This window comes from Paenibacillus sp. GM1FR, from assembly GCF_002803315.1.
GTDB lineage: Bacteria > Bacillota > Bacilli > Paenibacillales > Paenibacillaceae > Paenibacillus > Paenibacillus amylolyticus.
In genome coordinates, this window is the sequence record NZ_MKZL01000007.1 from 1 (window position 1) to 115,343 (window position 115,343).

Sequence of the window (115,343 nt, forward strand, 5' to 3'; positions counted from 1 at the left end):
CCATTGCGGAAGATTCCCTACTGCTGCCTCCCGTAGGAGTCTGGGCCGTGTCTCAGTCCCAGTGTGGCCGATCACCCTCTCAGGTCGGCTACGCATCGTCGCCTTGGTGAGCCGTTACCTCACCAACTAGCTAATGCGCCGCAGGCCCATCCCCAAGTGACAGATTGCTCCGTCTTTCCAGTTTCCTTCAGGCGAAGAAAACAATTATTCGGTATTAGCTACCGTTTCCGGTAGTTGTCCCAAACTTGAGGGCAGGTTGCCTACGTGTTACTCACCCGTCCGCCGCTAAGTATCAAGGAAGCAAGCTTCCTATCCACTCCGCTCGACTTGCATGTATTAGGCATGCCGCCAGCGTTCGTCCTGAGCCAGGATCAAACTCTCCAATAAAGTATTGAAAAGAGCGATATGCTCATTTTGAATCTGACGAGATTAAAAATCTCATTTGTGCTCCAGTCGATCCAAGCCAAGGCTTATCTCAAACTTTTGCGTTCATTCTGCAAGCAGAATGTTTACTCACTCGTTGTTCAGTTTTCAAAGATCAAACTTGTTTCGTTACTGAATGTTGTTCTCTTCAGCAACTCTTATATAATATCATGTCCGAACCAACTTTGCAAGCTCTTTTTTTAAGTTTCTTTCGAAGCTTATTTCATTCGCTTGCCGCACCGTGTATCTCGTGTTTTTTTGGCCGGAAATAGAATATACCATGTACAGTTATGAAACGCAAGTCTTTTTTAGATAAACATTAAATTCTTATAAAATGAGTACCCTATAGACCTTTTAACAAGTATCTCCTTATAACCAGCTAAATGATACATCTGCGCACTAACTTTGATGATCAGAGTAATTAACTTACAAACGCAATAAGTTTTTTTATATGATCCTTAATCCAACTTATAGAGAAACTCATGTTGTATACGTACATACTCATCGCGTTATAGAACCTATTAACCGATGATTTCATCGGTTAAACAACCAACAGATCATAAATCATTATACTCATTCCTTCTATATAGAAGGAAAACATTTTTGAGATTCATTTTACTCAAGAAAAGAATACAAAAAAAAGCGAAAGCTCCGGGTTTAAATCCCGTGGCTTCCGCTTCTTTCATATATATGGTATCAAACTTATCTCCGTATTCTTCATTAAACCTAATGTACGCTTACTCCCCGCCAATAAATACGTATCGGCAAACTACAATGAGCGCCAAGATCCACATAAGCCAGTGAATTTTCACTTTACGCTCTGTAACCAAGTTACTGAACACCGCCAGAATTACATAAGATACGATACCTGCGGATATCCCGTTTGCGATTCCACCTGTGAAAGGCATCAATACAATGGTAAGGAATGCAGGGAAAGCTTGCAGGAAATCATCCCACTCAATGCTGCGCACTTGACTCATCATAAGCACACCCACGATGATCAAAGCCGGAGCTGTCGCAGCGGATGGAACAACAAGCGCAAGCGGTGCGATAAACAGGGCCAAAATGAACAACAAACCTGTCGTTACCGAAGTCAGTCCTGTACGTCCACCTGCCTCAACACCTGAAGCACTTTCAACGTATGCTGTAATTGTACTTGTACCCAGTGCAGCACCTGCGCTGACACCAACTGCATCGACGAGCATCGCTTTACCGATCGTTTTCTCGCCTTTTTTCTTATCCTTCATAATCCCCATACGTGTTGCAGTACCTACCATCGTACCAAACGTGTCGAACAATTCAACGAAGGTAAAGATGAAGATGATCTCAAACAATCCCAGACTGATGGCACCTTTCAAATCCAGCTGTCCAACCGCCAGATCACTGAAGTTAGGCAACCAGCTTGCGCCTGAAAGACCACTCAGATTCGTAACGCCCATCGGAATACCAATCAGCGTTGTTGCTACGATCCCGATCAGCAGAGCGCCTTTGACGCGCATAACCATCAGTATAGCAATAAGGAGCAAACCAATCAGGGCCAGCAATGCATCATGATGTGTTATAAAGTTACCCAATGACAGATTAAAACTACTACCTGGAATCGGCTGACTCAGATCTGCGTCTGGTGCAACATTAACTGTTACAGCCACGAGATTAGCAAGTTTGAAACCAATAATGGTAATAAAAAGACCGATACCAACCGTAATGGCCATTTTGATTGACTGCGGAACTGCTACAAGCAGCATTTGCCGAATCTTCGTCACGGTCAAAATAATGAACACGATACCGGAAAGGAATACCGCTCCGAGAGCAGCCTGCCAAGTAATCGCTCCATTCGAACTTAGAACGACAGTCATGAAGTACGCATTCAGCCCCATACCTGGTGCAAGTGCGATCGGAATATTCACGAACAATCCCATAATAATAGTCATTAATCCGGCGCCGACGGCTGTTGCAAAGAATACTGCATTATCCGACATCCCCGCACCGGCTTGTCCCAAGAACAACGTATTTACAAAAAGAATGTAAGCCATTGTCATAAACGTAGTGAGACCCGCAACAATCTCCGTTCTAACGTTTGTTCCGTTTTCTTTTAATTTAAAGAAACGATCCATAATTACTAACTCCCCCTTAGAGATGTTGAAGCCATATTGAAAAACGACAAATGACCCTGATGAAGATTCTTCACCCAGGGTTCAGCTGACAAGGAGTGGCATGATGCCTTTACTAAGAACAAAAAAAATTCTAATGTGCGTGATGTCCCCGCAATCATGTAGAATTCATGTGCTTAGCCTTCTCCTCTTCGTAGCCAGATCATTAGGGTGATCTCGTAGAGACTCCCGGGCCAATCCCCAGGATTATACGAATAAGTATGCGCTATTTGTTTGTTTCCCATCACTATTTTAGGAGGGCAGTATGTTTTTGTCAATGAGAAAAACGAATATTAATATCAAGCTTTTAGAATATCGTTCGTATTATTTAACAGATTGAACCAGTTCAGCGGTTTACAACCCAATTGAATACGCTTTTTTCAGTGTAATCTCAATGGGATATGTCCATTCTTTCAGACTGAAAGTTCCGCAGGATAACATAAAAAGCTAGCCTGGTCAAAGAGCAGAAGCGCTCTAATCAGGCTAGCTTATATTTCTGATGCGTCTTAGCAATCAGGTGTATGATGATATAGGAATAATAACGATGTCTCGTATTCCGAAGACTTATACTCATTAGGTATATGGAGCAATTTGCGACATGTTCCGGAGCTATTTTTTACCGGATCAGTCCTATGTTAATTATATCTCTGTCTGCGAAGCATCCTGTATCTCTTGTTGTTCCTGATTTGCGTTCGTTGTTGAGTCAGAGGATAACTCCTGGTTACTGGACTGATCGGAAGAAGCATCCGCTGCCTCTAAATTCACAAATGGAAAGTCCCCCGAACCGGAAGCCAGATCTTGCATACCTGAACCGCATCCTGCCAGCATCACCATCAGAAACGCACTTCCAATGCCCATCTTCCATTTGCTCATATAGTCGGTTTTACGCATACATTCAATTCTCCCTTCAGTAGCCATATAGCTCTTAGTATGTACTTATTGTACAGGCCCGACCTGAAAGGATCATGAAGTGAACTTTAAAATGGGATGAATTTTGAAAGTTTATTACTTGTAAAAAAAGTAGCCCTACAAAAATTTGATCACAATATTCTTCTTAATAAAAAAACGCCCTTTTATTTGCGAAATACCGCAGATAAAAGAGCATTTTTTATAATCTATCGTTAAGAGTCTATACCCTATTCCCACTCGATTGTTGCAGGTGGTTTGGAAGTTACGTCATAGACGATACGGTTTACGTTATCAACTTCGTTAACGATCCGTACGGAGATTTTCTCCAGCACATCCCAAGGGATACGTGCCCAGTCCGCAGTCATACCGTCGATGGATGTTACAGCACGGATACCTACAGTGTAGGAATACGTACGTGCATCACCCATAACGCCGACACTCTTCATGTTAGGCAGGGCTGTGAAGTACTGCCAGATTTCGCGGTCGAGACCGGCTTTGGCAATCTCTTCACGCAGGATGTAGTCTGAATCACGAACGATGGTAAGTTTCTCTTCGGTAACCTCACCAAGAACACGGATCGCAAGACCCGGACCAGGGAACGGCTGACGGTGTACAATTTCGTCCGGCAAGCCACACTCGGTACCGACTTTACGTACTTCATCCTTGAACAACGTGCTCAGTGGCTCGATCAGTTTGAAGTTCATGTCCTCAGGCAGACCGCCCACGTTGTGGTGGGATTTGATGGTCTGTGCAGTCGCTGTACCACTTTCTACGATGTCCGTGTACAGTGTACCTTGTGCCAGGAATGCAAAGTCATCGAACTGCTTGGACTCTTCGTCAAATACGTAAATAAACTCGTTACCGATGATTTTACGTTTTTGTTCTGGATCATCCACGCCAGCCAGTTTGGACATGAAGCGCTCTTGTGCATCAATTTTGACAACTTTCATGTCGAATTTGCCGACAAACGTCTCCATTACACTTTCTGCTTCACCTTTACGCAACAGACCGTGGTCGATAAACATACATGTCAGTTGATCACCAATGGCTTTGTGAAGCAATGCAGCTACAACGGAAGAATCTACACCGCCGCTCAGTGCACACAGTACTTTACTGTCGCCCACTTTTTCACGAATGTCTCTGATGGTGTCATCAATGAATGTCTCCATCGTCCAGTTGCCTTCGCAACCACAGATTTCGAACAGGAAGTTACGAATCATGTCGTTACCGCGAACAGAGTGACGTACCTCAGGGTGGAACTGAACAGCATACAATTTGCGCTCATCGTTGCTCATGGCAGCAATTGGCGCACTTTCCGTGCCTGCATCCAGTTTGAAACCTGGAGGAAGTGTAACCACGTGGTCACCGTGACTCATCCATACCGTATGTTCGCCTTCAATACCTTTTGCCAGTGTAGATCCAGCAGCAAACTCAAGGTCTGCTTTACCGTACTCTCGCTTCTCGGAACGTTCTACTTTACCTTCGAGCTGTTGGGCCATAAGCTGCATCCCGTAGCAGATACCGAAGATTGGCAAGCCCAGGTCATAGACACCTGGGTCCACGTGTGGAGCATTCTCAGCGTATACGCTGGACGGCCCACCTGAAAATACGATTCCTTTTGGTGCCATTTCTGCGATCTTTTCCGCCGGTGTGTTATACGGCAAAAGCTCGCTGTATACGCCAAGATCCCGGATTCTTCTGGCGATTAACTGGTTGTATTGGCCCCCAAAGTCAAGGACAACCACAATCTCATTCTGCTTATTCATAACCGTGCCTCCCTCAATTCAATGAAACTAATTATACGCAACGACAAAACATACCGTCAAGGAAAGGCGAAACTCCTTTTTTCGACATATCAAAACAGGATTACCAAATGCCTCTAAATATGAAATTCCGAATAGAAAAGCTTGGCAGCAAGATGCTGGTTCAAGTGTATGATAGTGGAAAGACGCCTCGTTCGCAGCGCAGCGCGAAAGGCGTCTTATGTATGGCATGCAGCATAAACCAAATGCTGCGTTTAAAAACAGTGCGCCAGCCAATGGTGATCTTCATCTGCCCACAAGTGGCCAAGCTTTATTGGAAAGCGATAGCGATTGTATGGCTGCTTCGCATCTTTGGTGTAACGTTGTAACATCCTTGTGTTACAACGCCTGCAACCGCCGGGCCAGACGAAGTGCCCGGCGCAGGAAGTCCAGACTGTCCGTGCGCAGCGGACGGTCTGGCCCATACAGCAGCCGTTCCCAGTCGGCTGCAAACCGCGCGATGTCCGCGCCGTCCGCGCCTGCGGCCAAAGCCGGTGACGCTGCATATTCACGCAGCGTCATACCCGGCGGCCGCGGGCCGTACCGGCGCGCGAGCGCGGCCCAGACCGGAGCGGCGGCGCGCAGCAGCCGCTCGCGGTCTGGAAAGCTGCTGCGTGGCCACGCCAGCAGCAGCCCTAACCGCAGCGCGGGGCGTAGCCGCCGCATGCGGACCAGAGCAGCGGCGCCCAGCAGGGCCGCTGCCACAAGGGCTGCCGCGAGCCATGGCTCCGCGGCAATGGCCCGTGCGCGGGCGAGCAGCCACGCGCCCGCGTAACCCAATCCGCCGCTCATATACGGCGGATTCTCCGCAACAGGCTGCGGCCCGGCGAGTGCTGCGACACTTTCGCCCGCGCCTTGCGCCATGGCGAAGCCTGGCGTGGCCTCAAACGGCATCCAGCCTGCACCCGGAAAATATACCTCTACCCAGGAATGTGCATCTCCCTGTGAAATCACATACTGACTGGGCACATCCGGGTCAGCAACTCCGGGGCCAAAACCTTTAACCCAGCGTGCGGGGATGCCCTCTGCACGCAGCAACACAATCATGGCTGTGGAGAAATGATTGCAATACCCCTGCCGGGTGACGAATAAAAAATCGTCCACAAAATCTGTTCCTCGCGGTGGCATACGGGTATCCAACGTATACTCGGCATGAGCAGCCAGATAAGTCTTGACGGCTTGCACAGCGTCATACCGGGTCTCACTGCCATGAATGATTTCCTTGGCAAGCGTCTGCACTCGACCAGGGAGTGATGCAGGCAATTGCAGATAATCCCTCCGGATGGCTGCCGGATCTTTCCCTTTATTCGTTTCCTCAAGTAGACGTAACTGTTCAGGTGTTGCGACAGGAACCATGACATCTGCCGAATAATTTTTAAGTATTTTATCGTCCCCTGAGCTCGCGAGCCACAATGTTGCCGAATCGCGATTAGACAGCAAAGAAAACATGTTTTCCTGATTATCCTTGTTCTTATCCTGGAACGATACGTTAACCGGTATGCCCCCGGTAAAGAGAGGATTTGGTCCTTTCCACTCTCGCTGCATCGTGACAGTTTGGCGAATGCGACTCCAATAGGTTGGATTCTCCCAACCATCAGCACGCAGCATTCCGGATGGACTTGCCGTTTCGAAGCTTTGACCCGGATCACTCCAAGTACTACCGTTATAATATGAACGGGTCTCCCCTCGCCAATACGTCACTTTTGGACTCTTTGCTATAAAAAAGATGGAGTTGCCCTGCACTAACGGTGCTCCCATAGGCGCGTCAGCTGTGCTATATCCCGTGACTGCCGTTGCAGCAGGGATACTACTGTGCTGTGTATAACCTGCCCAGCGAGCTAGGCGTTCACCCATCTGCTCCAAAGATATGCGTTCCGGTTGAGGAATGGAAGCAAACTGGCCAGGTAACGCGGAGAGAAACACCATACCTGCGGAAACAACGATAGTTACTGCACTCCAACGGCCATAGGGGCTGCCGCGGTAACTCGGAGTCGTGACTCCTCCATTGAGACGTAGTAGCTGGAGCAGAGCCTGAATAAGAAAAGTCCATAGGACAGACCGTATTACAGAAGCATACACTTCCAGCCCCGCAAAGGATTCAAGCAAAAGCAAATAGAGCAGTGTTGCACTGCCAAACAGCATAACGCTTCGACGTAACAATACAAGGGATTGCACAGAAGCCATGAGCATGCTCCAGCCGCACATCATGAACAAACCTCTCGTTTCTGTACTAATCGAGTGGAATCGCCAGTTATTTATAAACGTGTCCATATCCGCTGAAAATATTCCCGGATATGCGACGGCCCAACGGACAGGATCACTTCCTCCGTACATCAGACATAAAGCAGCGACTGCAATGAATAATCGGATCAGTACTCCGGTGATCCATCCTGTACGAATCAACCCCGCAAGCAACAATGCTCCCGTTAATCCCGCCATTACGGACAAGAACCGTTCACTGCCCTGCTGATCTGATGATGTAACCGGATATATCCACTCCAGAGACAGTATAAGTAAAATGACCGAAATAAAAATTTTGTACAGGACAGGTACGCTAACATCTCCCTCATCCTTTATGTCCGTCACAGAATTCTGGTTCACAGTTTGATGTACAGAATAGGCCAATTCCATTCTCGTACGGGCCGTTGACTCTAAGTCGGCCATAGTGGAATCGGGTTGCTGGTTACCATTACGCTCCCACATCCGTTACCTCCACCTTTCCCAATGAAGATAACGCAACGTCTGTAACCGCATGGATCGGCACCCCGCTGTGACGAAGCCGCTCCAAGCTTAAGCTGTCATATCCCAATCCATTCATCAATCTATCCGTTGATCCTAATTGGTTTTGGTTCTGGTTTGCTTCAGTCAATTGCACCTCTACACGATAACCCGACCCGATTGCAGTTATGATCCATTCGGCCAGAACCTGATCCATCTTACCTGTGAGAACCACAATTCGCGACCCGCTCGCCAGTCCATCCAGCATCTCCGTTCGAAGCGAAACAGGGCCTGATTGTGCTTTGGATATTCGTGCCCCCGCTAACTTGTCCAGTCCATGATTCTCATCATCTGCATGGAACGGCCCATGTTTCCATTGATCTTGTGCATCATAGTTCTTATCGCCGCCTTCCATCCACAGATGATAAGGAATGTCATCCCGTTCAGCGGTATGAATCCAGCGGGCAGCTGCACGAACCACTCGTTCAAAAGCAGGTGCATCCATGTTCTCCCGTTGTTTTACGTCATAACCCGACGCGCCTTCATACACAAGGATGCCGAGCGAAGCCAGATCCGTGGTATCAGGCAGAAAGGTCTGAAGTTTTCCCGTTTTGGCTGTACTTTTCCAATGAACTCGTCCCAGTGGGTCACCCTGCTGATATTCACGGAACTCAGGGCTACGGTTACCCTGGCTATTTCTTCGCTCTGACAGAGTCCCTTCGATCATCGCTGCGAATTCTACCGAATCACCCTTCCCCCAAGCTGTTGCTTGAGGAACAACAATCAAGGGGGTACCTCCCGCGGTCTCTGCGGAGAGGGTATTCCAGCCAAACATATCACCCCAGTACAATCTGCCCGTATCCCATCTGTAAACTCCTCTGCGTAACCCGGAACATTCATATTGATAGGAAAATTGTCGCCGTGTTCCCGGGAAAATCAATTTGCGATGAACACCTGCAGGTGTGTTCTCACACAGAACGATCCATAACAATGGAATACGGCAATTGAATTCCAGTTCGACTAGAACCCGTACCTGCTCGCCTGCCTCAATCCGGTTCGTGTGTATTTTCCGACGGATGTGAATACGCCGTGGTCCGAACCAATGGAGAAGCAGACCTCCTGTGAACATCAAGAAAGCTATAACGGATAGAAACAACGCCGCTTTGCCCCCATGCCACTGATACAAGGAAGCAAAAGCCACCACCAAGACAGCACTCACAATCCGTTGTCCCAGCGCAGTCATTGCCTCCGTCCCCTTCCCTGTGATGCCATCTGTACAGGTACCGGGACCGATGACAATGCTTCTTCAATGACCTGTACTTGCCCCCAAACCTCCGCTCTGTTCTGTGCCTTCAATTGAATACGGTGGGAAAGGACAGGCACAGCTACCTCTTTCACATCATCCGGAATGACATAACTGCGCCCTTGAAGATAGGCAAATGACTGCGCTGCAGCCATCCAGGCCAGTGTTCCACGCGGACTAATGCCCAGTCTGACCGCCGGAAGGCTGCGAGAGGCTACAGCAACAGCCACCAGATACTGTTTAACGACCGGATCAACATGTACCTGTTTGACTTCACGCTGCATGGCTACGACCTCTTCAGCAAGCAGGACAGGGCGAAGTTCATCAATCGCTTCTCTACCTTGCATGCGGGTTAACAATTCCAATTCCTGTTCCGGATCGGGATACCCCAATCCAATTCTCATGATAAATCGATCCAGCTGCGCTTCAGGCAGACGGTACGTACCCTCGAACTGCAACGGATTCTGTGTCGCCAGCAGAAAGAACGGGCGTGGCAAGGCATAGGTTGTGCCATCAACCGTAATACGTCGTTCCTCCATTGCCTCCAGCAGGGCAGACTGAGTGCGTGGTGAAGCGCGATTTATTTCATCAGCCAGGACAACGTTGGACATGACAGGTCCGGGCCGAAACTTGAATTCAGCTGTATGTGGATGATAGATTGAAGTGCCCGTAACATCTGCCGGCATGACATCGGACGTGAATTGAATCCGGCCCATGGAGCAGTCCAGTGCGGAAGCAACGGCACGAACCAGCATCGTTTTCCCGGTACCCGGCACATCTTCCAGAAGTACATGACCTCCGCTGAGCATTGCAGTGAGGACATAACGAATCTCTGTTTTTTTGCCAATAATCACACTCTCAACACGCTTCATGACCCTGTTTAGCAATTCAACCGCATGTTCATGTTCCATTCGAATATAAGACATTTCTCTGATCTCCTTCCGTTCATCAGTATTCCTGAACCATAGTAATCTATGATTCAGTGTTGCCCGGAAGTAGAGAGAATAGTCCTGCAAGAATGACTTTCTTCAGATCATTTTATACTTAAATATGTTATTCATTGCCGAAATGGATCTGGAAGTGCCCGCCTTCACCGTCCACTCTGCTTCATTACTGGTTAAGGAATTCACCCTCAACCCCATCTGCTCCAGTAACTCACGTAACGGAACCCAGATGGTTCCACCTTGACTCTGTACTGCGTCCGTTTCAATTGCCCCGGTTGTAGTCAGTGTTCCACTCACACTGTCTGCATGAATCGTTCTTTCCTTCCATACTGCTATGGCCGTCCTTGTTTCAGAGTCCCAGCGAGTGCTGCCCCCGAATTTTTTCATGAAAGTACGCAATGGCACCATGATTCGCTGCCCCTCCATGCGGAACTCGCCCGGTTGCAAGGTAGCTGCAGCCAAGCCCACCTCTACCTTCAGCTTCTTGCTTGCAAGCCATAACGTCGCGTTCGCTTCTACATGCTCTGCGATCCAGGCCTTTCCTGGCGCCTTGCGGGCCTTATACTTACCATCTGGATGTACACGGAATTGAACTGGTTGATCCGTACTCTTTATGGTCTCAAAACGATATCCATGATCACGATAATATTTGATAATACCCGGAAGTGCTTTTACCGTTTCAGCATGTGCACCACCGTCATGCATCAGGACAATGACCGAACGTGCCCCCGCAGGTACTTTGGTCGAATTGCTGAGGATCTCTTTGGCTGGAACACCTTTACGCTTGGAATCTCCACTATCGACGTTCCAGTCCATGACGGTGTATCCACCCAGTTGGAGCAAATCAAAATAACTCTGGTCAAAATGCCCGTAAGTACCGCCTGGTGCTCGCACCAGATTCGGACGGAAACCGGTTATACGCTCCAGCACTTCCTCTGTCTGCTTAATCTGTTTCCAGAACACTTTAAAATCACTGTACAGCTGTTCGTATTGATGATTAAACGTATGATTGCCCAAAGCATGTCCATCCTCCACAAGCCCACGGATTAACTCCGGATACCGCTCTGCCTGCTCACCCAGCACAAAAAATGTAGCCAAAACCTTCTCCTTGCGCAAAATATCCAATACTTCACGGGTATGGTTACCCGGTCCATCGTCAAAACTCAGATAAACTACCTTGTCTTGAATATTCTTATCTTCCGGGATTGGATCACTTGAGCCGGAAGCAGCAGATGCATAAGCCGTGCCTGCATATACAGCAAATGCACATAACAGTATCGCAATACGCATGAGAATGACAGACCACTGTCCAGCTAAAAACATATGTATGGTTGTTGCAGAGTTTCCCCCTAATTCCTTGATTCTCAATTCCGGTCTCTGTACCATTTATGAATCGACCTCCACCGTCTCTAGTAATTTGCTGATAGACTTCAGCAGATTTGTTAGAATTATATGGAGGCTACATTGAAAAAAGACGTGATTTTGTTTAATATTTTTTCACAATTTGCTATGTAGCCTGATTGATTCTTCGCTTCAGATTAGGTAGCATAATGAACAGGCAGAACACATTAAAACACCTTGGAGAGTATTCATGCTCCCACCCCGTATTCAGGAGAGTGAAATCTATTGGAATTGCTTGAGAAGATCCAACATCTGTTTGGGTCCTACGGATACAGCGTATTGTTTTTTGGCTTGTTGCTTGAATTCATCGCACTTCCCTTTCCTGGTGAAACAACGATGGCTTACGCAGGGTTTCTCTCCTACAAGGGGCATCTGGACTTCGGAATCCTCACCATACTAGCTTTTCTGGGAACAACGATTGGCATGACCATCACTTATTTTATTGGAGCCAAAGCAGGACTGCCCTTTATAACACGATACGGAAAATGGTTTCTGATGAAGCAGGACAAGCTCGATAAAACGCAAAAGTGGTTCGCCAAGTATGGTAATGCCTTAATCTTCATCGGTTATTTCATTCCGGGTGTAAGGCATTTCACGGGGTATTTCGCGGGCATAGCCGCTGTTCCCTTTCGCAAATTCGCTCTCTACGCCTATTCAGGCGCACTGTTCTGGGTTGTATTGTTTCTGGGCATTGGCAAAATATTTGGCCCTCAGTGGAACGCCGTATTCCATCTGGCTCATCAATATGCAGCATATATCGTGGGAGGAATCGGCCTATTGCTCATCGCAGCCGTGTTCTATCGTTACCGCAAAGCATGGGCAGCAAGATCCACCGTATCCAAGCCAGCCCCTGTTCGACAAAGACAAAAGTAAATTCGGACAAAAGTCCATCTATAATAAGCAGGCAGGGAGTTGCGAATAATCGCAGCTCCTTTTTTTTGTGATAATCCGAATTCATCCAGGTCATACTAACTTGAAAATATAGGGTGTATAGGGAGGTGAAGGCATGAGTGAATCGTCGCTGGAACGCCAAGATCAGAGGCAAATCTCTCCGGATCTAAGCGAAAATATGGAATACTGCAAGCAAGTGATGGGGAACAGCAACGACTTGATGATGCGCCCTCTCCAGTGTTTACATAAATGGCCTGCAGTTATGTTGTACATCGATGGATTAGTGGATGTGCAGATTCTGAATCATTCCATCCTGGAATCCCTGTTAAAGACACATGAACTTCCGGAATTCTCTGCAGATGATGAGCATCTGAGCTACCTCCAGAATGACATTCTGGCTGCGAGCAATGTAACATTTGTGGATGACATGGAAGATGTGCTTAATGCTCTCCTGTCCGGTTCGGCCATCCTGCTACTCGAAGGCTGTGCAAGAGGATTGAAAATTGCCGCAGCCGGTTGGGAGGACCGTGCTGTTGGTGAACCCATCTCACAGACCGTTGTACGGGGTCCTATGGAGGGATTTAATGAAAATTTGCGTACAAATACATCCTTGATTCGCAAACGGATTCGTGACCCTCATCTCTGGATCGAAGAAAAGGAGATTGGTCGTATCACCAAAACAAGGGTTGCGGTCTTATATCTGAAGCATACCGTTGATCCAGAAGTGGTAGAGGAACTAAGGCGCAGGCTCGATGAGATCGATATTGATGGGATTCTGGAGAGCGGGTACATCGAGGAACTTGTACAAGACGAAACCAGAACGTTATTCCCCACGGTTTACAATAGTGAACGTCCAGATACGGTTTGTGCTGCTTTGCTTGAGGGTAGAGTAGCCATCATCGTGGACGGTACGCCTTTTGTGCTGCTGGTTCCCGCCTTGTTCGTGCATTTCTTCCAATCGCCGGAGGATTACTATCAACGGGCCGATATCAGCACATTGATTCGCTTGATTCGTTATCTGTCCTTTTTTATCGCTTTACTAGCTCCATCCTTCTATATTGCCATTACCACCTTTCACCAGGAAATGTTGCCCACCAATATGCTCATTAGTCTGGCGGCTCAACGTGAGGGCGTTCCTTTTCCCGCATTCATTGAAGCCATACTGATGGAACTGACCTATGAAATTTTGCGAGAAGCAGGTATACGTATTCCAAAAACGGTCGGTCAGGCCGTTTCCATTGTCGGAACACTGGTGATTGGCCAAGCAGCCGTAGATGCAGGAGTTGTCTCCGCTGCAATGGTTATTATCGTTTCCATAACGGCCATATCCAGTTATGTCATTCCAGAGAATGGACTTTCTATCTCTGTCCGAATTTTGCGATTTGTATTGATGATACTCGCGGCAGCTTTTGGATTCTACGGTATTCTCATTGTTCTGCTCATTACAGTTACACACCTGTGCAGCTTGCGTTCTTTTGGCGTACCGTATATGTCCCCCTTTGCACCTCTAATTCAGAAAGATCTGAAAGATACGCTGTTTCGTGTACCCTGGTCCCGTATGAAAACACGTCCATTCTCTACGGGTACCCCGAACAAAATCCGACAAGCCAGCAAAAAAATGAAGCGTTAATTCGGTAAGGAGAACAACGTATGAACAAGTGCTTCCCATTAATTGTATGCATTGCATTCCTGCTCCCTCTCCTTACCGGATGCTGGGATCGCCAGGAACTGAATGAACTTGGCATTATGCTGGGTCTCGGTGTGGACAAAGATGGAGATATGATTAAAGTGAGTGCCCAGGTCGTTGTGCCAAATGAAGTTTCCTCCAAGTCAGGGGGAGGTAATGGTACTCCTGTCACGCTGTACGAAGCATCCGCGTCCACACTGTTTGAAGCAATTCAAAAGCTGACCGAGACAAGCCCACGCCGCATATTCATGGCACATATCCGTGTACTGGTGTTCGGAGAAGAATATGCACGCAAAGAGGGAATCTACGATGTCATAGAAGCGTTAATGAGGGAACCTACTGCTAGACCCGATTATTACGTCATGGTTGCTCGAAATACTACAGCTTCCAAGGTATTGGACACACTTACTCCATTGGAAAATATACCTGCAGAGAAGTTATTTAATTCCCTGGACGTATCCACCAAGACCTGGTCACCTACAACTATTGTAACCGGTGATCAGTTGATGGAATATATGCTTACTCCTGGAATACAACCCGTAATCACTGGTGTAGAGGTTTTGGGCAATTCAGAGAGAAGCGGAAGCAAAGACAATGTTGCGACGATCAAGTCCACAGCTCGTATAGTTTCAACGGGATTGAGTGTCTTCAAAAAGGACAAACTGATTGGCTGGTTAACGGAAGATGAATCCAAAGGGTACAACTATATCCGCGACAACGTAGTATCTACCATAAATCACCTGCCTTGCAGAAAAGGAGGAAATGTGACTTTAAAAACCCTTCGCACCAAGACTCAACGAAAAGCAAAGGTCATTGGAGAACAGCCCGTAATCAACATCAAAATCAAAAATGTGTCTTCCATTGGTGCAGTAGAGTGTGGAATCAGAATTGGTTCGATGAAAACCCTCAAAGAGTTGGAAAGGGACAATGAGGAGGGACTGATAGAACTAATGAAAAAATCCGTGAATTCAGTGCGGCGAAAATTCCATGTTGACATTTTTGGATTCGGTCAGGAAGTGTATCATGCCGATCCTAAATTTTTCAAAAAGATTGAGAAGGATTGGGATCAATATTTTGAAAATCTGGATGTTAAGTACGAAGCCAATGTACAGATCAAACGTGTAGGTACACTGGATGATTCATTCAAGGAGGATTTGAAGGAGTGAGGCCGGATGTTGATTACAATTACTGTCATTGTCATAGGAGGACTTGTAAGCTTGGTTGATCTTCCAGGTCTCATCCGCCGCAAGGAATGGAGGGAAACAGCTGTGTACAGCGGAATGCTCGTCATTGCCACAGGGTTCAGCGTGATTGCAGCAAACCTGTGGGACTTTCCTAGTCCGCTCTATATCATCATGTGGATCTATGAACCTGTTAATCAATTCCTGGCACATCTGACGGGAACCTAGAAAAAGGAGAGGACCATTATGCTGGAACAGGGGCGCCTTGGAACAAGACAATTGACCACTCTCATCTTTATGATGGTGGTCGGGGATATGATGCTGATCTACCCCTCGGTCATCACGTCCTATGCCAAACAAGACTCCTGGATTTGTGCTTTTATAGGCGTTCCTCTGGGGATGGCACTGATGGCCATGTTCCTGAAGCTATGTAGCATGCACCCAGAAAAAAATCTGGTGCAGATGGCACGAAGCATTCTAGGGTTCTGGCCAGGTACTTTCTTTTCCTGCTTCTACCTGTTCTTTTTCATTATTGGTGCTTCCACGCATACGAGAGAAGTCGGCGATTTCATGACCACTCAAATCTTCCCGTACACTCCCATTCGCATCATCATTCTGATGTTTGTCATCGTGATCGCCTGGGGAGTGTCTCACGGATTAGAGACGATGGGGCGAAGCAGTGAACTACTGATGCCCGTCGTTATTGTGTTTATTGTCGTCCTTGCAGTCTGCCTGCTTCCTCAGATTGATACTAGAAATTTGAAGCCAGTAAGTGATACGGGTGTTGTCTCTATCTCGCAAGGCATTCTGGTAAGCATTATATATCCGATCGGTGAAGTCGTTCCCATCATGATGATACTACCCTATGTTGCCAAGCAGGCTCATCGAACACGGGACGTAATTATTGCAGCTGGTTTAGGCAGCTTGGTATTGGCAACGCTCGTTACCATATCTCTGCTGGTCTTGGGTGCCTTTCTTACGCAACATAACATATATGCTTCTTTTGTTTTGTCCCAGAAAATTAGTATTGGGAGCTTTTTTGAACGTATTGAAGCCATTATGGCTTCTTCCTGGCTGATCTCTACGTACTTCAAAGCGATGATATACTTATACGCCTTTATTGTTGGTTGTGCGGAACTGTTCAAGCTTAAGCAGTATCAGATGCTGGTACTCCCTGCGTCCTTACTTGTGTTCGGATTAGCCAATCTGATCTCACCAAGCATTACTTTTATCGTGATCACCATTGTTCCATATTGGGTAGACTGGGATACCACACTGGGGATCATTCTGCCGGGCTGTCTTCTGCTGATACAATTGCTCAAGTCTTACAGAAAATCATCGGTTACTCCCAACAATTCCTCACAGGAATGAGTACTATTTTTTTGAGGAAGGAGCCTGGTGTGGGTGGAAAAATGGTTCATCCATGCTGAATATAGAGAAGGAGAACGGTGTCTATGTTAATTAAGGAGAAAATCACCATTAGGCAATTTGCAGTCCTTACCTTTCTCGTCATGATTGGGGACATGATTCTACTCTATCCCTCCGTGGTTACTGCTTCCGGTAAACAGGATGCATGGATCTGTTCTCTTATCGGTCAACCGATCGGCATACTTATCATGTGGGTGCTATACAAACTTCATCAGACACACCCTGATCTTTCCCTTATTGAAATCTGCCAAAAAATACTTGGCCGGTGGGCAGGGTCTGTTTTAGCAGCTGCATATCTATTTTATTTCGCCATAGGCGCTGTCATATGTATCCGTGAAGTCGGTGACTTCATGACCACACAGATCTACCTTCAGACCCCCATCCGGGTCATTCTAATTATCCTTATGTGCGCTCTGGTCTGGGGGCTTATGCATGGTTTGCATACAATAGGAGGAAGCAGTGAAATGCTGACTCCAATCGTTGTTGCATTTATGATTCTATTATTTCTGGGGCTGATGCCCAAAGTAAACAGTTCAAATCTACAGCCTTACTTGGACACCCCTTGGCTTCATCTGATGCAGTCTGTCATTAGAGGGGCATTCACTTCCTTTGGTGAACTAATCGTGATCACCATGGTTCTTCCTTATGTGATGGCCGGACCTCACATCAAACGTGACATGTTACTCGCTACTTTATGTGGAGGGCTGTTACTAACCACACTGTTGGTCATTTCACTGATGATATTTGGCCCCTTTCTGACCCAACACGACATCTACATCTCCTACACCCTGTCCCAAAAAATTAATATCGGCAACTTTTTCGAGCGAATTGAGGCGTTCATGGCGACTGCTTGGTTAATTGCTACCTATTTCAAGAGTCTGCTGTATATGTTCTCCTTTGTCGTTGGAACAGCTCAGCTATTTCGGTTAAAGACATATAAACCTCTCATCCTGCCATCAGCGATGTTATTATTCGCGTTAGCTGTACTGATTTCTCCCAATGTCATTTTCTACACCAATACGATCATGCCCGCTTGGGTGGATTGGGATATCACGGTAAGCTTTATTATTCCGCTATTCCTACTGCTTGTGCATCGACTTCGTTCGGGCAAGAGCAAGAACAATTCAACCAATCATAAACGATTGCCCACCTAAAAAGGCTGTGTTCACGGTAAATTCCGCGAAGCACAGCCTTTAATGATGAAACGGTTAAGATGTATTTATTCACACATGTCTAGTTCATTAATTACAATGTCTTCAAAGCCTCAAGCGCAGCCTCGATATGTCCTTTGACCCGAACCTTGGACCAGTCCTTGATCAATTTCCCTTCTTCATCAATCAGAAAAGTGGAGCGAACCATACCCATGTACTCTTTGCCATACATTTTCTTCAGCTGCCATACCCCGTATTGCTCGGCTACAACGTGCTCTTCATCCGATAACAAAGTGAACGGAAGTCCATATTTGGCAATAAACTTGTCATGTTGTTTCATCGGATCGGTGCTGATTCCGAGAATGACCGTGTTCAGCCCTTCAAATTCAGCATGTCGATCCCGGAAATCACAAGCCTGTTGCGTACAGGACGAAGTCATATCCTTGGGGTAAAAATAAAGCAGTACCCGCTGTCCGCGGTAATCCAAAAGCTTTACCGATTCTCCCGTACTGGACGGAAGTTCAAAATCCGGTGCCAATTCGCCTACAACTAACGTCATGTCAGTTCCTCCCTAATCTCCCCCATGAAATGCTATAGGGCGTTATTATGAACCTGCTCCGCGATACCGCTTCACGCCAAAATTCCACAACAGCAAGCCCATGGAGCCAAACACCAATCCCATCACAGGTGTAAGCAGCGCCATGCGATGCATCTCAGACCTCTCCAGGAACAACGCTGCGGGATATATCCCCACGAAGGCAAACGGAATGATCCAGGTTAACAGTACCTGAATGGCACGGTTATAGATCGTTACCGGGTAGCGTCCATATCCTTGAATGTTATACATCAACGGCAGGATACCTGTTGGCGCGTCTGAATAAAAGGATAGTGAAGTCAATGTGGTGTAGATGCCCGCATAGATCATGACTGAGCTGAGTGCCAAAATAATCAAGGCAGGGATATGCCACCACTCCAGCATCAGACCCATCTCTGCGCCACTGAAGATCATGATGATCAGGCCGATAAACGAACCCACGAGTGCAGGCGGATCTACATTTTCAAGCAATATCTGGAACAGGTTATGTGCAGGACGTGTCAGGATCCGATCCATCTCACCTTTGACGATGTATCGCTCACTGAATCCCCACAGATTGATAAAACAACTGAAGATGCCATAGGGCACCATAAAATATCCATAAACAAAGAGCACTTCACTCTCACTCCAGCCGCCAAGGTTATCCGTATGGCGAAAGACCACAAAGATAAAGATCAGGTTGGTTGCCTGGAACAGCAGATCCGATAGGATCTCCACCCAGAAATCAGCACGGTACGTGAGTCGTGTTTTCATGTAATTTTTCAAATATTCCCAGATCAGACCCATATAGTACATATCTGTTATCCCCCTTGCACGAACAGACGCTTGCGCGCCTTACGCCAGATCAATACCATCGGAAGCAGCAGTACGGCAAACCAGAACACCTGAATACCGAGTACACTCCAGATGGCGGTACCTTCCACTCTTCCAGTGAACACAGAACCGGGCAGATACGTAATGGCCTGAAAAGGCAATACTTTCATCACCGCAGACATCCAGCCTGGATACAGGCTGATCGGGATGATTAGACCGGAGAACAAATCAACCACGACGCGTTTCATACGCATCATGCCTTCATTGTTTTCCACAAAGAATGCCGCCAGTCCCGTTATCACATTAATCTGGGAATTAATGAGGAAACTGAAGAACAGCATGACGAGAAAGCCAATCCACGCCGATGGCGCCGTAGGCAATTCAACCGGGAACAGCAGAATGGCAATGAGCATCCCCGGAATCATGAGCAGCAGGAAGCGGAAAATACCTTCCCCAAGACCCTGCATCATTTTGACCATAACGTAATTGATCGGCCTGATGAATTGAATCGCAATGGAGCCATCCCGTATATCTGCGGCAATCTCCCGGTCCAGGTTGTTAAAGTAAAAGGCACGTGCCATCCAGGATACAGCGATGTAAGTGGTCATCTGCGCTGCCGTGAAGCCGCCGAGTTCACCACTGCTACCGTAAATAGCTTGCCAGGTAAAGTAATACACGCCGATATTCAGCGTATATATCAAAATGCCGGAGTAATAATTCACCCGGTATGCCAGCATCGTTAGAAAACGGATGCGCATAAAATCAATAAATGCACTATTCATCTCAGGATACACCCACCGCTTCTTTCCCTGCTCCCACAATCTCGGGACGCTCGGCGGAACCGGATTGGTAAATACTGCGCACAATCTCATCCGTGTTAATCTCAATAATCTGAATATCGGTAATATCAGCTTGTCCAACGACACGTCCGAGTACATCCGAAACGTTCAGTTCCAGCGGAATCCATACGGATGCGGACAGTTCATTCTCAACCGTCCAACGTACAGGCAACGCAGCAGTCCATTCCTGCATCTGACTGATGTTGTGAGCTGAACCAAACTTGAAGCGGATCTCCCGCTCCTTACCCCACTGGGACTTGAGATGATCCAGACCTCCATCATAAATGATGTTGCCTGCATCAAGCATGATCACCCGGGAGCACAGTGCCTCAATGTCCTGCAAATCATGGGTTGTGAGCAGAATGGTCGTTCCATGCTCCTTGTTCATGTCTTTCAAGAAATCCCGAATTTCCGACTTCACCACAATATCCAAACCAATAGTTGGCTCGTCCAGAAAAACAATACTTGGGTTATGCAATAATGCTGCAACTAACTCGCAGCGCATACGCTGACCAAGACTGAGCTTCCGTACCGGACGACTTAGCAGATCCTGAAGCTGTAATCGCTCAACCAGTTCATCCAGCCGTTTACGGAAATCGACCTCTCCGACACGATATACTTTGCGCAATAAATGGAAGGATTCGATAACGCCAATATCCCACCACAATTGACTGCGCTGACCAAAAACAACACCAATATTCTGTACAAACTTCTCCCGTTCCTGATGCGGAACATAGCCACCAACCGATATTTGCCCTGAAGTAGGCACCAAAATGCCGGTCAACATCTTGATTGTTGTTGATTTACCGGCACCGTTCTCCCCAATATATCCGCATATTTCGCCTTGCGGAATCTGAAATGAAATATCATTTACAGCCAATACCTCTTGGTATTGACGTGCAAACAGGTCCTGGAACGCGCCCTTCAGCCCACCTCGGCTTTTCTGGACGCTAAACGACTTGCGCAAATCTTTGACATCAATCGCCAGCATGATTATACCTCACTTGGATTTTGTTGAAATTGCTTGTAGCCCAAAAAGAAATTATAATGGTATCAGTCAAAATTCAGCAAGCTTTAAAATAGTCTGGAGCCGCGTTCCTCCCCTTATGTTGGGAAAAGACGTGTACGGAAAGCTCCGACTAGATCTTACTTGAATACTCGAACTCGTTTTTTTATTTCATCTCAAATACAAAGGAGAGCTAGCATGACCAGAAAGACGAAGAGAACCATATGGATTTCTCTTGCCGCCTTCGTGTTAATTATTGGAGGAGCAGCGGCATATTATTTCGGTTCTATTCTCAATCAGTTGGACGGTTTGGCAAAAGACGGTGACGAATCACCATTCGCAGGTATCGAAAATGTGGAGAAAGTAAATACTCCTGACCCACCCAAATGGGAAGGTACAGAAACGGTAAATATTCTCGTTATGGGTGTCGATGCGCGCGGATTGAAAAAAGGTGAAGTTCCCCGCTCCGACAGCATGATGGTTGTATCGCTCGACCCACTTACCAAAAAAATCAATCTGTTCTCCATTCTGCGCGACACTTACGTCAATATTGACGGATATGGCAAGGAACGGATCAACACTGCCATCACCCATGGTCCTAATGCAGCGATGCAAGCTGCCGGCGACCTGCTCGGCATTCCTGTACAGTATTATGTGTATACGGATTTCCAGGGATTCATCAAATTGGTGGATGCCGTTGGCGGTGTTGATTTTGATGTGGAGAAAGACATGCACTATACAAGTAAAGCAGACAATAACGAATACGATATTGATCTCAAAAAAGGATATCAGCATCTGGATGGCGAGACAGCGCTCATGTACGTTCGTTTCCGTCATGATGCAATGTCTGATTTCGCTCGGTCCGAGCGTCAGCGTGAGTTGCTGAAAGCTGTAACAGCGAAAATGCAGTCAACAACTACCATTGCCAAACTGCCTTCCATACTGGAACAGGTTAATCCTTATGTGGATACAAATCTGACACTCTCCGATATGTGGAAGCTGGGTGGCCTCGGTTACCAGAGCAGCATGAACGGCAGTGAGCAGATTCCGCCAATGAACCTGCTGAAAGAAGAACGTACAGCAGGTGGTGCGCAAGTATTGACGGTTACCAATGAAGAGAAATTGAAGCAGCATATTCAGGATATTATTCACCCGCCTGCTACAACGGATGATAGTGCGACCAGTACCGAAGATAAAACAGCCAGTGGTGACGATCAAAAGTCAGAACAACCGGCTCAGTAACCTAAACATGCAGAGGGCAGCCATTACGCTGCCCTCTCGTTGTGCCCGGCTATACTATTATGAGAAAATCATCATATCTTTCTGTGGCTTGTTAATTTATCATATTTTGAATTACGAAAGGAAGTTATCTTATGAAACCATCACGTTCCCGTTCCGAACTTCTATACGCAGAAGCACTTGAGCATATTGTAGGAGGTGTTAACAGCCCTTCACGCTCGTTCAAAGCCGTTGGTGGCGGTGCACCTGTATTTATGAAAAAAGCCCAAGGCGCCCACTTCTGGGATGTCGATGACAACCGTTATATTGACTATCTGGCCGCTTACGGTCCGATTGTTACAGGACATGCCCACCCGCATATAACGCAGGCCATTACGGAAGCAGCAGCAAATGGTGTACTGTACGGTACCCCAACAGAGCTTGAGATCAAGCTCGCCAAAATGCTGAAGGAAGCCATTCCTTCCATGGATAAAGTGCGTTTTGTAAACTCCGGTACGGAGGCGGTCATGACTACGATTCGGGTCGCTCGTGCCTACACCAAACGCAACAAGATCGTAAAATTCGCCGGATGTTACCATGGTCACTCCGATCTGGTGCTTGTCGCTGCCGGTTCAGGCCCGTCCACGCTCGGAATTCCTGACAGCGCGGGAGTTCCAGCCAGTATTGCACAAGAAGTCATTACTGTGCCCTACAATGATCTGGAAGCCCTGAAGGATGCTTTGGAGCGCTGGGGTGATGATGTTGCCGCGGTCATGGTTGAACCGATCGTTGGTAACTTTGGTATGGTTATGCCGGAACCTGGCTTCCTGGAAGGCCTCTGTGCCATGACACGGGCTAACGGCTCACTGGTTATCTATGACGAGGTCATTACGGCTTTCCGTTTCCATTACGGTTCTACTCAGACGTATGCCGGACTCGATAACCATGCAGAGATTGAACCGGATCTGACGGCTCTTGGTAAAATTATTGGTGGTGGCCTGCCAATCGGTGCTTACGGCGGACGCAAACACGTTATGGAGCAGGTTGCTCCGCTCGGCCCTGCTTATCAGGCGGGAACGATGGCTGGTAACCCTGCATCCATCTCGGCTGGTATCGCATGTCTGGAGGTCCTGCAAGGCGCGGGTGTATACGAAGAGATGGAACGCCTTGCTATCGACCTAACGGCAGGTCTGCAAGCTTCCGCTGACCGTCATGGCATTGCACTGACGATCAACCGGATCCGCGGTGCGTTCTCCACTCATTTCTGTGACCATCCGGTTACGAATTATGATCATGCTCAAGACACGGATGGAGAGCTGTTTGCTTCCTTCTTCCGTCACATGCTGAACCGTGGCATTAACCTGGCTCCATCCAAATATGAGGCCTGGTTCCTGACCACGGCTCATACAGACGAGGATGTTCAGGCTACATTGGAAGCCGCAGAAGCTTCCTTCAAAGCGATGGCTCAAGAATAAATTAGATTATTTCCACTCACAATGTAGCGTACAAGCTGCATCGTTGATAGATAGCAACTCAAGGAAAAGGCGTCCAACAAGTGATCAACTTGTGTGGACGCCTTTTGTTATTATATACAGACAGTGGTGAGTGGCCAATACGACTAGATAGATGCTGAGTGTAACAACTATATGCGTATTATTGTAATGGCCTTGCTGTTATAGCTTTGTCTTTATCTCTGCCTGATCTGAAGTTTCAAAATTTCCTCCCGGATCTTCTGTATCCCTTCTTCGATTCGCTGCTTCGGCACATTGGAGATGTTCAAGCGCAGCATCTGATCCTGATGCACCTGATATGTTCCCTCCGGATAATACCGTTCAGTCGTATCAACGATGACTCCGCGCTTTTGGAGCCGGGACACCAGAACACGAAGCGGCACATCACCCGCCAAAGGTAATACGGTATGCTCCCCTCCTGTTCGAGGAGCCTCCATAAACGGAGCAAAGTCTGGATATGAGTCCAGTTGCTCATGCACCGCGTTCATCCGGGTAGCATACCGGTTACGGATCACTTTCCTGTGATGAGCAAACATACCGCTGTGCACATAGATTTCCAGAGCAGCTTGAGACAGGACGGAAGTGTCGATATCGAGCATTTTTTTGTACGCACCAAAGGACTGGATTAAAGGTGTGGGCAGAACAGCTACACCAATGCGTAAGCCTGGAAACAAAATTTTGGAGTAACTCTTCAGATAGATGACCCGACCTTCCGTATCATAAGACCATAGCGGGTCCTGTTTCGTGTTGTCCTCCAGATCGGCCAAATAATCGTCCTCCACCAGATAGACATCGTACCGCTGTGCTAGCCGGATTAGTCTCTTCTTCTCAGCAACAGTTAACGAAGTGCCAATCGGATTGTGAAAACGCGGCATGACATAAAAAAACTTGATATCTCCCTCAGCAAACTGACGTTCAAGCGAGGCCCAGTCCAGTCCATCCAGGGCACGTCTCACACCGGCAATCGGCACATTCAACCCACTCAGCAGGGAGGGCATATTGTGATAGGTCGGTAGTTCCACCAATACTTTTCTCTTTCCATTGGGAAAAGGCATCAATGCAAGTACAGCCAGTGCCTGTTGCACACCTGATGTGATAAAGAACTGCTCTGTTCTCGCAAACACCTGATAATCCGCAAACTGCTTCTGCAACAGCAGAATAAGCGATGGTAATCCCTGATCTGTACCGTACATGAATAGCTCTGCCTGCTTCTTTTCCATCGCCTGATCCACACAATGACGAAAGTCTGCATAAGGGAACACCCGCGGATCAGGAGCAGCCGAAGCGAAGTCCAGCGCTCCCTGCCAGTCCATATCCTGAGCACCTGTCCCGTTCTGTACAGCATAGTAGCCAGATTGAGGTATGGCGTACACCAAGTGCCGTTGCTCCAGCCACTCATATGCTCGAATCGCTGTACTTACACTGCATTGATATTGTTCTGCTACAACTCGAACTGCTGGCAGTCGAATGCCTTTATCTGCCCACTGGCGACGATCCTGCTGCTGCATCTGTTCCTGAATCCATTGCTTTAATGCTTCGGCAATCACTTCGTATTTTCTCATTGTACCCATCCCTCTCCAACAACTGTACCGATACAGTTCAACCTTTTATCTATTGTAGCACGATGCACCCGGCAGTATATTGAATAAGGCCAGCACATGCCTCGAACCTGACATATTTCAGGATAATAAAAGATAAAACGCTATGACTACTGCATTGGAGGAGCATTCATGAACACAACACACACTCGGGGATACGCTTATATCGCAGCTATTCTATACGCGGCTATTATAGGTCTATCTTTTCTATTTGTTAAAATGACCGTCACTGTTGCACATCCGATTGATGTGCTTGCCCACCGATTCGCCCTGTCGCTGATCGTTGTCAGCATTCCTGTCATTTTTGGCTGGATCAAAATACGACTGAGCCTTCGTGATCTGTGGCGAATCATTCCACTGGGGCTGTTATCTCCCGTCCTATTTTTTGCCTTTCAAGCCTTTGGACTCGTATCTTCCAACTCATCGGAAGCCGGTATTATTCAGGCTATGGCCCCTGTATTCACACTCGTTCTGGCTTCAGTTTTCCTGAAGGAACGCACATCCACGATGCAGAAGTTGTTCCTGCTTCTGTCTGTCGCTGGAGTGGTTTTTATTTTCATGATGCAAGGAAGCGGCGTATCTATGAGTAACCTGAAGGGCATTGCATTATTGCTACTATCCACGGTATGTTTTGCAGGGTATGGTGTGCTTGCAAGACCATTAACCCAGAAGTATAAACCAATGGAATTAACTTGGGTCACACTGATGGTTGGCTGTATTGTATTTAACGCCGCTTCCCTGATCCGACATGCGTCCAACGGCTCCATGATGGACTATATCAAACCGCTTGGAGATACATCCTACCTGGGTGCACTCGCTTATCTGGCGATCCTCTCCACCATGATCTCCACCCTGCTCGCGAGCTATGCCCTGACCCATCTGGAGGCTTCGCAAATGAGTGTATTCAGTAATCTGTCCACGCTCATCTCCATCGTAGGAGGTGCATGGATATTGCATGAACCAGTGGGTAGCTACCACTATATTGGTGCATTGTTGATTATCGCTGGTGTGCTTGGCACCAATATGAGCGGTCGCAAACATAGGCTGGTCAGTGGAATCAAGTAAGATTCCCCATATTGAGACAACGGGAGTTGGTTCGCCGGTTCAACGAGTTATACGCTCCCATCCTCCCCGAACCTCGCATTTTGATCGGAGAGCGGCCCGGGAAACGATGTTAGAGGTAAGAGAAGCCATGGGTATTCGTTATTTCAACTGACGGTATGAAGCGCCCCAATCACGTTAACACTGCTGAGGACAGTCTATTGGGAAAAGGGGACCCCTCAGCATGAAACGAACACAGCCTTCTTTTTTACAAGCTATGATGTTGATCATGTTGTCCGTTGGCTTGATCAGCCATGTTCTGATTATTCCTGCCCTTTTGGCTGCGGCCAAAAGGGATTCTTGGATTTCCGTCCTGCTATCAGCCGGACCATTTCTGATATTTGCGCTAATGCTCGCCTATGTCTCTCGTTTCCTACAGCATCAAACCCTGCATGATTGGTTAACCTCCCGTCTCGGGAAGCCCATTGGCATGTTATTTCGAGTTGGTAACAGTCTCTTTTTTCTAAGCGTAATCTTTTTCACACTGCATGATACCACGGCTTGGGCTAAAACGAACTATCTGACCGAAACGCCCGTGTTGGTAACCAGTATTGCCCTGATGTCTCTCTGTGCCTACGCTGCGTATAAAGGTATTCGCTCGCTGGCCTTTACCGCAGGGTTAGTCCTGCCACTAGTTGTCTTGTTAGGTTTCTATGTTGCTATCGTAAATACCCAATACAAGGACTACAGTCGTCTGTTGCCCGTTCTTGAACATGGATGGCATCCTATTCTTAATGGCATGGTCTACAGTCTTGCAGGCATGTTTGAACTGCTGTTCATCTGGTACATCCAGCCTCATCTCACCAAACGTATACGTGTATGGCAGTATCTGATGCTCGCACTCATTCTCGTAGGACTGACTGTCGGCCCACTCATTGGGGCGATTGTGGAATTCGATCCTTTTGAGGCTGCCAAAATGAGATATCCCGCCTTTGAAGAATGGCGAATTGCCTCTCTGGGCAAATACATTGCCCAGACCGACTTCTTTTCCATCTACCAATGGCTGGCAGGTGCATTCACCCGAATTAGTCTTGCCATGTATATTGTAGTTGAAATATGGAATATTAAGAGCTCTACCAAAAGGCTTATCAGTTGTATCTCGTTGGGTGTCTTCTTTATCCTGACCATGTTGTATCCTATGGATGATATGACCTTCGAAAAGCTTCTGGTCGAATACATATTTCCGTTCAATCTCGTGTATCTGAGCGGACTTGCGATTATCGCGACGACGGTTGCCTTTATCCATTCACGCCATCAGAGGAGGAAACATCATGGAGCATCAAGCGATTGACACCACGTCCCATGAAACACTGCTTGCCTCTTTGAAAGAGCAATTCAATCCATGTGCAGATGTCGTTATTCAGACCTTTCCTGTTAAAGACGAATCTGATCAGCCCGTAATTCTGCTTTATTGTGACGGTCTCGTCGACGGTAAACAAATTAACCAATTTATCATTCCCCGTCTGGAACAGCACTCCCTGATCATTGAGGAATCACATCCCAAAGAACTCGGATTAACATTGAATCCGTTGGATGACCTCAAAGATACTAACAAGCTTAATATGTTGATATTTAGTGGACAACTATTGATCATTTTCGGTAATGGTGTACAGTCCTGCAGTGTAGATATTGCTGATATCCCGGGACGCAGTCCCGAAGAATCAGCCATTGAAACATCAGTTAAAGGCCCGCGCGATGGATTCACCGAAGAACTCACTACCAACGTGGGCCTTATACGCAAACGAATGAAAACATCTTCGATGTGTTATGAGAAATATGTCAAAGGCGGACGTACTCAAACTGCCATTGGACTTCTATATGTAAAAGATATTATTAATCCAGACATTCTAAAAGAAGCACGACACAATCTGGATCAGATTGAGATCGATGGCATTCTGGGTACCTCGATCATGGAGCGGGCTGTAATGGGAGGGGTTCGGAGCATCTTTCCGCTCACGGATAACACTGAACGTCCTGATTTTGTTGTCGATTCCCTGTTAAATGGACGTTTTGCCGTTCTTATTGAAGGCTCTCCTGTAGCGGTCATCGCGCCAACTACACTTTTCAATCAATTGAAATCTCCTGAAGACGAAAGTACACCCTTTTTCATCGTTACTTTCGAACGAATTTTGCGTATATCCGGACTGCTGATTGCCTGTTTCTTCCCAGCCTTCTATATCGGCCTGACCAGTTTCAATGTGGAACAGATCCCACTACCTCTCTTGGCTACAATTGCTGGTACTCGAATGGGCCTGCCCATGCCGGTGACGCTGGAAGCGTTCCTGATGATCTTTATGTTTGAGCTATTCAACGAAGCAGGGCGTAGATTACCACGTGCGTTGGGGCAAACGGTCAGCGTTGTTGGCGGGCTTATTATTGGGGATGCCGCTATTCGTGCAGGGATTACTTCTCCCACCATAATAGTCACGGTTGCGATCTCGGTCATCTCTAGTTATATTCTCGTGAATACTGTGCTAAGCGGGGCTACTGCCCATGTTCGGATCGGGATGTTACTCGTCTCTTCCATTCTTGGATTGTTCGGTTTTATGATCGGACTATTCGCCCTGTTGGTGCATCTCGTATCGTTGGAGTGTTATGGCGTATCCTATCTGTCACCTGTATCTCCTTACATTCCCGGAGACTTCACTCAGGCCGTATCCATGCCACCTTCCATGAAAAGAACCAAGCGCCCAGAAGCACTTCATACACAGGATTCTACCCGCCGGAGGAAACGTCCGTGAAACGATGGGTATCCATAAGCGGCCTTCTTATATGCTGCTTGATCCTGCTAACGGGGTGCTGGGATTCCAAAGAGGTGCAAAGTATAAACTTCATTACGGCGATAGGAATTGATTATGTAGACAACCAGTATATTGCGTATGCCCAACTGATTGACTTCTCCAGTATTGCAAAACAGGAAACACCAACTTCCCGGGAGACAAGGGATATCTGGATTGGACGGGGCGAGGGTACAACACTGAGCATGGCTATTAACGACTTGTATGAAACGTCACAGCAGCAAACGCTCTGGACTCATGTTAAAGCCATTGTTTTATCGAAAAATGCTCTCGACGGGAAGCTGGAGGATATATTTAACACGTTGCTGCATTCAGGTCAACTGAGATATACACCCTGGATTTACGCGACAGAACATAACATTCCGGACGTGCTCTCCCCTTCTGCGCTGCTGAACCAATCCGCCCAGACCATTGAGTTATTTGAGCCCATGAGGCTATACAAACAGCATTCCGGTTACGAACCAATCCGGCTCCATCAGCTTCTTGATGGACTACGGGAGCCAGCTTCCGTTGTTCTTTTACCCTCGGTTTCAACAAGGAACGAGACTTGGTTCAACGGGAATAAAACTCCCCCCCTTGTTAGAATGGATGGATTTTATGTTATTTCCAAAGGAACAAGTCAGGGTAGAGTTGCAGGAGCAGACGCGGACGGTACACGATACGTAAATTATGAGCGCGTACATCAGTACCCATTATACGTATATGGGAATGGTCGAAAGACTCCTGATTTAACCCTGATGCTTCGTGATCCCAAGACTAGAATCAAGGCAAGGAAACAAGGAGATGGCGTCACATTTGATCTGGTTACCTCGGTCAAAAGTTCCATCACAGAAGACCATGGAGCCCCGCGCACGCCTCAGGCCATGGAACAAGAAGCGGAGAAACAAATCGAATCCCAAATCCGAGATACGTTTGAAAAAACCAAGTCACACAAGATTGATTCATACGGTCTTGTGGAACACTTATATCGCCACAACCTTCCCTTATGGAAACAGGAAGTCTACAACCGGGCGGACCCACTCCAACGTTTTAAGCTTGGAAAAGTGGAGGTTCACGTGGATATCCTTAATGCGAGCACGTATAAATACAGCGAATAAATGAAGAAAAAGAAGCCCCGTACCTGCATTGGATGCAAGGTTACGGGGCTTCTTACCATCTCCAACTGCTGTCGATTCGGGAAGTTATCCTAATGGATACGCCATGACACTCATCAAAGCCAATTCAGGCTGGGTCGTATCCAAACGACTGTACTGGACGATAACGGGGATATTGCTCGAAACCGTAATCGCATAAGGCACGCCCGGCGGAATAGACTGCTCCCCGGATCGTAGCGATGCAGTGCGAATATGCTTCGTCCTTCTCGCTGGCACTTCAGCGACCATACCTTCGAGTGGTTCTCTGTCTTCAAAGTAAATCGTGATGTGCAGCTCCGCATCCGTGGCACTGGTGTTCAGTACACAGATGCTCTCATGACTCTCCAATGTGCCCCGGCTCTCCGGGGGAATGTAACCATCCGGAATGACCCAGTAGGTGTGACCTGTAGCTGCTGAAACGTTCTTACGGGCAGATGTGCCTGATTCTGTCTGGTCAGGTGTCATTGATATACCTCCTCCTTTTTTTTGCGAGTGCAATATAGGTTAAAAATGCGTGGGCTCGCGGGGCGGTAGCTTCGGCGGGCGGATCGGGCTGTGGGCCGCTGTTGGCTCGGGAACTCTATTCAATTCCCCTTCAGCAGGGGAAATCCCGCTCCAAAGGCGGACGCTTCGCTCCCTCTACCCGATTCCGCCCTCCTCCGCTGCTACGCTCGCCTATTTTTTAAAAGTTTATTGCCTTCGCTATTCGCTGGGCAACTTTTGCTGGCTCGTTACTTCGTTTAACTCGCTACAGCTTTTAAACCCTGAATAGCTCGCAAGGCAGCCGCTTTGGCGGGCGGATCGGGCTGTGGGCCGCTGTTGGCTCGGGATTTCTATTCAATTCCCCCTCAGCAGGGGAAATCCCGCCCCAAAGGCGGATGCTTCGCTCCCTCTACCCGATTCCGCCCTCCTCCGCTGCTACGCTCGCTGTTTTTTAAAAGATTATTGCCTTCGCTATTCGCTGGGCAACTTTTGCTGGCTCGTTATTTAATTAACTCGCTTAATTATTAAGGGCATGAACCTACCGCAGATACATCTGCAACGGTTGCAATTGCAACTCGCGGATGGCTTCTGCCACCTGCTGGGCAAGGCGGCGGGCACCTCGTTCCTGAAAATGCGTGTTATCCTCCACGCCTGATGGGAAGTTCACATACTCGCCTGGCAGTACCCACATAAAGTCGTCCTTAGTGCCTTCAACGCCCGCCTGCTCGAACAGAAGACGGCTACGCTCAGCCAGATCGATCAGCGGAACATCTTCCTCTCCCGCCAGCTCACGCACGGCGATGATATAATCGCCGTGGGTATCGGTCAATGTGCCATCGTCCGCAAAATAGCGACGATGTACTGGGGTGATGAGCACCGGACGAGCCTTGGCTTCGCGTGCAGCATCGATATACTTTTTCAAATATTCCTTATATGTTGTGAATGGGTCCGTCCCACGTTCAGGGTCCGGCTTCTCATCGTTATGTCCAAATTGAATAAACAGAAAATCTTCAGGCTTGATTCGCTCCAGAATGGCGCTTAATCTGCCTTCATTAATAAAACTGCGGGAACTGCGCCCTGACTGGGCGTGATTATCCACTGCCACATCATGTTTGAACTGTGCTGGCAATAACTGGCCCCAACCGCAATACGGATATCCACTTTCCGGCTGATCCGTTACGGTTGAATCCCCGGCAAGAAATACGGTCATGGTCTGGTTCGCAAGGGTAATCTCTAACGCATTGATTCTTGGTGCAGGACCGGAGAATGACAGACGAAGTCTGCCGCCGCGAACAACAACCGAGAATCTAAACTCTGCGTATTGTCCGGGAAGTGTGCGAATGGTTGGCAGTACAAGCCTGCCCTCACCAGCTTTCACGCGGGTCACTGTCTCAGCCAATTCATCCCCTGCAACAAGTAATACTTGGTAGGTTCCGTCGGGAACATCCACGATGAACGATGCTTTGAGCGGAATACAGAAGCCTGAACGCAATCGGGCAGACATGGTTGTCTGCCCCGGATTGTTATGATGTTGTTTCGAGGGATCCGACACATCGTAATCACGAATGCGTTGTTTCTCATACACCAGGGATCCTGCCTCGAATCCGTACCCTCCGCGTTCCTCATATGCGGTTGTTGCAGTTACTTTCAGATAATCCCCTGTCTCATCTGCTCTTCCCGAGTCCGGTCCAAAGTTAAACTTCCAGCTTGTCACGGACACTGCCTGGCCCTCTGCCGCTGCCTCCATGGCAACGGCCTGACTACCCTGAGCTTTATTCAAAAGCGATAACCTCCTTGGTTAACTTTCGTAAACGTTCATTCGGGCGAAGATACGAAGATACAGTAATCTGGCTTATCCTTTCAATCCGCTGGTGCTCATCCCTTGAACAATTTGTTTCTGGAAGATGAAGAACACAGCTACAACCGGAACCAGACTGACGATGGACATGGCGAACATTGCGCCCCAGTTGGAAGCAGATTCGCTATCGAGGAACATTTTCAGCGCCATCGACACGGTGTATTTATCAGGCGAGTTCAGGTACAATACCGGACCAAGCAGATCCTCCCATCTCCAGTAGAAGGAGAAGATGGCTGCAGTCGCCAGAGAAGACTTGATCAGCGGCATAATAATCTGGATATACAGTCTGAATTTGTTACATCCATCGATGGTTGCAGCCTCATCCAGCTCCTTTGGAATCGTTCGAATGAACTGTACCATCAGGAAGATGAAAAACGGCATTCCGAAGAATGTAGGTACAACGATTGGCAAGATAGTGTTTAGCCAGCCGAGCTTCGTGAAAATGATGTACTGAGGAACCAATACCACGTCATGTGGCAGCATCAGCGTTAACATCATCAAGGAGAACCAGAATGTACGTCCCTTGAAGTTAAGTCTGGCAAAACCAAAAGCGATCAGCGATGATGATATTACGGCACCGATGGTGGAAATCACCACGATAACAAGTGAATTAGTGATGTAATCCATGAACGGTCTTCCAGCGGTTCCTTTCCAGCCATCCACATAGTTACTCCAGATCCACTCCGCAGGAAACAGGGTATCCGCTGTGACGAAAATTGTACGGCTTTCCTTGAATGAACTGAATAGCATCCATAGGACGGGATACAACATCAGGAGGGCAAGCGCTGCAACGAACAGGTGATAAATGGGCCATTTCACATTTCTCCAAACCATCGTTACTTCCCTCCTTCAGATTCGTAAAACACCCAGTACTTGGATGTTAAGAATACTGCTACTGTAAGTCCACCAATCATAAGAAGCATGATCCAGGCCATCGCCGAAGCATAACCCATGTTGTTAAACATAAACGCCTGACGGAACAGATACAGAGAATAAAGCATGGTACCATCCATTGGACCGCCTTCTCCTTTGGAGATAATGTAGGCTGGTACAAACGTCATGAATGCACCAATCGTTTGCATAATCATATTAAATAGAACGATCGGGCTAAGCAGTGGCAAGGTGATGCTGAAAAATTTCCGTATAGGGTTCGCGCCATCCACACCTGCTGCCTCGTACATCTCAGTAGGGATATTTTTGAGACCAGCCAGGAAGATCAGCATGGACGAACCAAACTGCCACACAGACAGTGAGATAAGCATAACGAGAGACGCATTCGGGTCACCAAACCAGCTGATTGGCCCGATCCCTATTGCCGTTAGAGCACTGTTGATAACACCCTCATTACTGAAGAGGTTACGCCACATAATGGATACGGCCACACTACCACCGATAATGGATGGCAGGTAATACAGCGTCCGGTACGTTCCAATCATACGAGAGCCAGTGTTTAGGACCATCGCTACGAAGAGGGCAAAGATCAACCTTAACGGTACCCCAATGAATACATACAGAAACGTCACTTTGACCGAGTTCCAATATTTCGGGTCATCAAAAAACATTTTGGTGTAGTTATCAAGCCCAATCCACCGTGGAGAAGTGAACAAGTTATAACTCGTGAACGACATATATAAGGACACAAACATGGGGATGAGTGTGAAGCCCAGGAATCCAATAATAAACGGGCTTATAAACGCATATCCAGTTAAGTTTCTACGTAACGACGAATACTGCCTCAATGGAACGAACCTCCTTCATGGATCAGCTTGCCCCCTCATCCTGGCTTCGGTCATCTGGACGGGGAAAGGCCCTCGCATTTGCGAGTAGCCCCATTTCCGGCCATCCCTGAAGTGGGACGAGCAAGCCATCATTCAACTGTTATTTATTGTTCGCAAGTACAGATTCGGCGTTCTTGCGGAATGTCTCTGCTGCTTGTTCAGGTGTAATTTTGCCAAAGTTCAACTCTTCTACCACATCTGCCAGGGAAGAGATTACTTCAGGTGAACCAACCGGTGGCGGAGAACTCATTGGTGAAGCCTTAGGCTCCATGGCTGCTACGAATTCAAAGACCTGTTTTGTTGCGTCACTCAGCTCAGGTGCGATAGCTTCTTTGATTGCTCCTGAAATTGGCACACCGCGCTCACCTTTGATCAGTTTGTTCGCTTCCACGTCATTCACCCAGAAATCAATGAATTTAGCCGCTTCTTCCTTCACTTTGGAGTTGGATGTCACACCCCAGTACATACTTGGCTGCATATATAGTCCTTTTTCCATATCTGGTCCTGGCATTGGAGCGATTTCGAGCGGACGGTTCGCTACCTGTTGCAAGGCTACGAACTGGTTGGACCATTGCCATACGCCAATTCCTTTTTCCTTCACGAGATCCGATTCCTCAATAATGCCTTTGGTTTGGTTGGCTACATCCGGCGTAGGTGCTGCACCTTGCTCGATCATGCGGCGCATAAGTCCGAAGAACTCCACAAACAATTGGTCATCATCATAACCAAGACCTGTTCCTTCCGCATTGTAAAGCGACAATCCTTTGGTACGCAGGAAGTAGTGGAAGAAAATATCCGGAGCTATCCCTCCATCCAAATACAGGCCTTTCTCTGCGGTTTGTTTACCCAGTGCTTCGTACGATTCCCAAGTCATATTGTCAGGGATTGCATCCTCGCCTGCTTTTTTAAGCAATGCCGGATCATATTGGAAGCCCAGAACGTTAACACCGGCAGGTACACCGTATTGTTTACCGTTAATTACACCTGTGCTGATAACATTCTCGGACACATCGTCCACTTTGATCTGGTTGCCCAGATAAGGCGCTAGATCCTCAAGCTGACCATTCTGTGCATATTGGCTGATGTAGGAAATATCCATCTGAACGATGTCAGGCAACTGATTTGCCGCTGCTTGTGGTGCGAGCTTTTTCCAGTAGTCATCAAATGAAGCATATTCCACGTCGATTTTGACATTCGGGTTTTTCGATTTGTACAGGTCGATGACCTTCTGTGTATATTCATGCCTTGCATCCGAGCCCCACCAAGCGATCCGCAGGGTAACTGAGTCATCTCCAGATGCTCCTTCAGTTCCTCCACCTGAGCTACATGCCGCTGTAAACACGAGCAAAGCAGCCATCATCAGGAATATTGCCTTTTTCACCATGCCAATCTCCCCTTTTATGTTGATATGGTTGTGTGAACGAGTTATCCTTTTTATCTCTGATAACGCTTTCACAAACTTGTTAATGTCATTTTCGCAAATGTACGACCATAGTTGAATACACAAAACCGTCTTGTTGGTTCAAAAAACAGAGGAGGACAACAGTCCCCCTCTCGGCGCTGTTCGTCCTCCCCAGACATGAATCACATGATTGGTAGCTCATTGTTATATGCCGATCCTGCGGAATTCCGTAGGTGTCATCCCGGTCCATTTTTTGAACACCTGACTGAAATATTGTGAATTCCCGCCAAATCCGAACAATTCAGCAAGCTCAAACACTTTCACATCCCCACCTCTGCGAATATGGTCACATGCGCGTTCAATGCGCAGGCGATTCACGTAGTTGGAGAAATTCTCCCCTGTGACTTTTTTGAAAATCTTGCCCAGGTAATCTGGATTCATATAGAGCATCTGATGAGCGACTCCATTGAGCGAGAGATCTGCCTCTCCAAAATGACGATCCACGATATCCATCATCTTCTCCACGGCTGAAGACTGGCGGCTGATATGGTTTTTGTAATACCCTGAAGTTAATCGTGCCGCACTGCTTGCAACAAAAGACTTCAAACCAGATAACGTATCGATATGCGGCAGTTCTGCCATACGCTGGGTGAATTCCGTTGCCTCCTCTGGCGGACAGACATGAACCATCGCAGAATATAGCTGCACTACGTAAGAGCGAGTCACTTCAATTTCCAGCTGCTGACGTGATAATAGATCAAACAGACGCTCCACCTCTACCGCTGTTTCCTCGGTATTGCCCGATTTGATCAACTGACACAGTTGCTCGGCATCCTGTTCTACATGCAATCCGTCGCATTCTCCGGCCAGTACCAGATCATTCTTCGTAATCAGCTTGCCTTCACCGATAAAGAAGCGATGGTTCAGATACTGCAACGCCTCACGAAACAACCGCCGCGACTGAATCATTCGATCTGCTTCACTCAGCGCAGCGGTCACTTCTAATTTATATAGTCTGGTAAATGCAGCCCGAACCTCTTCAATACTTTCTTTCAGTCCAGCCGGATCAGCTGAATCCGCGAGCAGAATGAGGAGTTTGCCTTCAATGGTTGTGCTTAACAGGACATGTGGGAGCAGGTCACTGGCAATGTTTTTGATCGCAAATAAGTGGCTGTAATCATGTTCATCCACAATTCGGAACAACAGTAACCGAACTGCGTTCTCTTCAAGCTCCAGATCAAACAGCTCCTGATAATACTCCAGATCAACCGGCCCATAGGTGCGGTTGGTCATGAACTCCAGCAGAAATTGCTCCTTCACATGCGGAAGGACACGCTGCAATCGCTGTTTCATCTCACCAGCAACATGCTCCTTCACCTGGGCATCCTGATGCTCCTGCAACAGTTCAGTTAACGCATCATGGATCTGATTCTCGTTACAGGGCTTGAGCAAATAATGCTTCACACCATATTGCATCGCTCTGCGGGCATATTCGAACTCCTTGTAGCCGGATAACATAATGAAACGTACTCCAGGGTATGATTCAGATGCCTTCGCTATGAGTCCAAGACCATCCAGACCTGGCATGGAAATATCCGTAATGATAATATCGGGTCTCGACTGCCCAATTTTGTCCAATGCTTCAATCCCGTTCCTCGCCGTACCCACCAATTCCGTACCTGCTGCGGCCCAATCGACCACTTGAGAAATTCCCTCCAGAATGACACGTTCATCATCTACGAGCATCACTTTGTACATCGTCATCGTCCTCTCTGATCCAAGGTATGCTGATCGATACTACAGTTCCTGATCCGGGCTTGCTGCTCATCACCATTCCACCTTCATCGCCGAAGGTCAGTCTGATTCGTTCCTGGATGTTAGATAACCCAATGCCCTGTCCTCTTGTCTGAATACGTCCTTCGTGTAGTTGTTCCAGGAATTCCGGTGTCATCCCCGGACCGTCGTCCTCGACTTCAATAATCACCTTATCTCCCTCTGCTCTCGCCCGGATCCGAATCCGGCAAGGGTCAATGCTTGGTTCGAGTGCATAATGTATGGCGTTCTCCACTAACGGCTGTAATGTTAACTTCGGTATCCGCGCCGTTCCTACCTCTGGGGCAATCTCCATATCGAAGTCCAGTCTTTCCTCAAAACGCGTGCGCTGAATCGTCACGTAACTGCGGACAATGTCCAGCTCTCTTTCCAGCGTGATCCACTTCTCGGACATGTTCACAGAGCTACGCAGCAGAAATCCGAGAGCCTCAACCATTTCCGAGATCTGTCGTTGCTTCTGTACTTTAGCCAGCCAGTTAATCGATTCCAGCGTGTTGTATAAAAAATGTGGATTAATCTGCGCCTGAAGCGCTTTCAACTCCGTCTCACGAATCACCAGTTGCTTCGCATAATTCTCATCAATCAATTCACGTATCCGTTGAAGCATCATCTTGAATGTCCGATGCAGCAGCCCAACCTCATTCTGTGGAGATATCGGAACATTGCCGAGAGCAGCCTCCTCCAGCTTATCCAAATCACCTTTTTCGATATTACGCATCTTTTTGATCAACTGTGCAATCGGATGGGTAATACTGCGAGAGAATCTCGCTCCAATGATAAGCGCCGCCAGAAAGATCATGATGAAGATCACCGTGACCAACTGTTTGACAAACTGGATCTTTTTAAACATCTGGTCAAACGGGGTTGTGTACAGATAGGTCCAATCCGTATAGGAAGAATGAGCACGAGCTACAAAGTGTCTCCCCTGCTCCAACATGGCAATCCCATAGGGCTGGGTGCGCTTCAGTTCAGACTCAATCTCGGCTTCACTGACGGCTGATTCTGTTGGATAGATCACTTCTTTTCCATCCGTAATGAGTAATTGGGAGTCCTCAGCCGGTTCTTGCATCTGGTCCTGTACAATTCGGTCCAGCCGGACGCGGATGATCAGTGTGCCGAGGTCCTCCAATGTAAATGCTCCGCCAATAAAGGATTTCACCTGTCGGACCGACAAGAGTCGGGACTGTTTATCCCCACTGGTATGCCAGGCATTGGAGCCCGAGTATTGCTGTCCCAGTGCAACCAGTTCCTTTTGCTTCGACTCCGAAATTCCCTCCCGATTGCCTGCGGCCATAACGTTATTATCATTATCGATAAATAACATGGAATAGACGTATTTTTCGGAACCGGCATAAGCGACTAACCTGTTGGTAATTTTTTTACGTAATCCATTTTTCTCGTAACCCGTTTCGGCCTTTTTCAGTTGGAGCAGATATTGCTGAAGCGGCTCGTCCGACATCACCTTGAAGGAGAGATTAGAAATTTCACGAAGTTGATTCTCAATACCTACCGAAGACATATTGAGGACCTGCGAGGATTTCTCATAGATCTGGCGGTCATAGATGCTGAACACATATCGGAGTACGGACGCATAAAACGTAAAGCTGATCAACATCAAAAGTCCGATGAGAAGAATCGTTTTGTGATGAATCGGCAGTGTTGTGAAAGCGTTCTTAATTTTGTTCATCCTAAGCGCTCCTTTGGCTTGCGAGGGGTGCCTGTCATGCTATAGGTTAGTGGTTTTATTGTAAGTTATTTTCATATTCACACATCCATTGGTCATCTGACAAGATATATTTATGCAACAATATAGAGATGAGTTTTGCACAATGCTCAATTCCAATTAAATAAGAAAGTTAGGGAAAAATGAAAGCCATTTCTATACTACACAAACTCTTAACAATAAAAATGTATTATATTGTATTTAAATGACTTTTTTTGTCTTTAGTGTAGACATTTGTTTTTTATTGTACTATAAATAGGATAGCGCTGAAATACAGGGATTATAATCCATATTTTTAATAAAATGGAGGGTACAATCTTGAAATTCAAAAAAACAATTACTTCTACTTTAGCCGCAGCAATGCTTGTAGGCGCCTTATCTGGGCCGGCTACTATTTTTGCAAGTCCCGCTCCTACGAAAACAGTTGTATCTGTTAGTTCAACAATCGTTCCCAACAATTTAACTACAAGATCTTTCCCTACTGTTTCATCTAATACAGTTACTATAACTCCAACTGCTGTAAATAATGGTGATGTAGGAGCACAAAATCTTATTTCAAATGTTATTAAAAAAGCAATCACTTCTGCCCTTCGCTACGGTGGAGACTACCTAGGTAAATTACTCTCAAAACTTAGTCCTAGTGCAGGTAATTTTGTGATCAAATATTCAAGTAAAATTGCAGATTTACTCGATTCTATTACGAACTGGCAAGAAAATATTATTGCTTCTGGGCTTGTTAGTATTGGAATTCCACCAGCAGAGGCTTATGAAATTGCAACATACATTGTTTGGTTAGCAGGGCTTTAAATTAAAGGTATTTTAAAAATACTTTTACCTCAATCAGACTTTATTACTTGTAATTTATCAAAAATCACTTTTTTAGCATAATCTTGAGGTAGTTGAAAAAATATACTTTACTTCTTAAGAAGTAAAGTATATTTTATTTTTATGGCAATTAAAGCAATTTAGATACTAATAATTCCAAAGGAGGAAATATGAATTCTACCCATATACTTATTCTCTTTATTTTATTACTTTTTCTTTTTGTATCACTAAATGAAGTCATTAAGTTTATAGCTCGCAGAGATAAAGAAACACCCCCACCCGTAAACGTAAGACTTTGGCTTATCCCTTTATTATCTCTATTGATCATTGTGCCTATTGCTTTTTTCACAGCATTATACAGTTTGTTTTTTTATACTTTTGGTGAAATGAGTAATTCTTTATATTTTGAACAGATTGGTGATGGGATTATATTTTCTGTATTTATTTTAATTGGATTTATATTCTTCGAAACAATCATTCATCCTATTATCATTGCTGCCTTGAACTATGGTGTACAAAGACGGGTTTCAGTTTATACTAGAAATTCTGTCACAATAATAATAGACAGTATCATTATTTATTTTTTGGCCTCGATCTTTGAAGGGGTGTATATCCAGGATTTCTGGTCCGCTCTATCCATTTCCGTTTTATATCATATTATGGAATGGATCTTCACCTGGATTCACCATCTGTACAAAAAGCGCAAAAGTAGTACAACCTTATAATTTCATTCAGTCTGCCAAGTAAAAATGCCTACGCCTTCCTAATCATAAAGGAAGGTGTCGGCATTCTCATTTTAATTAGTTTCGTATTTCCAAACCTTATTTAATAAATACGTATATACAATTTACGGATTAACAAAAACAGTTTTCAGCTTCGCTACATATTGCACATCAAAGCCAAGACCTTCAGCTACCATGGCAAGCGGTACATATGTTTTGGACTCTTTGCCTACCTTGTTCAGGAATGCAGGTGTATCCACGGTAACGGATGCTCCGTTGACCTTCACCGCATTGGCACCAATCTTCACGGCAACCTTCCGGTCTCCGTATGTAATCGTTGCAGTTGAAGTTTTGTTATCCCACACCGTTGTTGCACCGACCGCATTCACGATGTCTTGAATCGCCACAAAGTTTTTGCCGTTACGGATAATTGGTTTGTACGGTGTATTCAATGTTTTGCCACTCACGATAATGTTCATTGGTTCACCTGTCGCAGGTGCAGTCAGCTTGGTGTAATCTCCCCAGATCGTTTTGGCAAATACTTCGGCAATCGCTGTATATCCGAATTGATTCGGGTGGAAATCACGATCTTTGATCATATGAGTCATCGTGCCTTCACCACCAACAAACTCCTTGGCCACGTGTGCGACTTTGACATCGGTACCCTGAGCAGTGAATTGAGCTGCAATTCCATCAATGGTCTTTGTGAAGCCTTGGGATGCCTCCATCAATTTGGCATAGAGTGCCTTGCCTGCTACTTCTGGCATCGGTTGATACTGGTCGGCGATGACAATTGTAGCTGTCGGATTAATTTCATGGATATCATTAATCGTTGCACTTACATTAGCTGTATATGTTGCGAGTAATTCTTTTACCTTCGCTTGCAGCTCCTGATCACTCAGTTTGTCTGCTGTACCGAGAAGCTCAGATACATCATTTCCCCCAATGGTGATTGCAACCAGATTCGCCTGCGCTACACTCTCCCGGATTGCAGCAGTATTGGCTCCGATCTGTCCCGCTCTTGGATCAGGAAGACTTGGTTGAATGGCTTCAGAAGTCAGCGTTTTGCCATCCTTAATTGCAGTAGTGAAGTTTTTCAAGCCACTGGTTTTCAATCCGGCAATCCCGTAGTTGTCCACCTGTGTACGTCCATGCAGCAAACCCTGCTCATTCAAACGTTCTACATAACCATAAGGCAATTCTTTTGTGTTGGGCTCATAACCTACCGTTATGGAATCTCCCAATGTGACGATGCGGAACTCCTTAGTTACGGCTACTGCATCTTTCTTCGCAGTCAGCGAAGTCTCGTTTGTACCCGCTGGCAATACACCGGTTTTGGTGTCAGCCGCGTGTGCAGGCAGTGCAGATGATGTAAAGAGCAGCATTCCTGCCAACATGCTTGCCGTTAAACCGGCAGCTGTATTTTCCCATATACGTTTACGCTTCATTCAGGGTAACACTCCTTTTCGTGAATCTATGATTACACTAAATGTACGTGTTCAAAAAGGTCGGTTTTCAGTACCGAGAAGATGGGATGAAGCTAGGCATCCTTCGTAATCAAAAGCGGACTTTTTGAACAACCTCACTAATATATAGTACATTGGTCATTCCAATGACATCGGTTGGTGTTACTCTATTCTATCATTCTAAAGTAGGCGCTGTCCTCTCTGCTGAGAACACACATGAAATAACAGACTCCCTGATGGGGAGCCTGTTATTTACTAAGTTCAGATATGACGTTCTGTGATTAATTAAGATTGCGGCTTATCCAAGTCCTCAGAATTCGAATGATCCGTGTCGCTCTCCGGTTTGTTCCCGGTAGCTCGCTCCAGATACCGATCATAACGATCGTCCACTTCGCGTGCCATCTTCCGGTACTTTAACGTTTCCTCGACAATTGGATCACGTTCCGTCTGGATTCGCACTTCATACTTGGGAGGAATCAGCTGGCGTTCACGCTGATCGGTGTCGCCGGACTCTTCCATGTCCCCTTCCGTCAGCATATCACTGAGCCGTCGTTCCAGTTCTTTGGATTCATCCATTGTTTTCGCTCCTTATAATGAATTTCACTCCAGACCGGTTGCCTTCGCTTCCTTCAGCACATCCGTCAGTGCATCATGGATTTTGCCATTGCTGGCAACGACATGATTCACAGACAGTTGATAAGGCGTTCCGATGGTATCGGTTACCTTACCGCCTGATTCTTCAACCAGCAGCGCGCCTGCGGCAATATCCCAAGGTTTCAGTCCAACTTCGGTGTAGGCGCTGAGACGTCCTGCGGCAACATATGCCAGATGAAGGGCGGCAGATCCGCCTGCACGCAAGTTACGAACTTGCGGAGCAAGCGCCTGCACAGCGGCCATATTCAGTGGTAACGCAAAGGTTGTGTCTGCCGGGAATCCAACCGCAATCAGGCTCTGAGCCAGTTCCTTTTCACCAGATACCAGCATCCGGTTTCCGTGAACATAAGCTCCTTTCCCTTTTTCCGCAACAAACATTTCATCACGGGAAGGGTCGTAGATCACGCCGACAATGACTTCACCATTATGAGCCAATGCGATGGACACCGAATAAAACGGGAATCCGTGTACAAAGTTCGTCGTTCCGTCCACAGGATCAACAATCCACAGGAACTCTTCTTCCTCGGTCTCTTTCAGTGCTTTTGCCGAAGCTTCCGGTCCCGGTTCGACGCCTTCTTCACCCAGAATGGCATGGTGGGGAAAATGCGTGAGAATCAGGCGGCGGATCATCTGCTCCGCTCCTTTATCCACTTCGGTCACCAGATCTTGGGGTGAATATTTGGTGCCAAGTTCAGCTACCGTCCCAAGACGGCTTTTGATCCATTCGCCAGCTTTGGAAGCTGCATTAATGGCAACGGCAGTATAGCTTTTGCTTGTCACGACATAAGGTGTCTTTTCCTTCTCATTCAAAGCGTTCACTCTACTTTCTATATCAATCTACGAAAAGTTGAAATACTTGTTAAAAGTATACGCCCCACAGGTCATAAAGTTTCTCGTTGCCCAGGCCCCTTTTGGCACTACGGATGAATGATGACGGTAGACTCGTCCACCCACTCCACACCCTCTTCGTGATAGAATGCCAGCTTCTGCATCAGTTGCACAAGAGCCTCATCCTTGCGTTTGGCCTCAATCATCACGTCAAGTCTTGGGGTGTCAGCTGCGATATGACGCAAGAAATCAAGCACAGGCTCTACCTCTACACCATCAGCATGACCTCGCAGATCCTTCTCGCTCTTCGGACTGGAGACATGGATTTTGGGTGGCAATGGCTGATCAGCCGGTGAATCTGCCTGGGCAAGCGGTGACTGCCAGGTCTTTAGAATATCAGGCCACAGATCCCATGCCTGTTCTCCTTCGTTGTTCACCCAATGGTGATGGATATCAAGTACCATGGGCAATCCCAAGCGCTGGCACACGGCAAGTGTCTCAGGCGCATTGAACGTTTTGTCATCATTTTCGAGTGTGAGCCGCTCCTGAATATCCCGATCCAGCTTCAAAAAGTTTTCTTCAAAACGAAGCGCCGCCGAAGGCTTGTCCCCGTATGCACCACCAATATGTATATTGTTCTTGGCAGTGGCATTTAGCCCCATGGCATCCAGCATCCGAACATGATGACGAAGGTCGCGAATCGAGTTGTGCAGAACTTGCTCGCGGGGGGTACTAAGTACGGTAAAATGATCCGGATGAAAGGACACACGCATATGATTTTCCTTCACAAAATCACCAATGGCCGCAAAGTCCTGCTTCAGCGCCGGGAACGGGTCCCAGTCATTCAGGTCCTCGTGTGTTGCCAGTGGAATCAATTTGGAAGAGAAGCGATATACATGAATATGGCTACCCTTGTTGTGCCTGAGCAAACGTAATGTATTGTGCAGGTTCTCGGCTGCAATCCGTTCGAGCTTGCGGATCGCCGCTTCCCTGTCATCGATTTTGTTAAAACTCGACATGGTCATGGTCCGGGAAGGCGAGGCGTTCTCAATAAGCACGGACATTGCCACGTAACCAAAGCGTACGAGCATGAATCTCTTCCTCTCTATTAGGGCGGAGAACCCACACGGCATATTCAGCCGTCAGGATGTACCGTCACTGTATATAACCAAGTTTTACCCTAAAAGAGTGACCATAATCGTATTCTGGCAAATCCGTCCTTCCGACCCGCACTTACAGTCAACAACTATTCCTGTGCTTGCTCTCCAAAGAACATCTCATCTGCAAGGGCAGTCTGAATGCGTGATTCTTCCTCAGTCAATTTGCGGATGAGTTGCATCTCCACCTCAGTTACCTCTTGCCCCTGGAAGTTGATCTCCGCAATGGAAACCACGATCTTGACGATGGCTACAGCCACGTTATCCGGTGTGTATGCAATCACTTTCTGGCCGGTAGGAAATACCCGGAAGCCCTGTTTGACCATTTTGCCGCGTCCGTATTCAAGCAGTTCGAACAGCTCCTGCTCATTCTTGAACTTGCATACGGAATTGAATTCAGTCTGAAATCCCATGCATATCCCTCCTGATCTTGTGGTCGCAGGCTACGCCTGTACGCCGTTCTCGTAATTCAGTGCCTGCTTGCGGTTGTAACGCTCCAGTGCCAGTTCAATCATGCGATCCAGCAGTTCGGCATACGATACACCTGTCTCACGCCAAAGAAGTGGATACATGCTGTATGGTGTGAAACCAGGCATGGTGTTGACTTCATTAATAAGCAAAGCGCCGTCATTTTTACGAATGAAGAAGTCGGCACGTGAAATACCGTTACCTTCAATCGCACGGAACGCCTGCAAAGCTGCCTCGCGAATGCGATCTGCGGCCTCTGGGTCCAGTGGAGCTGGAATCAGCATCTGTGATTGACCATCAATATACTTAGCTGCATAGTCATAATACTCACCGGAGGATACGATCTCACCTGGAACGGAAGCCATGGGCTCGTCATTGCCGAGGACGCTGACTTCAACCTCGCGTGCTTCAACGAACTCCTCAATGACAACCTTCGTGTCATACCGAAGTGCAAACTCGACAGCTGTCTTCAACTCATCGCGGTTACGTGCTTTGGAGATGCCTACACTGGAGCCCAGATTTGCCGGTTTGATAAAACAAGGATACCCCAGCTGATCTTCGACCTGTACGATCATTTCGTGCTCTGTCTGCTTCCATTGTGTCGCGTTAAAATACGTAAAGGCACATTGGTCAATGCCAGCCTGTGCAAACAACTTTTTCATGACCACTTTGTCCATGCCGCCAGCAGAAGCCAGTACACCTGCACCTACATATGGCATATCCGCCATCTCAAACATGCCCTGAATGGTACCATCCTCTCCAAACGTACCATGCAGCAGAGGGAACATCACGTCCAGCGCTTCTGCTCCGCCATACAAACGGCCAAACAGGGCGTTCAGTGCATCCTGCGTTCCACCCGCCGATTGCTCCAGCTTCAAGTCTTCAATCTGCGCGAACGGCGCATGCATGACAGGTCCTTTTTTCCACGTCCCCTGCTTGGAGATATAAAAAGGAACCAGTTCATACTTTTCATAATCAAATGCGTTTGTTACAGCAAACGCCGTTTGCAGCGACACCTCATGCTCGCCCGATTTTCCGCCGTACACGACGCCTACTTTTAATTTATCCATACTCATGTGTACCCTCCGATTATCTGTGCCTGATGCTGTCATGCTTGCATGCTCAGCACCCTTGTTATTCTGCTTGCATTATCTGGTCTTATTTTACACGGAACTGGATGTCTGCGTCACCGCATCCCGAAAATCTTTCGTCATCAAAATTCATCTGCAATATGAAAAAGCCGGTATACCGTCCGCTCCGTCCAAGCGTAAGAATCCCGGTAATCCCAAAATCGGTGACGGCTACTAACCGTATGTGCGTTAACAAGCGGCATGCCGCCCGCATCAAACGCGGTCACAACGGTGCTGTGCTGAAATCGTCCATCTCCATCCCAATCGTAGAGAATAACATCGCCGAGCATCAGCTGCTCAGGACGCTCCACTTCTGTCGCGGTCAGACCCCAGCTGCTGCCTGACAAATAACGCTCCAGACTGTTGGAAACTGCCCAACTGTAACTCCACATTTCGGAGCCGTTCACATACCCTTTATACCACCAGCCAGCTTCTCTTCTACCAGTATAGTGGATGGGTGCGCCCCCTGCAAAGAGACATTGGGACACGTAATTGGTGCAATCTACATCAAATTCCTCAAATGCCGGATTCCCCGCATTCCACCACCGATCTGCATAGGCAACCGCCAGATCTCTGCGATATGACTGCTGCCGTGAGCTTCTTCCTTGACCCAACACTTCCCGATTCAGCAGCGGCCGATTCATCGCCTGTACAAAATCAGCTTGTTGAAACGGACGTCCCTCCCCAGCAGGGCGACGCTCCGGCACTTCTCGCTCGACCCGTCCAATAATCCATCCACCACTCTGCCGCAGAAAGGTTAACCGCTCCCGCTCAATCCGGTCCTCCCGGTGGGTGATCCCGCTCTTCTCGTAGAACAGTCTGCTGTACAATTGTACATCCACCACCGCTTCTTCCTGGCCATCCATAAGCGTGCGCACAAGCTTGGCGCTGGTCTCGCTGCGAAGAGGCACGGCGCGCCGCTTACGATACCATTCGTCCAGCCTTGCCATACGCTCTCCCCGTTCCACCACGAAGTCAGGATCGGTAACGATCCGTTCGCTGGTCTGTGGACGGTAGTCGATCTCACAGCGATTGTACTGGTTCACGTAAGTATATAAGGCACTCTTCCATTCCCGTTCCAAGCCTATGTCCCCCTTTGGCATGAGTTCTGTCTGAAATATTTCATTGCGTATATAAACTCCTACTATTCATATGAAAGGGTCTTCGGTTGTATGTACACGGCTCAGGAGGGAGATCCGAAATTCGGCAAATACAGGTACACAAGATATCTTATTCCTGCTCGCTTCACGAAAACGCCTTCATCGGTCCAAAAGCTTGCTTGATCAGGCAAAAAGACCTTTACGTACGGAGGTGAAAACGGTATACTTAAAACTAAAGTTATGATTATGAAATTACGTTTCATCTGATGAAACTAACGAACAAGAACACGGAACGATGAAGGCCTGTTCTTCACCTAAATGAACGTTTTCTTCATCTCACCGACACATCCCAAGGAGGTACATGTATGTCAGCAAAGAATCATTTCTCCGCCGCTCGCAGTCTTGAGGTTGGAGGCAAGTCTTACCGCTACTACAGTCTCGATGCTCTTCAGGAAAACGGCCACGGCGATCTTTCCAGGCTCCCTTTCTCCATTAAAGTGTTGCTTGAAGCAGCAATTCGTCAATTCGACGGACGTGCCATCACCGAAGAACACGTAAAACAACTGACCGGCTGGGCAGATGGCCGTGACAATAACAAGGAAATTCCATTCATCCCTGCACGTATCGTTCTGCAGGATTTCACCGGTGTACCGGTTGTCGTTGACCTCGCTGCAATGCGTGATACTGTGAAAAAAGCAGGTGGCGATCCAAAACAGATCAACCCGCTCGTACCCGTCGATCTCGTTATCGACCACTCCGTTATGGTTGATGCTTTTGGTACCAACGATGCACTTGATTACAATATCAAAGTTGAGTTTGAGCGTAATGAAGAGCGTTACCGCTTCTTGCGTTGGGCGCAAACGGCATTCAACAACTTCCGTGCAGTTCCACCATCCACAGGGATCGTTCACCAGGTTAACCTGGAGTATCTGGCTTCCGTGGCAGCAACAAAAACTGTGGACGGCGAAACCGTTGTATTCCCGGATTCCCTCGTAGGTACAGACTCCCACACCACCATGATCAACGGACTTGGTGTTGTTGGTTGGGGTGTTGGTGGTATTGAGGCTGAAGCAGGTATGCTGGGACAACCGCTTTATTTTGTAACACCGGACGTTATCGGTTTCAAACTGACAGGCAGCCTGAGTGAAGGCGCAACAGCAACGGATCTGGCACTGACCGTTACCCAATTGCTTCGTAAAAAAGGCGTTGTTGGTAAATTCGTAGAGTTCTACGGACCAGGTCTTGCCAACATCGGTCTGGCTGACCGTGCAACAGTAGCCAACATGGCACCAGAATATGGCGCAACGATCGGTTTCTTCCCTGTTGATAGTGAAACGTTGAACTATCTGCGTAACACTGGCCGTCCTGACGAGCAGGTAGAATTGGTTGAAGCTTATTACAAAGCTCAAGGCATGTTCCGTACTTCAAGCACCGTTGATCCTGAATTCACAGATGTGATTGAACTGGATCTCGGCTCTGTTGTACCAAGTCTTGCAGGACCAAAACGTCCACAGGATCGCATCGAGCTGACACAAATGAAAGAAAGCTTCAACAGCATCATTCGCACACCTGTAGATAAAGGCGGCTACGGTCTGAGCGATGAGAAAATCGAACAATCCGTACCTGTGAAGCACCCGGACGGTTCCAACAGTGAACTGAAGGCAGGCGCTGTTGTGATCGCGGCGATCACAAGTTGTACGAACACTTCGAATCCAAGTGTTATGGTTGGAGCGGGACTACTGGCGAAAAAAGCAGTTGAACGCGGCCTGACCAAACCAGGATATGTGAAAAGCAGTCTGACACCAGGTTCCCTTGTTGTTACCGAGTACCTGGAAAAAGCAGGTCTGATCACGTATCTCGACAAACTCGGATTCAACGTTGCCGGCTACGGTTGTGCAACATGTATCGGTAACTCCGGCCCACTGCCGGACGAAGTGAGCGAAGCTATTGCTGAGAACGATATGACCGTAGCGGCTGTATTGTCCGGTAACCGTAACTTCGAAGGCCGTGTACACGCACAGGTTAAAGCCAACTACCTGGCATCACCACCACTCGTTGTGGCATATGCACTTGCGGGTACCGTAAATATTGACTTTGAAACCGATCCAATCGGTTATGATACGAACAATGAGCCTGTATTCCTGAAAGACCTCTGGCCTACCTCCGAGGAAATCAAGGATACCATCGCAAGTTCCCTGAACGCTCAGATGTTCCGCAACAAGTACGAGAATGTATTTACAGCCAATGAGCGTTGGAATTCAATTTCTGTACCGGAAGGTGAACTGTACGAGTGGGACCCGAACTCCACGTACATTCAGAACCCTCCGTTCTTCCAAGAGCTTGGCGACAAGTTGAACGATATCGCAGATATCCGTTCTGCACGTGTTATGGCATTGCTTGCGGATTCCGTAACAACGGATCACATCTCGCCAGCAGGTAATATTGCACCATCCAGCCCGGCTGGACTGTACCTGAAAGAGCATGGCGTAGAGCGCAAGGACTTCAACTCCTACGGTTCACGCCGTGGTAACCATGAAGTGATGATGCGTGGTACGTTTGCCAACATTCGTATTCGTAACCAGGTAGCTCCTGGTACAGAAGGCGGTATCACGAAGTACCTGCCAACGGACGAGGAAATGTCCATCTACGATGCTTCCATGAAGTATCAGGATGAAGGACAGAACCTGATCGTTATCGCTGGTAAAGAATATGGTACAGGAAGCTCCCGTGACTGGGCGGCAAAGGGAACATTCTTGCTCGGCGTCAAAGCCGTTATCGCAGAAAGCTTCGAGCGGATTCACCGTAGTAACTTGGTCGGCATGGGCGTAATGCCATTGCAATTCCAGGAAGGTCACGGCTGGTCCAGCCTTGGTCTGAACGGACGTGAAACGTATGACATTACTGGCCTCAGCAATGACGTGAAGCCAGGACAAGAGTTGAAAGTAACCGTAACTCGTGAAGACGGTACACAGTTCGAATTCCCTGTCATCGCTCGTCTGGACAGCATGGTTGACGTGGATTACTACCATAACGGCGGTATCCTGCAAACCGTATTGCGTCAAATGATGAAAAAAGCTTAATGATATAAATCATTAATGTGATGAAGTTATACAGAAAAGCTCCCTGCCACGTGCAATCAGCACGTGGCGAGGAGCTTTTTTTTGCTTTGCTTTTTATACTCGGGATATGTTTAAAAATCAATCTTCAAAGCCAACTGCCTTTTAATGCCCAATGTGATGTGAGGCTTGATCTAACAGTTGAATCGTGCCCATGATCAGAAACAAACACGACAGAGCAATTAACGAGCCTCCAACCCATCTAGACATGATCACTCGCTCCGCAATCTGTTTTTCCGAAGCATCCGTTACCTTGTGTGGATACACGAGAAATATTAGCCCTGCGCTAATGAACAGTACAGCCATTATAATCAAGTTCTTCCCCTCCTTACACGTGACTCTCCTTAGAATTTAACTTTTTCGTCGTCACGCGGGATTCTCCTACCGAGAACACCTTTTTCAAACCCATAGCCATAGTGAAAACAATGTATCCAATCAAGCCGCCGAGCGTATTGAGCATCAGATCATCCACATCGAATATCCCCATGCCCGTCAACAGCTGTGTCATTTCATAACCCAAACTGAGCAGCAAAGACAACAGTAGCACTTTTACTCCAGAGAATAACTTGTTACCCGTCAACACAGGGATGAAGATGCCCAGAGGGATAAAGGCCAGTATATTGCCTACCAGATGGATTGCGGTGCCAGGACGATGTAACGACAGACTGTTCCAGTCTCGTGAGATTTCCTGAAATGGTGTCAGGTTGACGGTTCGGTTATGGACCAGATCCGGTTGTTGCAAGAACGCCATCAGTCGATCCTTCACGATGCCCAAATCGACCGGGCTTCCTTTAAACAGAATCAGCTTAGTCAGCAGATATAAATAGATAATGAAAACGGCAATCCAAAGGATGTAATGTTTGGTTTTCTTCTGGTTGTTGTGCTTCATGTTGTTTCGCCTCCCTTGTGTTGCCCTGTTATTTCTTTACGGTGACGATGACGCCACCCATGTTATCACCCGATATTTCAGTTTGGCCTTGCTCAGGTATGTAAACGGTTGTGTCTCTGGTGGCCCGATAATAGCGGATATGATACTCCCGACCCTCTACTTCCACAGTAATGTTCTCTTTCTCTTTAAGCATATCGAGATACTCTTCCAGCACCAGATTATTCTTATACATGACAGCACTGTGCGGCAGCCCTACATATCGAAAGTGCCATGGTTCATACTGAATACCGGTGATGCGCACTTTATCCTTTGGGTAACGTAAAATAAATCCGTATTTCCATGCATTCTTTTCCAGCCAGGCACCCTCTGGTGCTTCATTCATCGCAGCCAAGCTCGAGCCGATATCCAGGGATAAACCAAGATTGTGCTCACTGTGTCCCGCAGGAAGTGCATAATCTGATCCCTTTTCCCGATATAACTCGTCCTGCTTTTCAAAGTCCCTGTACCCACTGCTGACGAGAAAATATCGGACTCCCTCTTCGCCTGCTGCTTCAACCATCCTCTGAAACTCCTGCGCCACCTGTCGTGATAACATGATTTTCTGATCCAGTATCCCATATCCACGAAGCAGATCATCCTCATGTGCCACATATACAATATCGGATTTAACTCCTTCCGGGTGTACGGGGTATTGCTTATCAACCAGTAACAAATTGCCCTTATGTACCTGATCCTGAATGTTTCCGGTGACGGATACGGTATAACCTGCGGGATTTTCACGCGTATTCTGAATCTCGATGGGCAACTCATCCTTCTGCTGAATCCATCCCGGTGATTGCGTAACGATATATCCGATCAAAATAATACATATCAAAAAGCCCCACTTCTTCATGCTTGTTCCTCCTTTTACCTCATACATCAAGGATAGACAACACAACTTAAAGAAAAAGCAGGGCAATTTTAAAGTTTTTCTTAAATTTTGACGTCAACCTTATTGGAAGACGGGCAAACGAACCTCGAATAACGTCTGTACCACGTCGCTTTGAGCCGAGATCGTACCGTCATGCTGCTCTACAATATTACGAGCGATAAACAGTCCAAGGCCTGTCCCACCCTCCTGAGGGGTCCTGGCACGATCTCCGGTGTAATACATATCGAAGATATGTGGCAATTCCTCCGGACGAATATGTCCACCATAGTTAATCACCTGAATGATGACCTGTTCTGCATCCCGATATCCATTAATATCTACGTACATGCCATCCTTGCCATGCCGTGCAGCGTTAATTAGCAGATTCTCGAACACACGAGCCAGCAGCTCGCCATCACCGGAGACCGTAAGGTCAGTGTCTATTTTTAGTCGGGCGACTAGTTGGTTCTTTTCAAATACAGGATAGAGTTCTTCGTTCATCTGCTTCAGCAGTTCGCTAAGATCCAGCTGTGTCTTGTTTATAGGCAACATGCCATAATTCATACGGGTAATTTCGAACAAATCATCAATCAGCTTCTCCAGGCGCTGTGATTTGGTGAATGCAATCGACGTAAAGTGCCTAACCTGCTCCTCCGTTAACTGATCATCCTTCATGAGCAGATCCAAATATCCAAGCACAGACGTCAGCGGTGTTCGCAGGTCATGCGCCAGATTGACAACAAGCTGGTCCTTACTATTTTCAGCAAAATCCCCTCGTTCTACTGCTTCCTTTAACTTCTCACTTGCCAGGTTCACATCTTCCGCAATCGTACCTAACTCGTCCTTCGAGGAGATCTGCACACGATGCTGAAAGTCACCGTTGGCCAAATGCCTGATCCCTGTAGAAATATCTTTGAAATACGTCGCGTAGGGTTTGGTAAACCAGAAGAAAAATAGAATGGCGAGTGGGATAAATAAAATCAGAAAGAAATAGATATCCCCGATACTTCTCATAAAATGACGATATTCAGCGAGCTGATCTTCTGCACGGACACCCGAATAATAGGCTTGCATAAGCTTGTAAATCCCATAGGTAATTGCACCAGAGGCAAGCATGCTTAACCCTAGCAACATAATCATGGTTGTACGAAAACTTCTTCGTTTAGTCATTAAACGTGTACCCCACACCCCAGATGGTTTTGATAAACTTGTTCTTGTTCACATCTTCCCCCAGCTTTTTGCGCAGGGTCCGAATGTGGACCATCACGGTATTCCCACTCTCGTAATAGGCTTCTCCCCAGACCTGTTCAAAAATGTTTTCTGCACTGAATACCTGCTTGGGGTGGCTCGCGAGCAGATACAAAATGTCAAACTCCTTCGGTGTTAGTTCCACTGGTTTGCCGTAGAGTGTAACGCGATGTTGATCTGGCGTGATGATGAGCCCACCTTTCTCCAGAATGGACCTCTGCACAGGCGCAGACTGGCTGAATTGCAGCGAACGACGTAACTGGGAGTTAACCCGGGCAACAAGCTCCATCGGATTAAACGGTTTGGTCATATAATCGTCCGCACCCATCACAAGTCCCGTAATTTTGTCCATATCTGATGTTTTGGCACTCAGGAAAATGATCGGCAAATGATGCTGCTCCCGAATTTTACGGGTCACCTCATACCCATCCATGCCAGGCATCATAATGTCCAGAATCGCCAAATCTATCGCTTGGGTCTGAACAGCTTGAACCGCCGCCTTCCCATCAAAGGCCTTAATGGTGTGATATCCTTCTTTTTGTAAATGTAAAGCAACCAGATCAGCGATCTCAACTTCATCGTCTGCGATCAGAATCGTAATTCGCTTCATTGCTTATTCCACTCCTATGTGTGATGCTCAACAATATAACATATTTGAATCCAACAGATAAACCAATGAAAGGAATCCATACATATGAAACTGGAGCGTTTATTAGCCATCGTGGTGTTGCTAATCAATCGTGGACGGGTACAAGCCAAAGACTTGGCAGATATGTTCGAAGTATCAATCCGGACCATCTATCGGGACATCGATACATTGGGTCAAGCAGGCATCCCCGTGGTGACATATCAGGGGGCAAGCGGTGGGATTGGTCTGGCAGAGGGTTACCGTCTGGATCGAAACGTATTAACAGACAAGGACCTCGCCTCCATCGTCACTGCACTGCGCAGTGTATCCACTTCCCATGCTAATGCGGCGCGTGAGCTTCTGGTCGAAAAACTCAGCAGTATCGTACCTGAATCCAAAAATGACGATTTTCAGGCCAATACGAATCGATTCATCGTGGATTATTCAACCTGGACGCATCCCGAAGCGCTGAAAATCAAGCTTGAACTTATCGAACAGGGTATGGATCAATTACGCCCCGTAACCTTTACCTACTGCAGTGCGGAAGGTATCCATACTCACCGAACTGCCGACCCTCATACCATCGTACTCAAGAAGCATTCCTGGTATCTGTATGCTTTTTGTCACGAGCGGAATCAATTTCGCATGTTCAAGCTTGTGCGCATGCAAGATGTCACGCTTGCTAATGAGCACTTCGAGCGTAAAGTCATCAACCCACAGGACAGACCCTGGCAACAGGAATGGAGCCGTCCGGACAATCAAGCTAGGTTAACCTTGAAATTCCATGCTCGCGTCCGTCATATTGCGGAAGAATGGTTTGGGATCGAGAACGTCATGCCTGATGGGACAGGGTATTACATCAGCCAGGTTGCTTTTCCCGAGGATGGCTGGTTATATGGGTTCATTCTGGGCTTCGGCGCGGACGTTGAAGTATTGGAACCTCAGCATATTCGGGATGAAATCTGCCGTATCGCGGAGCAAATTGTACAAAATTATATACCTCCGACTCAAACCTGACAGACAGCTGTCCAGTTCCTACCCTTATACTTCAGATATATTCAATCTGTACATATATGAGGAGGAACTAATCATGAACGTCACTGTATGTCAAAGCTGCGGCATGCCGCTCACAACCCCTGCCCAATTCGGAACGGAAGCAGATGGAAGCACAACCCGTGAGTACTGTATCTATTGTTACAAAGAGGGCAAGTTTGAGCAGCCCGGTATGTCACTTGAAGGCATGACCGAGATGTGCACTGCCATTCTGAAGGACGAAGGCATGGATGAGGAATCCGCTCGTTCGATGCTGCGTAACCAGCTTCCTTTTTTGAAGCGTTGGCGCACGAATACAACGGATCAACACACAGAATCTCTGGCTGAAAACTCTACTGCTTCCGCTAATCCTGGTCAGGTAACAACAGAGCATTCGTTCTCTGCCCAGCCCGTTCGTTATGTCACGCTCCCTGGCAAACGTATTGCCGGCGTATCCGCCCGCACAACCAACGCCATTGAGATCAGTGGCAAAGGCTGTATTCAGGGACTCTGGAACAATTATTTTGCCTCAGAGCACCTCCCTGCACCTGAAGTTGTTCGCTATGGTTGTTACACGGATTACACCGATGGGATAACCGGAGAATACACCATACTGGTAGGGCATGAGGTCAGTCCGAACGAATCATTGCCTGAAGGATTGGACGACATTTTACTCCCTCCTGCAACTTACGCCGTATTCACTTCCAGAAAAGGACCGATGGCAGAGGTTGTTGGCGAAGCCTGGGGAGCCGTGTGGGCCTGGGATAAACAAAGTGATCGTACGTTCACCGGGGATTTTGAATTATATGATGAACGCAGCCTGAATCCCGAAAGTGTACAAGTGGATATATACATCGCTGTTCGCCAAAGTAGATAAAACCAACACGATACCACCTCAGACAGAATCAAAGTTTCATCGCATCTTTCTTCATAATCAAGCAAGCTGCCGGGTTCGCTCGGCAGTTTTTTTGTTATATCCGGAACTACATTATCCCCTAAACAACCCGACCATGGTACCAAGTTAGTTAGCATGCTTTGCATCATTTAACCAGATAATATGCCTCATATGCGGGTACCATTGACTTCCTTAAAATTGGGACTATTCACATAACAACCGATTCGATCCTCCCATATCAAACCTTTAATATTAGGTCCTTTACTCCTGAATTTCCCTAAAAACGTTTACATCTCCTTAAAACCGGGTAAAATCACTACAATCCAATTGGAATTACGCTTTAAACTCTTTTATTTCGTCTAACAAGTCACATGTACCTATATGCGCACCTGGCATGGTAACCAGTCGAAATACATAATTCAAAAAAACGCATCAAAGGAGGAACCAAGATGATCCGCATGCCTATTCAGCAAATGATCCCGTACCATCACCAATATCCGCGCAACACGGCGACCACTGCTCCTAAAAAGGAGAATGAGAACACTCAAGGTCTATCCTTTCATGAAATTCTGCAACAAAAAATGGCGAAGAAAAATGCTTCTCCTTCCCTTAGATAAAAATGGACACCGGACCGACCCTAGTCGAGTCAGGTTATCAACCGTCTTTCCGCAGCTTGGCGGAAGGGCGGTTATTGGCGTTGAGCCATAAACGACTGTACAGTTCTCAGGCATGTTTCTATAATGGTTTAAATATCTAAAAGATCCATGACATATACGAACTGTAAAAGGGGACTTAGCACATGATCACCATTGGTTGTTTTCACGCTCATTATTCCAACATCGCCTTAATTGAAGAGACGCTTGCTCCTTATGAAGTTGAATTGGTCCATTACGTCGATCCAGGTCTGGACCGTCTTAAACATGACGCTGACTTTTCCGAGGTTGTCGTTCGCGAGAAGGTAGCCCAGACGCTCCAATGGATCGCTGAGTGTCATGCCGATGCCATTCTGGTCACGTGTACCCTGTTTGCGACAGTACTGGAGCAGGAAGCCACACAGGTCCCTGTGCCTGTGATCGGCATAGATGATCCGTTATTGCAGGAGATGCGGCGAGTAGCAGGAGATTACATAATCGCATTCACCAACCCGGCAACCATTGAAGGAACGATGGCGCGGGTGAATCAGACATTACAGCAAGAGGATGAGAATGGGCAACTACACGTTGCCAAGACATCTCAGACGGAAGCGGTGTGCATCCCTGGGACATTTGAGTTGATTATGCGTGGAGATCAGCAAGGGTATCTCGAAGCGGTACGAGAAGGCTTACAGCAGATTGCTGAGCAGTACCCGGGTAAAGCGGTAGTGGCGGCCCAACTGTCTATGGCTCCCGCTGCTGCACAGGTTACAATAGATCACGGTATTCCAATCCATAGCCCGCTGGCATTGCTTGCGGCGTATTTGGAGAAGGATTTGGGCTTGGCTCGACAGTAGCTGCTGATTTGGAGTGAAATATTACAATCACTAAAAAGATGTGAAAACTACTATATCGACTCCTTTTGCAAAATAAAAATGCTCTCGAACAAGAGCATTTCAAATGGTATAATCACTTTGTACAGCCAATTTGTGGTGGGAAATAGGCTTGCCTCCAGTGGGAGGTGATCCTATGAACTTCTCTTTTAACGACGTAATCGTGTTCGCGATGTTAATTATTGCGCTCCTGACATACATCGATCGTAAAAAGAAGTGACCCGCCACAGGTTGACGGCCTGACGGGTCACTTCATCTGAACTTGCTGCACTCGGAGGAATACCCACCGCAAATGCTGTGCAGGAGTAGCCATTGGCCTGGCTACTCTTATTGGTGTTTACTTACATTCATTTTATTAAACATCTGCTAGACAATCAACCATAATGCTGATAAAAAGTATCAGGAAGCTGATCAATAAGATGAAGAAGACGACATGATAGCAGTATTCTCACCTTCAAACGATGTCAGACTGCCCAGCTTGCGCTGTACCGGCGCCTAGGAACGTGTCCGATATTCCTCGGCTTTTTCCTGCATCCCGGCAGCTACAGCCTCATTCTCGGACAATCCTTTATCCGCGGCAAAGGCACGAATGTCCTGCGTGATGCGCATGCTACAGAACTTTGGTCCGCACATGGAGCAGAAATGAGCTTCTTTGGCTCCTTCTGCTGGCAGCGTCTCATCATGGTAGGACAGCGCACGTTCCGGGTCCAGTGACAGGTTGAACTGGTCACGCCAACGGAACTCGAACCGCGCTTTGGACAATGCGTCATCGCGGCGTTGAGCACGCGGATGGCCTTTCGCCAGATCGGCGGCATGAGCTGCGATCTTGTAGGCGATGACCCCTTCCCGCACATCATCCTTGTTGGGCAGGCCCAAATGTTCTTTTGGCGTAACATAACAGAGCATGGACGTGCCGAACCAGCCAATCATGGCTGCCCCAATGGCGGACGTGATGTGATCATATCCTGGCGCAATGTCGGTCGTTAGCGGCCCAAGTGTGTAGAACGGTGCTTCTTTACAGATTTCCATCTGCAAGTCCACATTCTCCTTGATCTTATGCATCGGCACGTGACCCGGACCTTCGATCATCACCTGCACATCATGCTTCCATGCGATCTGCGTCAGTTCCCCGAGCGTAGCCAGTTCCGCCATCTGAGCTTCATCGTTGGCATCGTAGATACTGCCTGGACGAAGTCCATCTCCCAGCGAAAACGCCACATCATACCTTTTCATAATCTCGCAGATTTCTTCAAAATGGGTGTACAAAAAATTCTCCTGATGATGCGCCAGACACCATGCTGCCATAATGGAACCGCCCCGAGACACAATGCCTGTCATTCGCTTGGCGGTCATGGGGATATAACGCAGCAGTACACCTGCATGAATCGTAAAGTAGTCCACGCCCTGCTCTGCCTGCTCAATGAGTGTGTCACGGTACAACTCCCAGGTCAGCGCTTCCGCTTCGCCATTCACCTTCTCCAGCGCCTGATACAGCGGCACCGTACCAATCGGCACAGGTGAATTGCGGATAATCCATTCCCGGGTGGTATGAATGTTTTTGCCTGTGGACAGATCCATCACCGTATCCGATCCCCAGCGTACCGCCCAAGTCATCTTCTCCACCTCTTCCTCGATGGAGGAAGATACAGAAGAGTTGCCTATATTGGCATTGATCTTCACATGAAAATGACGACCGATCAACATCGGCTCACTCTCCGGGTGATTGATGTTGGATGGCAGAATGGCCCGTCCACTCGCCAGCTCCTGTCTCACAAATTCCGGTTCCACGCCTTCACGAATGGCGGCAAACTCCATCTCTGCCGTAATGACTCCCTGCCTCGCGTAGTGCATCTGAGTCACACAGCGTCCTGTCTGTGCTCGCAGCGGTTTGCCTCGTAATCCGGGGTACTCTTCAGCGCCAGCTCTCTTCCCTCCGGGCTTCAGTCCGTTATCCTCCGGTTTAACTGTACGGCCTTGGTAAGTTTCGACATCGCCACGCTCTGTGATCCAGCGAGTGCGCAGGGCTGGCAGACCTGCACGGATATCCGCATGAAATTTGGGATCGGTCATGGGGCCGCTCGTATCGTAGACACGCAGCGGTTCGTTATGCTCCACTCCTTGGGGAGTATTCGTGTCATGAAGGGCTATCTCACGCTCCGGTACAGCAATGTCCGGCCGTGAGCCCTGAATGTAGACTTTGCGGCTACCGGGAAAGGGCTGAACCCGTCCGGCCGCTCCTGTTTCTTTTTCCACCTGCTGATCGTTATGTCCCTGCTCCGTCGCTTGTTGTCCCGTTTGATTTCCTGTACTCATGTTCGCTTGTCTCCTCCTCAGTATTCGTCGCTTGTTTGGTTGGAATAGTCATTAGCTCACTTACGTACCTGTCCCAAATCATGCGCAATGCAGAGAAGAAAGAGCGATCCTACACCAGACCAGGGGAGACACTTTTCATGTACAGTTAACAACAGACGGAGGTCACCACAGATCATCGATCTATGAGACTTCCCTCCTCATCCAAGCCCGCTTTTGCAGGTTAGTGAAAAAGAAGCCCATAGAATCCGCGCTATATCGCCCGTTCCCTGTATATAAAAAAGCCGGTCCCCGAAGGAACCGACTTTTATGTCCATCACCAATAATGCACCTTTATGCAGCTCCTTAACGGAGCCCTACAAGGGTCACATCATGTGGTGGTTGTGGTCATATCGCCGATTACTTCCCTACGCTGGTATGATCCAGATCAGGTGCAAAGGGTCCGGAATCTCATGCGATTCCGTCTCAGTCCGGACAATTCGGACTCCCCCAGTAACGTTAATAAGTTGCGGCTTACATAAGCCGCCGTTCATATTCAATGAAGCTGGCTCCGTTGGGCCGTCCATTACAGAGTAGCGCAACCGGAACATAAAAACAACCTTTATATTCCAGAACACCAACCCAATTGGAGAAAAATCTTAACTCAACATCAGGATAACATGAGCCCCATTTGCGTAGCAGCATCCTTCAACACAGGTGCGTATTCATGCAATGTCTCCTGCGAGAGTCGGCTGACAGGCCCTGAGACCGAGAGGGCAGCTGCAATATTGCCTCTGCGATCCATAATCGGAACAGATACCGCGGCGGCTCCCGGCTCACGTTCCTCATAACTCGTCGCATATCCGTTATCCCGGATATCTCCCATCTGCGCCAAATACACCGCCGGATCAATAAACACCGGCCATTCCGGCCCGTTCATCAGTTCTTCACGATCCTCGTCCGTGGCAAACGCCATCAGGACTTTGCTGGAAGCCCCCACAGACAGCGGGAGTCTAACACCAACGGGAGCAACTCGGCGGATCGCCTGATCACTTTGCACCGCCTGAATACGAATCCGTTCACTCCCATCACGCAGGTACAGACTCACGGTCTCCCCCAATCGATCTCTCAGTCGCTCCATCGCAGGCAACAGCAGAATAGCGGGATCATCACTGCGGGACATATGAGCTGACAGCTCCCAGATTCGGATGCCAAGTCGGTACTTCTCTGTTGCTGCATCGCGGATCACGAACCCTCGATCCTCCAGCGTAGCCATCAAGCGGTGCACTGTACTTTTGTGCAGGCCAATCTGGCTGGCAATTTCGGTGAGTCCCAGATCACTGCGTGTGGTAAAACATAATAATATATCCAGCGCCCGTTCCACAGCCCGGACGGTTAACTTGCGATCTTCCATGGCATAATGCCCTCCTCATGTTTCATCACATGAAACTTGGTTACATAAATTATATGAGAAACGGTCTCATCTGTAAACCAAAAAGAGCCAAAATCAAAATAGGCCAACGTGTAAATTTTTCCTTTTTATAAGACTTAATCCCCTGTAATTTACACACTAAGGTAATGTTACCCATATATCTTAAGAACTATATAACAATTGCGTAACAAATGCCCTCAATCAATTGACTTTGACTATACGGGAACATACGATAAAGATATATTACATTAAGATATCGCTCTGAAGCAGGCTCTGAAATCGACGCAATTCTCTTTTCATGTCGTTGTTATCTTCAACTGAACTTCAAAGGAGGGGCATTCATGTATCAATCATCCCAGAGCGAAGCCCCGCTGCAAACAAAAGTGTCCGATCTGCCCTCTTCCCTATCACCGAGGCTGATTCGGTTCAAACATATTATCGTAGCGTTGCTGCTCTCCGTTGTATTTTTTCTACTGTTTTGTTTTATTGCACTGCATGGTTATATCGCATGGGTATTATCCAATCCAACGGTAGCGCCTGTCTTCTCCAATCCGATGCAAGCCAAGAACATGAAGTATGAAGACATCACGTTCCCGGCAGCAGATGGCAGCCGCACGATGCAGGGATGGTATATTCCTGCTGACAATGCTGCAAGCAAAACGATTATTTTCAGTCACGGCTATGGTGCCAATCGTGAAGAAACATGGGTACCCATGTATGACCTGGCACACTATGCCCATCAACTTGGGTTCAACGTGGTGATGTTCGATTACGGCTTCGCTTCTCAAGTGAACAAAGCTGTAGCCACAGGTGGCAAAGCTGAGTCACAGCAACTGCTCGGTGCGATCCAGTTCGCCAAGCAACGTGGTGCGCAGGAACTGGTTGTCTGGGGCTTCTCGATGGGTGCCGGTACAGCGTTACAAACCGGACTGATTACGAAGGAAGTGGATGCAATGATTCTGGACAGTGCGTTCCTGCTGGAGCCAGATACGCTGTACCACAACATTCACAACCAGATCGATCTGCCACGTCAGCCTACACTGGAGATCATGAAACTGTTGTTCCCTGTTCTGAATGGTACCGGATTACAACAGATTCCATACCAGGAAGTGAAAAAGGAAGATTATCCGTTCCCGATTTTCTTCATCCATGGTACAGAGGACGAGAAGGCGCCTTATCCAATTGCGGAGCAACTCGCCGCCAACCAGACCAATCCGTACTCCGATGTATGGATTGTCCAGGATGCGCATCATGAGTTGATCTTCCGGGAGCATCCAAAGGAATATCTGCGCCGTGTTTCAACTTTCCTCAGTCATGTAACGAAAACAAGCAGTGACGATGTGCAGAACACGAATAATGGACAATAACCAAATTTCAATCATCGAATTTTTTCCAGAGCCCTCAGGGGCTCTTTTTTTTGCACTCATAGGACAACAAGCTCGCGGAATATACTCTTGGGACGCATGAACAGACGGTCTGCATGCAATGAATTTCATCTGAAGGAGGTTCAACATAGATGAACTGGTATGGATATGGTCACCTGCTGCCTCTGCGGACATTGGAGGAAATCCGTTTCTGGAAAGAGCAGGAGAAAGAACATACACTCGTCATCCGTGCCCTGGTTCCTGATCTGGAGCCCCCATACGTCAAGCTACTGGAGGAATGGGAGGTTACCTTTGCAAACAGTGAGCGAGTAGCCAATCAGCTTTTAAAACAACTATTGCCCGCAACCCATCCACCTGCTCCCTACATGGTTCGTTGTATCGATCAACTTGTTTTGGCAGCTCGGCAGCAATCGAGAGAGTTCATCAAACAGCTGTATGTTCTTCTGGAGCAAAGTGCTGCTGTGCAAGCTGTTCCGCTTGCCAAAGTACTCATTCTGCATTTTATCCGCGAGTCGGAGTATTTTCTGGGCGTATTGGATACGCTTGGCCAACCTGGCATCTTGCGTGAAACGGATTCGGAACCGTCACTTTTTCTGGAAAATGCGCTGCATACGTCAGGGCCAGGAAGCATCCATCGCCAAGCTTCAGAAGCCCCAACTTCTCCAGAGGGAAATGTAAATGCACCTGCCGGTTCAGCTCAGATTCAATCCGCAACCATTCAACCGCCTTCTACGGGAACAACACAAGCCACACCCAGCTCTACAGCACCTCCCGTAAAAGAGAAGCCGGTTCCCATCGGAGGACACACCCTGCCTCCTCTCCCCTATGCGTACAATGCGCTGGAGCCACATATTGATGAGCTGACGATGCGTATCCATCATGACAAACACCATCAATCTTATGTGGATGGACTAAATGTAGCAGAGAAGAAGCTGGCGGAATCGCGAAAAAAGAATAACTTTGAACTCATCAAACATTGGGAACGTGAACTCGCCTTCAACGGGGCAGGCCACTACCTGCATACGATCTTCTGGACAATTATGAATCCTGCTGGCGGCGGCAAACCTTCCGGTATGCTGGCAGAGCAAATCAAGCGAGATTTCGGAAGTTATGAAGCGTTTAAGAATCAATTCACGGAAGCTGCGAACAAGGTGGAAGGCAGTGGCTGGGCGATGCTTGTCTGGAGCCCGAGAGCACATCGTTTGGAGATTTTGCAGGCGGAAAAACACCAGAACCTGTCCCAGTCCGATATCGTACCGCTCCTGCCACTGGATGTGTGGGAACACGCCTACTATCTGAAACATCAAAACGAACGCAAAAAGTATATCGAGGATTGGTGGAATGTGGTCTACTGGCCCGCTGTTGCCGAACGTTACGAAACAGCACGCAAGTTGTTGTGGCCGCCTTATTAAGATTGGGGTTAGATGGATTAGAGAAAAAAGAGATATCTCCAGCCGAATGACTGAACGATATCTCTTTTGGTGTATACAAAAAAGCAAGTCTCCTGTAAAAAGAGACTTGCTTGTATTTTGAGAGACTTCCTATTTCTAAATGTTCACTTAAGAAGCACAGCCCTCGCACGCCACATAGTTGTCGCCAACCTGTTTGCTAATGGAGATCAGATCGCCCAGCTTGATATCAGACTCATCTGTAAACTCCAGATCGGCTATACGTGCAACGATCAGTGCAGCAGCCTCTTCCTTGCTTGTTGCCATTTGGCTGAACTCGGATTTTTCGCCTGTTGATACAACCTCATATAAATACGTATATCTCAATGTGTCCATCCTAACACTCTCCTTCCGAAATCACATCATATCATCTCTATTAACCAATTCCAAGCCCTAGTAAAAAGTGTTAATCGTATCGCAGTTTCATCTGCTCAGCTGTCAGGCGTACTTCTTCAGAGCCAACGCTAAGCACCCTGCTGGTCTCCGCCTGTGGATAGCGATCTCGCAGTGTTCGAACCAAAGCCGCAGTATATGCCGCAGCTGAAGGTACACCTGCCAATTCGTTCAGACTTGCCATCGTGCCAGGCTGAACATTGGGATATCCTTCACTCACCCCGCCTGCTGCATGCTGATAGAATTGTCGCACATCTGCTGCTAGTTGATCTCCCTGACCTTCCACGATGATAAAAGCAGTAATAATATACGCCTTTGCCTGCCTGCGCTGGGCAATACCACAGAATTTCAGCCCACCTACACTGACATCATAATCTCCCGGGCAAAAAGCACCCTGGACCTCACCAGTTTGCGCCTGATTCGACCACGGCGTTAACGACTCGGCAATAATCGAAGCCATCTCCCGGAAATCATCATGAATATTGATGGCATGTCCGGGATTAGGCAGAATCAGCGACACATTAACTACCCCTGGGTTCAAGGGTACTGCCGCTCCACCGGAAGGCCGAACACAGACCGCTGTCCCTTGGCTTCTAATCTGTTCCATCGCTTCTACAGCCTGTGGCAACCTGCGGTCACGCAGACCCGCTACAAAGGCATCTGGGTGTCTCCATATATGTGCAACAGGTGGATGCCCTGCCCCAACCCGCCTGCACATAACTTCTTCCCAAGCAAAAGCTTCGAGTACACTACTACCTTGTCGCATGAGTGGTGTCTCCCAGATTTGCAGACACAATGTAGCCTGTTGATCTGCCTGTAGTCCCTTTTCCGGCTGAACCGGTTGATCTGAATGGGAAGGTACACTCATCGTTCCATTACCTCCGGCTTAACGAATTCATATGTATCCAGTATATAGGAATGACAACGCATATATAAATAAGCCGGTTCCCAGGGAACACGGCTTATTTATATCACATCCTATGGCTTAGAAACTGCTGCTTCCAAAACCAAAGGAACTTGCTAATCCGGCTTGTCCAGCGAGTGGACATACCTGATCTTAATCTTTCACCAAAGACAAGAATTCTGCACGTTGTGCCGGGTTCTCACGGAAAGAACCACGTACAGCAGACGTTACCGTCTTGCTTCCCGGTTTCTTCACGCCGCGGGAACACATGCACAAGTGCTCGCCTTCCACAACGACCATAACTCCGTGCGGCCCTACAGCCTCTGTCAAAATGTCAGCGATCTGTGAAGTAATACGTTCCTGAACTTGAAGGCGACGTGTTACTGCTTCGACCAGACGAGCCATTTTGCTCAGACCAACGATCTTGCCGCTTGGTATATACCCAATGTGTACCTTGCCGAAAAACGGCGCCATGTGGTGCTCACACTGACTGTAGTAGACAATATCCTTGACGATAACCAGTTCTTCATGATTCTCGTCAAACGTTACACCGAGCACATCGCGCGGGTCTACTTCATATCCGCCAAAAATTTCTTCATACATTCGGGTCACACGTGCAGGCGTTTCAAGTAGCCCTTCACGTGTACTATCTTCTCCGATCAATTTCAGGATCTGCTCTACATGATACTCGATCTTCTCCCGATTGTCGGATACTTTTGAATTCAAATAATCTTTAACGCCAGCCACTGCCAAACGCCTCCTTTCGAACCACAATAAGGTAAGCAGTTATTCACTGCTATTATTTTCGGCGGCCCGAACTTTTACGCGCAGGATGCTGTTGCGGCTGAGGCATTTTCGCTCCTGGCTGCTGATTCTTCATCATCTGCTGGGCACGCTGCATTTGCTTGCCATTCAGGTTGTAGCCCATTTGCTTCGCCATTTTCTGAAGCATGTCCGGATTGCTTTGCATTTTCTCAAGTTGTTTACGCAAGTAGAACACCCCGATGAAAAATCCCCCGACCAGACCAACAATCAATGTAATAATCGGTATAACAATATCCATCTCTTAGACACCTCTGTATGCATTCTAAAAAGCCTGATAATCTGTGTCACTTCATGATGTTCGACACATAAGTTGTAAACCTGACACAGAGCGGATTTCCTGAAAGTATCATAGCATTTCCGCCCGCCTTGAGCAAACGGATTTTCCAGTTGAACCGCACACAAGCTACGTCATGACTGCTTCAATGAAAACGGTTGTATGCTGAGCCAGATCGATTTCAACCACATCCAGAGAATAACGCGTACTTCCGCGCGCCACCCTGATTACAGGTCTGCCGGGCAATCCTCGATGCTGACGCACAATGACTCCAGTCTCTTTGGTGGACAGTCGTACCGCTGTACCATTGGGATACACGGATACACTCTTGTTGAACTCAATCAGAATGTCCCGATCCAACTTCGTACCAGACAACGCCATCATCTCTTCACAGGCCTCATGTGGCATCAAACTATCCTTGGATAAACCATTAATGAGATTATCATAGATATTAGCCACACTAACGATTCTCGCAAACAGATGAATGTCACTCCCCTTGATCCCTCTCGGCATGCCTGTACCATCTACATGCTCATGATGTTGCAGGGCTGTATGAGCGACCAACAGACTGAACTCCCGTTTGTTCTTAATCACTTCGAATCCACGCCACGTGTGGTGCAGCGAAGAATTCGCAGCAGAGCCACTGCCCGGAGGTTCCCCCACTTTGCCAATATCATGCAATAATGCCCCCACAGCAAGGTCCTTCAGTTGATTATAATTGAGTCCCATATTCAGTCCGATGACCGAAGACAACAAACATACATTCATCGCATGAACATACTGTGCATTGTCTTTGGTACGAATATCGGTGAGCTGCACAAGCATTTCACGCCCGTTCAGTACATCATTCAGCAACTTCTCTATACTGAGGGCAACCTTTCTCGGACTCCAGTCTTTCCCGGATCGAATGGATTCGAGTGTGACACTCATTTCGTTAATTATTGCCCGTTTCGTGGTTTCATCCAGAATGTCTTCTGCATCCACATCTTTATACGCTTCATCCTGGATGTATAACATGGTCACGCCAATACGCTTCAGCGTATTGACCATATATACGGTGAGCTGGACTCCGGCAGACAGCAGTACCGTGCCGTTACTGGAATATACCGTCTTGCCCAGAAGCTCCCCCGCTTCCACGCTCTCCACGTTTACATACTTCATGAACGTCCCCCGCTCTTACGTTACGATAGCTGCTCCAATGCGAGCAATTGCTCCTTGGTTTGCAGACCGCCTACATAACCCACCAGGGTACCGTCTTTACCACTGATACGGTGACAGGGAATAATAATCGGAATCGGATTCTTGCTAATGGCGTCCAGAACTGCACGAACAGCCTTGGGTCTGCCGATGATTTCCGCAACCTGTTGGTGTGATGAGGCCTCTCCATAAGATATATCGGACAGAACTCGCCATACTTGTAGCTGGAATGGTGTTCCAAGCCGATCAAGCTGCAAGTCGAACGTTTTTCTCTCCCCTGCAAAATACTCCGTTAACTGCTTTGCAGCTTCGCTGAGCTTCTCTTCATTCTTCTCATATCGATACTCGCCAATCCAGATGCGGGCCCATTGTTGCAGATGAGCTTCGCGTACGTGGAAGGCGCCAAAATCAATGTGACACAGTCCTTCATCCGTCGCGCATAACGTAAGAGTACCAATCGGTGTCAGTACCTCATCGTAGTATACGGGCTTGCCATGAAGACCCGTAACGGCTGAAGGTTTCCATGCTGCAGCTTCCGGTTTGGCAGGCTGTTCAGACTGCTCACTACCCGGTTCAATCCCAGCTTCCATTTTCAAATCCTGTTGTAACGCACGTAAGGCATTGTTCTCGTTGTTCTGTTCCTCTGGCTGCTTCTCACTCACTTGCCCAGCCCGTGGTTGTTTGGGTAAGGTCTCGGACGAACTCAGTCGCTCCTCGGCCTTCTGCAGCATGCTTAGTACGTTCCCATCTTGTTCGTTAGCGGCAGCTTCCCCAATTGCTCTCATGGCGTCTTCTCCTCCAATTCTGCTTAACGCCCAGGCTGCGGTTCCCCGCAACTCGGGGCGCGGATCACGTTTTAGTACTTCTGTAAGTTTGGGTACAGCACTTTTGTCTTTGAAATTGCCCAGGGCAATAACGGCGTTGCGTTGAATCGGCTTTTTGCCCCGCCAGGCGGCGGAACTCTGACCGAAACGTTCCTTGAATTCCCGGTTACCGATGTCCAGCAGCGGCAGTAGGAGTGGCTTCACAATCTCCGGATCGGGATGAAACTCGGGATGGTGATCCCAGTTCTTGCCCCGGTTCTTCGGACAGACAATCTGACACGTGTCACAACCGTACAGACGGTTGCCTATTTTCAGCATAAATTCTTCATCCACGAACCCTTTCGTCTGGGTTACAAAAGAAATACAGCGCTGTGCATTCAACTGCCCCGGCCCCACTAATGCTCCTGTAGGACAGGCATCGATACATTTTGTACATTCACCGCAGTCTTCGGTCACAGGTGTGTCTGGTTGAAAAGGAATATTTGTTACCAGTTCTCCGAGAAAAATCCATGAACCAAATTTGGGTGATATAATGGCACAGTTTTTGGCGCTAAAACCAATCCCCGCACGCTGAGACACCGCACGATCCACCAATGCTCCGGTGTCTACCATGCTTTCGATCATGGCTTCAGGTACGCGTTCCTTTATAAAATTGACCAACTTGTCCATCGCTGCACGCAGGACCTGATGATAATCCTGACCCCAAGCCGAACGGGCAAAAATGCCTCGATACGCACCAGGCTCCGATTTCGGCGGATTCACCATTTTGGATGGGTATGCCACGGCTATTGCAATAAGTGAAGCGGGCTCGCCGTCTTTTAAGGCGGGGTGCACCCTTTTTTCAATATCCGGCTCTTCAAATCCTGAAGCATAGCCCTTATCCCGCGACTGCTCCAACAGCGACTTTAGGGAAACAAAGGGATCAGCCGAAGCAAAACCGATATCATCAATGCCCAGTCCGGGGCCAGCTGCCTTGATCTCCTGTTTTAACTTTTCCCATACGGAGGCATCCTGTGCTGCCCCGGTCTGTACGCTCGTCATTTCTCTTCCCTCTCTTCTTCCAACACTTATTCCGTAAATAGTGAACGCCCGCCTCACGGTAAGAGGACAGGCGTTAATTTCTATATATGCCTTACATACTTGAATTCAAACGGAACGAGTCTATATGGTTTAACGCAAAATGCAGTCTGAAGTTGTTGTCCTGTAAGCATTTTACAATTTCTTCAATTCAGAAAACGGCCAGAAAATAAATTCAGCCTTGCCTACAATCTGATCGGATGTAATACTGCCAAACACTCGGCTATCCTTACTTTTGCCTTCATGACGATTATCCCCCATCACGAAGAAATGATCCGGCGCAAGTGTGATTGGGCCAAAATCAGGGTCCTGCACCTCAATATCGGTATACGTTTCCGCTTGTTGCTCGCCGTTCACATATAGATGGTGATCCCTAACTTCAATGGTATCTCCCGGAAGTCCAACGATCCGTTTCACCAGAAAATCCTTCTTCTCTACACCTTCACTTGGATCACGAAGTACGATCACATCTGATCGGGAAGGAGTACCCAGATGGTATACGATTTTGTTGACGAAAAGGCGATCTCGCTCAACCAGTGTCGGCTGCATGGACTGTCCCTTGACCATTGACAGATTAAACACAAACAGGTTCAGCAGCATCATAATTACAAAAGCAACAACAATTGTTTTGACCCAGTCCCACAGCTCGACAACCCAGGATTTCCCCGGTTGTTCAGGCTTTGACGGTTCATTATGTTGCTCGGAAGTCACATGTTCCATTGAATGATTATTGGAATTCAAAGGGACACCTCATTTATTAAATAGTTGAATTAAACTTGTAACATGGTGACCATACTCCTTTTCAGTTTACTTCATTTGAGGGAGTGAAACAATTGGTTATGAGCACCAATACCTTGGATATCTTGAATATAACCGGGATAGTCGCGTTAATTTAAATAGAATTCGGAGACACCGAAGTATGTTAGAAAATGAGGAAACCAGAGGAATATGACGTGAAGAACACTCATATAAATAGAAAGGCACATCCCTCACGTTCTTACACGTTAAAGAGATATGCCTAATATGAAATGAACATCTTTTTTTTATTTCTTTTTAAACATGCAAACTAAGCTTTGGACAAAATACTAAGAGTCTGGAAAGCGCTCATAATCTGATTGGCACCGTAACCCATTGCTTCATATAGAGGCATAGCTACTTTGTTGTGCTCATCACCCGCCACCCATACCTGGCTGACTTTACGCTGCTGGAACCGTTGTTCCATAGCCTCGACAAGTGTTTTGCCGACTCCACGGCGACGATAGTCTGGATGTACCGCAATACGGTAGATGCAACCTTGGTTGTGATCAATCGTACCAATCAAAGCGCCGACGAGGTCTCCCTCTTCTTCCGCAACCATGATCAGGTCAGAATCCCATGACAATTGACGGGCAAACGGGCCCATCGTGTTCTCATAACACTCTTCCGATAGTGCAACCTGGAGAAGCTCCGTCATCTGGCTTGCATCACTCAACTGAAAGGAACGAACGTGCATGTCTTAAATCTCCCTTTTCGTTAGCTTAGATGAGGTTTTTTACAAAAAGGGAATCCCTTTTTACCAAAAACCCAATGTTCATATAATGACAAAAAACGAGAAAATACCGCTTCTTCGTCAATTAAACCATACTTTTCTCCATAAAACACGCATTTTCTTTTGAAAGCGCTTAATTGTAACCGTTTACATACGAATATTAAACTTTTCATCCATTTAAATACCTGAAAACACATAAATAGTTGCATAAAGGGTAAAATATGTTTGTTATCTCTGGCCCATCATTAGATCAACACCTCGGGGGACTTAATAAACAAAAATGTTGCTTAATTAGCTCGAATGCGGTTTAATATTAGTGGCAAGGGTATTATTACATATGTACCTGTTTTCAAAAAAACTAAAAATCTCAGGAGGTATTTCATTATGACTTTTCAATTACCAGCACTTCCTTACGCTAACGACGCACTGGAACCACATATCGATGCAAAAACGATGGAAATCCACCACGATCGCCATCACAATACGTATGTAACCAACTTGAACGCAGCTCTGGAAAGCGCTCCTGAACTGCAAGAAAAAAGCTTGGAAGATCTGATTGCTAACCTTGACAGCGTACCAGAAGGCATCCGCACAGCGGTTCGCAACAATGGTGGTGGACATGCTAACCACAGCTTGTTCTGGGAAATCATCGGACCTAACGGCGGCGGCGCTCCTACAGGCGATATCGCAGCAGCTATCGATAGCGAACTGGGTGGCTTTGATAAATTCAAAGAAGATTTCGCTAAAGCAGCTACAACTCGTTTCGGTTCCGGCTGGGCTTGGCTCGTAGTTGGTAAAGATGGCAAGTTGTCCATCACTAGCACACCTAACCAAGACAGCCCTCTCTTCGAAGGTCTGACTCCGGTTCTGGGTCTGGATGTATGGGAGCACGCTTACTACCTGAACTACCAAAACAAACGTCCTGACTACATCGCCGCTTTCTGGAATGTAATCAACTGGGATGAAGTGAACAAACGTTACGCTTCTGCAAAATAAGACTGTTAGTATGAACAGTTAACATAAAAGAGAGCCTGATTCGGTCATCGTGACCGTGATCAGGCTCTCTTTTTTGCTATCGCTATAGTTATAGTTAAAGGGTGTTTTGTTTCTAACGAACCCAGGACACGTTATTTCCCCATATTTCATCGTATCGCGAACCTAACGAATCTCAGAGTAGCTATTTCCCCAAATACGGGCTTTAATGCGCACTTTTGGATTGATTTGGCTATGATAACGTCACTCAGGTTCGTTAGAATTTATAATTGTGGTATATCCACATTATAAGACCTCTGGAGTTCGTTAGCTCCCACATTTAATCATTCACTTGATCATACGCACCAGCAAAATAACTGCTGATCAGCTTCAGGAAGATATTCGGGAATGCCATCTTATCCATATCTTCCGGACCGATCCAGCGGTAGGTCAAGCCATCGCCTTTACCTGTCAGTGTCGGCGTGCTCAGCGCAAGGTCACTAACATCAGATGGTGCCAACATCTCTCCATCGTTAAGCGATGTTGAGATGTTCTGCGCATTAGGCGTGCCTGGCTCCGATGAATGCATTGTGTCTGACTCAGGTGACACAGCTGACACAGCTGATGATGAAGCTGTGCCCTCCCTTGTTGCCGCCTGTGCATCGTAGGCGGCTCTGGCTTCCGCTGCGATCAGCGGAAGCTCACTGCTCTGGTCCTGCTCGGTACACTTGTACACCTGCAGGCTCCAGACAATGTGGCTGAACACATGCTCCGCATGGGTAGCCAGCCCTTCCGGGCGGGCAGCGAAGCCTTCCGCCCACAGACTGCCGGCCAACAATGCCATGGCCGGCTCATCCGCCAGCGGCGCCGCCTTCTTGCTGGCTGCGGCGGGCGCCGCGAGCACATGCGGCAGCTCCCACATGCGGGCCAATAGGCCCGTGTCTGGGCGCTGGCGCACAAGCACTTGGCCGCGATGAGCACCGCGGCCCTCCACAATCGCGACCAGCCGCTGCTCAGGGCGCGGCGGCTTCGCCTTGGTCTTGACCGGCAGCGTAAGCTCTCTTCCGGCGATGCGGCCGGAACATTGCTCCATGACCGGGCAAGTCAGGCAGTGCGGCGCTTTGGGTGTACACACCAGCGCGCCAAGCTCCATCAGCGCCTGATTGAAATCACGCGCCCGCCCTTCCGGAATGAGCTCTCCTGCGAGCTCTTCCATCAACACCCGGGTGCTGCCCTTCATAATGTCCTCATCGATGAGGAAGTATCGGGACAGTACCCGCATGACATTGCCATCTACCGCAGGTTGCGGCTGATTGAAGGCAATGCTGAGAATGGCCCCGGCAGTATACGGGCCCACCCCTTTTAATGCAAAGACAGCCGGCTTGTCCTGCGGCATCTCGCCTCCGTGCAGCTCCATGACTTGTCTGGCGGCTGCCTGAAGATTACGTGCACGGGAGTAATAACCGAGTCCCTCCCAATTTTTCAAGACGTCTTCTTCAGGTGCCTCCGCCAACGCCTGCACGGTCGGGAAATTCCCGATAAAACGATTGAAATACGGAATTACCGTATCTACCCGAGTCTGCTGAAGCATAATCTCCGACACCCATGTGAAATACGGATTGTTGTGGCGACGCCACGGCAAATCCCGTCGGTTGATCATATACCAGTCCAGCAAATTCACGCTGAAATGTTGTTTCTGTTCCTGTAAACCCATATTTCCGTCCTCTCCTATTGCCAAGCTAACTACTTTTCCATCTGCTCCACGATCGCAAAGGCCGCTGCCAATTCCGTCTGATGTGTAATACTCAAATGAATGTCATATTGCTTATCATATGGCAACTGCAGACGTTCCCAGGCTTGACTGGACAGCGAGGCCACTGGACGTCCTGTCCCATCAGGTAGCACCTCAATGTCAGTGAAGCCCATGACACCACCAATACCGCAGCCAAATGCCTTAGACACCGCTTCTTTCGCTGCAAATCGACCGGATACAAACTCCGTCATCCGCTTCCCTCGACGAACTGCGATCTCCCGCTCTGCTGGCGTTAAAATTCGTTTTATGAAAGCTTCCGCATGGCGACCGGACAGTAGCTTCCGCATACGTCCAATCTCCAGCACATCATTACCTATGCCATATATCATCAACGCTTCACCCGCTTAATCTTTTATACTGTAAGAGGTTATTCAAAAAGTTCCATCTTCTTGGTACTGAAAACCGCTCTTTTTGAACCTTCATTGTAAAAGATCTCCATTCAATCACATGATCCGTAACTCTCCGAACACGTATTCTATTGTAGCAGGAGGGACGATCAGAAGCGAGTACCTATCCGCATTACCATATATGCTAAAATATGAATCAGGAATCGTCTGAAATTCTTAGGAGGTCTGAATAATGCCCATAACTTTTGAATTGCCCACTGACGTAGATGCGATCATTCGCGGAGACTTTTTCCCTGCACAACAACCTGCTCAAGGTGTCATCATTCTGGCTCACGGATACAAAGGCTTCAAAGACTGGGGCATGTTCCCCTATGCAGCTGCACAGCTAAGCCAGACGCATCATGTGCTTACCTTTAATTTCTCTCACAACGGTATCGGCGAATATCTGGAGCAATTCTCTGAACTTGAAAAGTTCGCAGTGAATACCTACAGCCGGGAGCTTGCCGATCTGGCCCTGGTATTGGAACATGTGGCTACACAACCTGAACTCAGTGGACTTCCTGTATACCTGGTTGGCCATAGCCGCGGTGCGGGCATAAGTCTCGTCTATGCACTGGATCATCCCGAGCAGGTGGCAGGTGTCATCTCCTGGAATGGCGTAACCAATCTGGATCTCTTCACAGCGGAGCAAAAAGAAGAAATGCGTACACATGGCCGCAGCCATGTCGTTAACGGACGAACAGGCCAGCAGATGCCACTGGACGTGGCTATTCTGGAAGACCTGGACAAGCATAGCAAACGTTACGCTATCCTTGACCGCTTGGCTTCTTCAACTTTGCGAGTCGCACTCATTCAGGGAACAGAAGATCCCCAGCGTCTGCGGGACGGTTCAGCCGCACTGGTTCAAGCACGCCCTGATATCCCATGGCACCAGATACCTGAAGGGAACCACACCTTTAATACGGTACATCCATTTAAAGAAACCACTCCACAACTGGAACAAGCCATCACCCAAACCCTGCAACAGATCAAAGACTGGAATAGCTAACTCATCTTTAATATAGTAGTCACCTGGATTTTTGCGGTTTCTCGTTCCACATAACAAAAAGAGTCACTGCTCACGCAGTGACTCTTTTTGCATTCCCTATATAACGAGCATGCTCACCCACCCGTATTAGATACCAGGAATGGCATTGCGTTTGTGATGTGTACGCGTATAGAACGCTTCGAGGCGCTCTTGTGCAGCCGGATCGATCTGTTTGCCTTCGAGATAGTCGCTGTTCGCTTCATACGAAATTCCCAGCTCATCTTCGTCCGTCTGACCTTCCCATAGCCCTGCCGATGGTGCTTTGTCCAAAACAGCCTGTGGAACGTTCAGATATGCTGCCAACTGGCGTACCTGACGTTTGTTCAGGGTGCTCAGTGGCGTGATATCCACAGCACCGTCGCCCCATTTGGTATAGAAGCCTGTAATGGCTTCAGAAGCGTGATCCGTACCTACAACGAGCAGGTTCTCTTCAAACGAAAGCGCATATTGCATAACCATACGAGTTCTCGCCTTTACATTACCTTTGCCTTGGTGAGTCATATGACGTGGGCTACCCAAGGATTTGAAACCTTGCTCCACTTCCAGCGCAATCTCGTTAACTGCATCTTCGATATTGGTTTCCACGACATGCTTCAGATCGTATGCTTTGGCTACAGCGTAGCTGTGGTCGATATCGGATTGTTCACCATAAGGTTGGAACACACCAAGCGTTTTGTACTCTTGGTTGTTCTCTTGCGTGAGCTCGTCCGTCGCTCTTTTGCAAAGCGCCGTAGCCACTGCACTGTCAATACCGCCGCTGATCGCAATCAGCAAACCCTTGGCACCCGCATTTTTCACATACGTCTTCAGAAAATCAACACGCTTGCGTACTTCCTCTTCTTCATTAATGCTTGGTTTAACCTTCAATTCAGCGATGATCTGTTGTTGCAAACTCATCGTTCACACACCCCGTTTCTAAATGAATGAAATTTGATGTCCAGCTTGAAAGGTCCGAATGGATCAATAACCTTATCTATCCAAAATGAAACGCCCCGGCATCGGTGATCCGAAGGGCGGGGCGTTCTATTGGAGCGAATTAACGGCAGTAACGGTCAAATGCACTTTTGAGATCAGCCGCAATATCCTCTGCAGAACGGTCTTCCACTTGATGACGCTCGATAAAGTGAACGAGTTCTCCGTCTTTCATCAGAGCGATGGACGGTGAAGATGGAGGATACGGTGCAAAGAATTCACGTGCTTTTGCAGTTGCTTCTTTGTCCTGACCAGCAAATACAGTGTACAGATGATCCGGTGTAATATCGTGCTGCAGTGCTTGGGACACACCTGGGCGACATTGACCTGCGGCACATCCGCATACAGAGTTAATGACAACCAGCGCTGTTCCTTTTGCATCCGGAAGACTTGCTTCCACTTCTTCAGGAGTACGCAACTCCTGGATTCCTAGACGAGTTAAATCATCCCGCATCGGTTGAACCATATCTTTCATGTATTGATCAAATGACATCGACATTCGGTTTCACTCCTTATAAATGGTTGTTCTATGATCTCGATAGAATTAAAGGCCAATTACTCTCCAAAACAACGTTACATTCATATCGAACATTATGGATGTAATGATGTGCTATTCCTATTATACATCCATAAGCAATGAAAGCAAGATTCAGAAACCGCCTGCGGAAAGGCTTCTTCCATAATATTATGTCTCAATGTCTGGCAAAATATGCTGAATGACTAACGTTCAAATGCCACTTTGAAGGTTGTGCCCTGGCCTTCCTCTGATTCCACAGTAATGGTTCCATTATGTCGTTCCACAATACTCAGGCACATGGACAATCCAAGTCCGGTTCCCTTGGCTTTTGTCGTATAGAAAGGTTCAAACAGCTTTTCCTTCTTCACTCTGGGTAGACCAGGTCCTGTGTCACGTACACACAGTTCCACCTTATCATCCACTATCCGCGTCTCCAGCGTAAGCACACCCTTCTCATTCATGGCTTCCATCCCGTTACGGGCCAGGTTCAACACCACCTGTTTGATTTCCTTAGAATTGAGATGCAGCTTTGGCACATTATGGGCCAACATGAGTTCTATACTCTGACCACGCAGGTTCGCATCCGCCCATAACAACGGACTGAGTTCATGGATGATATCGTGCAGCTGGGATTCTTCTTTCTCGGCAATACGATTCTGAGCCAAAGACAAGAAATCATTAATGATACTGTTGGCCCGGTCCAGCTCTTCCAGAACGATCCGGTAATAGTGATCGAGGGAATCAGGACTCTTTTCCTGCATGAGTTGAAGAAACCCCCGCACAACCGCCATTGGATTACGCACCTCATGCGTAATGCTTGCAGCCATCTGCCCCACCAGACTGAGACGGTCCACATTATCCAGTTCATTTCGCAACATCTCAAGCTCCGTGATATCCTGGATGATCAGCATGGCTCCTGTAACTTCTCTCGCAGACTCTGTTGAAAAGGCATAAATCGGTACGGTTCGGGACTGAAATACATGTGCACCGTAACGAACGGTCAACCCACTAATCTCACCATGAACGACGGCTCTGCGAATGCTTTTATCCATCTTATCCGCCTGACCTTGTTCAACAAATTGACTGGCAGGCTGTCCAATGAGATCAGGTGTGGAGGTACAAGGTAACTGCTCCCTTGCGGTTTGCTCCATCATCTCATTGACAAACATGACTGTGCCTTGTTTATCTACGGTGGCAATGGAGAGAGGCACTGCATTTAGAATCTGATGAAGTTTCTCCGTTTCAGCTATGTATCGGTGGTGGACTTCCGAGAGATGCTGCTCCAGCCCACGATAGTGCTTCATCCGTTCCAGCCATAGCAGACTCAGACTACCCGCAACAATGGCTCCAGCGGTATATCCAAGTGCTGTAAGTATCATGTAGGTCGCAGAGTAAGTGGATTCATTCTGGAGGGATGCGATCCATAACAGACTCGTTACAACCAGTTCCATTGTAATCAGGATGATGAGGATCGCCATTTTGCGTGAAGGTGTATTATGCTTGAATCGTTTGGCAGACAACCATACAATAGGATAGAGAAGAATGCCCGTATGAAGGAGAAATCCGTACAGATCATAGGGATGCGCAAAAAGAAAATAGAAGAGAATATGTAGAATGGACAGCGTTACGCCTATAGCGGACTTACAATACAAAATAACAAGTATCACAGGTACGATGCTTAATGATATGGGTACGGCCACCGGGCTTGCATAGAGCGCAAACAGCAGACACAATAACATGCTCGCGACACTTGTCACAGCAAAACTGGTATGAACGATTCCGGCATGTTCCATTCTGGCAATAACCCGCTTGGAGAGTACCAGACGGAATAAGGGAATCAGAAATACCGCCGACCCTGCCAGCAGTACTTGTAAAAGCATGTCCTTTAACGCAACCACAATGCCATCTCCTCCTCTGCCTGCACATTCCCTCATGTATTTCTGATTAAAACATAGGCGACAGTATATTACAATATATCCCTTAAGACTGCACAATAGAACTGCTCATAACTCCATTATATTTCAGAAAAAGCCAGGAGTAGACACATTTTTCGTAAAACAGACAAAATCAATGAAAAAAGAGGGTAATAACATATGTATGATGTCATTGTAATTGGTGGTGGATCTGCGGGCCTGATGGCTTGCGTTGCTGCTGCCGAGCACGGAGCCTCCGTGCTTCTGCTGGATAAAGGAGATCAACTGGGTCGTAAACTCGGTATCTCTGGCGGAGGTCGATGCAATGTAACCAATGCCAAGGAAACGGATGAACTCATCCGACATATTCCGGGTAATGGACGCTTTTTATATAGTTCGTTTCAAAATCTGGACAACCAGGGAATCATGCGTTTCTTCGAGAATCTCGGAATTGCCCTGAAAGAAGAAGACAACGGCAGAATGTTCCCTGTAACCGATAAAGCGAAAACAGTTGTGGATGCGCTGGTTGGCAAGATTGTCTCCCTCGGCGTTGAGATTCGCACCAAAGAACCGGTCAAGGAAATTATTCAGAATGGTCAGCAGATACAAGGTGTTAAATTGATATCCGGTAAAACCATTCTTGGGCGCTCTGTCATCATCGCTACCGGCGGCAAGTCCGTACCCCAAACGGGATCTACCGGAGATGGTTATCCTTGGGCTGAGGCTGCGGGTCACACGATAACGGAGTTATATCCGACCGAAGTGCCCATTGTGTCTGGAGAGAGTTGGATTCAGTCCAAAGAACTGCAAGGTTTGTCTTTAAGGGATATCGCTCTATCCGTAGTAGATGCCAAAGGAAAAACAGTCATCTCTCATCGCGGGGATATGATCTTCACGCATTTTGGCGTGTCAGGACCGGTTGCACTGCGCTGCAGCCAATTTATCCGCAAGGTTCAGATGAAGTCTGGAAACCCACAGGTCATTATGAGTATTGATCTGTTCCCGGAGCTGTCCCCAGGTGCCTTGGAAGCACAGGTGCAACAGGTATTGGAACAAGAGTCCCGCAAGGCTGTCAAAAACATTTTAAAAACATGGGTTCCTGAACGTATGATTCCCTTAATGATGAAACGGGCAGAGATCAGCGATGACCTCACGTTCCACCATTTTCCCAAAGGTATGTTAAGCAACTTGTGTGGGCTAATGAAAGCTTTTAGCTTCCGTGCAGACGGAACGAGATCACTTAAAGAAGCCTTTGTTACTGGGGGAGGAATCCACTTAAAGGAGATATACCCAAAAACAATGGAATCCAAGCTGCTGCCTGGACTATTCTTTTGCGGTGAAGTTTTGGATATTCACGGCTACACCGGAGGGTATAATATCACCGCTGCATTCTCCACAGGATACACGGCTGGTATGCATGCGGCTGAATATAAACACGTTACATCATAATAGAGGTTGTTCAAAAAGTCCGCTTTTGATTACGAATCATGCCTAATGGCATCATCAGCATCGAATATGAAATTCAGCCGAAATGTCCGTTGCTCACGTAGTTTTCCTACGCTCCGCTACTCCATTTCTATCTTCATTCCATCTTCTCGGTACTGAAAACCGAACTTTTGAACTCTCACTACTAGGTATTACACCTTTTAACCCGATAATGAATTAGCTCAGATGCCAAAAACCCCGATATCCACATCTGTGGACGATCGGGGTTTTTGGGTATTGTTCCATTTTAGAAAAATTGGCTCGAACTGCTTAGAATGTGATACTTCTATGCTTTCACACTGCCTGAAAATCCATCAGCCGAATCATCGTATGTCGGGTCATCGCTATAGTTATGTCTGCCTTGCTCAGCCTGGCTTCCCTGGTTTACGTTTGCATAACCCTCATTCCAATCTTCGTTCACGAGATGAGCCGGAATCGATATATTCTGAAACTGATCCAGTTCTTCCGTCTGTGAGGCAAATACGGCACTTCCTCCATGAGATTGTACAATCTCTACGGCAGACTGAGGATCTTGGCGATCTGTAGGGATGTACAATTCCAGCGGGCCGGACTGATACGGCTTATATCCCAATTCCTCCAAGGTTGCCCTGGCGGCATTCAACGCTGAATCGTCTGAAAAATGCACCTGTAGTTCGCTATTATCCATCATCGTCTCTTCCTCCTTGCTACAGCTAATCTCTCATCATCCATAGATGAGATTCTTCTTCTATAGCATGGGCAGAACTAGCGCACGATATGCTCCGAATTAGAAAGGAATTCCTTTAGGGCGTGTCTGAAAACTCCGAAGGAATCAGATTTTGCCGAATTTTCGTTCCAAGCAAGGAAGTTTTCCGCAGGCGTGCCGGGGCACGTCAAGGGAAAGTGACACAGCATGGGGCGAAAAGGCGGTAAAAGATGAACTTCAGCGAGTTTTTGAGACACGTCCTAGGCCCGGGTCAGCCGAACCCATCCGGCAATTGATAACACACATAGTCCGAAGGCCACCGCACCTGCAGCTGTCAGAATACCGACGATCCAGCCGAGCCAAGCGAATCCCAGCGTGAATCCCATAAGAATACCAATCGGGACAAACAACATCCGAACCATCATTGAACCTGCAAGATGCAGCGCCTCCGAGTCATACGTTATGAGCTGAACATAGTCGGACGTGGCAAAAACATCCCAGGAACGATAAAACATCACCGTCAGCATGATGATTAATAACGCACACACAATGATATTGACCGGAAAAGGTGGCAATGCAACTGCTGCGATGGATAGTCCGCCAAGCTGCAGATACAATTTCATCGTGGCCGAGTTCCTGAAAAATGCCTTGAATGCAATCTCCGCTGTCCGATTCGCGATGGAACGATTACGTAACAGTTTACGCGGTTTACGGAAGATGATGGACCGTGTTCGTGGGGCTTTCGGCTTGCTCACCGCCCGGCTTAACATTAGAGCTGTAAGCTGCAGCCTGCTCCGCAGATCCTCCCGCACATCCCCTTCAAATGTTCCCTTCATCAACAGCCTCATCTGTCCAACTGTAATCAGAAAAAGCATGATAATTACGATTCCAAAACTGATTTTCCACGTCTGTCCATGCATCCATGATGTCGTATTAATGGTCATATATCCTATGCCTATGACGAGAGGGATCATCTGAATCCAGCGTCGCCATCCTGTATGTCGAACCTTTGTGATATGTAGTGTTATGGCTTGGAATGAAGCTACTGCACCAAACCAGACAGCCATAAGTGCAATCTGGAGATTCGACATCTCATATACACGGGACCACAGGGGAGCGGTCAGCGCTGTAATCAGGATCATTTTGCCCAGATGTTGCAGACAGGACCGGTAGAGCCCTTGCCTCATTAACGTGCGCATCCACAACGGTCTTGATTTCAAAAACAATACATCCGCTTCCTCCACAAATATCAACACACCCCCAGTAAGCATAACCACGTCGATCAGCCCAGTCAGTACGGGGAGCGGTAATCCTGTCGCCCATGCAGGCAGCGGTTTGGTCCACAGACTCGTGTACCATCCAATCAGATAGAGCAGACCCGGAACAAGCAGGTATACCCACACTGTCCAATCCACGACGAGTCTGAGATTTTTCATCTGTTCCTTGAAATGCTCTTTGCGTCTTCGTCTGTATAAACGAAGTGGGGTATAACGCTGGGAAGTTTCCATTCTCTCTCACCCTCTCTCTATCTAAGACGTCAGTACATCAAAACAGTCAAACAAAGAGGCTTCCGGCAATCCTGCCACTTCACGGATCTCATCCAATGTTCCCTCGGCAGCAGATCTGCCCGAAGCAATCAGAATAAACCGATCACAGATTCGTTCAGCGGTATCCAGCACATGCGTAGACATGAGCACACCCGCACCACGGCGACGTTCATCATCCAGTAATTTTAGAAAATCCTTGGTTGCACGAGGGTCCAGTCCGATGAACGGCTCGTCCACAATATAGATATCCGGTGAAGACAGGAATCCGATCATCAGCATCATTTTCTGCCGCATGCCCTTTGAGAAACTGGCTGGAAGATCATTCCGAACATGGTCCATACCGAAACGAATCAACAGTTCCTCCGCTCTGGCAATAAAAGCTTCTTCCTCCATTTCATACGCCGCTGCGGCCAGATCAAGATGTTCCCATAGGGTCATATATTCATAAAAAACCGGTTGCTCCGGGATATAGGCATAACGACCATCTCCCCCAATCGTCACTTCATAGTTCGCATGTTCCAGCAGACCAAGAAGCGTTTTGATTGTGGTACTTTTGCCCGCACCATTGGGTCCGATAATACCTACCAGCTCTCCTCGCGCCACATTCATTCGAATATTGCGAATGGTCGATTGTCCCGGCCCGTATCCTGCCTCTGTAATATGTACGTCCAATATGGACTCCTGTATGGCTGTACCTTCATGCTCTATCTTCATATTGAACACTCCTGTTCTGATTCGGGCTTGAACTAAAGACTATTTACACTTGCCACTCCGATGACAGAACAACCTTCCGATCACTGTTATCCCCCGATTTTTTGAATCAATATCACAAATGTTAAAATCGGGGGATAAAGGCGAACGCTTCGCTTCTTCAGGTTCTTTCTGTCCTCTACGTTATCGTGTAAATATATATTTCGGGCTGCGTGTTTGATTATTTGAACGTTGTTCTTTTCTTAAAAAAATAAAGCAATAAATCATAGTAATGAATGACTTATTGCTTACTATTATATTTCATTTTCAGTAACACAGTATGTACGAATAATTGAGACTAATTGTTCAAATGTGAACTTGTGGTTCACCATATCAACAGTAAAGTCCTCAGCAAACGTTTGATCCATTTTAAGATACACATTGTTATAACGCAGAAAGATTACCAATGCGGTAAAAGCCGTTCTTTTATTAGCATTATGGAAAGGTTGGTTTTGGCCCAAAGATTGAAAGATTGCAGCAGATTCAAGCAGACCAGAATCTTTAATTCCAATCTGCAGCTACGTTGATCGCAATAACCTCTTGAATACTCAAATACCGGGTCATACTCACCTATCCTTGAGACCCTTCAATGTTTGATCATATTCACCTATCACATCAGCCAATGTATCCATAAAATCACTACTGATTCCGTTAGGCAAATTAACTTTTGTAGCCTTTTTAATAATAATCTCCCCATTAGACTGATTTACCTCGATTTGAACCATATCGCCTTGCTCAAGACCAATTTGTTTGAAGGCATCTGTCATTGTTAATCCAAGACTATTACCGAATTTCGTTACTTTTCGTTCCATCTTACTCACCCTATTCATTCATTACTACCTCTAGTTATACTTAATTGGTATAACAATTATAGTGAAACTTTTATCAATTTGCATATTATTTTGAATTTTGAAATGCAAAAAAAAGAAGCAGGGGTTCCGGAGCCCCTGCTTCTTCATATTACAGTGAAAATCTCATATTACCGATTTGTCTCCACCATAGATGTAGTTGCACTCTCTGCATCCGCATCCACGTTCAGATCCAGTGCTCCGCGGCTTTCGCTCGCATAGCTACTGTTCGTGTTACGCTCGCTGTCTTTCACGCTGTTAGTGCGTTCGGATTGAGTCCATGTTGCACTCTCTCCTTCTGCTTTTGCGTTCAGACCCAGATCCAGTGCGCCGCGGCTTTCGCTCGCGTAGCTGCTGCTGTCGGTACGCTCACGGTCTTTCACGCTGTTGTTGCGTTCGGATTGAGCCATTGTTGCACTCTCTCCTTCAGCTTTTGCGTTCAGGCCCAGATCCAAGGCTCCGCGGCTTTCGCTCGCAGTGCTACTGTTGTCGTTACGCTCACGGTCATTCACGCTATTGTTGCGTTCGGATTGAGTCCACGTCGCACTCTCTCCTTCTGCATCCACGTTCAGACCCAGATCAAGCGCTCCGCGGCTTTCGCTCGCATAGCTGCTGTTGTCGTTACGCTCGCTGTCTTTCACATTGCTGTTTCGTTCGGATTGAGCCATCGTTGCACTCTCTCCTTCGGCATTCACGTTCAGACCCAGGTCCAGTGCGCCACGACTTTCACTCGCATAGCTACTGTTCGTGTTACGCTCGCTGTCTTTCACGTTGCTGTTGCGTTCGGATTGAGCCATCGTTGCACTCTCTCCTTCGGCATTCACGTTCAGACCCAGGTCCAGTGCGCCACGACTTTCACTCGCATAGCTACTGTTCGTGTTACGCTCGCCGTCTTTCACGCTGTTAGTGCGTTCAGATTGAGCCATCGTTGCACTCTCTCCTTCGGCATTCACGTTCAGACCCAGGTCCAGTGCGCCACGACTTTCACTCGCATAGCTACTGTTCGTGTTACGCTCGCCGTCTTTCACGCTGTTAGTGCGTTCAGATTGAGCCATCGTTGCACTCTCTCCTTCTGCATTTACGTTCAGACCCAGGTCAAGCGCTCCGCGGCTTTCGCTCGCAGTGCTGCTGTTTACGTTACGCTCACGGTCATTCACGCTATTGTTGCGTTCAGATTGAGTCCATGTCGCACTCTCACCTTCGGCATTCACGTTCAGACCGAGACCCAGCGCTCCGCGGCTTTCACTCGCATAGCTGCTGTTTACGTTCCGATCCTCGCCACCTCGTGAATAGTCGCTCATCGTTGTACCTTCTCCCGACACATTGGCATTCAGGCCAAGGCCCAGCTTGCCAGAACTGCTACGCTCAACTGTGTGGTCGGAAGAACGATCATTGTAACGGTTCATACTCTCGGAAGATAAGCCGGCGTTAAGGCCAAGATCCAGATTCAATGCTCCAGTTGCACTGGATGAACCTCCGTAGCTACCATGGTTACCGTAACCTGTGTCACGGTGTCCTGACAGAAGAGATCCAAGTTCCAGGCGCAAACCTGCATTTAGATCCAGATTACCACTGCTGTTATTGCTATAGCTATCGGCATAAGTTGCCTGCGAAGCTCCCAGCAATCCAGCTACCAACGTACCCGACAATACCGACAATTTTACCCAACGATTCACTTTTTTCATGATTATATACACTCCTTCTCAATTTTGGTTGAATTAACGCCATTGTTGCCTATGAGAAAGAGGTATATTGCGGCGGCCGCCCAGGTGGTGCCTGTGACCATTGACTGAACCCATCGAGCCGTTCCATTCGGAAGGAAAAATCGTAATCTGGCGTAACCAGACCCGTTGTTGCTCCCGGAAGTGCAGCGGCTGGAGCGGTTGCTCCACCTCCAGTTACACCGGACGAACCGGAGCTTGTCCCTGCGGAAGCATTAGCTGCTCCGGGGGAAGTTGCTGCAACAGACCAACTTGTTGGTCGTTCTGTGCGAGGCTGCAATGGAGATGTTGCATCGACATCATCTTGTTTCAGATCGGCTTCCTGGTGACTCTGCACTTGTTCAGTGACAGCTGGTTTAGCAGTTGTCTGATCTACGAGGAACAACTCGTTATCTGGGAAATCTGCATTAACATCGGAATCCTGCGTCAGATCGGTTCCTTCCACAGGCAATGCCTGCGGAACAACAGGTTGCTCTGGACGTACTTCTGATTCCGGGGTGACTTCAATCACTTTCCCCGTAACCTGTACTGCGTCCTGTCCTTCCTCGTTGTTCTGAGTTGAAACAGGATCTGCTAGTGCACTCGTATTGGAAGTTTCACCATTCGGTGTTTTGACGACCGCCGGTTGTTCCGGAGTGACTACAGTCCGTTCCGGCTTCACACTTGGAATCTCCACCTTTTCCTGATCAGGATTGAGTTCAGCGGATACGTCTACAACTGGAACTTCTGCTTTCACAGATGGCAGCTGGACATTTCCCTTACTCAGATCCACACGGGATGAGGAGATATTGACGGAAGTAACTTCAGGTACATCCACCTTCACGGAAGGCAATTCAACCTTACCCTGCCGAAGGTCTGTTTTCACAGCAGACGTCTCTGCTTTGATAACCTCCGGTACCTCTGCGGTAACGCCAGGCAAGGAAGCTGTACCATCGTTCAGGTTCACCTGACTGCTTGATACATCGGCTTTGATCACCGGTGTATCCGCCTGTACAGACGGCAGTTCGACGGTTCCCTTCTTCGCATCAATCCCAATCTCTGATGTTCCGGCCGATCCAAGCGGTGTATCTACTTTCAGCTCAGATACACTCAGCATACCTGTGGATTCATTCGCTTTGATCGATGGAACTTCAACATCCAGCAGTGGTGTGGATACCGATACTGACGGAGTCAGATTCAACCCGCCATCCGAATCGCGTGAAAACAAATTTAGCGACAATCCGCTGGACGGTTTTTCAGAAGATACCTGAGCATCATCCGCGTATACATGTGACGATCCAACTCCCAGAAGCAAAGTCCCGGCAAGTATAGCCAGTGGTATGCTTCCAAGTCGCACAATCGATTTTGGTAACTTTACATTCAAGTTGCTTCACCCCCTTTCCGCTATTGCGTTGGTGGGACAAGGCATATGAGTTTTCCCCCTAGGAATAATTAGAATACAGGGATTTCTGCCTGTTCCTCATTAAACGTGAAGGCGTTTACTCAAACGCTTTTTAATCAAAAACTTAAAATTTGAAGTAAATCCAAACCTTCATTTTAACTGTTCTAACCTGAGCAGATTTCGGCCTGTCTTCAGTCGCCTGCAATCATGGTCTTGGCTGCAATGGAGCCATTCAGATCGGCTTTTTCCCCGCTACGTTTCATCAAATAAATCAAACCAAGCAGGGTCAGCAAAATGCCTGAACACACAAAAGCCGGCACTACACCAAATGAGGTGACCATAAACCCGCCTACCACCGGGCCCATAATATTACTGGCAGTCATCACGCTACCTACCGTTCCAAATACCCTGCCTGTCATCGCCTCAGGTGTTTGTTCCTGCAACAGGATCTGAAAGGGGACAATTGCGAACCCAATTCCGACACCTGCCAAGGCAAAAAGGGATACTAACAACAGATTGGCACCTAGCCCGGCGTGCGGCCAAATCCCAACAATAACTCCGGCTCCGCCGATAACCAGACCCATGAGTGTGGTACCCAGACCCATTTTCAAAACATGCCCTGCATGCTTCCACTTCCGTACACTCATCGCTGCAATTAATGTACCTGCGCCACTTGCTGCCACGCACCATCCCAGCAGATCAGTTGAAATTCCGGGAAGTTGTCTGAATAACACCACAGTCTGTGAATCGGCAAATTGCAGAAAAAGTATGGCTGAAGCAAGCAAAATCAGAGACGTTCCTACATAAGGGAGAGATGCGAGCATGCGGATACCCTCCAGTGTTTCTTTCCAAAAAGAGTCTTTTGGGCGGTTGCGAACGTCCCCAGCTGGCTCTTCCTCTACTTCTGTTACGTTATGAATTGCGGTTTGGATCACCCGAGTTCCAGGAATCCACAATAAAATGATGCCGGAGATCAGAAAAGACGCTGAATCGAGAACAAAACACCAGGTAATGCCAAAAGCGGCTACCAAAAGTCCGCCAAGCGCCGGACCAATAATTTTGGACATCTGTTCGATCACCGAGCTGATGGATACAGCTTGGGCAAGGTGTTCGCGAGGTACAATTTCCTTCAGCTTTCCGTTTTTGGCCGGAGAGAAGATTACATCAAACAGGGATTTGAGGACAAGCAGTATGTAGACGTGCCAGATCTGGTCAGCAAAAATTAACGCACCCACGATGATGATCCGTGCACCATCAGCTACAATCATCAGCCATTTTCGGTTCAGGCGATCTGCAAGCGTGCCTGCGAATGGCCCTGTCAACAGAATGGGTAGTGCTGCGGAAAGTGTGACAAATGTAATCTCCCAAGGCGTTGCATTCCAGCGGATACCCACAAGGGTCAGGATTGCGAGCAGATGCAACCAATCACCCAGATTGGAAATGGCCTGTGCCACCATCAATGTTACAAAAGATCGGTTATTCTTCAGCGGTCGTTGTCCTTCAAACGTTAAATCACTTGTCATCCTTCTTCTCCTCCATTATATTCCAATTCATAGTATGAACTCATTATATAGAGCAGCCATTGACTCGACCTCCTGCCAGAGGCGGAGAAAAAGCGACATCTGAAGGATGAATTTTCAGCATGATGAATGATCAAATTTTAAATGCTAAAAATGCAAATCTTGTGACATATCGCATGTTTTTCGTAGAAATAGAAGTTTACAATTAAACCATGGCGACAACCTGAATCGTCAAACATAAATAACCAACTCATATAAGTTGAAATACTCTTTTACATGAACAGCATAACGGAGAGGACAGAAATAACCTGAAAAAGCGAAGCGTTCACCTAAAAGCTTTCTGAAAGAAAGCTCCATCGGAAGCATACGCTATCACCGGATTTTACCTTTGAAGAATATTTCAAAAAATCTGGGGATAACAGTGATTGGAAGGTTGTTCTGTCCTCGTAGTGGTAGGTTGTAACTTTATCATTTCAACTTATAAAACTAATCTGAAAAGGCGGGATCAGCATGCTGGAATTACAAGAAATCGGAACCGAACGTTCACTTCATCTGTACCGCACCTTGGCCCAGACATTCAAGAGCGTGAATGAACACGCTGTATCCGGAAGCAAAGTGCATGGCTTCAACCCCACCGCATACGGGGTGCTCGAAGTGTTATATATGAAAGGAGCTCAGCCGATTCAACAGGTTGGCGCACAACTTCTGCTGCAAAGTGGTAATGTGACCTATGTGATCGATAAGCTGGAGCAAAAAGGATTGTTACACCGCAAACATTGTCCGCAAGACAGACGTATCATCTTTGTGGAACTGACCGAAGAAGGACAGCGCACCATGGATGACATCTATCCAGGCTATGCGTTGAAGATTGATCGGGCGGTAAGTGGACTAAGTGAGGAAGACAAGGAATTGCTGTCCGAACTCTTGGGAAGGCTTGCACATTCCGCAGACCGTTTATCAGCGAGCAGCTAGAGCGTATCTTTAAACCTGTCGAAAGCGGGAGCGCTAACGAACCTGTGACGTCTTATTCAGGGGTCTGAAGCGCTCGCAGCATATTAAGGAATCTGACACACGCTATCTTTGAAGAAACAGCCGCTTACAACGTGTTTTTTCAGGTGATTTCGGGAAATAAGTTGTCTCATGTTCCTTACAATTGAGAAAGAGGAGCAGAAGGTCAAATAAGACGTCCTCCGTTCCTTAGAAATTCGTCTGGACGATTCACCAGGATCAGCCAGCCTGTACTTCAAAATGCTTTAGACCCGGACATCCCCCAACGTATTGCTTGCCTGAGTTTGAAGATACACTCTATTCCACGCACATGTGCCATCAACAAAAATAACCGGATTTGCCTGACATCGGCGAATCCGGTTTTTCGTATACATCCACTTTTACTTTGAGCCTTGTGGCTGCCGTGGAGCATCTGCATCTTCGGGTACGATCAAACGTTTGCGTAAAGCAAGCGTGGTTACCCACGAGATCAGTGCAATGACAAACATGATCACAAACAGGGAATGCAAGCTTCCTTCCAAAACGTTACGCAGCAACGCCCATTTGTCATCCGATAGGGCAGCATCCGTATGTGGAGCGAGAAGCTCGTTCAGATCATTTTCCGAAATTCCGGCTTCCGCCAGATTCTGCTCACTGGATAACGTGGAGATCCGATAATTCAACCAAGTGCCAAAAGCCGCTGCACCAATCGTCTGTCCCAACGTACGCATGAACGTATGTAGTGCCGTAGAGGAGCCACGCTCCTTATACCCTACAGACGACTGCGCAATAATGGTGAAGATTGTAAACGCAAATCCGAAGCCGAGACCATAAATAAAGGTCAATACAAATAGTACAGCCTGTGGAGATGTCCCGCCCACCAGAAAGAGTCCACCCGATCCGATCGCAATACCGGTTAACCCAATCAATGCGGTCATACGTGATCCAATTTTCATTAACAGACGGCCTGCCATCACACTACCAATGAGCCAACCCACCGACATCGGTGCGAGCAGCAGCCCGGATTCCGTCGCATTACCTCCCCGAACCCCCTGCACCCAGAGCGGCAAATAACTGGTCAGGCCAATCATCAAAGTACTGGTCAGCAGTCCGGCGATATTCGCCACACGGATGTCCCGAATTCGGAACAAATGTAGTGGAACCATAGGGGCCTGAGCTCTTTTTTCCACCACAAAAAATAAAATAATAAACAGAGCGGCGACCACACTCAGCACAACAATTAACGGAGAACTCCAGGCATAATATTGCCCACCCGCCGACAGGACAAATAACAATGCGGTAATACCCACCGTGAAGGTCAGCGCACCGACATAGTCAATTTTGGCTGTACGCGGCGAGATATCTTCCTTCAAATAACGAAACACAAACCACATCGCGAGCAGACCAAACGGCACATTAAAACCAAAGATCCACTGCCAGCCGAGATTGTCTACAAAATAACCGCCAAGCAGCGGTCCAGCCAGAGAGGAAATACCCCACACGGAGCTAATCCAGCCCTGGATTTTGCCACGTTCTTCAATGGCGTAGATGTCCCCAATAATCGTAAATGTAACAGGAACTACCGCACCCGCACCAATCCCTTGAATAGCACGGAAAATAATTAATTGCTCCATGTTCTGCGATAGGCAGCACAGGAGTGAACCCAGTAAAAATAAGGCGCAGCCAATCAGAAATACAGGCTTTCGTCCATACAAGTCACTGATTTTACCGAAAATGGGCGTACTCACAGCCATCGTCAACAGGTATGCGGTGAAAATCCAGCTCAGCAGCTGTACACTCCCCAGCTCACTGACAATGGTCGGCCCTGCCGGACCAATTACGGTGCCTTCAATCGCTGACAGAAATGTCGCGAGCAACAGCCCCGTCAAGATGAAACTGCGCTTCAAACCTCCGGTTGCATTCACACAAACCCTTCTCTCTTCATTCTCTATATAATTGGTACGTTAATTTACACCTCTACTACGAACCAGAACAAGCTTCCAATCGCTGTTATCCCCAGATTTTTTCTTCTCCTCTCTAAAGGAGAAATCCGGTGATAGCGTATGCTTCCGATGTAGCTTTCTTTCAGAAAGCTTTAAAGGCGAACGCTTCGCTTCTCCAGCTCTGTTCTGTTTCTTCGTTTACGTGTAAATTTAAAAGCAATTATATATTGTCTCTTTTATTTACCTTTCTTGCGAAGGAACTCATCATACAACATGGAATACATCACCATATCCTTGTATCCGGTGGACGTATGTTGCACCTGTCGCAGCAATCCTTCACGCGTGAAGCCGCGGTTCGTCAGGAACTCGCCAGACGCCAGATTACGCGGATCAACCAGCGCTTCAATTCGATTAAGACCCATGGTCTCATATCCAAAGGGCAGCAATGCGGAGAAAGCCTCCGTCATATAACCATGTCGCCAATAATCACGTCCCAGCTCATAACCGATCTCACCCCGGAATGCGCCTTCAAGCTGCCATGTGTTAAAGCCACAGCTACCGATGAGCTTGCCTGTTTCTTTGAGTTCGATCCCCCACCGGATCGCATCCTCTTCTCCTGCCATTTGGTTGAGCAGCCCAATCATGTCCGCCGCTTCGCTTGTCCCAATCATGGGTGCAAGATTCATGTAACGGGTCACCTCGCGATCTGACCAGCATGCGAACATCTGGGCCGCATCCCGGCGACGCATTTTACGCAGACGAAGCCGCGCAGTCTCCATTTCGGGAATTCTTCCTTTGCATTTATACATATAAAGACACTCCGATCCGATCTATCTCCGCAGACCATAATATTCACTAGTCATCTAATCATAACCTGCGCCGAATGGCAACTGTTCAGTCATGGACACACGTCAAAAAACCGGGCCAGTTTCGCTCCCGGTCTTGTTGTACGTATGGAACAATTCAAAGTTTGAGTGAATTACATGAATCATGGCTTGTCCAAATGAATTTTAAGCTTTGGACGTTTTCTTGCCCTTTCCCAGTAATTCATCGCTAACCCGGCCAAACACAGCCGTGATTTCCTTGAATTCTTCGATGCCAGTCCCGGTCAGGCTCCATTGGTCCCCGTGGGCGGTCAGGAAGTTCTCCTGTGTCAGGTGTTCAAGCTCCTGCTTGATCTCCCGCTCTCCAACGCGATATCCCCGTTCTTCCAATAGGGGCAGTGCCTCGCTAACGTTCAAATCCTGATTTTGCGCGAAATATAGTAGATGAATCCGTACAAAAAGATTCTGTACCTCTGCATGCATAAGCCAAGCTCCTTCCCGGGTTATAGCCCTCCGTGGTTGCTAAGTAATTACCCCACGTAAGAAGCTGAGAAACAGGAGGATTCTTCAGGTATTCCCTTCCCTTTCCGAAATCCTCCGCTTGACTAACCGCATCCTCTGCACTATCTTGAAAATAAGTACCATTTTGCTCGGGAGGGTGATTTACCATGTTTCAAGCTGTTTCCTATGAAGGAACACGAAGTGAGCAGCACACCGCCGTCCTGGGACAGTTAAGTGCTCTGATCCGCGATGAACCTAGTGCGATTGCCAATCTGGCCAACGCTGCTGCGCTGCTCAATGTATTTATGACCGACACCAATTGGGTCGGCTTCTATCTGTATGATGGAAAAGAACTGGTCCTCGGGCCATTCCAAGGACTGCCTGCCTGTATCCGAATTCCATTGGGACGTGGTGTATGCGGCACATCTGCTGCGGAAAAACGTACCCTGGTCGTTGATGATGTTCATGCCTTCCCAGGCCACATTGCCTGTGATTCAGCATCGAACAGTGAGATTGTCGTGCCGATTATCAAAAACGGCGAACTGTACGGGGTGCTGGATATCGACAGCCCGATCAAAAACCGTTTTGACGACGAAGACCGCGTCTTCCTGGAGAAAGCCGTAAGCCTGCTCACAGAGCAGTTGGAAGCAACCATACCCCTTTAGGAAATGATGAATAAGGTGATCGGAGTCTCATCACACACGATGATGAAGAACCCGTAATAACAAAGAGCGCAGTCCTCTCAGAGGTCTGCGCTCTTTGTTATCCATTATGATTCACACCCATGTTCTTGCTCGCCCATGTTACTTTATGCATCTAGGATAAATCATGTTCCGCTTTAACCATCATCCCATCACGCAGGAATTCAGCCAGTCTTGGGTGGTAACCATCATACATCTGACGGAAATTTTTATGCTCTACATACAGATTGGCCAAATCCCGATAGATCTCAGCGGTGGGTGTATAATAACCTTTGATCCATTCAAGATGCCTGCCAATAATCTGTTGTACTTTTGCACTACCGGGCTCCAATCCGTCCTCAATGGCCTGTTGCAAGTCCAGATGAACTTGATCAATTTTCGCCTGGGAATCCAGATAATCTTCTTTTGACTTCATCTCCTGCTTTTCAGGTAATGTGGATGAATTGGAAGATTGGATGTCGGACCTCTGAGCATCGTCTGTTTGCACATCGTTCATATCATTAGTGACTACAGCTTCAGAACCCGATTCATTCAGCAACTGGTGACGCCCCTTATTTACAAAACCGATATAAAGATCATGTTCATCAATTTCCTGTTCACCTTGCAAATGAGAGATCGTTTTGTCCAGTGTCTGAATCAATCCATGCAGACGGAGTGCCTTCTCCAGAATATCAATGCGATGCTGCTTCATGATGCGTATGACATCCTGAGGATTATCCCGGAGCAACGGTCCAATCTCATTCTCCTTCATACCCACTTCCTTACAGAAAAGGATTTGCTGGAGTCTCAACAATTCCTGCTTTTCATAATAGATGTCCTCATCTACATCCCCAAATGCCGGATTCAGAAGACCTGTCTCCGCATACTGGCTCAGTTCGTTCAGACTTACGCCTGACATTCCCGATACGTCAACCATGGAATATGCCATTTGAATACACCTCCTGCCTGTCCTGCAACTCCAGAGTTCAGGCTTAATTCATACTGCATTGTATTTGAATAATGAGAGAATATAAGACTTTCGGCAATGCTGTACCGCTTCATTCCGCTCGTGCTCTGGATGGGTACATCATGCTTCAGTGATATGAGCGGCGTTTGGTCAGTTATGTTGCGGTATGTTAACTATGTTATACCCGTCTCATCAGATGTGAACCCGCAGTCGGCGAAGAATCCGCATGTATTTTTGAAAACTTTTTCCATGATCTTCATATAAAAAAACCTGTGCCATTATTCTGGCACAGGCGTGTGTGGTTATGTTTTCATTGGCATACGGTATATTGAGTAAAATAATGGAAGATAATCACCCTTTGTTAAACATAACAAATTTCAATTCCGTCATTTCCTCTACAGCATATTTTACACCTTCACGTCCGATACCACTCTGTTTCACCCCACCATAGGGCATGTGATCCACTCGGAACGTCGGAATATCATTAATCATAACTCCGCCTGCTTCAATCTGATCGACAGCATGGAGGGCGGTATGGATATCGTTTGTAAATACGCCTGCCTGAAGCCCGTACATCGAATCGTTAACATGTTCGATACCCTCTTCAACGGAATCTACCGTATTGATCACAACGATGGGTGCAAACACTTCCTGACAGGATACCTTCGCATCACGCGGAACGTTAATCAGTACCGTTGGACGCAGAACGCCTCCTTCAGCTTGACCGCCTGCTGCCACTTCAGCCCCTGCCTGTTTGGCTTCTTCTATCCAGTCGAGTGTACGCTGTACATCCTTGGAGGTAATCAGCGCAGAAACCACCGTATCCGGGCTCAGTGGGTCTCCGACCACCACTTGTTTAGCCGCTTCAGCGAAACGCCGAATAAATTCATCGGAAATATCACGATGTACGTAAATCCGCTGTAGCGAGATACATACCTGTCCCTGATACGTGAAAGCACCGGTCACACATCGAGGAACCACTTTGTCCAGATCTGCGTCCTTATCCACAATCACCGCTGCATTCGACCCAAGCTCCAGTGTCACGCGTTTGAGTCCTGCTTTGCTACGAATGCTCGTCCCTACCGCTGGACTGCCTGTAAACGTAATATGAGCAACACGGGGGTGCTCTACAAGCACATCACCAATGGTTTTGCCATCACCACTCACCACGTTCAGTGCACCATCCGGCAATCCGGCCTCCTGAAGCAGATTAGCGATGTAATAGGAAGACAGAGGCGTCTGCTCCGCAGGTTTGAGAACAATCGTATTGCCCGCTGCCAGCGCTGGGCCTACTTTGTGGGCTACCAGATTCATTGGAAAATTAAACGGCGTAATCGCACCGATGACACCTAGAGGTTGCCGCATCGTATAACCGATACGTCCTTCTCCACCTTTGGCTGCATCCATCGGAACCGTCTCTCCGGTCAGCCGCTTGGCTTCCTCAGCGGCAAAACGATATGTTTCCACCGTCCGGTCAACCTCGGCCAGTGCTGCCGTAATTGGCTTCGCCGCTTCAAGCGCAATGATTCGCGCTGCTTCTTCCTTGCGTTCTTCAAGCATGGAGGACAACTTGTACAGAATATCTGCACGCTGATGTGCAGGCATCTGGCGCATTGCCTTCCCAGCTTGAACCGCAGCTGCAACAGCAGCCTCCGCTTCCTCGGCTGAAGCCGACGAGACTTCTGCCAGCGTTTCCCCGGAGTATGGTGCTTGAAGTGTTTTATAATCTACGGATTCGGTCAGTTTGCCACCGATAAACAGATGTTGTTTTTTCATATGCTGCATCCTCCATCTTTTAGAACTATTGAACTAAAGAATATTACACTGCCACTTCGATGACAGAACAACCATAGTCTCATATAAAAGTTCAGTTTAATTTATATAATCTATTTATACACTATTTCCGTGCCATCAACCCACTACGGTATTCGGCAATCATAGCTTGTAACGTACCTGATGAGCCATTGTGGCGATCTTGAGCTATTGCATTATAAAGGATTTCACAACCTATTTAACCGTCAGGACGGGGCATTCTGCATGTTTTAACACGCCATGACTGACACTGCCCACGATCATCTCTGCGAGCATGCCTTTCCCGCCGGTACCCATCACAATCATTCCACAATCTCGTTCACGCGCCACACGGCAGATCTCATTAACGGGATCACCTGCAATCAACAGCGTTTTATATGCAACGTCACGCCCTGACAACTGATTAGTCACAGGTTCTATAATATGTTGCCCTTCTTCGGCAATCCGAGCTTCCAGATCAACACCCAATGCAGGTTCATTGATCGAAATGGCAGGATTCACGTGCACGATCAACAGACTTGCGGGATGTTTCATATCTTCAGCCAGGATCAGAGCTTGTTCCAAAGCCTTATGAGCATGATCCGAACCATCAACAGCAACTAATATACGTTTCAACATTGCAATTCCTCCTGTGAATTAGTGAGATGTAATGGCGGAATCGATATCCCGCAGATGATGACGGCGCACCAGCAATACCACGACACCAACCAGAACCATTAATGCACCAAAATAAAACGGCGTTTCCGGTAGGAACCACTCGGACAATTTACCCGCAAGCCATGGAGCAAGTGCACCACCCAGGAAACGGACAAAACTGTATGCAGCGGAAGCAACAGAACGCTCTACAGGTGCAGCTTCCATAACAGCCGTTGTAATCAACGTATTGTTAATCCCAAGGAAAATCCCCGCTACAATGACCGCCACAATAACGGTAGTTGGTGAACCCATCACCGTACCTACTGCCATAACAACCAGATCAATCGCGAACAATGTAAGCATGACACTCATAGACGGAACCGATCCGAATCGGCGTTGTAATCTTGGTGCGACGAATACCGACGTAATCGCCAGCATCAGTCCCCAGCCAAAGAATACATAACCCAACCCGTGCTCATCCAGATTCATGACATATGGTGAATAAGCCATCAAGGTAAAGAAACCAAAGTTATACAGGAAGGCGGTAATCGCCAATGTTTTCAATGAAGGATAACTTAATGCTTTGAATGGATCGGACAAAGAACTGCGTGTTTTCGGTTTGGCCATCTTGGGCAACATAAATGTAATGCTTATAAAGGCAATCGCCATCAGAACAGCCACCCCATAGAACGGGCCACGCCAAGAGATGGAACCCAGCTCACCACCAAGCAGCGGTCCAACCGCAATCCCGAGACCAAGTGCTGCTTCGTACAAAATAATTGCCTTGGCTGTCCCCGACGTGGACAGTCCCACAATGGCAGATAACGCCGTTGCGATGAACAAGGCATTACCCAGTCCCCAACCGCCACGGTAACCAACCAGTGCACCTACCGTGTCTGAGGTACCGCCGAGGAATGAGAAGATAATAATCAACAATATACCGCTGAGCAGCGTCCACTTCACACCAATCCGGCTGGATACGACACCTGTAATCAGCATCGCTACCCCGGTTACAGCGTTATAACTGGTAAATAGTAGTGACACCTGGCTTTTCGAAGCATGCAGCTGATCTGCAATCGCGGGCAGAATTGGGTCAACCAGACCAAGACCCATAAAGGATATGATACACGCAAAGGCTACCGCCCATACCGCTCGCGGCTGGGATAACAGGCCCCCACGTGATGACGGCAATTCATCCGGTAATGATGGCTCTCTTTTCATACGTAATTCCTCCTGTGAATAATTTATGTGGTTAAGCTTTATATTTGAAAACGACCGTGAAAATAATGAAAAATTCTATACATTTTCAGAATTAGAGGTAACAAAACGGCACAAATGACACCGGAACATCCGGTGTTTGTACAGGATCGCCACAGGTACTATAGTGCTCACTCCATGTAGCGATTATGTGTATACAGTTTTGTTTATTAAATATTAGATGCTTTCGGTTAGCCGTCTTCATCATTCTGCGGATCATGTGTCTGTAACTTCTGAATACCGCTCCGAACGCGTTCACGCAGCTCTTCCAGTTCAGTCTGTACGGCATGTATGCTTTGAAGTTTCTGCTCAATCAGTTGCAGCTGACCATCCAGCGTTGTTTCCATCGCGGTAAGCTTCTCGATCCGTTCTCTTACTTCGGTCGTTTGCTGGTAGTCAAAACGTTGTTCGTTCAAGGCATCTGCCGTTGCCACATAGGTATGTAACTCCTGAAGGGAGAATCCAAGTACCTCTTTGGCGCGAACCACCTTTTTCAGATAATCGATATCCTCCCGAGTGTACAACCGCGTCCCGCCATCTGTCCGCTGAGGTGAAGGCATGACACCAATCTCTTCATAATACCGAATGGTTCGCTTGGTCAAACCGCATTCCTTGGCTACGTCGTCGATTTTATATAAACTCATTTCCCTCACCTCTTTCTTCTTTTTTATATGTCTATAATGTTATGTACATAATTATATATAATATTAACGTTAACGTCAACGTTAGATTTTAAAGTCTTACCGAGTTGAACATCGACTTCCATTCTATATCTTCAACAAAAAAAAGACCCGCTTCACACGCAGGTCTTCCTCTGTACACTATTCATTCAAATTACCTTAAACGCTCTGCTCATTCTGTTGCTGTTGAGCACGTTGCATTTGCTTCAACCGGCCTTCAACTCTGGTAAACAGTCTGAACGTATAGAACCCTGTAGCCACAAGACTCAGCACCAAAGCTCGTACATCTGTAAGCCAGAAACCGATAATACCGAATATCGTGATAATCACACCAAATTGCATCATCAGATTGGCGCTATAACTTTGCGCTTCGTCCCACAACTCGGGATTACTCATTGCACGCGGGGTCCGATAACCATATATTCCGTTAATCATTTTCGGTGGTTTTTTGAACACCATGAACCCCAGAATGAAATAACACACCCCAATGATGATCCCTACTACTGCTCCTGTCAAAACGTTCTCCCCTTCACTGTTGTCTTCCATAGAGCTGCTTACACTGGCACTCCGATGACAGAATAACCTGCCAATCACTGTTACCCTCAGATTTTTGATTCCTTATTGAAAGGGGAAAATCCGGGGATAAAGGCGAACGCTTCGCTTCTTCAGGTCATCTCTGTCCTCTCCGTTCTCGTGTAAATGTCTGGTTAGACTTATCTACATAAAAATATAAAAACGGCTCTACGTATATACGAAGAGCCGCCTGGATCGTTTCGTAAACTTAGATATTCTTCACACGAAGTACACGCATGGCGTTCAGGACAGCCAGCACCGTGACACCGACATCCGAGAATACAGCTTCCCACATGGTGGCTATGCCAAACACACCGAGTAACAGGAAGATCGCTTTAACTCCCAGAGCAAACGCGATATTTTGCCACACAATCATTCGTGTACGCTTCGCAATGCGGATTGCACTCGCTAGTTTCGACGGTTCATCGGTCATGATGACCACATCTGCCGCTTCAATCGCGGCATCTGAACCGAGTCCACCCATCGCCACACCCACATCGGCGCGCGCCAGTACAGGTGTATCGTTGATGCCGTCACCGACAAACACCATTTTTTCCTTCGGAGATTTAACTGCTTCCAGTTGCTCCAGTCGTTCGACTTTATCCTGTGGCAACAATTCAGCGTAGACCTCATCCACACCCAGCTCACGTCCTACCGCTTCACCTACGGCTTTGGCATCACCTGTCAGCATGACCGTTTTGCGGATGCCGAGTTTCTTCAGCGCCTGAATGGCTGCAGCTGCGTCATCCTTCACTTCATCGGCAATGATCAGATGACCTACATACGTGCCAGCTTCAGCCACGTGGACTATCGTTCCGGCTGTCTCTGGTGTGGTATAGGATATACCCGCCTGCTTCATTAATTTGGCGTTGCCTGCCAGCACTTCCCGACCATCGACGCTCACCTTAATCCCATGTCCGGCAACTTCGTCATAACCTTCCACACCTTGCGTGGGAATGGCTTTGGCCCAAGCTGCGCGAATGGATTCAGCAATCGGATGATTGGAATTGGCTTCGGCAATGGCTGCAAGCTCCATCAGTTCTTCTTCCGTGCGTCCACCTTCGGGATGAATGGCTGTTACTTTGAATACACCTTTGGTTAGTGTACCCGTTTTATCAAAAACAACAACTTTCACATCGTTCAACGCTTCAAGGTAGTTACTGCCTTTGACAAGAATCCCGTTACGTGAAGCTGCTCCGATACCACCAAAGAAACCAAGTGGAATAGAGACCACGAGCGCACAAGGGCATGAGATAACCAGGAAGACCAATGCACGATAGATCCAGTCAGCAAATGTTGCACCACTAAGTATCAACGGCGGAACAAATGCAATCACGGCTGCAAGGATAACAACAACCGGTGTGTAATATCGGGCGAATTTACTAATAAAATGTTCTGTTTTCGCTTTCCGACTGCTCGCGTTCTGCACCAGGTCCAAAATTTTGGATACTGTTGATTCACCAAACGTTTTGGTAACTTCAATTGTCAGCATACCATTTTTGTTCACAAATCCACTCAGTACATCACTTCCGGACTCCAGCTCACGAGGTACGGATTCACCTGTCAGAGCAGAAGTGTCCACCATGGAACGCCCAGCTCTAACGATACCATCCAGCGGTACTCGCTCTCCTGCTTTCACTACAATCCGGTCACCAATCCGTACATCTTCTGGAGAAACCCGTTTGGTTTCGTCACCCGAACCCGTCAGGACATTCGCGTAATCCGGACGAATGTCCATGAGCGCCTGAATGGACTTGCGTGACCGATTAACCGCCATACCCTGAAACAGCTCCCCGAGCTGATAAAAGAGCATGACGGCTACCCCTTCGGGATACTCTCCAATCGCAAAGGCACCCAAGGTAGCGACGGACATCAGGAAGTATTCATCGAACACCTGACCGCGGATGATGTTTTTGGACGCCTGGAGCACGATATCTCCCCCGGCAATCAGATAAGCGAGCGCATAGAGAGTAAACTGTGCCCAGCCCTCCAGCGGCGACCAGATTGCGGCTGCGAGCAGCACAGAACCTGCAGCAAGACGAGCAAGCAACACTTTTGTCTGTCCTGCACCATGTTCATGCGAGTGGCCTGCATGGGCATCATCATGGGTATGGCTGTGATCATGCCCAGCATGACTCCCGTGCTCATGTGTATGACCATGTTGATGTTGATCATGAGTATGCGAGTGTTTCCCATGTGAATGTGAATGTCCATGATCATGATCATGTCCAGTATGGTCATGACTGTGGTTATGCGCACCACCTGCACTACCTGTATGGGTGTGCACATGTCCGTTCACGTGTTTTCCTTTTTCCGAAATGCGAATATGCGGCTCCAGCCGAAGCACTTTGCGCTTTGCTTCTTCCACTACCTGTTCATCCATATCGGAAGTGGTGTGTAGCGATAGTGTTTTGGTAACAAAATTGACAGAGCATTCGTTAATGCCCTTAATTTTTTTGACCCCATTCTCGATCTTTAATGCGCAGTTCGCACAATCCAGTCCATCAAGCAGCAGTTCCCTTTTCACCTGTTCCTGTCCGGTTCCCATGTGAATTCTCCCCTTTGCAGTACAAAAACGATGTTATATTTCAATTGTATTCAATATATGAGCACTCATTCATATGTTTGGTTACCCCTATTATATGCACGCCTAAACATGAGTGTCAACAATCGTTGTTGATTTTTCATACAGATTATGCTAATAGTAATCATTTCGCTTTAGGCGGGTTTTGGATATAATAGAGCTATAGTTAAACTTTTGCATAAATCCGAACCAGTGAATTCCAATCAACAACAATTAGATCGAAATGGTTTTATTCGTCTAGTTGTTGTACTTACCAAATGGTTAAATCGAATTATGCAAATGTTGAGTTAACATAGGCGGTGATAGGAAATGGAACAACCGGTTAAAGCACCAAGCGAATGTGATGCAGCCTGCTCAGGTACTGAAGCCGACGTGCAGACGATTCGCACTTCACTCATAGATCGGGAGACGTCTTCCGAGATGGCAGATTGGTTCAAGGCATTCAGCGACCCCACACGTCTACGTATTATTGATGCGCTGTTACAGAAGGAATTATGTGTTCATGACCTGACGGTTCTGCTCGACATGGGACAGTCGGCCATTTCACACCAGCTGCGTTCACTCCGCAACATGCGGATCGTCAAGCGGCGCAAGGAAGGTAAGACCGTGTACTACTCTCTGGATGATACTCATATTGAGCAGATTTTCCTGCAAACGCTCCAACATATTAAACACAGCTAGGCAGCAGCCAAGCTTGTTCATGCAGAAGAACCCCCGCCTCTCGGCTGTATGCCGATGGACGGGGGTTCTTCTTGGTAAGGGTACCGTTTTATACAGGATACAAAGTGACTAAATCTTCTGATTAACTATCTCTTGGAGCTTGCCACTTCGGTTATAAAAGATTGTTCTTGTTCGGGTCGTACAGGCCCGATCTGTCCTTAAACCAGTTGAAGATATGTGATACACATACTTTGAGCACCGCGTATCCTGGAACAGCGAGCAGAATGCCCACGACTCCAAACAGATTACCCGAAGTCAGAATGACAAAGATAATCGTGATAGGATGGATTTTCAGCGTTTTACCCATGATCTGTGGTGAGATGAATTTACCTTCAATTAACTGTACGATCGTCCATACGGCAACCATTTTCAGCAGCATCACCGGAGAAGTGACGAGTGCCACGATCAATGCTGGTGTAATCGCAATTGCAGGTCCCAGATACGGAACAACACTTGTGAACGATGCGATAATTGCAAGAATCAATGCATAATCCAGACCAATGACCATATAACCGATGTAGAGCAGAATACCGATGCAGAAGCTGACGATAATCTGTCCACGAATGAATGAACTGATCTGGTGATTGATGTCTTCCAGCACATGCATTGCGCCCGTACGGCTCTTGATCGGCAGGAAAGACAGAATTTTCGCTGGCAGCTTCTTGCCGTCTTTCAGCAGATAGAACAGAATGAATGGAACCGTTACGATAGACAGCACGGTCTCAGTGAAAGCTCCGAGGAATCCGCCCAATTTGGTCCAGGTCGAGTTCAGAATTTCAGTAGCCTTTTGGGAGATTGTTCCCCACCAGTCCTGCGAATTCAGATTCACCGTTTCCTGGAACTGACCGAACAATTTACTGCCCGTAAGCTCCTCAAACTGCTGTTTTACCGTCTCACTGTAGGTTGGGAAATTTTCAATCAGCCCCACAATCTGGTTACGCACAACCGGAATGACTGCCAGCACTACGACGGTCAGAATGCCTCCAATCGCAAGATACAGGATTAGAATGGACCAGCCGCGCTTAATTTTCCACCGCTCCATCACATCCACAATCGGATTAAGCAGATAGTAGAGTATGCCTGACAGAATAATAGGTAACACAATGGTTTTGATGAGTACTGCGAGCGGATGAAGAACAAAGGATACTTTGGTCAGAACCATCACGTTCAGTCCCACCAACAGCAGAATTAGCAGAAATAGGACAAACTTGTTGTTAAGAAAAAATCGCTTGAACCGCTCCGGCCAAACGCGGGGTTGCTCAGGTTGCTCCATAGGCGTGTCGTCCTCTCTTATGACCCTTAATCAAAACTAAACTATAAAGCTAAATAAATGCCCACACACGAAAAAATACCTTGTACAAGCCAACATATGTATAACACTCTGGATTTATACGTATGGTGCTGATTAACCGTTTCAAATTAAACCGGTAAAGTCATTTTACCCCAAAATGAGTCTTCTGCCCCACACGAATCATTTGCAAATTCTCCCTATTCAAAAACGGCTCGCCTCACTGGGAGACGAACCGTAAATTTATAGCTATACCCTACCATTAATCCAGCTTTTACGCTGAAAAATGAAGATTAAGCTTTCCCCGCCAATTGTGCGATTAACTCATAGGAGTGCAGCCGTGCCTTATGATCATAGATCATCGACGTAATAATCAGCTCATCTGCCTGCGTCTGCCGAATGAAAGATTCCAACTGTCCACGTACGGTTTCTGGTGAACCATTAACAGCTGCCTTCAGCGTCTGCTCCACACCAGCTTTCTCACGATCCGTCCATTTGCCTTCCATCTCTGCCGGAGGCTGTACCAATCCCGTTGTGCCGCGAATAATGTTCAGGAACTGCTGTTGCATCGTTGTACCCAGCCATGCTGCTTCCTCGTCTGTATCCGCAACAACGGCGTTAACACCAACAATCACATGTGGCTCCTTCAAGCTATCAGATGGTTGGAAGTTGTTTCGATACGTCTCTAATGCGATCCGGGTATAATCGGGCGAGAAGTGGCTGGCAAAAGCAAACGGCAATCCCAGCTGACCTGCCAGACGTGCACTGAAATCACTGGAACCCAAGAGGTAAATTGGAATATTCAATCCTTCTCCAGGAACTGCGCGAACAGGTGCATGATAAGATGTCGCCGAAGCATCAAAGTATGCTCTAAGTTCTGCCAACAGCTCAGGGAAATCTTCCCCACTGTTCAGATCTTTGCGTAGCGCAAGTGATGTACGGCGGTCACTACCTGGTGCGCGACCCAGTCCTAGGTCAATTCTGCCAGGATACAAGGATTCCAATGTGCCGAACTGCTCAGCGATGACAAGCGGTGCATGGTTGGGCAACATGATGCCTCCTGAACCCAGACGAATCGTTTTGGTTCCACCAGCCAGATATCCAATAACAACCGAAGTTGCGGATGAAGCAATACCCGGCATGTTATGATGTTCAGCTACCCAGTAACGGTGATACCCCCAACGCTCAGCATGCTGTGCCAGATCGAGACTGTTGCGCAAAGCATCAGCAGGTGTTGCACCCACAACGACGGGAGCCAGATCCAGGATGGAAAGCTTAACGTCATTAATATGTTCTTTATGGGATGAAGCCGTATTTTCAGTAGTCATTATCGTTTAATCTCCTCGATGATTATATTTTTGTATATCCAGATATATAGATTAATTAAATCACAACTGGATATGGTGATGTGTTCATAAACTAGCCGTTTACATCCGGACGGAATCCCTGCCTGCATATGCATCCTAGCTTCCGTTCCGGCATCCGGCTTATAACTCGTTCTGTACATACTCGGCAAACTGACGTATCGTCTCCTCGTTGCGCCGATAATACGTCCATTGTCCTCTGCGCTCGGAGAGCAGCAACCCTGCCTTGAGCATAGTCAGCAGATAACTGGATATAACCGACTGAGCCAGTCCAGCCTTCAGTTGAATCGTGCCAACACAGATTCCGTTCTTGCCACCATCCGGATGCTGAGATAGTTCCAGCGGTGGGAAGTGTTGCTCCGGGTTTTTGAGCCACAACAGGATTTGTCTACGTGTCTCGTTCGATAAAGCTTTGAATATAAGTATAGGTTCCATGGGTACGATTATACCCCCTTTCATCCATTTTGCAAACACATGAACAAACAAACCGACTCATGATCGAGTCGGTCTGGTATCATATGGAATCCCTATAGGGTACCAACATCTATATTAGAATTTGGTTGTAATCGTCTGTTTAACCTGATCCAACATGGCTTGATATGCAGGGGCATCCAGGTATCCAATACTACCGAAGAGCAGATGATCTACGGCTTCTATACCTACAAAATCGAAGATACCTACGTCTGAAGTTAATTTCAGTCCAGCAGTCATGCCAATCTGATCATAAATTTCACTTGGTGTACCATGTGTGTTGATGATGAGTCCTTTTTTGCCTGTCAGCAATTTCTCGATTCCCGCTTCACCTGCTGCATATGCAAAACCATAGGCGAATACACGGTCAACATATCCTTTCATAATGGCAGGAAGACCTGTCCACCAGATCGGATAGATGAATGTGATAACTTCTGCATCCGTAACAAACTGTTGCTCTGTTGCGATATCCTGTGGTGTCTGTCCTGCACGCATGGAAGCTGTGTCAGCTTCAGTCAGTACGGGTTGGAATCCAAGTTTGTACAAGTCACGAACAACCACTTCATGTCCTTGAGCTTTGAGAGCTTCTACAGCAGTATTGAGGATTGCGTTATTCAAGCTGTCTGTGTGCGGGTGAGCATATACGATAAGATGTTTCATAGTTTGAATCCCTCCAGGTTTGGTTTGAGTTAGGTTGCGAAAATGGGGTTACATTGATACGCTCCAGCATACATAGATATCTATGTATATAGGCAAAAAAATATTTGGGCTCCTCTGCCTCCACCCCAGTCAAATCTGGAAGGGTTGCAGACAGAAGAGTTCATTCATTATAACTTTCGGACAATAATGGATAACAAGCTCTCCAATTGCTCCGACTGTTCATCGGACAAGCCACTATAGATGATATCATTAATCTGCTCTGATACCTGATGGAAGATCGGTTCGAGTCGCTTCCCCTGTTCGGTTAGGCGAATCATCGTCACCCGGCTATCTTCCGCACTCTTGTTGCGTTCAACATAGCCAAGCTTCTCCAGCTTGTTGACCAGTACCGTTACCGTTGGTTGCGTGCGTTGAACACGTTCAGCCAACATCTTGATTGACAGCGTCTCTTCCCGGTACAAGAACATCAATACATCTCCATGAGAAGGAACAATCCCTGTTACCTCATGCTGTTCCAATTCGTGTACAATCCGTTTGTTGACATGGTCTCTGATTCTTGCAATCAGTGCAATTGCGTTGTATTTAGGCATGACCTCATTATACATAGACATCTATGTATTTTCAAGTTTTTTTTATGAAAAGAAAAACAGCCCTCTCCACCCTGCTAACATGTGGAAAATATCGGGCTGTTTCGATTCTACTTTGATCCTGATCTTTATGTTAGATCTTAGATAATCGTTTTTAAATTCATGTTGAATTCATGCTGAATTCAGTTAATCCATTGCGTGATTTTCTCAACGGATTGTCGGGACTTTTCACGCTGGGGCTCCTCTACCCGATAACCGAAGGCTGCCATCATAGAGACGCCCCATGCGCCATTTTCCAGCAAGCCCTCTTCTTCCATAATACGGTGGACGCCCTCACGGCTGAAACCTTCGATCGGACAAGAATCAATCTCGATCTGAGCTGCCGCCGTCATCATGTTGCCGAGTGCAATATAAGTTTGTTTAGATGCCCAGTCAAATAATGATCGTGGATTATCCAGAATCTTCTGGTTACTTTGAAACTTTCCATAAGCCTCACTTGTTATCTCAAATACGTTATTTGGCATTCCCTTTGTTTCCTTCAACATGTACTCCGCATAAGGAGAATTATAACTGGCATCTGACCGGGCCAAAATAACAACAAAATGGCTTGCTGTAGCCAATTGCTTTTGCGCGCCGGAAGAGACTTCGGACAGACGCTTACGCAGGTTCGGATTTTGTACAATCAGAAACTTCCACGGTTCAAGTCCAATGGAACTTGGAGATAATCTGCCTGTTTCCAATATAAATTGGAAATCCTCATCCGAGATTTTGCGGGTATCATCAAATATCTTTGTTGCATGCCGGAAATGATACGCCTTTAAGATGTCTTCCTTTGTCTTTGACTTTGCTGTAACTTCCATGGAGCTCCACGTCCTTTTTATAACTTTTTTTATGTTGAACAATAATGTTTAACTGGTTTCATCTCAAGTATTAGTTTAGGACCTATGTGTATAAATTAAAAGTACGCACATTATTGTTTCTTGGTTTATAAAAGTAAGTATTGGATGAAAGACAGCAATAATCCACTGGGCACATACATGGCCCTAGTGGATTATCTATGACTCTTTTCTTTTAAATCTTGAAATCTTGAACCAGCTTATTCAGATTTAATGCACTATCCTTGACTTGATCAGATTGTTTAACTACTTCCACAGATTGCGCAGCAGAAGCGACCATATGTCCTGCAATTTCCTGACTGGATGCGGCTGATTGTTCACTTGCTGATGCAATCTCGTGAATGGAACCCACTAGTATTTTGATATTTGCAGTCACTTGTTGTGAGGTTGCATTGAGATCTTTAACTGCATTGGCATGATCAAGGGAATCGACATAATACTGTTCAGCTGTATCCTCCAATAATTTATAATCTTTGCCAACCTGATTGAACATAAAGGATAGCAATTCTTTGGCATTCGAGGACAGATTGGTTACAGACTGCATAACTTCTTCCGTGACCTGCTGAATTTGATCGGCAGCCTGTCTGGAATCATCAGCCAACTTTCTAATCTCGCTTGCAACAACCGCAAAACCCCTGCCTGCTTCTCCAGCTCTTGCAGCTTCAATGGATGCATTGAGTGCAAGCAGATTAGTCTGCGCTGTAACATCCAAAATAGATTGAGATAATATACCAATCTGATCTACAGCAGTTGCACGTTCCAGCGCTTCTGACATCTTCTTACTCGTATGATCAACCATGTCTATGGCTGCTCGGCTCGATTCGCGGGCTTCCTGCTTCAACTTTTCAGCCTTCGTGCTGGTCACATAGGCGGACTCTGCTTGTTTAGATGTCTGTTCCGATATATATTCGGCTCCCTGTTGCATCTCAGCAGCCGAATGATTCATATTTTCCGTATGGGCTGAAGCCTCTTCCATTGCAGCCGAGAGCTCTTCAACTGTAGCTGATACTTCACGAATCCGTTCATTCAGACCAGCCATGTTCTGGTTGGTAAGATCGCTAACCTGGTTGATATGATGAGATTCCTGAATTACACCACGAATGACATTTGTTGTGGAATCGGTCATTGTACGAATAGCTCGTGCGATGACACTTATCTCATTATTTCCCTGTGTTAGACGCGGATCTAAGGATGCCGTTAAGTTGCCTTGCGTTATTTCTTCACAATAACGGGTGATCGCTTTCATTCGTTGACGTATACTGCGAATCACTACAAATGAAATAAGAATGAGTGCTGCAAGTGAAAACAAAAGAACCGAACCGAGCACCAATGCTCGCTGCTGAATTATTTCCTGTGTATCCGCATAGAGCTTGGCTGACTCTTCTTCGTTATGCGCACTCAAAAGGGTGATCGTCTCCACAATCGCTGTACTGCTTTTGTTAATTCTTCCTCTCTCTTCACTATCGTAGGTGCCTGACATCTTTTTGGTATCCATAATTTGCTCAATATCCTGATAATATGTATCCATCTTTGCTACCAAATCTGCAAATATCTCTTTTTCTTTGGTATCCAATGTTCTTGCTGAAAATTCATTCAAGCCATCCGTGATACTCTTCTTACCTTTCTGAACCTGATCGTACTGTTTGTCGGTATACTCTGCATTATCAAGGACCTTTGTATAATTGGCACGCATATTATAGAAATTACTTTTCAATTCAAGAACATTGGTTTGGTGCTGGAAGCGGTCATTATAGAGGATGCCTTGTCCCGTTTTTGCTTCGTTCATTCCGAAAATCCCAATCAGAAAAACAGTAAACAAGCCGATTAGACTAATCACAGTCATGATGACCATCGTTGTTGTTAATTTAATATTTTTGAGTTTATTTCCTTTCTTATATTTTGGCTTAGACTGAATTGACATGATTATTCCCCCACTTTAAATAGTAGATAGCCTTATATATCTTATATCTATATCGTATGTATCCATATTGTTTGTTAGCATTTCAGGAAAATCGACTTTATTCATTTGATGAGAAAAGTAATGGGAGACAACAGAAAAGCCGCCAGGATATAATCCAGCGGCTTTTCTGTGAATATGAAACGATAATCTGTGCGACCTATAGTTGCTGCATCCATTCATTTTCAGAAATGACGGTATATCCTTCTTGTCGCAGCAATGCTGAGGTGACACCTTCTCCAGTTACCTTGTGATTGGCAAAATTCCCATCATAGATCATCTGTGTACCACAGGACGGACTAAACTCCTTCAGTACCACACACGATACATTCATTTCTCGCGCCCATTCGAGCGTCTGATAGGCTCCCTTAATATACAACTCTGTGACATCCTTGCCGCTTTTCTCGATCACTTTTGCAGTGCCTGCCAGCACGTCCTTGCCCGTGCCACCGATAATTTCAGCCGCTTCCCGTGGAGTGGAGAATCCGCCAAGCAGCTCCGGACATACCATCTTAGCCTGCTTCTGCTCCACCAGCTCCTGAATCTGCTCATCCAGGCTCGCTGTTCCATTGTAACGGCAAGCTACCCCTGCCAGACATGAACTCACCAAATATTTCATCGCTATCTCCTTATACTTATTCCATCTATGAAGTAAATTGTAACATATAAGATCAGCCCTATAACTCGCCTCTGGTGATCATCTTGATCCGTCCATCTTCCCTATATTCAACCTGAAAAACATCCTTGCTCGACTCCAGTTCAAATGTGACCATGCCTGGATGGTCAGGATTACGGTGAAGTTTATACGCTTGAAGATCCATTTTAAATATTTTTTTAATTATAGGTTCTACTTCTCCTCTAAGAAGAGACTCCTGTATGTTATATAGTTCCTGATAATAAGCCTCTATTTCTTCCCAGTCTGCAAAGTCTTGCTCATAATGATTAGCATCCCCAACCGTATAACCCAAGCCCGCTTTTCCTTCGGTTATCTGGACAAAGTAGTTATCTTTAAAGGAAAAGGAGACTGTATCCTTGCCGAGTTCATCATCTTTGCTTCGGCTTGCTCTTACCAGATCAAGATTGGCTTTACCAGACAGAGCCTCAATCGCGTTTCTGGCATCCGTCAGCGCTGCCTGGGATACTTGATCAGGTCTAAGGTCGCCTGTGATCGAGACAGCCTTGTCCTGTTGCCATACAATCTCCCCATAACCATCGCCAGTCTCATTCTCTAACGCTAATGTCGTATGTGATATCGGCTCCAATTCCCCTTGCTTCATACTCACAAAACGTTGGACTGATGCAGGTTTAAGCGTTGGAGTGCTGCCTATACTTTGCAAAAGCGATGGAACTTGACGCAGATAACGGTGTTCCAGCTCGCTTGGCTGCATCTCACGTCTCATTCCTACTTCACGCAGATTTCCTGTTGTCGCATCGAGCCATATCTGTGCATACTCCTTCTCACTTTCATTTCCAGCCTCTACATATATTCTGCCGGACACAGGCAAGTCTTCCACTTTCATAATTTTCAGCTGTTTACCCAGATCATCTCGCATGGTAGTTGCAACATTTCTTTTCATTTTGTCGGTTAGCAGATTTGTGTTCAAACCATCGGATAACTGTAACGCTGCTGTCGGATAGACATGCTCGATCACGGGTTTCACCAGCTGTCCATCATCCCAGATCCATAGGAACAATCCAGCAGCAATAACCAACGCGCCCGTGCCGGCAACAAGAGGCCCTCTTCTAAGGCGACGCTTGTGTGACGCATTTTTCACTTGCGGTCTAAACGGCCTGGATGACCTGGATCTGCTCTCTGGCCTATCTCCCTTGCTTCCCTCTTCCGACTTCTTCATCCACTCCACCTGTTGAAGCACCTTTCGCTTGTGATCCTCTGTAAAAGGAGACGACGCAAACGGTCCCTTCCGGATTTCCTTCTCCCATTGCTCATCCTTGTGTGTCATTTGCTTCGCTCCTCCCATTGTTTCCGTACCTTATCCTTACCTCGGGAAAGTCTGGATTTTACTGTACCTGAGCTGATTTTCAACATCTCAGCAATCTCACTCGTCGTAAGCTCATACTTCAGATTCAGCAAAAGAATCTCCCGAAACTTCTTTGGCAACGCCAGAACAATATCCCAGATTTCATGGATATGCTCCTTACGCATCACTTCCATCTCGGCCGAAGGATGTGCAGGCTGCTCTGCAATCATGACTCTTTGGTTCGAACCCCCATGCTCTGTCTCAATGGGTAACGTCTCTCCCCACAGACTGTTACGAAAAAATCTGGATTTTCGATATGTAAAAGTGGTGTTTCTAGTAATCGTCAATAGCCAGGTTTTCAGTGAGCAATCTCCACGATAATGAGCGATCCCTGAGTACGCCCGAATAAATACCTCCTGTGACAATTCATCTGCCTGTTCGGCACTTTTGGTCAGAAAATAAGCGTAATTCCAGACGTCATTTCCGTAGTCATCCATTATGCTGCTAAGTGTGTAATTGTCTATGGTCTGAGCCTGTGCCAGTAATTGATCATCCAACTGTTGTTCACCTCACTTAATATGACTGAGTCTAATGTGATTTGGTTCCCTGTTTTGGACATTATTTCTTATTATTGTAGCAAAATAAAAAACAGCATGTTCAACATCGCTGAACACGCTGATTCCTTCAAGTTTGCTTAGTTAGAAATCTCTATCAGAAAGCTTTTAAGCGAACGCTCCACTTCCTCAGTTTCTTTCTGCCCTCTGGTCTATCATATCATTTTCATCGTTATACTTTCACCGCAGCAATCATCAGAAACATCGGTCTCCGATTTTCGTCTCGCATGCCAGGAACCTGTTCAATCATCTCCGGTGATGGTTTGGATTCAGCCACCTTTTGAATAGCAAACCCTGCCTTAATGAGTTCATTTAGATGTGTTGCCAGTGTGCGATGATATTTAACCACATCCTGATTCAGAAAGTTCGCCACACGTTTCCCTTCATCATGGTAATCATCCACGGGCCAGTGCAGGATTTCACCTTCGGGTCCGTAATGCCAATCCTGCGCAGCGCGAGCGGTGAAGATGGGATGTTCGGAAGATAGTACAAATGTGCCCCCTTCTACGAGAAAATCATTGATCTTAGCATACACCGTGTCTAAGCTTTCAATATAATGCAAAGCAAGTGAACTGATCACAACATCGAATTGTGCCGGTGCAAAATCAACATCTTCAATCGCCAGCTGCTTGTACTCGATCTGCGGATCGTCCGTCATTTCACGAGCACGCTGAAGCATATTTTCAGACAGATCTACACCGATCACTGAACTCGCTTGTTGCTCTCGCGCATACCGGCAGTGCCACCCAAAACCACATCCCAAATCCAGCACACGCTTGTCCTTCAAATCAGGCAAAAGAGTCTGCAGTTCATGCCACTCCCCGGCTGCATCCAGCCCTTGAACGGAACGAGCCATCTTACTATAGTTGTCGAAAAATTCAGCTTCATCGTATTTATTTTGTTTCATCAAGAGATTCCTCCCGCCTTAAAAATATCCACCTACTCTATCACATAAACAATATTTAAACGCAAAAGTTGCCAAGAGAATTCATGGCGTGTTATCATACAGAACGAACGTTCAGTATTATTATATACAGAATGAACATTCAGTTTACTAACGGAGGTCATTATGAATACGAATTGGACGCATCCATTGGAAGAGCAATCTGTAGGTAAAGCTTTTATAAGTTACCTCGTGCCTTCTGTATTAGGGATGCTGGTAGTTGCTTTTAATTTTATTATCGACGGCATTATGGTTGGACACAAACTGGGTTCTACCGCAATGGCCGGGATCGGCATTGCCTCACCTGTCTACACGCTCTTTGTTGCCATGTCGCTGTGGATTGGTATGGGCGGGGCAACCTTGTACTCCAACGCTATGGGTAGAAAAGATATCACATCAGCCAAACAAATTTTCACCAAATCCATTATGCTCATTATGTTAGTTACGGTAGCCATTGGATATGTTGCATTTACATTCAAAGACAAACTGGTATACTCCCTCGGTGCGAACGCCGAGACCTTCCCGTTTGCTTCAGACTATATGAATATCATGTTATTGTTCGGGTTCGTTTTCACCATCGAGAATGCACTCTCTATCTTTGTACGGAACGATGGGAATCCCAACACATCCATGTACTCTCAGATTACGTTTGCTGTAGCCAATATCATCATCAATTATATAACACTGTATGTACTCGAATGGGGTGTACGCGGTGTGGCCCTCGGTACAATTGTATCGGCGTCTCTTGCGCTACTTGTCCTGTTTACTCATTTTTTCAAAAAAACAAATAATCTCACGTTCACCCGGTTCAAATGGAAAAACAAACTGCTGGCTTCCCTTCTACTCATTGGTTTCCCCAGCTTTCTGGCTGAACTTGGCATGTCGGTCTTCTCTGTCTCTCACAATATCTCCATGGACCGCATTGCAGGCACGGATGGTGTAGCATCCTTTACCGTGTTGAACTATATTCATGGTGTTGTATTGTTGGCTTTCCTGGGTCTGGCATCCGCTGCCCA

The 115,343-nt window shown here is 47.2% G+C and carries 102 protein-coding genes, 1 rRNA gene, 1 pseudogene and 2 riboswitches (1 of these 106 running past the window's edge); of the genes and pseudogenes, 28 read left to right on the top strand and 76 right to left on the bottom strand.

What is annotated here, in order from left to right; genetic code table 11:
- The 4 genes from PAEAM_RS04090 to guaA form a co-directional block, all read right to left on the bottom strand.
- Positions 1 to 387 (bottom strand): 16S ribosomal RNA (locus tag PAEAM_RS04090); the annotation flags it as partial.
- A 773-nt stretch (positions 388 to 1,160) separates the two neighbouring features.
- Positions 1,161 to 2,537: an NCS2 family permease gene (locus PAEAM_RS04095; protein ID WP_076320372.1), complete on the bottom strand. Its 1,377-nt coding sequence runs from the start codon at positions 2,535 to 2,537 to the stop codon at positions 1,161 to 1,163.
- A gap of 171 nt (positions 2,538 to 2,708) precedes the next feature.
- Positions 2,709 to 2,808: riboswitch (purine riboswitch) on the bottom strand.
- A 404-nt stretch (positions 2,809 to 3,212) separates the two neighbouring features.
- Positions 3,213 to 3,464, bottom strand: a complete 252-nt coding sequence (locus PAEAM_RS04100) for a hypothetical protein (RefSeq protein WP_100526759.1) — start codon at positions 3,462 to 3,464, stop codon at positions 3,213 to 3,215.
- 245 nt (positions 3,465 to 3,709) lie between these two features.
- On the bottom strand, positions 3,710 to 5,248 hold the full coding sequence (gene guaA / locus PAEAM_RS04105) for a glutamine-hydrolyzing GMP synthase (RefSeq protein ID WP_100526760.1): 1,539 nt from the start codon (positions 5,246 to 5,248) through the stop codon (positions 3,710 to 3,712).
- Between the two features lie 221 nt (positions 5,249 to 5,469).
- Here guaA and PAEAM_RS31690 point away from each other — a divergent pair, with 221 nt between their 5' ends.
- The gene (locus tag PAEAM_RS31690; protein WP_165789828.1) at positions 5,470 to 5,613 is read left to right on the top strand and encodes a hypothetical protein; all 144 of its coding nucleotides are present in this window, start codon (positions 5,470 to 5,472) and stop codon (positions 5,611 to 5,613) included.
- Positions 5,614 to 5,623: 10 nt separating this feature from the next.
- Here the strand turns inward: PAEAM_RS31690 and PAEAM_RS04115 are convergent, their stop codons facing one another.
- The 4 genes from PAEAM_RS04115 to PAEAM_RS04130 all read right to left on the bottom strand — a co-directional run bounded on the left by PAEAM_RS04115 (position 5,624) and on the right by PAEAM_RS04130 (position 11,635).
- Entirely contained in the window at positions 5,624 to 7,987 is a 2,364-nt protein-coding gene (locus tag PAEAM_RS04115; RefSeq protein ID WP_100526762.1) for a transglutaminase-like domain-containing protein, read from the bottom strand.
- Positions 7,974 to 9,245 (bottom strand): DUF58 domain-containing protein, encoded by a 1,272-nt coding sequence (locus tag PAEAM_RS04120; protein ID WP_100526763.1) that lies wholly within the window; start codon positions 9,243 to 9,245, stop codon positions 7,974 to 7,976. Before PAEAM_RS04120 ends, PAEAM_RS04115 begins: the two co-directional genes overlap by 14 nt.
- Positions 9,242 to 10,231 carry an AAA family ATPase gene (locus tag PAEAM_RS04125; protein WP_076320367.1) on the bottom strand — a complete coding sequence of 330 codons (990 nt, stop codon included), beginning with the start codon at positions 10,229 to 10,231 and terminating at the stop codon, positions 9,242 to 9,244. Before PAEAM_RS04125 ends, PAEAM_RS04120 begins: the two co-directional genes overlap by 4 nt.
- 102 nt (positions 10,232 to 10,333) lie before the next feature.
- Positions 10,334 to 11,635: a polysaccharide deacetylase family protein gene (locus PAEAM_RS04130; RefSeq protein WP_100526764.1), complete on the bottom strand. Its 1,302-nt coding sequence runs from the start codon at positions 11,633 to 11,635 to the stop codon at positions 10,334 to 10,336.
- Between the two features lie 240 nt (positions 11,636 to 11,875).
- Between PAEAM_RS04130 and PAEAM_RS04135 the strand changes: the two genes are divergently transcribed.
- From PAEAM_RS04135 to PAEAM_RS04160, 6 genes are all read left to right on the top strand, one after another.
- Positions 11,876 to 12,523: a DedA family protein gene (locus PAEAM_RS04135; protein WP_100526765.1), complete on the top strand. Its 648-nt coding sequence runs from the start codon at positions 11,876 to 11,878 to the stop codon at positions 12,521 to 12,523.
- Positions 12,524 to 12,656: 133 nt separating this feature from the next.
- Positions 12,657 to 14,171, top strand: coding sequence for a spore germination protein (locus PAEAM_RS04140; RefSeq protein ID WP_100526766.1), 1,515 nt, complete (start codon positions 12,657 to 12,659; stop codon positions 14,169 to 14,171).
- Positions 14,172 to 14,191: 20 nt separating this feature from the next.
- Positions 14,192 to 15,394 carry a Ger(x)C family spore germination protein gene (locus tag PAEAM_RS04145; protein ID WP_100526767.1) on the top strand — a complete coding sequence of 401 codons (1,203 nt, stop codon included), beginning with the start codon at positions 14,192 to 14,194 and terminating at the stop codon, positions 15,392 to 15,394.
- Between the two features lie 6 nt (positions 15,395 to 15,400).
- Complete coding sequence (locus PAEAM_RS04150) at positions 15,401 to 15,637, top strand: hypothetical protein (RefSeq protein ID WP_100526768.1); 237 nt, start codon at positions 15,401 to 15,403, stop codon at positions 15,635 to 15,637.
- Positions 15,638 to 15,655: 18 nt separating this feature from the next.
- Positions 15,656 to 16,780 carry a GerAB/ArcD/ProY family transporter gene (locus PAEAM_RS04155; RefSeq protein WP_047841431.1) on the top strand — a complete coding sequence of 375 codons (1,125 nt, stop codon included), beginning with the start codon at positions 15,656 to 15,658 and terminating at the stop codon, positions 16,778 to 16,780.
- Positions 16,781 to 16,863: 83 nt separating this feature from the next.
- Positions 16,864 to 17,991: a GerAB/ArcD/ProY family transporter gene (locus PAEAM_RS04160; protein WP_036668207.1), complete on the top strand. Its 1,128-nt coding sequence runs from the start codon at positions 16,864 to 16,866 to the stop codon at positions 17,989 to 17,991.
- Positions 17,992 to 18,082: 91 nt separating this feature from the next.
- Here the strand turns inward: PAEAM_RS04160 and bcp are convergent, their stop codons facing one another.
- From bcp to PAEAM_RS04180, 4 genes are read right to left on the bottom strand one after another with little or no spacing between them, the layout of a single operon-like run.
- Positions 18,083 to 18,547, bottom strand: coding sequence for a thioredoxin-dependent thiol peroxidase (gene bcp / locus PAEAM_RS04165; RefSeq protein ID WP_100526769.1), 465 nt, complete (start codon positions 18,545 to 18,547; stop codon positions 18,083 to 18,085).
- Positions 18,548 to 18,592: 45 nt separating this feature from the next.
- Positions 18,593 to 19,378, bottom strand: a complete 786-nt coding sequence (locus tag PAEAM_RS04170; RefSeq protein WP_036614076.1) for an ABC transporter permease — start codon at positions 19,376 to 19,378, stop codon at positions 18,593 to 18,595.
- A gap of 5 nt (positions 19,379 to 19,383) precedes the next feature.
- A complete protein-coding gene (locus PAEAM_RS04175; protein ID WP_036614077.1) occupies positions 19,384 to 20,178 on the bottom strand; it encodes an ABC transporter permease in 795 nt (264 codons plus the stop codon).
- Position 20,179: 1 nt separating this feature from the next.
- The gene (locus PAEAM_RS04180) at positions 20,180 to 21,226 is read right to left on the bottom strand and encodes an ABC transporter ATP-binding protein (RefSeq protein ID WP_100526770.1); all 1,047 of its coding nucleotides are present in this window, start codon (positions 21,224 to 21,226) and stop codon (positions 20,180 to 20,182) included.
- A gap of 213 nt (positions 21,227 to 21,439) precedes the next feature.
- Here PAEAM_RS04180 and PAEAM_RS04185 point away from each other — a divergent pair, with 213 nt between their 5' ends.
- Both PAEAM_RS04185 and PAEAM_RS04190 read left to right on the top strand, forming a co-directional pair.
- Positions 21,440 to 22,483: an LCP family protein gene (locus tag PAEAM_RS04185; protein ID WP_100526771.1), complete on the top strand. Its 1,044-nt coding sequence runs from the start codon at positions 21,440 to 21,442 to the stop codon at positions 22,481 to 22,483.
- Between the two features lie 131 nt (positions 22,484 to 22,614).
- Entirely contained in the window at positions 22,615 to 23,934 is a 1,320-nt protein-coding gene (locus tag PAEAM_RS04190) for a glutamate-1-semialdehyde 2,1-aminomutase (protein WP_062837595.1), read from the top strand.
- Positions 23,935 to 24,146: 212 nt separating this feature from the next.
- On the opposite strand, the gene PAEAM_RS04195 is transcribed toward PAEAM_RS04190, so the two are convergent.
- Positions 24,147 to 25,532, bottom strand: a complete 1,386-nt coding sequence (locus tag PAEAM_RS04195; protein WP_243391267.1) for an aminotransferase-like domain-containing protein — start codon at positions 25,530 to 25,532, stop codon at positions 24,147 to 24,149.
- 168 nt (positions 25,533 to 25,700) lie between these two features.
- Here PAEAM_RS04195 and PAEAM_RS04200 point away from each other — a divergent pair, with 168 nt between their 5' ends.
- The 4 genes from PAEAM_RS04200 (at position 25,701) to PAEAM_RS04220 (ending at position 30,564) form a co-directional block, all read left to right on the top strand.
- Positions 25,701 to 26,633 (top strand): DMT family transporter, encoded by a 933-nt coding sequence (locus PAEAM_RS04200; protein ID WP_100526773.1) that lies wholly within the window; start codon positions 25,701 to 25,703, stop codon positions 26,631 to 26,633.
- Between the two features lie 220 nt (positions 26,634 to 26,853).
- Entirely contained in the window at positions 26,854 to 27,960 is a 1,107-nt protein-coding gene (locus tag PAEAM_RS04210) for a GerAB/ArcD/ProY family transporter (RefSeq protein WP_100526774.1), read from the top strand.
- On the top strand, positions 27,941 to 29,410 hold the full coding sequence (locus PAEAM_RS04215; protein WP_091018712.1) for a spore germination protein: 1,470 nt from the start codon (positions 27,941 to 27,943) through the stop codon (positions 29,408 to 29,410). The genes PAEAM_RS04210 and PAEAM_RS04215 overlap by 20 nt, the downstream gene beginning before the upstream one ends.
- Entirely contained in the window at positions 29,407 to 30,564 is a 1,158-nt protein-coding gene (locus tag PAEAM_RS04220; RefSeq protein WP_165789829.1) for a Ger(x)C family spore germination protein, read from the top strand. Before PAEAM_RS04215 ends, PAEAM_RS04220 begins: the two co-directional genes overlap by 4 nt.
- Before the next feature lie 84 nt (positions 30,565 to 30,648).
- Here PAEAM_RS04220 and PAEAM_RS04225 read toward each other — a convergent pair whose 3' ends face one another.
- The 7 genes from PAEAM_RS04225 to PAEAM_RS04255 all read right to left on the bottom strand — a co-directional run bounded on the left by PAEAM_RS04225 (position 30,649) and on the right by PAEAM_RS04255 (position 39,641).
- Positions 30,649 to 31,065 carry a sensory rhodopsin transducer gene (locus PAEAM_RS04225; RefSeq protein WP_091018716.1) on the bottom strand — a complete coding sequence of 139 codons (417 nt, stop codon included), beginning with the start codon at positions 31,063 to 31,065 and terminating at the stop codon, positions 30,649 to 30,651.
- Between the two features lie 556 nt (positions 31,066 to 31,621).
- Positions 31,622 to 32,830: a rhamnogalacturonan acetylesterase gene (locus PAEAM_RS04230; RefSeq protein ID WP_100526820.1), complete on the bottom strand. Its 1,209-nt coding sequence runs from the start codon at positions 32,828 to 32,830 to the stop codon at positions 31,622 to 31,624.
- Between the two features lie 105 nt (positions 32,831 to 32,935).
- Positions 32,936 to 33,775: a carbohydrate ABC transporter permease gene (locus PAEAM_RS04235; protein WP_017690747.1), complete on the bottom strand. Its 840-nt coding sequence runs from the start codon at positions 33,773 to 33,775 to the stop codon at positions 32,936 to 32,938.
- Positions 33,776 to 33,777: 2 nt separating this feature from the next.
- On the bottom strand, positions 33,778 to 34,680 hold the full coding sequence (locus PAEAM_RS04240; protein ID WP_036614094.1) for a carbohydrate ABC transporter permease: 903 nt from the start codon (positions 34,678 to 34,680) through the stop codon (positions 33,778 to 33,780).
- A gap of 139 nt (positions 34,681 to 34,819) precedes the next feature.
- Entirely contained in the window at positions 34,820 to 36,103 is a 1,284-nt protein-coding gene (locus PAEAM_RS04245; protein ID WP_100526776.1) for an ABC transporter substrate-binding protein, read from the bottom strand.
- 222 nt (positions 36,104 to 36,325) lie between these two features.
- Entirely contained in the window at positions 36,326 to 37,879 is a 1,554-nt protein-coding gene (locus tag PAEAM_RS04250) for a response regulator (RefSeq protein ID WP_100526777.1), read from the bottom strand.
- Positions 37,854 to 39,641: a sensor histidine kinase gene (locus PAEAM_RS04255; RefSeq protein ID WP_047841420.1), complete on the bottom strand. Its 1,788-nt coding sequence runs from the start codon at positions 39,639 to 39,641 to the stop codon at positions 37,854 to 37,856. The genes PAEAM_RS04250 and PAEAM_RS04255 overlap by 26 nt, the downstream gene beginning before the upstream one ends.
- Positions 39,642 to 39,995: 354 nt before the next feature.
- On the opposite strand from PAEAM_RS04255, the gene PAEAM_RS04260 reads away from it, so the two are divergent.
- Positions 39,996 to 40,484, top strand: a complete 489-nt coding sequence (locus tag PAEAM_RS04260; protein ID WP_100526778.1) for a hypothetical protein — start codon at positions 39,996 to 39,998, stop codon at positions 40,482 to 40,484.
- A gap of 865 nt (positions 40,485 to 41,349) precedes the next feature.
- On the opposite strand, the gene PAEAM_RS04270 is transcribed toward PAEAM_RS04260, so the two are convergent.
- From PAEAM_RS04270 to PAEAM_RS04300, 7 genes are all read right to left on the bottom strand, one after another.
- On the bottom strand, positions 41,350 to 42,672 hold the full coding sequence (locus PAEAM_RS04270) for a stalk domain-containing protein (RefSeq protein ID WP_100526779.1): 1,323 nt from the start codon (positions 42,670 to 42,672) through the stop codon (positions 41,350 to 41,352).
- A gap of 303 nt (positions 42,673 to 42,975) precedes the next feature.
- Positions 42,976 to 43,266, bottom strand: coding sequence for a hypothetical protein (locus PAEAM_RS04275; protein ID WP_017690755.1), 291 nt, complete (start codon positions 43,264 to 43,266; stop codon positions 42,976 to 42,978).
- Positions 43,267 to 43,290: 24 nt separating this feature from the next.
- Positions 43,291 to 44,154 carry an inositol monophosphatase family protein gene (locus tag PAEAM_RS04280; protein ID WP_481856104.1) on the bottom strand — a complete coding sequence of 288 codons (864 nt, stop codon included), beginning with the start codon at positions 44,152 to 44,154 and terminating at the stop codon, positions 43,291 to 43,293.
- Between the two features lie 107 nt (positions 44,155 to 44,261).
- Complete coding sequence (uvsE, locus tag PAEAM_RS04285) at positions 44,262 to 45,263, bottom strand: UV DNA damage repair endonuclease UvsE (RefSeq protein WP_074093415.1); 1,002 nt, start codon at positions 45,261 to 45,263, stop codon at positions 44,262 to 44,264.
- A gap of 155 nt (positions 45,264 to 45,418) precedes the next feature.
- The gene (locus PAEAM_RS04290; protein WP_036614107.1) at positions 45,419 to 45,742 is read right to left on the bottom strand and encodes a hypothetical protein; all 324 of its coding nucleotides are present in this window, start codon (positions 45,740 to 45,742) and stop codon (positions 45,419 to 45,421) included.
- Between the two features lie 30 nt (positions 45,743 to 45,772).
- A complete protein-coding gene (locus PAEAM_RS04295; protein ID WP_036614110.1) occupies positions 45,773 to 46,873 on the bottom strand; it encodes a D-alanine--D-alanine ligase in 1,101 nt (366 codons plus the stop codon).
- Positions 46,874 to 47,010: 137 nt separating this feature from the next.
- Entirely contained in the window at positions 47,011 to 48,009 is a 999-nt protein-coding gene (locus tag PAEAM_RS04300; RefSeq protein WP_370511462.1) for an amidase domain-containing protein, read from the bottom strand.
- A 383-nt stretch (positions 48,010 to 48,392) separates the two neighbouring features.
- On the opposite strand from PAEAM_RS04300, the gene acnA reads away from it, so the two are divergent.
- Positions 48,393 to 51,107, top strand: coding sequence for an aconitate hydratase AcnA (gene acnA, locus PAEAM_RS04305; RefSeq protein ID WP_036614112.1), 2,715 nt, complete (start codon positions 48,393 to 48,395; stop codon positions 51,105 to 51,107).
- Positions 51,108 to 51,248: 141 nt separating this feature from the next.
- Here the strand turns inward: acnA and PAEAM_RS04310 are convergent, their stop codons facing one another.
- From PAEAM_RS04310 to PAEAM_RS04330, 5 genes are all read right to left on the bottom strand, one after another.
- Positions 51,249 to 51,458, bottom strand: a complete 210-nt coding sequence (locus PAEAM_RS04310; RefSeq protein WP_036614116.1) for a hypothetical protein — start codon at positions 51,456 to 51,458, stop codon at positions 51,249 to 51,251.
- A 13-nt stretch (positions 51,459 to 51,471) separates the two neighbouring features.
- Complete coding sequence (locus PAEAM_RS04315) at positions 51,472 to 52,032, bottom strand: VanZ family protein (RefSeq protein WP_100526781.1); 561 nt, start codon at positions 52,030 to 52,032, stop codon at positions 51,472 to 51,474.
- 28 nt (positions 52,033 to 52,060) lie between these two features.
- On the bottom strand, positions 52,061 to 52,924 hold the full coding sequence (locus PAEAM_RS04320; protein ID WP_100526782.1) for a M15 family metallopeptidase: 864 nt from the start codon (positions 52,922 to 52,924) through the stop codon (positions 52,061 to 52,063).
- Between the two features lie 99 nt (positions 52,925 to 53,023).
- Positions 53,024 to 54,112: a HAMP domain-containing sensor histidine kinase gene (locus tag PAEAM_RS04325; protein ID WP_100526783.1), complete on the bottom strand. Its 1,089-nt coding sequence runs from the start codon at positions 54,110 to 54,112 to the stop codon at positions 53,024 to 53,026.
- Positions 54,105 to 54,800 (bottom strand): response regulator transcription factor, encoded by a 696-nt coding sequence (locus PAEAM_RS04330; protein WP_036614121.1) that lies wholly within the window; start codon positions 54,798 to 54,800, stop codon positions 54,105 to 54,107. Before PAEAM_RS04330 ends, PAEAM_RS04325 begins: the two co-directional genes overlap by 8 nt.
- A gap of 84 nt (positions 54,801 to 54,884) precedes the next feature.
- Here PAEAM_RS04330 and PAEAM_RS04335 point away from each other — a divergent pair, with 84 nt between their 5' ends.
- From PAEAM_RS04335 to PAEAM_RS04345, 4 genes are all read left to right on the top strand, one after another.
- Positions 54,885 to 55,835, top strand: a complete 951-nt coding sequence (locus PAEAM_RS04335; RefSeq protein WP_036614123.1) for a helix-turn-helix transcriptional regulator — start codon at positions 54,885 to 54,887, stop codon at positions 55,833 to 55,835.
- Positions 55,836 to 55,908: 73 nt separating this feature from the next.
- Positions 55,909 to 56,727 carry a zinc ribbon domain-containing protein gene (locus PAEAM_RS04340; protein WP_100526784.1) on the top strand — a complete coding sequence of 273 codons (819 nt, stop codon included), beginning with the start codon at positions 55,909 to 55,911 and terminating at the stop codon, positions 56,725 to 56,727.
- Between the two features lie 467 nt (positions 56,728 to 57,194).
- A complete protein-coding gene (locus tag PAEAM_RS31695) occupies positions 57,195 to 57,362 on the top strand; it encodes a hypothetical protein (RefSeq protein ID WP_017690769.1) in 168 nt (55 codons plus the stop codon).
- A 182-nt stretch (positions 57,363 to 57,544) separates the two neighbouring features.
- Positions 57,545 to 58,234, top strand: a complete 690-nt coding sequence (locus PAEAM_RS04345) for a hypothetical protein (protein WP_100526785.1) — start codon at positions 57,545 to 57,547, stop codon at positions 58,232 to 58,234.
- A 531-nt stretch (positions 58,235 to 58,765) separates the two neighbouring features.
- On the opposite strand, the gene thiC is transcribed toward PAEAM_RS04345, so the two are convergent.
- Together thiC and PAEAM_RS04355 are read right to left on the bottom strand one after the other, a co-directional pair.
- Positions 58,766 to 60,583, bottom strand: a complete 1,818-nt coding sequence (gene thiC / locus PAEAM_RS04350) for a phosphomethylpyrimidine synthase ThiC (protein ID WP_243391269.1) — start codon at positions 60,581 to 60,583, stop codon at positions 58,766 to 58,768.
- A gap of 384 nt (positions 60,584 to 60,967) precedes the next feature.
- Positions 60,968 to 61,081, bottom strand: a riboswitch (TPP riboswitch).
- A 148-nt stretch (positions 61,082 to 61,229) separates the two neighbouring features.
- Entirely contained in the window at positions 61,230 to 61,973 is a 744-nt protein-coding gene (locus PAEAM_RS04355; protein WP_017690772.1) for an IclR family transcriptional regulator, read from the bottom strand.
- Positions 61,974 to 62,332: 359 nt separating this feature from the next.
- On the opposite strand from PAEAM_RS04355, the gene PAEAM_RS04360 reads away from it, so the two are divergent.
- Together PAEAM_RS04360 and PAEAM_RS04365 are read left to right on the top strand one after the other, a co-directional pair.
- On the top strand, positions 62,333 to 63,358 hold the full coding sequence (locus PAEAM_RS04360; RefSeq protein ID WP_076329855.1) for an alpha/beta hydrolase: 1,026 nt from the start codon (positions 62,333 to 62,335) through the stop codon (positions 63,356 to 63,358).
- A gap of 149 nt (positions 63,359 to 63,507) precedes the next feature.
- Positions 63,508 to 64,788 (top strand): Fe-Mn family superoxide dismutase, encoded by a 1,281-nt coding sequence (locus PAEAM_RS04365; RefSeq protein ID WP_100526786.1) that lies wholly within the window; start codon positions 63,508 to 63,510, stop codon positions 64,786 to 64,788.
- A 147-nt stretch (positions 64,789 to 64,935) separates the two neighbouring features.
- Here the strand turns inward: PAEAM_RS04365 and PAEAM_RS04370 are convergent, their stop codons facing one another.
- From PAEAM_RS04370 to PAEAM_RS04405, 8 genes are all read right to left on the bottom strand, one after another.
- A complete protein-coding gene (locus PAEAM_RS04370) occupies positions 64,936 to 65,160 on the bottom strand; it encodes a hypothetical protein (RefSeq protein WP_036614132.1) in 225 nt (74 codons plus the stop codon).
- Between the two features lie 70 nt (positions 65,161 to 65,230).
- Positions 65,231 to 66,085: a lipoate--protein ligase family protein gene (locus tag PAEAM_RS04375; protein WP_100526787.1), complete on the bottom strand. Its 855-nt coding sequence runs from the start codon at positions 66,083 to 66,085 to the stop codon at positions 65,231 to 65,233.
- Between the two features lie 189 nt (positions 66,086 to 66,274).
- Positions 66,275 to 66,868: a GTP cyclohydrolase I FolE gene (folE, locus tag PAEAM_RS04380; protein ID WP_100526788.1), complete on the bottom strand. Its 594-nt coding sequence runs from the start codon at positions 66,866 to 66,868 to the stop codon at positions 66,275 to 66,277.
- A gap of 52 nt (positions 66,869 to 66,920) precedes the next feature.
- The gene (locus PAEAM_RS04385; RefSeq protein WP_017690778.1) at positions 66,921 to 67,184 is read right to left on the bottom strand and encodes a YneF family protein; all 264 of its coding nucleotides are present in this window, start codon (positions 67,182 to 67,184) and stop codon (positions 66,921 to 66,923) included.
- A 165-nt stretch (positions 67,185 to 67,349) separates the two neighbouring features.
- The gene (locus tag PAEAM_RS04390; RefSeq protein ID WP_017690779.1) at positions 67,350 to 68,381 is read right to left on the bottom strand and encodes an HD-GYP domain-containing protein; all 1,032 of its coding nucleotides are present in this window, start codon (positions 68,379 to 68,381) and stop codon (positions 67,350 to 67,352) included.
- Positions 68,382 to 68,401: 20 nt separating this feature from the next.
- The gene (queG, locus tag PAEAM_RS04395) at positions 68,402 to 70,282 is read right to left on the bottom strand and encodes a tRNA epoxyqueuosine(34) reductase QueG (protein ID WP_100526789.1); all 1,881 of its coding nucleotides are present in this window, start codon (positions 70,280 to 70,282) and stop codon (positions 68,402 to 68,404) included.
- A 171-nt stretch (positions 70,283 to 70,453) separates the two neighbouring features.
- Entirely contained in the window at positions 70,454 to 71,038 is a 585-nt protein-coding gene (gene lepB, locus PAEAM_RS04400) for a signal peptidase I (RefSeq protein ID WP_100526822.1), read from the bottom strand.
- 346 nt (positions 71,039 to 71,384) lie between these two features.
- Positions 71,385 to 71,810: a GNAT family N-acetyltransferase gene (locus PAEAM_RS04405; protein ID WP_017690782.1), complete on the bottom strand. Its 426-nt coding sequence runs from the start codon at positions 71,808 to 71,810 to the stop codon at positions 71,385 to 71,387.
- A gap of 420 nt (positions 71,811 to 72,230) precedes the next feature.
- On the opposite strand from PAEAM_RS04405, the gene PAEAM_RS04410 reads away from it, so the two are divergent.
- The gene (locus PAEAM_RS04410; protein ID WP_036614138.1) at positions 72,231 to 72,842 is read left to right on the top strand and encodes a superoxide dismutase; all 612 of its coding nucleotides are present in this window, start codon (positions 72,231 to 72,233) and stop codon (positions 72,840 to 72,842) included.
- Positions 72,843 to 73,158: 316 nt separating this feature from the next.
- Here PAEAM_RS04410 and mutY read toward each other — a convergent pair whose 3' ends face one another.
- Both mutY and acpS read right to left on the bottom strand, forming a co-directional pair.
- Complete coding sequence (mutY, locus tag PAEAM_RS04415) at positions 73,159 to 74,532, bottom strand: A/G-specific adenine glycosylase (RefSeq protein WP_100526790.1); 1,374 nt, start codon at positions 74,530 to 74,532, stop codon at positions 73,159 to 73,161.
- A 29-nt stretch (positions 74,533 to 74,561) separates the two neighbouring features.
- Entirely contained in the window at positions 74,562 to 74,960 is a 399-nt protein-coding gene (gene acpS, locus PAEAM_RS04420) for a holo-ACP synthase (RefSeq protein ID WP_036614140.1), read from the bottom strand.
- Between the two features lie 250 nt (positions 74,961 to 75,210).
- Here acpS and PAEAM_RS04425 point away from each other — a divergent pair, with 250 nt between their 5' ends.
- Entirely contained in the window at positions 75,211 to 76,026 is an 816-nt protein-coding gene (locus PAEAM_RS04425) for an alpha/beta hydrolase family protein (protein ID WP_100526791.1), read from the top strand.
- A 126-nt stretch (positions 76,027 to 76,152) separates the two neighbouring features.
- Here PAEAM_RS04425 and nadE read toward each other — a convergent pair whose 3' ends face one another.
- The 3 genes from nadE to PAEAM_RS04440 all read right to left on the bottom strand — a co-directional run bounded on the left by nadE (position 76,153) and on the right by PAEAM_RS04440 (position 79,452).
- A complete protein-coding gene (nadE, locus tag PAEAM_RS04430; protein WP_036614145.1) occupies positions 76,153 to 76,962 on the bottom strand; it encodes an ammonia-dependent NAD(+) synthetase in 810 nt (269 codons plus the stop codon).
- A gap of 139 nt (positions 76,963 to 77,101) precedes the next feature.
- On the bottom strand, positions 77,102 to 77,536 hold the full coding sequence (locus tag PAEAM_RS04435; RefSeq protein ID WP_017690788.1) for a BrxA/BrxB family bacilliredoxin: 435 nt from the start codon (positions 77,534 to 77,536) through the stop codon (positions 77,102 to 77,104).
- Between the two features lie 221 nt (positions 77,537 to 77,757).
- The gene (locus PAEAM_RS04440) at positions 77,758 to 79,452 is read right to left on the bottom strand and encodes a two-component system sensor histidine kinase NtrB (RefSeq protein ID WP_165789830.1); all 1,695 of its coding nucleotides are present in this window, start codon (positions 79,450 to 79,452) and stop codon (positions 77,758 to 77,760) included.
- A 195-nt stretch (positions 79,453 to 79,647) separates the two neighbouring features.
- On the opposite strand from PAEAM_RS04440, the gene PAEAM_RS04445 reads away from it, so the two are divergent.
- Positions 79,648 to 80,916, top strand: coding sequence for a BaiN/RdsA family NAD(P)/FAD-dependent oxidoreductase (locus PAEAM_RS04445; protein WP_100526793.1), 1,269 nt, complete (start codon positions 79,648 to 79,650; stop codon positions 80,914 to 80,916).
- Positions 80,917 to 81,238: 322 nt separating this feature from the next.
- Here the strand turns inward: PAEAM_RS04445 and PAEAM_RS04450 are convergent, their stop codons facing one another.
- The 8 genes and pseudogenes from PAEAM_RS04450 to PAEAM_RS04485 form a co-directional block, all read right to left on the bottom strand.
- Complete coding sequence (locus PAEAM_RS04450) at positions 81,239 to 81,622, bottom strand: hypothetical protein (protein ID WP_100526794.1); 384 nt, start codon at positions 81,620 to 81,622, stop codon at positions 81,239 to 81,241.
- 275 nt (positions 81,623 to 81,897) lie between these two features.
- Positions 81,898 to 83,145, bottom strand: coding sequence for an ABC transporter permease (locus PAEAM_RS04455; RefSeq protein ID WP_100526795.1), 1,248 nt, complete (start codon positions 83,143 to 83,145; stop codon positions 81,898 to 81,900).
- Positions 83,146 to 83,166: 21 nt separating this feature from the next.
- A complete protein-coding gene (locus PAEAM_RS04460; protein ID WP_100526796.1) occupies positions 83,167 to 83,898 on the bottom strand; it encodes an ABC transporter ATP-binding protein in 732 nt (243 codons plus the stop codon).
- Positions 83,899 to 84,188: 290 nt separating this feature from the next.
- Positions 84,189 to 84,504, bottom strand: a pseudogene (locus PAEAM_RS04465) (type II toxin-antitoxin system death-on-curing family toxin).
- The gene (locus PAEAM_RS04470; protein WP_415841529.1) at positions 84,501 to 84,746 is read right to left on the bottom strand and encodes an AbrB/MazE/SpoVT family DNA-binding domain-containing protein; all 246 of its coding nucleotides are present in this window, start codon (positions 84,744 to 84,746) and stop codon (positions 84,501 to 84,503) included. Before PAEAM_RS04470 ends, PAEAM_RS04465 begins: the two are co-directional and overlap by 4 nt.
- A gap of 167 nt (positions 84,747 to 84,913) precedes the next feature.
- Positions 84,914 to 86,467 (bottom strand): hypothetical protein, encoded by a 1,554-nt coding sequence (locus PAEAM_RS04475; protein WP_100526798.1) that lies wholly within the window; start codon positions 86,465 to 86,467, stop codon positions 84,914 to 84,916.
- Positions 86,468 to 86,516: 49 nt separating this feature from the next.
- Positions 86,517 to 87,866: a hypothetical protein gene (locus PAEAM_RS04480; protein WP_100526799.1), complete on the bottom strand. Its 1,350-nt coding sequence runs from the start codon at positions 87,864 to 87,866 to the stop codon at positions 86,517 to 86,519.
- Between the two features lie 209 nt (positions 87,867 to 88,075).
- Complete coding sequence (locus PAEAM_RS04485) at positions 88,076 to 89,407, bottom strand: MFS transporter (protein ID WP_100526800.1); 1,332 nt, start codon at positions 89,405 to 89,407, stop codon at positions 88,076 to 88,078.
- Positions 89,408 to 89,914: 507 nt separating this feature from the next.
- Here PAEAM_RS04485 and PAEAM_RS04490 point away from each other — a divergent pair.
- The gene (locus PAEAM_RS04490) at positions 89,915 to 90,376 is read left to right on the top strand and encodes a MarR family winged helix-turn-helix transcriptional regulator (protein ID WP_017690799.1); all 462 of its coding nucleotides are present in this window, start codon (positions 89,915 to 89,917) and stop codon (positions 90,374 to 90,376) included.
- A gap of 416 nt (positions 90,377 to 90,792) precedes the next feature.
- Here PAEAM_RS04490 and PAEAM_RS04495 read toward each other — a convergent pair whose 3' ends face one another.
- From PAEAM_RS04495 to PAEAM_RS04505, 3 genes are all read right to left on the bottom strand, one after another.
- On the bottom strand, positions 90,793 to 92,298 hold the full coding sequence (locus PAEAM_RS04495) for an MDR family MFS transporter (protein ID WP_083677619.1): 1,506 nt from the start codon (positions 92,296 to 92,298) through the stop codon (positions 90,793 to 90,795).
- Between the two features lie 272 nt (positions 92,299 to 92,570).
- Positions 92,571 to 93,143 (bottom strand): GNAT family N-acetyltransferase, encoded by a 573-nt coding sequence (locus PAEAM_RS04500; protein ID WP_076254763.1) that lies wholly within the window; start codon positions 93,141 to 93,143, stop codon positions 92,571 to 92,573.
- A gap of 201 nt (positions 93,144 to 93,344) precedes the next feature.
- Positions 93,345 to 93,641 carry a hypothetical protein gene (locus PAEAM_RS04505; protein ID WP_036614170.1) on the bottom strand — a complete coding sequence of 99 codons (297 nt, stop codon included), beginning with the start codon at positions 93,639 to 93,641 and terminating at the stop codon, positions 93,345 to 93,347.
- 185 nt (positions 93,642 to 93,826) lie between these two features.
- On the opposite strand from PAEAM_RS04505, the gene PAEAM_RS04510 reads away from it, so the two are divergent.
- Positions 93,827 to 94,324: a GAF domain-containing protein gene (locus PAEAM_RS04510; RefSeq protein WP_100526801.1), complete on the top strand. Its 498-nt coding sequence runs from the start codon at positions 93,827 to 93,829 to the stop codon at positions 94,322 to 94,324.
- A gap of 151 nt (positions 94,325 to 94,475) precedes the next feature.
- Here the strand turns inward: PAEAM_RS04510 and PAEAM_RS04515 are convergent, their stop codons facing one another.
- The 7 genes from PAEAM_RS04515 to PAEAM_RS04545 all read right to left on the bottom strand — a co-directional run bounded on the left by PAEAM_RS04515 (position 94,476) and on the right by PAEAM_RS04545 (position 102,812).
- On the bottom strand, positions 94,476 to 95,288 hold the full coding sequence (locus PAEAM_RS04515; protein ID WP_100526802.1) for a MerR family transcriptional regulator: 813 nt from the start codon (positions 95,286 to 95,288) through the stop codon (positions 94,476 to 94,478).
- A 369-nt stretch (positions 95,289 to 95,657) separates the two neighbouring features.
- On the bottom strand, positions 95,658 to 97,082 hold the full coding sequence (locus tag PAEAM_RS04520; protein WP_100526803.1) for an aldehyde dehydrogenase family protein: 1,425 nt from the start codon (positions 97,080 to 97,082) through the stop codon (positions 95,658 to 95,660).
- A 231-nt stretch (positions 97,083 to 97,313) separates the two neighbouring features.
- Complete coding sequence (locus PAEAM_RS04525; protein ID WP_100526804.1) at positions 97,314 to 97,736, bottom strand: universal stress protein; 423 nt, start codon at positions 97,734 to 97,736, stop codon at positions 97,314 to 97,316.
- 18 nt (positions 97,737 to 97,754) lie between these two features.
- Positions 97,755 to 98,975 (bottom strand): MFS transporter, encoded by a 1,221-nt coding sequence (locus PAEAM_RS04530; protein ID WP_036614180.1) that lies wholly within the window; start codon positions 98,973 to 98,975, stop codon positions 97,755 to 97,757.
- Between the two features lie 227 nt (positions 98,976 to 99,202).
- Entirely contained in the window at positions 99,203 to 99,655 is a 453-nt protein-coding gene (locus tag PAEAM_RS04535; protein WP_100526805.1) for a helix-turn-helix domain-containing protein, read from the bottom strand.
- Between the two features lie 195 nt (positions 99,656 to 99,850).
- Positions 99,851 to 100,207, bottom strand: coding sequence for an SdpI family protein (locus PAEAM_RS04540; RefSeq protein ID WP_165789831.1), 357 nt, complete (start codon positions 100,205 to 100,207; stop codon positions 99,851 to 99,853).
- A 265-nt stretch (positions 100,208 to 100,472) separates the two neighbouring features.
- On the bottom strand, positions 100,473 to 102,812 hold the full coding sequence (locus PAEAM_RS04545; RefSeq protein ID WP_100526807.1) for a heavy metal translocating P-type ATPase: 2,340 nt from the start codon (positions 102,810 to 102,812) through the stop codon (positions 100,473 to 100,475).
- A 345-nt stretch (positions 102,813 to 103,157) separates the two neighbouring features.
- Here PAEAM_RS04545 and PAEAM_RS04550 point away from each other — a divergent pair, with 345 nt between their 5' ends.
- Entirely contained in the window at positions 103,158 to 103,529 is a 372-nt protein-coding gene (locus PAEAM_RS04550) for an ArsR/SmtB family transcription factor (RefSeq protein WP_100526808.1), read from the top strand.
- Positions 103,530 to 103,680: 151 nt separating this feature from the next.
- On the opposite strand, the gene PAEAM_RS04555 is transcribed toward PAEAM_RS04550, so the two are convergent.
- The 11 genes from PAEAM_RS04555 to PAEAM_RS04610 form a co-directional block, all read right to left on the bottom strand.
- The gene (locus PAEAM_RS04555; RefSeq protein ID WP_036614215.1) at positions 103,681 to 104,841 is read right to left on the bottom strand and encodes an AI-2E family transporter; all 1,161 of its coding nucleotides are present in this window, start codon (positions 104,839 to 104,841) and stop codon (positions 103,681 to 103,683) included.
- Between the two features lie 308 nt (positions 104,842 to 105,149).
- Positions 105,150 to 106,184, bottom strand: a complete 1,035-nt coding sequence (locus PAEAM_RS04560) for an LLM class flavin-dependent oxidoreductase (RefSeq protein ID WP_051449565.1) — start codon at positions 106,182 to 106,184, stop codon at positions 105,150 to 105,152.
- 159 nt (positions 106,185 to 106,343) lie between these two features.
- Positions 106,344 to 106,655, bottom strand: a complete 312-nt coding sequence (locus PAEAM_RS04570; protein WP_017690814.1) for an ArsR/SmtB family transcription factor — start codon at positions 106,653 to 106,655, stop codon at positions 106,344 to 106,346.
- A 114-nt stretch (positions 106,656 to 106,769) separates the two neighbouring features.
- The gene (locus PAEAM_RS04575; protein WP_100526810.1) at positions 106,770 to 107,351 is read right to left on the bottom strand and encodes an NAD(P)H-dependent oxidoreductase; all 582 of its coding nucleotides are present in this window, start codon (positions 107,349 to 107,351) and stop codon (positions 106,770 to 106,772) included.
- Positions 107,352 to 107,518: 167 nt separating this feature from the next.
- Positions 107,519 to 107,962: a MarR family winged helix-turn-helix transcriptional regulator gene (locus tag PAEAM_RS04580; RefSeq protein ID WP_347707852.1), complete on the bottom strand. Its 444-nt coding sequence runs from the start codon at positions 107,960 to 107,962 to the stop codon at positions 107,519 to 107,521.
- A gap of 158 nt (positions 107,963 to 108,120) precedes the next feature.
- Positions 108,121 to 108,798, bottom strand: a complete 678-nt coding sequence (locus tag PAEAM_RS04585; protein ID WP_100526812.1) for an NAD(P)H-dependent oxidoreductase — start codon at positions 108,796 to 108,798, stop codon at positions 108,121 to 108,123.
- 211 nt (positions 108,799 to 109,009) lie between these two features.
- Positions 109,010 to 110,755, bottom strand: coding sequence for a methyl-accepting chemotaxis protein (locus tag PAEAM_RS04590; RefSeq protein WP_100526813.1), 1,746 nt, complete (start codon positions 110,753 to 110,755; stop codon positions 109,010 to 109,012).
- A gap of 196 nt (positions 110,756 to 110,951) precedes the next feature.
- Positions 110,952 to 111,410, bottom strand: a complete 459-nt coding sequence (locus tag PAEAM_RS04595; RefSeq protein ID WP_100526814.1) for a 2-thiouracil desulfurase family protein — start codon at positions 111,408 to 111,410, stop codon at positions 110,952 to 110,954.
- 58 nt (positions 111,411 to 111,468) lie between these two features.
- A complete protein-coding gene (locus tag PAEAM_RS04600; protein WP_100526815.1) occupies positions 111,469 to 112,752 on the bottom strand; it encodes a hypothetical protein in 1,284 nt (427 codons plus the stop codon).
- Positions 112,749 to 113,327, bottom strand: coding sequence for an RNA polymerase sigma factor (locus PAEAM_RS04605; RefSeq protein WP_100526816.1), 579 nt, complete (start codon positions 113,325 to 113,327; stop codon positions 112,749 to 112,751). The genes PAEAM_RS04600 and PAEAM_RS04605 overlap by 4 nt, the downstream gene beginning before the upstream one ends.
- 229 nt (positions 113,328 to 113,556) lie before the next feature.
- The gene (locus PAEAM_RS04610; RefSeq protein WP_100526817.1) at positions 113,557 to 114,291 is read right to left on the bottom strand and encodes a class I SAM-dependent methyltransferase; all 735 of its coding nucleotides are present in this window, start codon (positions 114,289 to 114,291) and stop codon (positions 113,557 to 113,559) included.
- Between the two features lie 162 nt (positions 114,292 to 114,453).
- Between PAEAM_RS04610 and PAEAM_RS04615 the strand changes: the two genes are divergently transcribed.
- Positions 114,454 to 115,343, top strand: the 5' portion of a protein-coding gene (locus PAEAM_RS04615; protein WP_100526818.1) for an MATE family efflux transporter. 466 nt of this gene lie beyond the right edge of the window; 890 of the gene's 1,356 nt are visible here — the first part of the coding sequence; it begins with the start codon at positions 114,454 to 114,456; its stop codon lies beyond the right edge, outside the window.

Bases quoted from the DNA above. Each gene is read 5' to 3' on its own strand.
- PAEAM_RS04290 (WP_036614107.1), bottom strand. From the start codon at position 45,742: ATGGGATTTCAGACTGAATTCAATTCCGTATGCAAGTTCAAGAATGAG.
- PAEAM_RS04510 (WP_100526801.1), top strand. From the start codon at position 93,827: ATGTTTCAAGCTGTTTCCTATGAAGGAACACGAAGTGAGCAGCACACC.
- PAEAM_RS04610 (WP_100526817.1), bottom strand. From the start codon at position 114,291: ATGAAACAAAATAAATACGATGAAGCTGAATTTTTCGACAACTATAGT.
- PAEAM_RS04125 (WP_076320367.1), bottom strand. From the start codon at position 10,231: ATGTCTTATATTCGAATGGAACATGAACATGCGGTTGAATTGCTAAAC.
- queG (WP_100526789.1), bottom strand. From the start codon at position 70,282: ATGACGAGCGTACAGACCGGGGCAGCACAGGATGCCTCCGTATGGGAA.
- PAEAM_RS04185 (WP_100526771.1), top strand. From the start codon at position 21,440: ATGACCAGAAAGACGAAGAGAACCATATGGATTTCTCTTGCCGCCTTC.
- bcp (WP_100526769.1), bottom strand. From the start codon at position 18,547: ATGACGTTAGTTGTAGGCGAATTGGCACCGGATTTTGAACTTCCGTCC.
- PAEAM_RS04325 (WP_100526783.1), bottom strand. From the start codon at position 54,112: ATGACTAAACGAAGAAGTTTTCGTACAACCATGATTATGTTGCTAGGG.
- PAEAM_RS04340 (WP_100526784.1), top strand. From the start codon at position 55,909: ATGAACGTCACTGTATGTCAAAGCTGCGGCATGCCGCTCACAACCCCT.
- PAEAM_RS04100 (WP_100526759.1), bottom strand. From the start codon at position 3,464: ATGCGTAAAACCGACTATATGAGCAAATGGAAGATGGGCATTGGAAGT.
- PAEAM_RS04600 (WP_100526815.1), bottom strand. From the start codon at position 112,752: ATGACACACAAGGATGAGCAATGGGAGAAGGAAATCCGGAAGGGACCG.
- PAEAM_RS04175 (WP_036614077.1), bottom strand. From the start codon at position 20,178: ATGAATAGTGCATTTATTGATTTTATGCGCATCCGTTTTCTAACGATG.
- PAEAM_RS04585 (WP_100526812.1), bottom strand. From the start codon at position 108,798: ATGGAAGTTACAGCAAAGTCAAAGACAAAGGAAGACATCTTAAAGGCG.
- PAEAM_RS04275 (WP_017690755.1), bottom strand. From the start codon at position 43,266: ATGGATGAATCCAAAGAACTGGAACGACGGCTCAGTGATATGCTGACG.
- PAEAM_RS04450 (WP_100526794.1), bottom strand. From the start codon at position 81,622: ATGATGGATAATAGCGAACTACAGGTGCATTTTTCAGACGATTCAGCG.
- PAEAM_RS04460 (WP_100526796.1), bottom strand. From the start codon at position 83,898: ATGAAGATAGAGCATGAAGGTACAGCCATACAGGAGTCCATATTGGAC.
- PAEAM_RS04160 (WP_036668207.1), top strand. From the start codon at position 16,864: ATGTTAATTAAGGAGAAAATCACCATTAGGCAATTTGCAGTCCTTACC.
- thiC (WP_243391269.1), bottom strand. From the start codon at position 60,583: ATGAGTACAGGAAATCAAACGGGACAACAAGCGACGGAGCAGGGACAT.
- PAEAM_RS04575 (WP_100526810.1), bottom strand. From the start codon at position 107,351: ATGAAACATCTTATCGTATATGCTCACCCGCACACAGACAGCTTGAAT.
- PAEAM_RS04525 (WP_100526804.1), bottom strand. From the start codon at position 97,736: ATGTTGAAACGTATATTAGTTGCTGTTGATGGTTCGGATCATGCTCAT.
- PAEAM_RS04530 (WP_036614180.1), bottom strand. From the start codon at position 98,975: ATGAAAAGAGAGCCATCATTACCGGATGAATTGCCGTCATCACGTGGG.
- PAEAM_RS04405 (WP_017690782.1), bottom strand. From the start codon at position 71,810: ATGCACGTTCGTTCCTTTCAGTTGAGTGATGCAAGCCAGATGACGGAG.
- PAEAM_RS04390 (WP_017690779.1), bottom strand. From the start codon at position 68,381: ATGAAGTATGTAAACGTGGAGAGCGTGGAAGCGGGGGAGCTTCTGGGC.
- PAEAM_RS04330 (WP_036614121.1), bottom strand. From the start codon at position 54,800: ATGAAGCGAATTACGATTCTGATCGCAGACGATGAAGTTGAGATCGCT.
- PAEAM_RS04095 (WP_076320372.1), bottom strand. From the start codon at position 2,537: ATGGATCGTTTCTTTAAATTAAAAGAAAACGGAACAAACGTTAGAACG.
- PAEAM_RS04555 (WP_036614215.1), bottom strand. From the start codon at position 104,841: ATGGAGCAACCTGAGCAACCCCGCGTTTGGCCGGAGCGGTTCAAGCGA.
- PAEAM_RS04545 (WP_100526807.1), bottom strand. From the start codon at position 102,812: ATGGGAACCGGACAGGAACAGGTGAAAAGGGAACTGCTGCTTGATGGA.
- PAEAM_RS04485 (WP_100526800.1), bottom strand. From the start codon at position 89,407: ATGACAAGTGATTTAACGTTTGAAGGACAACGACCGCTGAAGAATAAC.
- PAEAM_RS04215 (WP_091018712.1), top strand. From the start codon at position 27,941: ATGGAGCATCAAGCGATTGACACCACGTCCCATGAAACACTGCTTGCC.
- PAEAM_RS04295 (WP_036614110.1), bottom strand. From the start codon at position 46,873: ATGAGTATGGATAAATTAAAAGTAGGCGTCGTGTACGGCGGAAAATCG.
- PAEAM_RS04470 (WP_415841529.1), bottom strand. From the start codon at position 84,746: ATGGAACGAAAAGTAACGAAATTCGGTAATAGTCTTGGATTAACAATG.
- PAEAM_RS04200 (WP_100526773.1), top strand. From the start codon at position 25,701: ATGAACACAACACACACTCGGGGATACGCTTATATCGCAGCTATTCTA.
- PAEAM_RS04355 (WP_017690772.1), bottom strand. From the start codon at position 61,973: ATGGAAGATCGCAAGTTAACCGTCCGGGCTGTGGAACGGGCGCTGGAT.
- lepB (WP_100526822.1), bottom strand. From the start codon at position 71,038: ATGGAACATGTGACTTCCGAGCAACATAATGAACCGTCAAAGCCTGAA.
- PAEAM_RS04145 (WP_100526767.1), top strand. From the start codon at position 14,192: ATGAACAAGTGCTTCCCATTAATTGTATGCATTGCATTCCTGCTCCCT.
- PAEAM_RS04195 (WP_243391267.1), bottom strand. From the start codon at position 25,532: ATGAGAAAATACGAAGTGATTGCCGAAGCATTAAAGCAATGGATTCAG.
- PAEAM_RS04315 (WP_100526781.1), bottom strand. From the start codon at position 52,032: ATGAAGCACAACAACCAGAAGAAAACCAAACATTACATCCTTTGGATT.
- PAEAM_RS31690 (WP_165789828.1), top strand. From the start codon at position 5,470: ATGGCATGCAGCATAAACCAAATGCTGCGTTTAAAAACAGTGCGCCAG.
- PAEAM_RS04515 (WP_100526802.1), bottom strand. From the start codon at position 95,288: ATGGCATATTCCATGGTTGACGTATCGGGAATGTCAGGCGTAAGTCTG.
- PAEAM_RS04335 (WP_036614123.1), top strand. From the start codon at position 54,885: ATGAAACTGGAGCGTTTATTAGCCATCGTGGTGTTGCTAATCAATCGT.
- acnA (WP_036614112.1), top strand. From the start codon at position 48,393: ATGTCAGCAAAGAATCATTTCTCCGCCGCTCGCAGTCTTGAGGTTGGA.
- PAEAM_RS04225 (WP_091018716.1), bottom strand. From the start codon at position 31,065: ATGACACCTGACCAGACAGAATCAGGCACATCTGCCCGTAAGAACGTT.
- PAEAM_RS04445 (WP_100526793.1), top strand. From the start codon at position 79,648: ATGTATGATGTCATTGTAATTGGTGGTGGATCTGCGGGCCTGATGGCT.
- PAEAM_RS04595 (WP_100526814.1), bottom strand. From the start codon at position 111,410: ATGAAATATTTGGTGAGTTCATGTCTGGCAGGGGTAGCTTGCCGTTAC.
- uvsE (WP_074093415.1), bottom strand. From the start codon at position 45,263: ATGCTCGTACGCTTTGGTTACGTGGCAATGTCCGTGCTTATTGAGAAC.
- PAEAM_RS04550 (WP_100526808.1), top strand. From the start codon at position 103,158: ATGGAACAACCGGTTAAAGCACCAAGCGAATGTGATGCAGCCTGCTCA.
- PAEAM_RS04190 (WP_062837595.1), top strand. From the start codon at position 22,615: ATGAAACCATCACGTTCCCGTTCCGAACTTCTATACGCAGAAGCACTT.
- PAEAM_RS04490 (WP_017690799.1), top strand. From the start codon at position 89,915: ATGCTGGAATTACAAGAAATCGGAACCGAACGTTCACTTCATCTGTAC.
- PAEAM_RS04130 (WP_100526764.1), bottom strand. From the start codon at position 11,635: ATGGTACAGAGACCGGAATTGAGAATCAAGGAATTAGGGGGAAACTCT.
- PAEAM_RS04155 (WP_047841431.1), top strand. From the start codon at position 15,656: ATGCTGGAACAGGGGCGCCTTGGAACAAGACAATTGACCACTCTCATC.
- PAEAM_RS04245 (WP_100526776.1), bottom strand. From the start codon at position 36,103: ATGGTGAAAAAGGCAATATTCCTGATGATGGCTGCTTTGCTCGTGTTT.
- PAEAM_RS04560 (WP_051449565.1), bottom strand. From the start codon at position 106,184: ATGACTACTGAAAATACGGCTTCATCCCATAAAGAACATATTAATGAC.
- acpS (WP_036614140.1), bottom strand. From the start codon at position 74,960: ATGATATATGGCATAGGTAATGATGTGCTGGAGATTGGACGTATGCGG.
- mutY (WP_100526790.1), bottom strand. From the start codon at position 74,532: ATGGGTTTACAGGAACAGAAACAACATTTCAGCGTGAATTTGCTGGAC.
- PAEAM_RS04210 (WP_100526774.1), top strand. From the start codon at position 26,854: ATGAAACGAACACAGCCTTCTTTTTTACAAGCTATGATGTTGATCATG.
- PAEAM_RS04590 (WP_100526813.1), bottom strand. From the start codon at position 110,755: ATGTCAATTCAGTCTAAGCCAAAATATAAGAAAGGAAATAAACTCAAA.
- PAEAM_RS04475 (WP_100526798.1), bottom strand. From the start codon at position 86,467: ATGAAAAAAGTGAATCGTTGGGTAAAATTGTCGGTATTGTCGGGTACG.
- PAEAM_RS04410 (WP_036614138.1), top strand. From the start codon at position 72,231: ATGACTTTTCAATTACCAGCACTTCCTTACGCTAACGACGCACTGGAA.
- PAEAM_RS04580 (WP_347707852.1), bottom strand. From the start codon at position 107,962: ATGTCTATGTATAATGAGGTCATGCCTAAATACAACGCAATTGCACTG.
- PAEAM_RS04365 (WP_100526786.1), top strand. From the start codon at position 63,508: ATGAACTGGTATGGATATGGTCACCTGCTGCCTCTGCGGACATTGGAG.
- PAEAM_RS04345 (WP_100526785.1), top strand. From the start codon at position 57,545: ATGATCACCATTGGTTGTTTTCACGCTCATTATTCCAACATCGCCTTA.
- PAEAM_RS04385 (WP_017690778.1), bottom strand. From the start codon at position 67,184: ATGGATATTGTTATACCGATTATTACATTGATTGTTGGTCTGGTCGGG.
- PAEAM_RS04570 (WP_017690814.1), bottom strand. From the start codon at position 106,655: ATGGAACCTATACTTATATTCAAAGCTTTATCGAACGAGACACGTAGA.
- PAEAM_RS04250 (WP_100526777.1), bottom strand. From the start codon at position 37,879: ATGTACAAAGTGATGCTCGTAGATGATGAACGTGTCATTCTGGAGGGA.
- PAEAM_RS04500 (WP_076254763.1), bottom strand. From the start codon at position 93,143: ATGTATAAATGCAAAGGAAGAATTCCCGAAATGGAGACTGCGCGGCTT.
- PAEAM_RS04320 (WP_100526782.1), bottom strand. From the start codon at position 52,924: ATGAAGAAGTGGGGCTTTTTGATATGTATTATTTTGATCGGATATATC.
- PAEAM_RS04505 (WP_036614170.1), bottom strand. From the start codon at position 93,641: ATGCATGCAGAGGTACAGAATCTTTTTGTACGGATTCATCTACTATAT.
- PAEAM_RS04270 (WP_100526779.1), bottom strand. From the start codon at position 42,672: ATGAAGCGTAAACGTATATGGGAAAATACAGCTGCCGGTTTAACGGCA.
- nadE (WP_036614145.1), bottom strand. From the start codon at position 76,962: ATGAGTTTGCAACAACAGATCATCGCTGAATTGAAGGTTAAACCAAGC.
- PAEAM_RS04375 (WP_100526787.1), bottom strand. From the start codon at position 66,085: ATGAGTGTACCTTCCCATTCAGATCAACCGGTTCAGCCGGAAAAGGGA.
- PAEAM_RS04535 (WP_100526805.1), bottom strand. From the start codon at position 99,655: ATGAGTTTATATAAAATCGACGACGTAGCCAAGGAATGCGGTTTGACC.
- PAEAM_RS04255 (WP_047841420.1), bottom strand. From the start codon at position 39,641: ATGAACAAAATTAAGAACGCTTTCACAACACTGCCGATTCATCACAAA.
- PAEAM_RS04425 (WP_100526791.1), top strand. From the start codon at position 75,211: ATGCCCATAACTTTTGAATTGCCCACTGACGTAGATGCGATCATTCGC.
- PAEAM_RS04370 (WP_036614132.1), bottom strand. From the start codon at position 65,160: ATGGACACATTGAGATATACGTATTTATATGAGGTTGTATCAACAGGC.
- PAEAM_RS04120 (WP_100526763.1), bottom strand. From the start codon at position 9,245: ATGACTGCGCTGGGACAACGGATTGTGAGTGCTGTCTTGGTGGTGGCT.
- PAEAM_RS04170 (WP_036614076.1), bottom strand. From the start codon at position 19,378: ATGTACTATATGGGTCTGATCTGGGAATATTTGAAAAATTACATGAAA.
- guaA (WP_100526760.1), bottom strand. From the start codon at position 5,248: ATGAATAAGCAGAATGAGATTGTGGTTGTCCTTGACTTTGGGGGCCAA.
- PAEAM_RS04140 (WP_100526766.1), top strand. From the start codon at position 12,657: ATGAGTGAATCGTCGCTGGAACGCCAAGATCAGAGGCAAATCTCTCCG.
- PAEAM_RS04180 (WP_100526770.1), bottom strand. From the start codon at position 21,226: ATGCTGGCGATTGATGTCAAAGATTTGCGCAAGTCGTTTAGCGTCCAG.
- PAEAM_RS04235 (WP_017690747.1), bottom strand. From the start codon at position 33,775: ATGGTTTGGAGAAATGTGAAATGGCCCATTTATCACCTGTTCGTTGCA.
- PAEAM_RS04360 (WP_076329855.1), top strand. From the start codon at position 62,333: ATGTATCAATCATCCCAGAGCGAAGCCCCGCTGCAAACAAAAGTGTCC.
- PAEAM_RS04115 (WP_100526762.1), bottom strand. From the start codon at position 7,987: ATGTGGGAGCGTAATGGTAACCAGCAACCCGATTCCACTATGGCCGAC.
- PAEAM_RS04230 (WP_100526820.1), bottom strand. From the start codon at position 32,830: ATGGAGGCAGCGGCAGAGGGCCAGGCAGTGTCCGTGACAAGCTGGAAG.
- PAEAM_RS04150 (WP_100526768.1), top strand. From the start codon at position 15,401: ATGTTGATTACAATTACTGTCATTGTCATAGGAGGACTTGTAAGCTTG.
- PAEAM_RS04455 (WP_100526795.1), bottom strand. From the start codon at position 83,145: ATGGAAACTTCCCAGCGTTATACCCCACTTCGTTTATACAGACGAAGA.
- PAEAM_RS04520 (WP_100526803.1), bottom strand. From the start codon at position 97,082: ATGAAAAAACAACATCTGTTTATCGGTGGCAAACTGACCGAATCCGTA.
- PAEAM_RS31695 (WP_017690769.1), top strand. From the start codon at position 57,195: ATGATCCGCATGCCTATTCAGCAAATGATCCCGTACCATCACCAATAT.
- PAEAM_RS04435 (WP_017690788.1), bottom strand. From the start codon at position 77,536: ATGTCGATGTCATTTGATCAATACATGAAAGATATGGTTCAACCGATG.